Origin of the sequence: Streptomyces lunaelactis, assembly GCF_003054555.1 — a bacterium.
GTDB classification, from domain to species: domain Bacteria; phylum Actinomycetota; class Actinomycetes; order Streptomycetales; family Streptomycetaceae; genus Streptomyces; species Streptomyces lunaelactis.
Genome location: NZ_CP026304.1, coordinates 7,743,380 through 7,856,015, shown reverse-complemented (window position 1 = coordinate 7,856,015; position 112,636 = coordinate 7,743,380). Strand labels below are relative to the sequence as shown.

General features: G+C 70.0%; 97 protein-coding genes and 15 pseudogenes (2 of these 112 cut by a window edge). 59 read left to right on the top strand and 53 right to left on the bottom strand.

Translation table 11 applies throughout. The features are described 5' to 3' along the window. The 4 genes from SLUN_RS35875 to SLUN_RS35860 form a co-directional block, all read right to left on the bottom strand. Nucleotides 1–258: the beginning of an acyl-CoA dehydrogenase family protein gene (locus SLUN_RS35875; RefSeq protein ID WP_108154057.1), read on the bottom strand. The gene continues 831 nt to the left of window position 1, outside the view; the window shows 258 of its 1,089 coding nt (coding positions 1–258); the start codon lies at nucleotides 256–258; its stop codon lies beyond the left edge, outside the window. Next, nucleotides 255–1,436: an acyl-CoA dehydrogenase family protein gene (locus SLUN_RS35870; protein WP_108154056.1), complete on the bottom strand. Its 1,182-nt coding sequence runs from the start codon at nucleotides 1,434–1,436 to the stop codon at nucleotides 255–257. Before SLUN_RS35870 ends, SLUN_RS35875 begins: the two co-directional genes overlap by 4 nt. Further along, nucleotides 1,433–2,401, bottom strand: coding sequence for an NADPH:quinone oxidoreductase family protein (locus SLUN_RS35865; RefSeq protein ID WP_108154055.1), 969 nt, complete (start codon nucleotides 2,399–2,401; stop codon nucleotides 1,433–1,435). Before SLUN_RS35865 ends, SLUN_RS35870 begins: the two co-directional genes overlap by 4 nt. 80 nt (nucleotides 2,402–2,481) lie before the next feature. Then, nucleotides 2,482–3,066 carry a helix-turn-helix domain-containing protein gene (locus tag SLUN_RS35860; protein ID WP_108154054.1) on the bottom strand — a complete coding sequence of 195 codons (585 nt, stop codon included), beginning with the start codon at nucleotides 3,064–3,066 and terminating at the stop codon, nucleotides 2,482–2,484. 68 nt (nucleotides 3,067–3,134) lie between these two features. Here SLUN_RS35860 and SLUN_RS35855 point away from each other — a divergent pair, with 68 nt between their 5' ends. Further along, entirely contained in the window at nucleotides 3,135–4,181 is a 1,047-nt protein-coding gene (locus tag SLUN_RS35855) for an NAD(P)/FAD-dependent oxidoreductase (RefSeq protein ID WP_108155128.1), read from the top strand. Between the two features lie 63 nt (nucleotides 4,182–4,244). Here SLUN_RS35855 and SLUN_RS35850 read toward each other — a convergent pair whose 3' ends face one another. Then, nucleotides 4,245–5,543, bottom strand: a complete 1,299-nt coding sequence (locus SLUN_RS35850; RefSeq protein WP_108154053.1) for an alpha/beta fold hydrolase — start codon at nucleotides 5,541–5,543, stop codon at nucleotides 4,245–4,247. Nucleotides 5,544–5,618: 75 nt separating this feature from the next. Continuing rightward, nucleotides 5,619–7,091, bottom strand: a complete 1,473-nt coding sequence (locus SLUN_RS35845; RefSeq protein ID WP_108154052.1) for a cellulase family glycosylhydrolase — start codon at nucleotides 7,089–7,091, stop codon at nucleotides 5,619–5,621. Between the two features lie 227 nt (nucleotides 7,092–7,318). On the opposite strand from SLUN_RS35845, the gene SLUN_RS35840 reads away from it, so the two are divergent. Both SLUN_RS35840 and SLUN_RS35835 read left to right on the top strand, forming a co-directional pair. Continuing rightward, nucleotides 7,319–8,524, top strand: coding sequence for a hypothetical protein (locus SLUN_RS35840; protein ID WP_108154051.1), 1,206 nt, complete (start codon nucleotides 7,319–7,321; stop codon nucleotides 8,522–8,524). 136 nt (nucleotides 8,525–8,660) lie between these two features. Next, nucleotides 8,661–9,533: an LLM class flavin-dependent oxidoreductase gene (locus tag SLUN_RS35835; RefSeq protein ID WP_108154050.1), complete on the top strand. Its 873-nt coding sequence runs from the start codon at nucleotides 8,661–8,663 to the stop codon at nucleotides 9,531–9,533. A 43-nt stretch (nucleotides 9,534–9,576) separates the two neighbouring features. Here the strand turns inward: SLUN_RS35835 and SLUN_RS35830 are convergent, their stop codons facing one another. Beyond that, the gene (locus SLUN_RS35830) at nucleotides 9,577–10,254 is read right to left on the bottom strand and encodes a substrate-binding domain-containing protein (RefSeq protein ID WP_306610733.1); all 678 of its coding nucleotides are present in this window, start codon (nucleotides 10,252–10,254) and stop codon (nucleotides 9,577–9,579) included. Here SLUN_RS35830 and SLUN_RS35825 point away from each other — a divergent pair. The 5 genes from SLUN_RS35825 to SLUN_RS35810 all read left to right on the top strand — a co-directional run bounded on the left by SLUN_RS35825 (nucleotide 10,216) and on the right by SLUN_RS35810 (nucleotide 14,917). Next, nucleotides 10,216–10,740, top strand: a complete 525-nt coding sequence (locus SLUN_RS35825; RefSeq protein ID WP_254710286.1) for an amidohydrolase family protein — start codon at nucleotides 10,216–10,218, stop codon at nucleotides 10,738–10,740. The genes SLUN_RS35830 and SLUN_RS35825 overlap by 39 nt on opposite strands. Before the next feature lie 183 nt (nucleotides 10,741–10,923). After that, entirely contained in the window at nucleotides 10,924–11,133 is a 210-nt protein-coding gene (locus tag SLUN_RS39740) for a hypothetical protein (protein WP_159100410.1), read from the top strand. Next, a complete protein-coding gene (locus SLUN_RS35820) occupies nucleotides 11,130–11,651 on the top strand; it encodes a SixA phosphatase family protein (protein WP_108154048.1) in 522 nt (173 codons plus the stop codon). The genes SLUN_RS39740 and SLUN_RS35820 overlap by 4 nt, the downstream gene beginning before the upstream one ends. 463 nt (nucleotides 11,652–12,114) lie before the next feature. Next, nucleotides 12,115–13,794 (top strand): lysyl oxidase family protein, encoded by a 1,680-nt coding sequence (locus SLUN_RS35815; protein WP_175314216.1) that lies wholly within the window; start codon nucleotides 12,115–12,117, stop codon nucleotides 13,792–13,794. Nucleotides 13,795–13,999: 205 nt separating this feature from the next. After that, nucleotides 14,000–14,917 (top strand): serine hydrolase, encoded by a 918-nt coding sequence (locus SLUN_RS35810; protein ID WP_254710285.1) that lies wholly within the window; start codon nucleotides 14,000–14,002, stop codon nucleotides 14,915–14,917. Here the strand turns inward: SLUN_RS35810 and SLUN_RS35805 are convergent. From SLUN_RS35805 to SLUN_RS35795, 3 genes are all read right to left on the bottom strand, one after another. Then, complete coding sequence (locus SLUN_RS35805; protein ID WP_108154046.1) at nucleotides 14,904–16,424, bottom strand: serine/threonine-protein kinase; 1,521 nt, start codon at nucleotides 16,422–16,424, stop codon at nucleotides 14,904–14,906. The two genes, SLUN_RS35810 and SLUN_RS35805, sit on opposite strands and share 14 nt — an antisense overlap. 408 nt (nucleotides 16,425–16,832) lie before the next feature. After that, entirely contained in the window at nucleotides 16,833–17,573 is a 741-nt protein-coding gene (locus SLUN_RS35800; RefSeq protein ID WP_108154045.1) for a DUF1775 domain-containing protein, read from the bottom strand. 56 nt (nucleotides 17,574–17,629) lie between these two features. Further along, nucleotides 17,630–18,289, bottom strand: a complete 660-nt coding sequence (locus SLUN_RS35795) for a hypothetical protein (RefSeq protein ID WP_108154044.1) — start codon at nucleotides 18,287–18,289, stop codon at nucleotides 17,630–17,632. 232 nt (nucleotides 18,290–18,521) lie between these two features. On the opposite strand from SLUN_RS35795, the gene SLUN_RS35790 reads away from it, so the two are divergent. The 14 genes and pseudogenes from SLUN_RS35790 to SLUN_RS35730 all read left to right on the top strand — a co-directional run bounded on the left by SLUN_RS35790 (nucleotide 18,522) and on the right by SLUN_RS35730 (nucleotide 37,207). Continuing rightward, on the top strand, nucleotides 18,522–19,319 hold the full coding sequence (locus tag SLUN_RS35790; RefSeq protein ID WP_108154043.1) for a VOC family protein: 798 nt from the start codon (nucleotides 18,522–18,524) through the stop codon (nucleotides 19,317–19,319). Between the two features lie 139 nt (nucleotides 19,320–19,458). Then, nucleotides 19,459–20,646: an MFS transporter gene (locus SLUN_RS35785; protein WP_108154042.1), complete on the top strand. Its 1,188-nt coding sequence runs from the start codon at nucleotides 19,459–19,461 to the stop codon at nucleotides 20,644–20,646. 528 nt (nucleotides 20,647–21,174) lie between these two features. Then, nucleotides 21,175–22,527: a beta-ketoacyl synthase N-terminal-like domain-containing protein gene (locus SLUN_RS35780; RefSeq protein ID WP_108154041.1), complete on the top strand. Its 1,353-nt coding sequence runs from the start codon at nucleotides 21,175–21,177 to the stop codon at nucleotides 22,525–22,527. Nucleotides 22,528–22,606: 79 nt separating this feature from the next. Continuing rightward, nucleotides 22,607–28,948: a type I polyketide synthase gene (locus SLUN_RS35775; protein ID WP_108154040.1), complete on the top strand. Its 6,342-nt coding sequence runs from the start codon at nucleotides 22,607–22,609 to the stop codon at nucleotides 28,946–28,948. Nucleotides 28,949–29,043: 95 nt separating this feature from the next. Continuing rightward, nucleotides 29,044–29,253: a DUF5988 family protein gene (locus tag SLUN_RS35770; RefSeq protein ID WP_108154039.1), complete on the top strand. Its 210-nt coding sequence runs from the start codon at nucleotides 29,044–29,046 to the stop codon at nucleotides 29,251–29,253. A 5-nt stretch (nucleotides 29,254–29,258) separates the two neighbouring features. After that, entirely contained in the window at nucleotides 29,259–29,684 is a 426-nt protein-coding gene (locus SLUN_RS35765) for an FGGY-family carbohydrate kinase (protein ID WP_254709826.1), read from the top strand. Nucleotides 29,685–29,861: 177 nt separating this feature from the next. After that, nucleotides 29,862–30,640, top strand: a pseudogene (locus tag SLUN_RS35760) (carbohydrate ABC transporter permease). A 370-nt stretch (nucleotides 30,641–31,010) separates the two neighbouring features. Further along, nucleotides 31,011–33,149, top strand: a complete 2,139-nt coding sequence (locus SLUN_RS35755) for a SpoIIE family protein phosphatase (protein WP_108154037.1) — start codon at nucleotides 31,011–31,013, stop codon at nucleotides 33,147–33,149. Nucleotides 33,150–33,329: 180 nt separating this feature from the next. Beyond that, entirely contained in the window at nucleotides 33,330–34,226 is an 897-nt protein-coding gene (locus tag SLUN_RS35750) for a universal stress protein (protein WP_159100409.1), read from the top strand. 418 nt (nucleotides 34,227–34,644) lie between these two features. Beyond that, a complete protein-coding gene (locus SLUN_RS35745) occupies nucleotides 34,645–35,115 on the top strand; it encodes a cyclic nucleotide-binding domain-containing protein (protein ID WP_108154035.1) in 471 nt (156 codons plus the stop codon). Nucleotides 35,116–35,150: 35 nt separating this feature from the next. Next, nucleotides 35,151–35,801, top strand: coding sequence for a CBS domain-containing protein (locus SLUN_RS35740; RefSeq protein ID WP_108155125.1), 651 nt, complete (start codon nucleotides 35,151–35,153; stop codon nucleotides 35,799–35,801). Then, nucleotides 35,798–36,010 carry a hypothetical protein gene (locus SLUN_RS39735; RefSeq protein ID WP_159100408.1) on the top strand — a complete coding sequence of 71 codons (213 nt, stop codon included), beginning with the start codon at nucleotides 35,798–35,800 and terminating at the stop codon, nucleotides 36,008–36,010. The genes SLUN_RS35740 and SLUN_RS39735 overlap by 4 nt, the downstream gene beginning before the upstream one ends. Nucleotides 36,011–36,191: 181 nt before the next feature. Next, complete coding sequence (locus SLUN_RS35735) at nucleotides 36,192–36,866, top strand: CBS domain-containing protein (RefSeq protein ID WP_108154034.1); 675 nt, start codon at nucleotides 36,192–36,194, stop codon at nucleotides 36,864–36,866. A gap of 116 nt (nucleotides 36,867–36,982) precedes the next feature. Then, nucleotides 36,983–37,207, top strand: coding sequence for a cold shock domain-containing protein (locus SLUN_RS35730; RefSeq protein ID WP_108154033.1), 225 nt, complete (start codon nucleotides 36,983–36,985; stop codon nucleotides 37,205–37,207). Here SLUN_RS35730 and SLUN_RS35725 read toward each other — a convergent pair. Then, nucleotides 37,186–38,346: an MFS transporter gene (locus SLUN_RS35725; RefSeq protein WP_217505056.1), complete on the bottom strand. Its 1,161-nt coding sequence runs from the start codon at nucleotides 38,344–38,346 to the stop codon at nucleotides 37,186–37,188. The two genes, SLUN_RS35730 and SLUN_RS35725, sit on opposite strands and share 22 nt — an antisense overlap. A gap of 341 nt (nucleotides 38,347–38,687) precedes the next feature. Between SLUN_RS35725 and SLUN_RS35720 the strand changes: the two are divergent. The 7 genes and pseudogenes from SLUN_RS35720 to SLUN_RS35695 all read left to right on the top strand — a co-directional run. Next, nucleotides 38,688–40,190: pseudogene (locus SLUN_RS35720) on the top strand (molybdopterin-dependent oxidoreductase); the annotation flags it as partial. 16 nt (nucleotides 40,191–40,206) lie between these two features. Beyond that, on the top strand, nucleotides 40,207–40,572 hold the full coding sequence (locus SLUN_RS41805; protein WP_254709833.1) for a hypothetical protein: 366 nt from the start codon (nucleotides 40,207–40,209) through the stop codon (nucleotides 40,570–40,572). Then, nucleotides 40,469–40,813, top strand: a complete 345-nt coding sequence (locus SLUN_RS35715; RefSeq protein WP_254709830.1) for a nitrate reductase molybdenum cofactor assembly chaperone — start codon at nucleotides 40,469–40,471, stop codon at nucleotides 40,811–40,813. Before SLUN_RS41805 ends, SLUN_RS35715 begins: the two co-directional genes overlap by 104 nt. Continuing rightward, on the top strand, nucleotides 40,810–41,700 hold the full coding sequence (gene narI, locus SLUN_RS35710) for a respiratory nitrate reductase subunit gamma (RefSeq protein WP_170146638.1): 891 nt from the start codon (nucleotides 40,810–40,812) through the stop codon (nucleotides 41,698–41,700). The genes SLUN_RS35715 and narI overlap by 4 nt, the downstream gene beginning before the upstream one ends. 19 nt (nucleotides 41,701–41,719) lie before the next feature. Continuing rightward, complete coding sequence (locus tag SLUN_RS35705; protein ID WP_108154031.1) at nucleotides 41,720–43,405, top strand: NAD(P)H-dependent oxidoreductase subunit E; 1,686 nt, start codon at nucleotides 41,720–41,722, stop codon at nucleotides 43,403–43,405. After that, entirely contained in the window at nucleotides 43,402–46,089 is a 2,688-nt protein-coding gene (fdhF, locus tag SLUN_RS35700; protein ID WP_108154030.1) for a formate dehydrogenase subunit alpha, read from the top strand. Before SLUN_RS35705 ends, fdhF begins: the two co-directional genes overlap by 4 nt. Nucleotides 46,090–46,119: 30 nt before the next feature. Then, on the top strand, nucleotides 46,120–46,728 hold the full coding sequence (locus tag SLUN_RS35695) for a P-type ATPase actuator domain-containing protein (RefSeq protein WP_306610732.1): 609 nt from the start codon (nucleotides 46,120–46,122) through the stop codon (nucleotides 46,726–46,728). Between the two features lie 36 nt (nucleotides 46,729–46,764). Here the strand turns inward: SLUN_RS35695 and SLUN_RS35690 are convergent, their stop codons facing one another. Further along, on the bottom strand, nucleotides 46,765–47,184 hold the full coding sequence (locus SLUN_RS35690; RefSeq protein ID WP_108154029.1) for a CBS domain-containing protein: 420 nt from the start codon (nucleotides 47,182–47,184) through the stop codon (nucleotides 46,765–46,767). Nucleotides 47,185–47,511: 327 nt separating this feature from the next. Next, a pseudogene (locus SLUN_RS35685) lies at nucleotides 47,512–47,891 on the bottom strand (glycoside hydrolase family 65 protein); the annotation flags it as partial. A gap of 334 nt (nucleotides 47,892–48,225) precedes the next feature. Between SLUN_RS35685 and SLUN_RS35680 the strand changes: the two are divergent. From SLUN_RS35680 to SLUN_RS35670, 3 genes are read left to right on the top strand one after another with little or no spacing between them, the layout of a single operon-like run. Beyond that, entirely contained in the window at nucleotides 48,226–48,996 is a 771-nt protein-coding gene (locus SLUN_RS35680; protein WP_108154028.1) for a CBS domain-containing protein, read from the top strand. Nucleotides 48,997–49,049: 53 nt separating this feature from the next. Further along, the gene (locus SLUN_RS35675; protein WP_108155124.1) at nucleotides 49,050–49,451 is read left to right on the top strand and encodes a Crp/Fnr family transcriptional regulator; all 402 of its coding nucleotides are present in this window, start codon (nucleotides 49,050–49,052) and stop codon (nucleotides 49,449–49,451) included. 23 nt (nucleotides 49,452–49,474) lie between these two features. After that, the gene (locus tag SLUN_RS35670; protein WP_108154027.1) at nucleotides 49,475–50,149 is read left to right on the top strand and encodes a CBS domain-containing protein; all 675 of its coding nucleotides are present in this window, start codon (nucleotides 49,475–49,477) and stop codon (nucleotides 50,147–50,149) included. Nucleotides 50,150–50,190: 41 nt separating this feature from the next. On the opposite strand, the pseudogene SLUN_RS35665 reads toward SLUN_RS35670, so the two are convergent. Both SLUN_RS35665 and SLUN_RS35660 read right to left on the bottom strand, forming a co-directional pair. Next, nucleotides 50,191–50,421 (bottom strand): annotated as a pseudogene (locus SLUN_RS35665) (Acg family FMN-binding oxidoreductase); the annotation flags it as partial. Between the two features lie 109 nt (nucleotides 50,422–50,530). Continuing rightward, a complete protein-coding gene (locus SLUN_RS35660; protein WP_108155123.1) occupies nucleotides 50,531–51,445 on the bottom strand; it encodes a DUF1918 domain-containing protein in 915 nt (304 codons plus the stop codon). Between the two features lie 217 nt (nucleotides 51,446–51,662). Here SLUN_RS35660 and SLUN_RS35655 point away from each other — a divergent pair, with 217 nt between their 5' ends. Next, nucleotides 51,663–52,337, top strand: coding sequence for a CBS domain-containing protein (locus tag SLUN_RS35655; RefSeq protein WP_108154026.1), 675 nt, complete (start codon nucleotides 51,663–51,665; stop codon nucleotides 52,335–52,337). Between the two features lie 288 nt (nucleotides 52,338–52,625). Here SLUN_RS35655 and SLUN_RS35650 read toward each other — a convergent pair. After that, a pseudogene (locus SLUN_RS35650) lies at nucleotides 52,626–53,067 on the bottom strand (universal stress protein); the annotation flags it as partial. Nucleotides 53,068–53,260: 193 nt separating this feature from the next. On the opposite strand from SLUN_RS35650, the gene SLUN_RS35645 reads away from it, so the two are divergent. The 3 genes and pseudogenes from SLUN_RS35645 to SLUN_RS42150 all read left to right on the top strand — a co-directional run. Then, nucleotides 53,261–54,136: a universal stress protein gene (locus tag SLUN_RS35645; protein ID WP_108154025.1), complete on the top strand. Its 876-nt coding sequence runs from the start codon at nucleotides 53,261–53,263 to the stop codon at nucleotides 54,134–54,136. Between the two features lie 103 nt (nucleotides 54,137–54,239). Next, nucleotides 54,240–55,715, top strand: a complete 1,476-nt coding sequence (locus SLUN_RS35640) for a bifunctional aminoglycoside phosphotransferase/ATP-binding protein (RefSeq protein WP_108155122.1) — start codon at nucleotides 54,240–54,242, stop codon at nucleotides 55,713–55,715. 53 nt (nucleotides 55,716–55,768) lie between these two features. Next, nucleotides 55,769–56,247, top strand: a pseudogene (locus SLUN_RS42150) (zinc-binding dehydrogenase); the annotation flags it as partial. A 34-nt stretch (nucleotides 56,248–56,281) separates the two neighbouring features. Here SLUN_RS42150 and SLUN_RS35630 read toward each other — a convergent pair. Beyond that, the gene (locus tag SLUN_RS35630) at nucleotides 56,282–57,154 is read right to left on the bottom strand and encodes a universal stress protein (protein WP_108154024.1); all 873 of its coding nucleotides are present in this window, start codon (nucleotides 57,152–57,154) and stop codon (nucleotides 56,282–56,284) included. A gap of 330 nt (nucleotides 57,155–57,484) precedes the next feature. Between SLUN_RS35630 and SLUN_RS35625 the strand changes: the two genes are divergently transcribed. Further along, nucleotides 57,485–58,357 carry a universal stress protein gene (locus tag SLUN_RS35625; protein WP_108154023.1) on the top strand — a complete coding sequence of 291 codons (873 nt, stop codon included), beginning with the start codon at nucleotides 57,485–57,487 and terminating at the stop codon, nucleotides 58,355–58,357. Nucleotides 58,358–58,539: 182 nt separating this feature from the next. On the opposite strand, the gene SLUN_RS35620 is transcribed toward SLUN_RS35625, so the two are convergent. After that, complete coding sequence (locus SLUN_RS35620; RefSeq protein ID WP_108154022.1) at nucleotides 58,540–59,271, bottom strand: response regulator; 732 nt, start codon at nucleotides 59,269–59,271, stop codon at nucleotides 58,540–58,542. A 402-nt stretch (nucleotides 59,272–59,673) separates the two neighbouring features. Between SLUN_RS35620 and SLUN_RS35615 the strand changes: the two genes are divergently transcribed. Continuing rightward, nucleotides 59,674–59,994, top strand: a complete 321-nt coding sequence (locus SLUN_RS35615; RefSeq protein WP_108154021.1) for an STAS domain-containing protein — start codon at nucleotides 59,674–59,676, stop codon at nucleotides 59,992–59,994. A gap of 161 nt (nucleotides 59,995–60,155) precedes the next feature. After that, a complete protein-coding gene (locus SLUN_RS35610) occupies nucleotides 60,156–60,617 on the top strand; it encodes a pyridoxamine 5'-phosphate oxidase family protein (protein ID WP_108155121.1) in 462 nt (153 codons plus the stop codon). Nucleotides 60,618–60,668: 51 nt separating this feature from the next. On the opposite strand, the gene SLUN_RS35605 is transcribed toward SLUN_RS35610, so the two are convergent. The 5 genes from SLUN_RS35605 to SLUN_RS35585 all read right to left on the bottom strand — a co-directional run bounded on the left by SLUN_RS35605 (nucleotide 60,669) and on the right by SLUN_RS35585 (nucleotide 67,725). Next, nucleotides 60,669–62,366 (bottom strand): GAF domain-containing sensor histidine kinase, encoded by a 1,698-nt coding sequence (locus SLUN_RS35605; protein ID WP_442759044.1) that lies wholly within the window; start codon nucleotides 62,364–62,366, stop codon nucleotides 60,669–60,671. 95 nt (nucleotides 62,367–62,461) lie between these two features. Continuing rightward, nucleotides 62,462–65,125, bottom strand: coding sequence for a bifunctional acetaldehyde-CoA/alcohol dehydrogenase (gene adhE, locus SLUN_RS35600; RefSeq protein WP_108154019.1), 2,664 nt, complete (start codon nucleotides 65,123–65,125; stop codon nucleotides 62,462–62,464). A gap of 170 nt (nucleotides 65,126–65,295) precedes the next feature. Then, nucleotides 65,296–65,853: an Rv1733c family protein gene (locus SLUN_RS35595; protein WP_108154018.1), complete on the bottom strand. Its 558-nt coding sequence runs from the start codon at nucleotides 65,851–65,853 to the stop codon at nucleotides 65,296–65,298. 37 nt (nucleotides 65,854–65,890) lie between these two features. Further along, nucleotides 65,891–66,919: a type I glyceraldehyde-3-phosphate dehydrogenase gene (gene gap, locus SLUN_RS35590; protein ID WP_108154017.1), complete on the bottom strand. Its 1,029-nt coding sequence runs from the start codon at nucleotides 66,917–66,919 to the stop codon at nucleotides 65,891–65,893. 173 nt (nucleotides 66,920–67,092) lie between these two features. Next, nucleotides 67,093–67,725: a DoxX family membrane protein gene (locus SLUN_RS35585; RefSeq protein WP_108154016.1), complete on the bottom strand. Its 633-nt coding sequence runs from the start codon at nucleotides 67,723–67,725 to the stop codon at nucleotides 67,093–67,095. Nucleotides 67,726–68,036: 311 nt separating this feature from the next. On the opposite strand from SLUN_RS35585, the gene SLUN_RS35580 reads away from it, so the two are divergent. From SLUN_RS35580 to SLUN_RS35565, 4 genes are all read left to right on the top strand, one after another. Then, the gene (locus tag SLUN_RS35580) at nucleotides 68,037–68,231 is read left to right on the top strand and encodes a hypothetical protein (protein WP_108155120.1); all 195 of its coding nucleotides are present in this window, start codon (nucleotides 68,037–68,039) and stop codon (nucleotides 68,229–68,231) included. Continuing rightward, nucleotides 68,222–68,845 (top strand): CBS domain-containing protein, encoded by a 624-nt coding sequence (locus tag SLUN_RS40215; protein ID WP_257153955.1) that lies wholly within the window; start codon nucleotides 68,222–68,224, stop codon nucleotides 68,843–68,845. Before SLUN_RS35580 ends, SLUN_RS40215 begins: the two co-directional genes overlap by 10 nt. A 256-nt stretch (nucleotides 68,846–69,101) precedes the next feature. Continuing rightward, the gene (locus tag SLUN_RS35570; RefSeq protein WP_108154014.1) at nucleotides 69,102–69,899 is read left to right on the top strand and encodes a ribosome hibernation promotion factor; all 798 of its coding nucleotides are present in this window, start codon (nucleotides 69,102–69,104) and stop codon (nucleotides 69,897–69,899) included. A 245-nt stretch (nucleotides 69,900–70,144) separates the two neighbouring features. Then, the gene (locus SLUN_RS35565; RefSeq protein ID WP_108154013.1) at nucleotides 70,145–71,095 is read left to right on the top strand and encodes a universal stress protein; all 951 of its coding nucleotides are present in this window, start codon (nucleotides 70,145–70,147) and stop codon (nucleotides 71,093–71,095) included. A gap of 471 nt (nucleotides 71,096–71,566) precedes the next feature. Here the strand turns inward: SLUN_RS35565 and SLUN_RS35560 are convergent, their stop codons facing one another. The 8 genes and pseudogenes from SLUN_RS35560 to SLUN_RS35525 all read right to left on the bottom strand — a co-directional run. Beyond that, the gene (locus SLUN_RS35560; protein ID WP_108155119.1) at nucleotides 71,567–73,084 is read right to left on the bottom strand and encodes a YfcC family protein; all 1,518 of its coding nucleotides are present in this window, start codon (nucleotides 73,082–73,084) and stop codon (nucleotides 71,567–71,569) included. A 20-nt stretch (nucleotides 73,085–73,104) separates the two neighbouring features. Then, complete coding sequence (locus SLUN_RS35555) at nucleotides 73,105–74,058, bottom strand: carbamate kinase (protein ID WP_108154012.1); 954 nt, start codon at nucleotides 74,056–74,058, stop codon at nucleotides 73,105–73,107. A 35-nt stretch (nucleotides 74,059–74,093) separates the two neighbouring features. Continuing rightward, entirely contained in the window at nucleotides 74,094–75,095 is a 1,002-nt protein-coding gene (gene argF, locus SLUN_RS35550) for an ornithine carbamoyltransferase (RefSeq protein ID WP_108154011.1), read from the bottom strand. 67 nt (nucleotides 75,096–75,162) lie between these two features. Then, a complete protein-coding gene (locus SLUN_RS35545) occupies nucleotides 75,163–76,386 on the bottom strand; it encodes an arginine deiminase (protein WP_108154010.1) in 1,224 nt (407 codons plus the stop codon). Nucleotides 76,387–76,624: 238 nt separating this feature from the next. Next, a complete protein-coding gene (pflA, locus tag SLUN_RS35540; protein ID WP_175313090.1) occupies nucleotides 76,625–77,416 on the bottom strand; it encodes a pyruvate formate-lyase-activating protein in 792 nt (263 codons plus the stop codon). Next, nucleotides 77,413–79,689 (bottom strand): formate C-acetyltransferase, encoded by a 2,277-nt coding sequence (gene pflB, locus SLUN_RS35535; RefSeq protein WP_108155117.1) that lies wholly within the window; start codon nucleotides 79,687–79,689, stop codon nucleotides 77,413–77,415. The genes pflA and pflB overlap by 4 nt, the downstream gene beginning before the upstream one ends. Nucleotides 79,690–79,986: 297 nt before the next feature. Beyond that, nucleotides 79,987–80,865, bottom strand: a complete 879-nt coding sequence (locus SLUN_RS35530; protein WP_108154009.1) for a universal stress protein — start codon at nucleotides 80,863–80,865, stop codon at nucleotides 79,987–79,989. 312 nt (nucleotides 80,866–81,177) lie between these two features. Continuing rightward, nucleotides 81,178–82,233 (bottom strand): annotated as a pseudogene (locus tag SLUN_RS35525) (RNA-guided endonuclease InsQ/TnpB family protein); the annotation flags it as partial. A gap of 470 nt (nucleotides 82,234–82,703) precedes the next feature. Between SLUN_RS35525 and SLUN_RS35520 the strand changes: the two are divergent. After that, nucleotides 82,704–83,162 (top strand): CBS domain-containing protein, encoded by a 459-nt coding sequence (locus tag SLUN_RS35520; protein ID WP_108154008.1) that lies wholly within the window; start codon nucleotides 82,704–82,706, stop codon nucleotides 83,160–83,162. 126 nt (nucleotides 83,163–83,288) lie between these two features. On the opposite strand, the pseudogene SLUN_RS42475 reads toward SLUN_RS35520, so the two are convergent. Further along, a pseudogene (locus SLUN_RS42475) lies at nucleotides 83,289–83,567 on the bottom strand (NAD(P)H-dependent oxidoreductase); the annotation flags it as partial. A gap of 414 nt (nucleotides 83,568–83,981) precedes the next feature. After that, the gene (locus tag SLUN_RS35510) at nucleotides 83,982–84,581 is read right to left on the bottom strand and encodes a TetR/AcrR family transcriptional regulator (protein ID WP_108154007.1); all 600 of its coding nucleotides are present in this window, start codon (nucleotides 84,579–84,581) and stop codon (nucleotides 83,982–83,984) included. Nucleotides 84,582–84,686: 105 nt separating this feature from the next. Between SLUN_RS35510 and SLUN_RS35505 the strand changes: the two genes are divergently transcribed. The 3 genes from SLUN_RS35505 (at nucleotide 84,687) to SLUN_RS35495 (ending at nucleotide 86,639) form a co-directional block, all read left to right on the top strand. Next, the gene (locus SLUN_RS35505; RefSeq protein WP_108154006.1) at nucleotides 84,687–85,385 is read left to right on the top strand and encodes an NADPH-dependent F420 reductase; all 699 of its coding nucleotides are present in this window, start codon (nucleotides 84,687–84,689) and stop codon (nucleotides 85,383–85,385) included. 77 nt (nucleotides 85,386–85,462) lie between these two features. After that, entirely contained in the window at nucleotides 85,463–85,912 is a 450-nt protein-coding gene (locus SLUN_RS35500; RefSeq protein WP_108154005.1) for a Rossmann-fold NAD(P)-binding domain-containing protein, read from the top strand. A gap of 133 nt (nucleotides 85,913–86,045) precedes the next feature. Beyond that, nucleotides 86,046–86,639, top strand: a complete 594-nt coding sequence (locus tag SLUN_RS35495) for a TetR/AcrR family transcriptional regulator (RefSeq protein ID WP_108154004.1) — start codon at nucleotides 86,046–86,048, stop codon at nucleotides 86,637–86,639. A 515-nt stretch (nucleotides 86,640–87,154) separates the two neighbouring features. Here the strand turns inward: SLUN_RS35495 and SLUN_RS35490 are convergent. The 3 genes and pseudogenes from SLUN_RS35490 to SLUN_RS35480 all read right to left on the bottom strand — a co-directional run. Beyond that, a pseudogene (locus tag SLUN_RS35490) lies at nucleotides 87,155–87,603 on the bottom strand (flavodoxin domain-containing protein). A 13-nt stretch (nucleotides 87,604–87,616) separates the two neighbouring features. Further along, on the bottom strand, nucleotides 87,617–88,348 hold the full coding sequence (locus SLUN_RS35485) for a CBS domain-containing protein (RefSeq protein ID WP_108154003.1): 732 nt from the start codon (nucleotides 88,346–88,348) through the stop codon (nucleotides 87,617–87,619). Between the two features lie 42 nt (nucleotides 88,349–88,390). Further along, nucleotides 88,391–88,603, bottom strand: a pseudogene (locus tag SLUN_RS35480) (acetate--CoA ligase family protein); the annotation flags it as partial. A 723-nt stretch (nucleotides 88,604–89,326) separates the two neighbouring features. Between SLUN_RS35480 and SLUN_RS35475 the strand changes: the two are divergent. The 3 genes from SLUN_RS35475 to SLUN_RS35465 all read left to right on the top strand — a co-directional run bounded on the left by SLUN_RS35475 (nucleotide 89,327) and on the right by SLUN_RS35465 (nucleotide 91,315). Then, a complete protein-coding gene (locus SLUN_RS35475) occupies nucleotides 89,327–89,593 on the top strand; it encodes an SHOCT domain-containing protein (RefSeq protein WP_175314313.1) in 267 nt (88 codons plus the stop codon). Nucleotides 89,594–89,749: 156 nt separating this feature from the next. Next, the gene (locus SLUN_RS35470) at nucleotides 89,750–90,355 is read left to right on the top strand and encodes a CBS domain-containing protein (protein ID WP_254710336.1); all 606 of its coding nucleotides are present in this window, start codon (nucleotides 89,750–89,752) and stop codon (nucleotides 90,353–90,355) included. Between the two features lie 54 nt (nucleotides 90,356–90,409). Further along, a complete protein-coding gene (locus SLUN_RS35465; RefSeq protein WP_108154001.1) occupies nucleotides 90,410–91,315 on the top strand; it encodes a universal stress protein in 906 nt (301 codons plus the stop codon). A 48-nt stretch (nucleotides 91,316–91,363) separates the two neighbouring features. Here the strand turns inward: SLUN_RS35465 and SLUN_RS35460 are convergent, their stop codons facing one another. The 7 genes and pseudogenes from SLUN_RS35460 to SLUN_RS35430 form a co-directional block, all read right to left on the bottom strand. Next, nucleotides 91,364–92,185, bottom strand: a complete 822-nt coding sequence (locus SLUN_RS35460; protein WP_159100407.1) for an ABC transporter permease subunit — start codon at nucleotides 92,183–92,185, stop codon at nucleotides 91,364–91,366. Next, on the bottom strand, nucleotides 92,182–93,102 hold the full coding sequence (locus tag SLUN_RS35455; protein WP_108153999.1) for an ABC transporter ATP-binding protein: 921 nt from the start codon (nucleotides 93,100–93,102) through the stop codon (nucleotides 92,182–92,184). The genes SLUN_RS35460 and SLUN_RS35455 overlap by 4 nt, the downstream gene beginning before the upstream one ends. Before the next feature lie 73 nt (nucleotides 93,103–93,175). Then, nucleotides 93,176–93,646: pseudogene (locus SLUN_RS35450) on the bottom strand (universal stress protein). Between the two features lie 188 nt (nucleotides 93,647–93,834). Then, entirely contained in the window at nucleotides 93,835–94,347 is a 513-nt protein-coding gene (locus SLUN_RS35445; RefSeq protein WP_108153998.1) for a universal stress protein, read from the bottom strand. Between the two features lie 85 nt (nucleotides 94,348–94,432). Then, a complete protein-coding gene (locus tag SLUN_RS35440) occupies nucleotides 94,433–94,804 on the bottom strand; it encodes an OsmC family protein (RefSeq protein ID WP_257153857.1) in 372 nt (123 codons plus the stop codon). 76 nt (nucleotides 94,805–94,880) lie between these two features. Continuing rightward, entirely contained in the window at nucleotides 94,881–96,056 is a 1,176-nt protein-coding gene (locus SLUN_RS35435; protein WP_175313949.1) for a site-2 protease family protein, read from the bottom strand. A 257-nt stretch (nucleotides 96,057–96,313) separates the two neighbouring features. Continuing rightward, nucleotides 96,314–97,189 (bottom strand): universal stress protein, encoded by an 876-nt coding sequence (locus tag SLUN_RS35430; protein WP_175313951.1) that lies wholly within the window; start codon nucleotides 97,187–97,189, stop codon nucleotides 96,314–96,316. 376 nt (nucleotides 97,190–97,565) lie between these two features. Here SLUN_RS35430 and SLUN_RS35425 point away from each other — a divergent pair, with 376 nt between their 5' ends. From SLUN_RS35425 to SLUN_RS35415, 3 genes and pseudogenes are all read left to right on the top strand, one after another. Beyond that, a complete protein-coding gene (locus SLUN_RS35425; protein WP_108155114.1) occupies nucleotides 97,566–98,429 on the top strand; it encodes a pyridoxamine 5'-phosphate oxidase family protein in 864 nt (287 codons plus the stop codon). A 303-nt stretch (nucleotides 98,430–98,732) separates the two neighbouring features. Continuing rightward, nucleotides 98,733–99,197, top strand: coding sequence for a Crp/Fnr family transcriptional regulator (locus tag SLUN_RS35420; RefSeq protein ID WP_108153995.1), 465 nt, complete (start codon nucleotides 98,733–98,735; stop codon nucleotides 99,195–99,197). Nucleotides 99,198–99,218: 21 nt separating this feature from the next. Continuing rightward, nucleotides 99,219–99,699, top strand: a pseudogene (locus tag SLUN_RS35415) (CBS domain-containing protein). A 204-nt stretch (nucleotides 99,700–99,903) separates the two neighbouring features. On the opposite strand, the gene SLUN_RS35410 reads toward SLUN_RS35415, so the two are convergent. Both SLUN_RS35410 and SLUN_RS35405 read right to left on the bottom strand, forming a co-directional pair. Further along, the gene (locus tag SLUN_RS35410) at nucleotides 99,904–100,764 is read right to left on the bottom strand and encodes a universal stress protein (protein WP_108153994.1); all 861 of its coding nucleotides are present in this window, start codon (nucleotides 100,762–100,764) and stop codon (nucleotides 99,904–99,906) included. After that, nucleotides 100,761–101,666, bottom strand: coding sequence for a universal stress protein (locus SLUN_RS35405; RefSeq protein WP_170146636.1), 906 nt, complete (start codon nucleotides 101,664–101,666; stop codon nucleotides 100,761–100,763). Before SLUN_RS35405 ends, SLUN_RS35410 begins: the two co-directional genes overlap by 4 nt. A 232-nt stretch (nucleotides 101,667–101,898) precedes the next feature. Here SLUN_RS35405 and SLUN_RS35400 point away from each other — a divergent pair, with 232 nt between their 5' ends. The 6 genes and pseudogenes from SLUN_RS35400 to SLUN_RS41790 all read left to right on the top strand — a co-directional run bounded on the left by SLUN_RS35400 (nucleotide 101,899) and on the right by SLUN_RS41790 (nucleotide 105,447). Further along, a complete protein-coding gene (locus SLUN_RS35400) occupies nucleotides 101,899–102,525 on the top strand; it encodes a CBS domain-containing protein (protein ID WP_108153992.1) in 627 nt (208 codons plus the stop codon). Nucleotides 102,526–102,567: 42 nt separating this feature from the next. Further along, a pseudogene (locus tag SLUN_RS35395) lies at nucleotides 102,568–102,965 on the top strand (DUF4389 domain-containing protein); the annotation flags it as partial. 130 nt (nucleotides 102,966–103,095) lie between these two features. Further along, a complete protein-coding gene (locus SLUN_RS35390) occupies nucleotides 103,096–103,983 on the top strand; it encodes a universal stress protein (protein ID WP_175313953.1) in 888 nt (295 codons plus the stop codon). Nucleotides 103,984–104,005: 22 nt separating this feature from the next. Continuing rightward, complete coding sequence (locus SLUN_RS35385) at nucleotides 104,006–104,995, top strand: Acg family FMN-binding oxidoreductase (protein WP_108153991.1); 990 nt, start codon at nucleotides 104,006–104,008, stop codon at nucleotides 104,993–104,995. Nucleotides 104,996–105,107: 112 nt separating this feature from the next. Continuing rightward, nucleotides 105,108–105,236 (top strand): annotated as a pseudogene (locus SLUN_RS41795) (hypothetical protein); the annotation flags it as partial. After that, a complete protein-coding gene (locus SLUN_RS41790; RefSeq protein ID WP_254710202.1) occupies nucleotides 105,226–105,447 on the top strand; it encodes a hypothetical protein in 222 nt (73 codons plus the stop codon). The pseudogene SLUN_RS41795 and the gene SLUN_RS41790, both read left to right, overlap by 11 nt. Here SLUN_RS41790 and SLUN_RS41785 read toward each other — a convergent pair. The 8 genes and pseudogenes from SLUN_RS41785 to SLUN_RS35350 form a co-directional block, all read right to left on the bottom strand. After that, nucleotides 105,444–105,608 (bottom strand): hypothetical protein, encoded by a 165-nt coding sequence (locus tag SLUN_RS41785; protein WP_254710203.1) that lies wholly within the window; start codon nucleotides 105,606–105,608, stop codon nucleotides 105,444–105,446. The two genes, SLUN_RS41790 and SLUN_RS41785, sit on opposite strands and share 4 nt — an antisense overlap. A 65-nt stretch (nucleotides 105,609–105,673) precedes the next feature. Then, the gene (locus SLUN_RS41780) at nucleotides 105,674–106,255 is read right to left on the bottom strand and encodes an Rv1733c family protein (protein WP_170146530.1); all 582 of its coding nucleotides are present in this window, start codon (nucleotides 106,253–106,255) and stop codon (nucleotides 105,674–105,676) included. Nucleotides 106,256–106,795: 540 nt separating this feature from the next. Next, the gene (locus SLUN_RS35375) at nucleotides 106,796–109,219 is read right to left on the bottom strand and encodes a glycoside hydrolase family 65 protein (protein WP_108153990.1); all 2,424 of its coding nucleotides are present in this window, start codon (nucleotides 109,217–109,219) and stop codon (nucleotides 106,796–106,798) included. 2 nt (nucleotides 109,220–109,221) lie between these two features. After that, nucleotides 109,222–109,989, bottom strand: coding sequence for an HAD family hydrolase (locus tag SLUN_RS35370; RefSeq protein ID WP_108153989.1), 768 nt, complete (start codon nucleotides 109,987–109,989; stop codon nucleotides 109,222–109,224). Further along, nucleotides 109,986–110,144: pseudogene (locus SLUN_RS35365) on the bottom strand (type I glyceraldehyde-3-phosphate dehydrogenase); the annotation flags it as partial. The pseudogene SLUN_RS35365 and the gene SLUN_RS35370, both read right to left, overlap by 4 nt. Nucleotides 110,145–110,187: 43 nt before the next feature. Then, nucleotides 110,188–111,063 (bottom strand): universal stress protein, encoded by an 876-nt coding sequence (locus tag SLUN_RS35360; protein WP_108153988.1) that lies wholly within the window; start codon nucleotides 111,061–111,063, stop codon nucleotides 110,188–110,190. 46 nt (nucleotides 111,064–111,109) lie between these two features. Next, complete coding sequence (locus SLUN_RS35355; protein ID WP_108153987.1) at nucleotides 111,110–111,988, bottom strand: universal stress protein; 879 nt, start codon at nucleotides 111,986–111,988, stop codon at nucleotides 111,110–111,112. 288 nt (nucleotides 111,989–112,276) lie between these two features. Further along, nucleotides 112,277–112,636 carry the final stretch of a putative PEP-binding protein gene (locus SLUN_RS35350; protein ID WP_108153986.1) on the bottom strand. The gene runs 2,208 nt beyond the window's last position, so the window shows 360 of its 2,568 coding nt (coding positions 2,209–2,568); its start codon lies beyond the right edge, outside the window; its stop codon occupies nucleotides 112,277–112,279.

Below are 112,636 nucleotides of genomic sequence, written 5' to 3'. Positions count from 1 at the left end.
GCTGCGCCCCAGCTCCTCCAGCACCACGGCAGCCTCGCGGTGGCTCGCGCCCTGACCCCCCAGCTTCTCGGGTACGAGCAGACCGGCCGCGCCCATGTCCCCGGCGAGCGCCTTCCACAACTCGGGGTCGTACGGCGTACCGGACTCGGCGCGCACCAGTACTGACGCCGTGTCGCTGCGGTCGGTGAGCAGGGAGCGTACGGCGGAGCGGAGGTCGTCCTCGGCCTCGGAGTAGAGCAGATCGGGCTGTGTGCTCATCGGGTCAGGTCCTTCCAGGCGACGTCCTTGTCGTTGCGCGGCTCGGAGGGCAGTCCGAGTACGCGTTCGGCGACGATGTTCAGCAGCACTTCGCTGGTGCCGCCCTCGATGGAGTTGCCCTTGGAGCGCAGATAGCGGTAGCCGGCGTCGCGCCCGGTGAAGTCGACGAGTTCGGGCCGTCGCATGGTCCAGTCGTCGTACAACAGGCCTTCCTCACCGCGGAGTTCGACCTCGAGGCCGCTGATCTCCTGGTTGAGGCGGGCGAAGGCGAGCTTCATTCCGCTGCCCTCGGGGCCCGGCTGGCCCGCGGCGAGCTGCTGGCGCAGTCGTTCTCCGGCGAGCCGGGCGACCTCGGCATCGACCCACAGGGTCAGCAGCCGCTGATGAAGATCGTGCGTGCGCAGCTCGGGGCGTTCGCGCCAGGTCCGAGCGATCGGGCCGCTCATGCCGCCCTCGCGCGGGATGCGGCTGCCGCCGATCGAGACACGCTCGTTCATCAGGGTCGTCTGGGCGACCTTCCACCCCTCGCCGACCTCCCCCAGCCGGTGCGCGTCGGGGATCCGGACATCCGTCAGGAAGACTTCGTTGAATTCCGCCTCGCCCGTGATCTGTCGCAGCGGCCGGACCTCGACGCCCGGGTCGCTCATGTCGCAGATGAAGTACGTGATGCCCCGGTGCTTGGGCAGTTCCGGGTCGGTGCGGGCGATGAGGATCGCCCAGCGGGCCACGTGGGCGCTGGACGTCCACACCTTCTGCCCGTTGAGGACCCAGTCGCCGCCGTCCCTGACGGCCCGGGTACCGAGCGCGGCGAGGTCCGAGCCCGCGCCGGGTTCGCTGAACAGCTGGCACCACACCTCCTCGCCGACCCACAGCGGCCGCAGGAAGCGCTGCTTCACCTCTTCGGAGCCGTACGTGAGGATCGTCGGAGCGGCCATGCCGAGGCCGATGCCGATGCGGCGCGGGTCGTTGTCGGGCGCGCCCGCCGCCGTCAGCTCGGCGTCCACGACGGCCTGCAGGGTGCGCGGGGCGTCGAGTCCGCCGAGCCCCTTCGGGTAGTGCACCCAGGCGAGGCCCGCGTCGAAGCGCGCCGTGAGGAAGTCGGTGCGGTCGGTGGTGGCCGGGGGGTGAGCGGCCAGCAACTCCTTGGTACGACTGAGCAGTTCGGCGGCGTCCGTCATCGGGCCTCTCCCTCCGGGATGACGACCAGGCGGCCCGTGGTAGTGCCGTCGGCGACCCGCTGGACGGCGTCCGCGGCGTCCTTCATGGCGAAGCGCCCGCTGATCAGCGGCTTGATCACGCCCTGCGCGGCGAGCTTGGTCAGCTCCTCGTGGCAGTCACGGATCGCGCTCGGCTCCTTCTGGTTGTACAGGCCCCAGTGGAGGCCGACGATCGAGTAGTTCTTCACCAGCGCGTGGTTGAGGGCAGGGGTGGGGATCGCGCCGCTGGCGAAGCCGACGATCACGATGCGGCCCTCGAAGGCGACGCACTTCACGGACTTGGCGTAGGCGTCGCCGCCGACCGGGTCGTAGACGACGTCGGCACCGCGGCCGCCGGTGGCTTCCTTGACCGCGGCGACGATGTCGTCCTCCCGGCGGTCGATGACGACATCGCAGCCCAACTCCCTGGCCACGCGCGCCTTTTCCGCGCCGCCGACGACACCGATCACCCGGGCGCCCGCCGCCTGGCCGAGCTGGACGGCGGCGCTGCCGACGCCGCCCGCGGCCGCGTGCACGAGCAGCGTCTCTCCCGCCTGGAGGTGCGCGCGGCGGTGCAGTCCGAACCAGCCCGTCTGGTAGCCGATGTGCAGTGCGGCCGCTTCGGCATCGTCCAGGGCTTCGGGTGCGGGCAGCACCGCCGCGGCGTCGGCGACGACGTACTCGGCGAGTCCGCCGTTCGGCAGCGCGGGGTTGGCGATCACCCGGCGGCCGTCCTCGGTCTCGCCGCAGATCTCCACGCCCGGCGTGAAGGGCAGCGGCGGGCGGATCTGGTACTGGCCCCGGCAGAGCAGCGCGTCGGGGAAGTTGATGTTCGCCGCGCGGACCTTCAGCAGCAGCTGCCCCTCACCGGGCGTGGGCCGGTCCACCTCTTCGAGCCGCATCACCTCGCTCGGCTCGCCGTTCCGGTGCACTCGCCATGCCTGCATTTCGGGGCCTCCACAAACCGTAGGCATTACTGCGCTCCGCCGCATACTAAGCGGTCGCTTGCCAGTCCGGGAAGACCCTGTCAGCCGCGCTTCGGCCTGGCTCGTACGTGCATCCGCTCGCCTTGCGGGCCGAACAGGCTCAGGAACTCCACGGGCCTCTCCCCCGCCGCGCCGAACCAGTGCGGCACACGCGTGTCGAACTCGGCCGCCTCACCCGCGCCCAGCACGACATCGTGCTCGCCGAGTCTCAGGCGCAGCCGGCCGGAGAGGACGTACAGCCATTCGTAGCCATCATGTGTCCGCGGGTCCGGCTCATCGGCGCTGGGCTGCTGCACGACCTTGTACGCCTGGAGGCCGCCCGGCTGGCGGGTCAGCGGCAGCATCGTCCTGCCGCCGCGGACGATCGGCTTGGCCCGGACCCGAGGATCGCCGACCGGCGGCGCGCCGACGAGCTCGTCGAGCGGGACCTGGTGGGCCCGGGCGATGGGCAGCAGCAGCTCAAGACTCGGCTTGCGGCGGCCTGCCTCCAGCCGGGACAGGGTGCTCACGGAGATCCCGGTCGCGGCGGAGAGCGCGCCGAGGGTTGCCCCGCGCTCGTGTCTGATCCTGCGGAGCCTCGGCCCCACCTCGCCCAGTACGGCATCCAGCCCTGCTTCGTCTTCCATGGGTCTATTGCAGAAACAGCAAAGGCATTTGTCAATACTGCCGCCCAGGAGGACTGTCGGTGGCGGAGGTGGTCATCGTGACCCGCAAGAGCGGTGAGGTGTACGACGTGGTGGTGGTCGGCGGCGGGACGGCGGGGCTGAGCGCCGCGCTGATCCTGGGCCGGTCCCGGCGCAGCGTGCTGGTGGTCGACGCGGGCGAGCCCCGCAACGCCCCGGCCGCCCATATGCACGGCTATCTGTCACGGGACGGGATGAGCCCGGCGGAGTTCCTGGCGGTCGGGCGGCGCGAAGTGGCGGCGTACGGCGTGGAGTTGTGGGACGACCGGGTGACGGGGGCGGAACGGGACGGGGCGGGTGACGGGGCGGGCGAGTTCTCCGTGACGCTCGCGAGCGGCCGCGCCGTACGCGCGCGCCGGCTGGTCGTCACCACCGGACTCGTGGACGAGATCCCCGGGATCCGGGGCGTCGCCGAGCGGTGGGGCCAGGACGTGCTGCACTGCCCGTACTGCCACGGGTGGGAGGTCCGCGACCGCGCCTTCGGGGTGATCGCATCGCCGGTCAAGGGCGCCTACCAGGCACTCCTCGTCTCACAGTGGTCCGACGACGTCACGCTGTTCCTGCACACCGCGGACACGCTCACCGACGAGGAATGGCGGCTGCTCGCGGCGGCCGGAGTGTCCGTTGTGACCGGGGAGGTGGCCTCGCTCGTCGTCGAGGAGGACAGCCTGACCGGGGTACGGATGGCGAGCGGCCGGGTCTTCCCGTGCGAGGCGCTCTTCGTCGGCCCGCGGTTCAGCCCGAACGACGGGCTGCTCGGCGCGCTGGGGGCGGAGATGAGGGACACGCCGTTCGGGCCGTTCGTCACGGTGGACGAGACAGGGCGGACGACCGTGCCGGGCGTTTGGGCGGCCGGGAACGCGGTGGGACCCGGCGAGCAGGTGGTGAATGCGGCGAGCGCGGGATACCGGGCGGGCGTGACGATCAACAACGAGATGGTCTTCTCGGATCTGGAAGAGAAGGCCGCGGTCAGGGCGGCCGGGGTGTTCTCGGCGGAGCAGGAACGCGCGGTCGCCGAGCGTGTGCTCGGCGACCGCGCGCACGGCCTGCCCATCTGAGCCCGGCGTCCCGAGCCGGGCGTACGACGGCACCACCGTGCTGGATATGGCTCTGAGCGTGCGTCAGAGCTCTCCCCGGGCGAGCGAGAGCAGCCGGTCGAGGACGCGCGGCCCGCCCGCCCGCACCCCGTCGTGCTCGTACTCGTCGGTGACCCAGGTGCGCAGTCCGCGGATGGCGCGCGCCGTGCGCAGCGAGTGCGCGGTGTCGACATACATGTCGTCGTGGTAGACGGCCGCGGCGACCGGCACCTGATTGGCGGCGAGCCGTGCGGGGTCGTACAGGGGCGCCCAGTCGGTGCGCGCTGCCAGCATTTCAGCGGTGTCGCGCAGGGGGCGCAGGGCGGGGTCCACGTCGAAGTGCCAGGGGTGGACGGACTCCCCGGTGAACAGCAGCGGACCGTCCCCGGCCAGCGCGGTGGCGGCGTCGAACTGCGGGAACTCGGCCCGGACCCGCTCGGCGGCCCAGTCGGTCGGCTCCGCCCCCTGGGCGTAGATCGCCTCGTGCAGCACGGCGTACAGCGGATGTCCGGCGTATGAGAGCGTGGCGAGCACGCCCTCCTGGAAGGCGTCGGAGAGTTCGTACCCCCGGCTCGTACGGACGAAGGCGTCCTCGAGCAGATAGTGCAGCTGGTGGCTGCCCTCCCCGCCGCCGAGCAGGATGCCCAGGGACTGGAAGGCCTCGGGCGTGAGGGTGTAGCCGCCGGGCAGCACGGTCTTGTGCTCCGCGAGGTGTGCGGCGATACGTCGGGCGCGCTCCACATCCTGCGGGTAGCGGACGTAGTGGGCCTCGGCCTTGCGCTGAATGCGGGGGTACGCGGCGCGGTAGACGTCCTCGGCGCCGGCGTCCAGCGATGGCAGACCGCCGGTGACGAGCACCGCCCGCAGCCCCTCGGGCGCCGTGGACAGATAGTGCGTGGCGCAGAATCCGCCGAAGCTCTGGCCCAGGACGGTCCAGGGCGCGGCGCCGGTGAGCCGCTGCCGGACGGTCTCGCAGTCGCGGACGATGCTGTCGGCGCGGAAGCGGGCGAGGTGCTCGGCCTGGGCCTGCGGTCCGCCGCGCAGCGGCAGGGTCTGACGGTTCAGCGGCGCGGAACGGCCGGTGCCGCGCTGGTCAAGGAGCAGTACGCGGTACTCCTGCACCGCCCGCCCCAGCCATGCCTGCTTGCCGACGAAACGGCGGGCGCCGAAGCCGGGACCGCCTTCGAGGTAGACCAGCCAGGGCAGTTCCGCGCCGGCCCGTCCGCTGGAGACGACTTCGCGGCCGTAGATCTCGAGCTGCTCCCCCGCCGGGTCGGTGTGGTCGAGCGGGACGGTGAAGTGCCGGTCGGTGAGGACGACCCCCGGCTGGCGATTGCTGGTCAATGCGGCTCCTGTCTCGGTACGCCCCCGTCCGCCCATGGGATCACATGGGCGGACGGGGGTCGCAGGGAACCGGGGTCAGCCCGTCGGGAAGTCGTCCGCGGTCCTGGTCCGGTCACGGACCCAGACGCCGGCGGGCTTGAGCGGCCCGGTGCCGGTCCAGGGACCGTTGTTGTCGCAGGTGCCGCCCTTGAAGACGGCGCCGGAGCGTTCGTCGTCGGAGTAGTTCCAGTTGGACCAGCTGATCTTCTTGCTCGCCATGAGGTCGATGTACTTCTGTGCCTGGGCGAAGTTGTTGCCGCCGTCGCCGGAGGCGGTCTGGGTGCCGAACTCCGTGACGAACATGGGGAGTCTGTCGGCGGCACGCGAGAGGGTGTTGAGGTACTCGGTGCCGTGCGAGGCGGCGTAGAAGTGGAATGTGTACATGATGTTGGACGCGTTGACCGGGTTGTTCACGATCTCGGTCTCGTCCGAGTCCTCGGAGACGCCGAGGGAGGACCAGGCGCGGGTGCCGACGAGGACCGGCGTGTCCGGGTCGTTCTGCCGGATGACCGGGATGAGCTGCTCGGCGTAGCTCTTGATCTTCGACCAGCTCACGCCGCTGGGCTCATTGGCGATCTCGTACAGCAGGTTCTTCTTGTTGGCGTGGCGCTGGGCCACCTCGGTGAAGAAGGTCCTGGCGCGGGCGAGGTTGACGTTCGGGTCGCCGGGACTGAGCATGTGCCAGTCGACGATCGCGTACATACCGCGCGCGGTGGCCTGCTCGATGATCGAGTGGACCAGGTCGGTGAACTTGCGCGGGTCGGTCTCGTAACCGCCCTCCTGGATGTACATGGAGATGCGCAGGACGTCCGCGTTCCAGTCGGTGGCCAGGGCGTCGAGCGAGCCGGAGGTCACACACTGGCTGTACCACTGCAGACCGTGGGTGCTCATGCCGCGCAGCTGGACGGGCTTGCCGGCCTGGTTGCAGAGTTTGGTGCCGCAGACCTTGAGCTGTCCGTTGATCTCGACGGGGGTCGTACCGCCGGGCGGGGGGCCGCCCGCGTCGATCGCGAGATGGTCCACGTTGGGCCCGCCGTTGGCGGTGGTCGCGGTGGCGCGGATGGTGTTGGCTCCGGCCTTGAGGTCGGCGGTGAGGGTCGTCGTGGTCCAGGTGGTCCAGGCGCCGGTGCCGGGGAAGGCTCGCTTGGCCGCGGCGACGGTGCCGTTGACGGTGATGTCCATCGCGCGGTTGGCGGTGGTTCCGTTGGCGTAGCGGAGGGTCAGCGAGGCGCTGCCGGCCTGGGCGGCGTCGACCGTCCACTCGACGTAACTGCCGGTGATGTTGTTGTAGTTGACGAAGCCGGTGCCGGTGTAGCCGGCATGGTTGGACTCCACGAGGCCTTGCGAGACGGCCGCTCTCTCGGCCTCGTGGGTGACGGCGGCTGCCGGGGCTCGGGAAGCCGCCGGGGCGGCCGGGGCCGTGGGGGCCGCGGTGAGGCCGAGGAGCAGGGCGGCGCCGAGCGTGCCGACGCCGCCGAGTGAGCGTAACCAGAACCTTGCCGGTCTCATGGGGGTCTCCGTTGCCTGGGCTCATGGAGGGACTGGAAGGAAACTTTCCTAACCGGATGGAATAGCAGCCTCCACCCCACCCTGCAAGGGCCACGACAAGAATCGAGCGCGTGGGCGCGGCCACGCTCACCGGGGCGCCGCGAAGGTGCGGGCGGCCCCGTCGGGAGCCTTCGGCCAGGGCGTATCACAGCCTGCGGACGACCTGGGCCGGAGCGACGTCGGCTACGGTGCTGGGTGTGGTGATCAACGGAGGGGACGCAGCAGAACCGGGAACAGCGCTGCTCATCGCGGCCGCCCCGGTCGGCAAGGGCCGTCTCATCGACGCGAGTTCGGTGCTGCCCACCCTTGCCGCCGTGCCGCCCAGCGCGCTGACCGGCACACCGGCCGCGACGGTGATCGAGCTCGCCGATCCTCTGGACCCCCAGACCGTACTCACCCGGATCCGGGCCGCCGCGACCGCAGAAGGCCCACTGTCCCTGTACCTGGCCGGTCAGCTCCAACTCGACCGCAAGCAGCGCCTGTTGCATCTCGCGCTCGCCCGTACGACACCGACAACCATGCGCTACACGGCACTTCCCTGGCACTGGCTCGCCGGCGAACTGGCGATCAGGCGTCCGGGCTCCACGACCGTGGTCGTCGATCTGGTCGCCGATCCCGAGGCCTGGCAGCACCTCGGGGAGGCAGGCCTGGCCCTCGGGCACGGCATCCGGCTCTTCGGGCGGATCACCCCGGCGTCCCCGCGCCGGGGTGCCGCGGCTCCGGCCTATCTGAAGGCTTGCGCGGAGATCTGGCGCAGCGGAGCCCGGCCGGACCTTGCCACGCTGCACGAGCAGGCCGCAGCGCGGGCCGGGGGCGAGGAGTCACTGCTGCTCGCGGTCGGCGCTGTCCCGCCGCTCGGCGCCCCGGGTGGGCAGGCACTCGCAGCCGGCATGGCCCTGCCGGTGGCCGCTTCGGCCGCACAGTCGACAGCGCCGGTGGGTGTCCCGGCCGCGGTGGCCGCAGGCTCGTCCGATCCGCATCCCGCGATTCTCGCCGCCGCGCAGGCGGGGCGGCACAGCGAGGCCGCGGCGGCCGCCGCGGCCTGGGAGCAGCAGGAGCTGCGGATCCACGGCCCCGGCTCGGTGCAGGCGATCCACTGGCTGGAGGTCCGGGCGGATCTCGCACGGCTCGCCCAGGACCCCGCCCTCAGCTGCGAGTTGTGGATGAGCGCCGCCGCTGCCCGGCTGACGCGCAGACAGGCCCCGGACGATCCCGATGTCGAAGGGGCGGTCGACCGGGCCCACCACCAGTGGGAGCAGATCCGTGACCTGCCGCGGGCACGGGCGTTGGCGCCGGTTCTCGTCAGGCTGCGCCGCGATGTCCCGGGCCGTCAGCGCGGGGCACTGCAGGTGCTCCAGCGCCGTCTCGAGAGCCTGCACGCGGGCCGTCCGTAGCGACGCCGCGGCCCAGTTCCAGCGGCGGGCGCGAAGGGGACGGCAGGGCGACGTCCTGGCCTTGAGCTCACCGAATCCTCCGGCAGCGCGCCGAATGCTGTTGCTCGTACGAGGGCAGGTGGGTAGGAAGGACCCCATGACTGCTCTCGGCGCGGTGTTCCGGCCCCAGCTACCCCCCGAACGGCTCCGTGACGTGGTGCGCGCCGCGGAGGATGCAGGACTGGAAGAACTGTGGCTCTGGGAAGACTGCTTCTTCGAGAGCGGGATCGCCGCGGCCGCCGCGGCGCTCGCCTGGACCGAGCGGTTGCGGGTCGGGGTCGGGCTCTTGCCGGTCCCCTTGCGGAATGTCGCGTTGACCGCGATGGAAGCTGCGACGCTGCACCGGCTGTTCCCGGACCGCGTCGGCCTGGCCGTCGGGCACGGTGTCCAGGACTGGATGGGGCAGGTCGGCGCGCGCGTCGAATCGCCGGTGACGCTGCTGCGTGAGTACCTCGCGGCGATGCGCGCGCTGTTGCGCGGTGAGCGGGTCACTGCGGACGGCCGCTATGTGAAGCTCGCCGAGGTCGCCCTCGACTGGCCGCCGGCGACGGCGCCCGCGGTGTTCGCCGGGGCGATCGGGCCGCGTTCGCTGCGACTGGCCGGTGAGGCCGCGGACGGGACCATGCTCGTCGCCGGTACCTCGCCCGATGGCGTACGCAAGGCACGGCGGCTCATCGACGAGGGACGTACGGCGGCCGGGCGCACCGGCCACCACCAGGTCGTCGTCTATCTCCATACGGCGACCGGACCCGGCGCCGACGCGCGGCTCAGGGCCGAGATGGAGGTCTCTGACGAGGACGACATCGCCGAGCTCGGGGTCGCCGGGGACGCGGCGGCGGTGGCGAAGGCGGTTCAGCGGCTGGCGGACGCCGGTGCGGACACGGTCGTCCTTCAGCCCACCGGTGACGAACCGGATCCCGAAGGGTTCGTACGATTCGTGGCCCGGGAAGTCCGTCAGCTCGTCCCCTGACAGCCGCGCGTCCACCGGTCGCACGTCCAACGCGCCACGACCGTCAGCCCTGAACCGGCATCCGCGTCGACGAGGCCCGTATCTGCAGGCGAGCGGGCACGATCACCGGCTCCGGCCTGTGCTGCGGCCGCTCGATGAGGTCGACCAGCGCCGAGACCGCCAGCGCCACCGTGTCCTTCGGGGCCAGCGACACGGTGGACAGCGGCGGTTCGGCGACGGCATAGGCCGGGTCCTCGCTCGCGCACACCACCAGCAGATCGTCGGGCACACGGCTTCCGCAGCGGGCGGCCGATGCCAGTACCTGGCGGCCGCACGGATCGTAGATGCCGTAGATCCCGTCGGGGCGCCGCGGGCCGGACAGCAGCGGGTCGAGGAGGCGGCCCTCCTCGTCTTCCGCCGTCAGCGGGATCGTGCACGGTTCGCTGTCGTGTTCGGTGCACCAGCGCAGGTAGGCCGCCAGACAGCTGCGGGTGTAGTGCTCGTCGCCGGGACCGGCCATCAGGGCGATGCGGCGTGCGCCTTGGTCCGCAAGATGGTCGAGGACCTGGCGCGTTGTGGCGCGGTGATCGTTGTCGACCCAGGCCGCGGGCGCGCAGGACGCGTACGACGGGATCGCCGGCCGGGCTGTCCAGGACCAGGACTCCGGCCACCGCCATCGACCGCCAGACCGTCTCGTCCGGTGATGGATGCGCTGCTGCCGTACATCGGTGCGGACCGCCACCGGCTGCTCTACCCGGCGCGCAGCCTGCAGCGGTACGGAGCGGTGCTGTCGGGCGGTTCGGACTGGCCGGTGGATCCGCTCGGCCCCTGGAACCAGATCCGCACCGCGATCGACCGCGAGGGCGAGGTGGCCGAACAAGGCGCGCTGTACCCGGAGTTGGAGGGACTCGACCGGTCGACGGCGCTGCGGATGCACACGGCGGGCTCCGCGTATCAACTGCGACTGGAAGGACGCACCGGAACCCTGACGCCCGGGAAGGCCGCCGACCTGGTGGTCCTCGACCGCGATGTCACCCGGGTGCCGGTGAAAGAGCTCAGCGACACCCGCGTACGGCTGACGCTGGTCGGCGGAGAGGTGGTCCACGAGCTGGACTCCGCGGTGGCGAAGACACTGCCGACACCGACCGCCACGCCGACGCGGCCCGCGTCACTGACTCGGGTGCACGGCGGCCGTCACGGCGCCTGCGGTTGCACGCCGGTGACGTGAGACCGGCTCACGGTCGAGCGCCCCGGATCAGCGCACCCGTTGACGGACCAGCCCACGCCGGCAGCCGGTCGCCTGATGCGGGGCGGGCCCGGCGGCCCTGAGCGGCCCCGGGGAAGTCCGGGCGGCGTCGCGGGCCCACCTTCAACCACCCGGACTTCCCCGACACCGCTTAGGCTCCATGATGTGCTGCGTATCGTTGACGAACTGGCAGGCCGCCGTCGGCCGCGGATCTGCGCCCATGTGCCGTCCTCCGGCCGACAGCGTGGCCTCCCCTGCGGGACGGCCACGGGCGCGCCGGCCGGAGCCGAGTGCTTCGCCGGCCCGGACCGCATCCGAGGCCCGGAGCTCGCCCCCGAGATCGGTCATCCGCGCCCGCTCGGAGCACCGGCATGAGCCCGCTGCGGCGGCTGGTCGTCCTGCGGCACGCCAAGTCTGCCTGGCCCGAGGGCGTCGCCGACCACGCCCGCCCCCTCGGTCCGCGCGGCCTGCGTGATGCCCCCGCCGTCGGCCGCTGGCTGGCGACGGCCGACTGCCTGCCCGATCTCGTCCTCTGCTCCACCGCCCGCCGCGCTCGCCAGACCTGGGAGCTGGCCGCCGCGGAACTGGGCAGCATCCCACCGGTCCGGTTCGAGCGGCGCGTCTACGCCGCGGACGAGCAGCAACTGATCGACGCCGTACATGAAGTGCCCGTCGAGATGGAGACGTTGCTGCTGATCGGACACAACCCGGGTCTGCAGGATCTGATCCTGCTGCTCGCCGGCGAGACGCTCGGCGACGCTCTGCAGCGCACACGGACCAAGTTCCCGACCTCTGCCGTCGCCGTTCTGACGTGGCGCGGTACATGGTCCGCCCTCGCACCGGGCACCGCCTTGCTGACCGACCTGGCCGTCCCGCGCGGACACAAGAAGTGAGTTCGGCGGTCCGTTCCAGCGCCTGGACTCCGACAGCCGACGTGCCCGCTTTCGCCGGTCACCTTCGCCCGGTCACCTTCGCCCGGTCACCTTCGCCCGGTGACCTTCGTCCGGCCGCCCTCCTCCGGCCAGCAGTCCGGCTGAACATCCAGTAGCCGCAGGCCGCTCGTGGCCACTGCCTCGGCCGTGCCGTTCCGGTCACAGCGGTCGATTCAGCGGCATACCACGGCCGAGCGGTCCAGGGACGGAGATGTCGACAGGACGGCTTGATCAGCGATCCGCGATCCATTTCCGGACAACAATCAGGCACTTGCGAGTCGGCAGGCAACCCGTCGTGGCGTCACCAGATCTCACAGGCCGGCCACGATTCCATTCAGAACTGTCGGTCGATTCCGGCCGAGGATCCGCCCGTGCGCCGCCTGTTCACCCTCATGTCCCAGTGGCACTCGCGAACGAGGAACTGATGACAAGACATCACCGCAATCGTCTATGGCGTTCGGCGCTCGCCGCCTCCGCGGCATTCACCGTGATCGCCGGTGTGGCCGGTGCCGCGCCCGTCGAAGGAAAGGCGGAGTCCTCTCCCAAGCTCCGTCTGATAGCCGCCTCCAATGCGGTGACGCTCGACCGGTGGGAAGGCGAAGGCGAATCGGGGGTCTACCTGGACCTTGGTACGTATGTCACCGCCGAGGGCGGCCCCCTCGAGTTCAACGTGACGCGCAAGTCCTACAAGGACCCCGTTGTCGCCAAGCAGATCATCCGCGAAGGCAAGAAGACCCGGACCCGAACTCTTCCGGCCGGTCTGGTGAAAGACTTCTCCGGCCTGTCCGGCTTCATCCAGATCACGCTCACCGACGCGAGCGGCAAGCGAGTGGTGAACCGGACGGAGACGTTCTGTCCGAACAACGCGTCCGGACGCGTCCGCCCCGACGCCCCGGCCAAGTCCAAGTATCCCGAGAGCTGTCCCACGAACCCCTTCACACTCGGCTCGGTGTGGGGCGTGGAGAACGGCTGGGCGTCCAACACCTACGCGGGCTACTACTCGAACCCGGTCGACGTTCCGGCCGGGGAGTACACCGCCAAGGTGTCCGTGACCAAGCGATACCGCGACCTGTTCAATCTGCCGAACGAGCCGAAGACACTCAAGGTGTCCGTACGCGAACGCGAGCCGGAGGGCGAAGGTGCGCGCGCATCGGCCCACGGCTCGCACGGTTCCATGGCGTCCGGACACTCCGGCCATGGAGCGGGGGCACCCGGGCAGGCGACGGGGCACGCCTATCACGAGGGCCGCGGCGCCGACGCCCCCGCGCCGCCCGCACTTCCGTACGCGCTCAAGGCCGGCCGCACGGCGCACCTGGGCGACGGTCCCGGCCACACCGACGGCTCCCGGATCGCGCCCGCGCTCAAGCCCAACGCGAAGCGCCCCGCCGGCCGGGCGAGCGTGCCGAACGTCCCCAAGCCCGACCTTCGCTCACTGCCGGCCTGGGACATCGGCATCTCTGACGGAGAGGACGGAGACGTCCCCGGCAAGGACTACATGGTCTTCAGCGCCAACGTGTGGAACGCGGGCCCCGCGCCGCTGGTCGTGGACGGCTTCCGCAGCCCGGGCAAGGACCTGATGGATGCCTATCAGTACTTCTACGACGCCAAAGGGAAGCAGGTCGGCTACTCGCCCACCGGCACCATGGAGTGGGACCCGCGGGTGGGTCACGAGCACTGGCACTTCACCGACTTCGCCAGCTACCGGCTGCTCCGCGCCAACCAGAAGGAGATCGTGCGCAGCGGCAAGGAAGCCTTCTGCCTCGCGAACACCGACGCCATCGACTACACGGTGAAGAACGCCAACTGGCACCCGAACAACACCGATCTGTCCACCGCCTGCGGCCAGCAGAGCTCACTCTCCGTACGGGAAGTGCTCGATGTCGGCTCCGGCGACACGTACACCCAGTACCGTCCCGGCCAGTCCTTCGACGTGACCGATCTGCCGAACGGCACCTACTACATCCAGGTGATCGCCAACCCCGAGAAGCGGCTCCACGAGACCAACCTGAACAACAACGTGGCGCTTCGTAAGGTCGTCCTGAGCGGCACGAAGGGCGCCCGTAAGGTGACCGTCCCTGCCCATGACCTGATCAACGCCCCCTGACATTCCTCCTGTCGGGGTGACCCGAAGGCCCGGGCCCGGTCGCGCACTCGCGTGACCGGGCTCGTGTCGTCCAGCGGGACAGTGTTCCCCCCGTTCCCCTCACGTAAGCGTCGGCCCACACCTCCGGGTTGTGGGGGTGCCTCTCTCAGCAAGCGTTGATGCGGTTTTCATGGCGCTGTGATCCGCGCCCCCTAGCGTCCGCCGCATGTCCAGAATTCGCCGCCTGCTGCCATCGGTCATGGCCGTACTCGCCCTCACCAGCACTGTCTCGTGCCAGGTCACGGGCAAGGAAGCCGTCGCGGCCGAGGACTCCGGCAAGCCGCCTCTCGCCTCGGCTTTCAGCCGGGCCGTGCCCTCACCGTCCCCGTCGTCGCCGTCTGCCGCGCCCTCGCCGATGGACACCGGCGACACAGTGGTCAAGGCCTTGGAGGCGTTGCCCGACGGCTCCGGCAGCTACACGATCGCCGTCGAGGATCTCGACGGCCAGGACTCCGTCGTATACGGCGCGGACGCGGGTGGCTATGACACCGCGAGCATCGTCAAGGTCGACATCCTTGCCGCCCTCCTGCTTCAGGCCCAGGATCGCGGAACGTCGCTCACCGCAGAGCACAAGCGGCTGGCCTCCGTGATGATCCGCAGCAGTGACAACGCGGCGGCGGACGCGCTCTGGCAGACCATCGGGGGCGCCCAGGGCCTCGACGCCGCGAACGAACGCCTCGGCCTGACGGCGACCGTCGCGGGTGGGAGCGGGCACTGGGGCCTGACCCAGACCACGGCCACCGACCAACTGGTCCTCCTGGAAGCAGTCTTCGGCGGCGAGTCACTGCTCACCTCCCGCTCGCGCGACTATGTGCAATCGCTGATGACGGATGTCGTGGCGGGCCAGCGGTGGGGCATATCCGCCGCTGCGGGGGCCGAGAGCGCCGTGGCGCTGAAGAACGGCTGGCTGCCGCGCACGGCGACGGGACTGTGGGACGTCAACAGCATCGGGCGTATCACGTACGAAGGCCACACCCTGCTCGTCGCGGTCCTGTCCGACGGGCAGTCGTCGCAGCAGGCCGGCATCAACCTGGTGGAGCAGGTCGCGACGACGGCGGTGAAGGCCCTCGTCAACACCCCGTAGGCCGACGGCCGGGGATGCGCTGCCGGAACCGGAAGGCCCGTACCACCGCAAGGACGATCACGACGAGCGCCACCGGCACCAGCAGGGCCAGCGGGAGCAGACCGAAGCCGAGGGTCAGCTCGAGCGCCGGTGGCTTGTTGCTGCCGTCCACCGCCCACAGGGCGGAACGCAGCCAGCCCGCGGACACCAGCACGGTGAGCGAGAGCAGCAGCCAGTAGGCGACCGAGGTGCCGGCCCATCTGCGTACCGCCGCCGTGGACCGGGCCGCCAGCCTGCGGCGCAGGACATGCAGGGTGACGGCGGCGATGAGAAGCGGCCCGATGAGAGAGAAGTGCCAGGTGGTGTCGAGGGCCCACTGATAGGACTCCCAGCCGGGGCTGGCCGGGGTCAGGTCCGGGTCGGGACTGCGCAGCTGGGCGTCGACGGCGTCACGGCCCGCCGCCATCACGAAAAGCGGCACGAGCGCGACGAGGCCGAGGAGCGGTCTGCCCAGCGGCCCACGAGTCGCCCAGGCGATGCCGGTGAGCGGCGGGGCGGGGCGGCGGCTCTGCGGGGCGGCGGGCTGGTACGGCGCCGGAGGCAACTGGCTCTGCGGCACCGGCTGCCCGGGGTGCGGCTGTGATCCGAACGGCGTCGGCGGCGGGCCGAACTCCTGGCGCGACTCCAGGTCCAGTACCCATGCGGCCTGGCGGGCCACCGCCGCGGTCAATGGCGCCGGCAGCCAGTCGGGACCTGCGGCGGCGTGCGCCCCGGCCCGCGCGACGAGCTCCGCGGGAGACGGCCGCTGCGCCGGGTCCTTCGCGAAACAGTCCCGTATCGCCTCCGCGAAAGCCTCCGGCAGGGCGGTCAGATCGGGCTCGTGGTGGACGAGGCGGTAGCCGAGTTCGGGTCCCGCGGCGGAGCCGAAGGGGTTGCGCCCCGTGGCCGCGTACGCGAGGAGGACGCCGAGCGCGAAGACATCACTGCGCTCGTCCACCTCCTTGCCCGCGACCTGCTCGGGGGACATGAAGCCGGGCGAGCCGACGACCAGGCCCGTGCCCGTGAGACCGATGTCGTCGGCCGCGCGTGCGATGCCGAAGTCGATGAGACGGGGACCGTCGAGCGCGAGGAGGACGTTGGACGGCTTGAGGTCCCGGTGCACGAGACCCGCTCGGTGCACGGCGGTCAGCGCCTCGCCCAGGCCGCCGAGCAGCCGCCACAGGGTGGGCCCGTCCAGCGGTCCGTACTCGTGGACGGCCTCGGCCAGCGAAGGGCCCGGCACGTACGCGGTGGCCAGCCACGGCACCGCTGCGTGCGGCTCTGCCGCCACCACCGGGGCGGTGCCGCGGCCCGACACCGACTGGCAGGCGCGCACTTCCCGGGCGAAGCGCGCCCGGAACCCGGCGGCGCCCGCCATGCCCGCGCGCACCCGCTTCAGCGCCACTGTGCGCCCGCCCGGCGACCTGGCCAGGTACACGCGGCCCATGCCACCCTCGCCGAGTACGAACAGCAGACGGAAGGCGCCCACCTCGCGTGGATCCTCAGGTGACAGGGGCTGCACTGCGACCCTCCAACGGCAGTTCGGGCGGCCACATCCTCGCACGCCGCCTCACCCCGCACGACACGTCGGGCTGTCGGCGGACCCGCGCAGGGGCGCGCCCCGCTGTGCGAATCGAGCTGTACTGGAGGGAGACAGGCGCCGCTCCGGCGACCGCCGTGTCCGACTGGTCCGACTGATCCGGCTGAGGGGTGGACGCCATGAGTCCTTGGGCCCGTCGAGCGGTGTTCAGTGCCGCCCTGCTCGTAGCGGTTGCCCTCGCGCTGGTCGGCGGGACCTGGCTCATCACCCAGTTCTGAGCGCGGTGCAGTGCAGTGCTGAGCCCAGCGGCAGCGGCAGCCCCGGCCCCTCGCGCGGGACCGGGGCTGTCGCTACTGGTCAGGCGCCTGCTGCACCACGTCGCTTGAACCACCACAGCCCGCCGCCGCCCAGTGCGAGGACGGCGACCGCGATCCCCACGGGCAGGGCCGGGGACATGCCGTCGTCCTTCTTCCCGGCCGCGCTGTCGCTCGCCGACGGCTTGGCTTCGTCGGCCGGCGCAGTGGGGGCGGTGATGGAGGGAGCGGCGGTCGTGGGCTCGGCGGTGGGGCCGGGGCTGACCGGCACGGCCCCGGGCGCCGCCGCCTTGAGCGCCAGGACGGGGGCGCTGTTGCCATGACCGTGCCCGTCGCCCTCAGCCTCCTCCAGCTCGATCCAGCGGTCCACACGGCCGTCGCTGTAGGACTGCAATGTCTTGAACGCCAGGGACTTGGCGTCCGGCAGCTGGCGGACCGTCACGGCGTACGCGGCGCCCTCACCGGCCGCGACGGCCGGCCCCGACACGGCGTAACCCCGCTGCGTGGCGGCGAAGGTCCAGCCCTTGGGGCCTTCCTTGTACGTGACGTCGGCCGGGACGATGCCCTGGGGCAGTATCACTTCCAGCTTGGTGATGCCCGCGGAGGGTGACTCCGACTCCGCCGTGAAGTCGAGGGTGACGTTCTCGGCGAGGGCACGGGCGCCCTCGGCCTCGACCTCCACATGCGCCGACGCCGGGGCGGCGATGCCGACAGCGGCCGCCAGGACGACGGCGGTGACGACGGAAAGACGGCGCGCGGTGCGCGCCACGTAAGAACGGGACACGGGTAACTCCCATGGTGGTGTGCGGTGTTGCGGGCATACCGAGGAACGCCCGGGAATCAGACGGCGAGAGCGGGCTTCGCCGACGGGGGACCGCGGCGCACCACCGCATGCGCCAGCACCACCACGTTCCGCGGAGGCGACTGCCCCCGGGCCCCGACGGGCCGCAGCACCCGCGGCACAGCCAGGAACAGACCTGCGGGAGCCGGCCGTACGAAGAACCCGGCGAGCGCATGGCCGAGGCGCTGCGCGACGGCTCGGCAGGCGGCGTCCGCACGCTGCATCAGCCAGGCCACGAGCAGGGCCGCCGCGACGTGAGCGGCGGTCATCGAGGCGCCGTGGTGCCCCGCGTGCCAGGTCTCGTGGGCGCCGTGCGGATGGCCGTGGTCGTCCATGGCATGGCCACCGGCCGCGGGATGCGCTCCTGCCCGTGCGAGCCACAGATGCAGGCCGGCCTGGGCTGCGCCGGTCGCCGCGACCACCCCGGGCAGCGATCGCAGCGACCGCGCCACCGGCACCACCAGAGCGAAGAGGACTCCGGCAGCGAGCAGTACGGCCCGCCACGGCACAGGGTGTCCCGAAGCCAGATGGTGCCCGGTGACGGCGAGCCCGGTACTGGCGGCGGTGAAGACTCCCGCGCGGGCAGCGGTCACCCGCGCACCGGGAATCGGATCCGAGCCGACGGGGCGCGCAGCGCGGGCACCGCTGGTCCACGACATGGCGGCCCCATCATGAAGCATCCCCGCACGGCCGGTCCCGCTGGTGAAGGATTTCACCGGTCCCTTTCACACGCCGATGTGGCGGATTTGCGACATTCACGCTCATGGCCATCGGCAATGCCTCACCGGCGTCGGCCGGGCCCGGTTGTCGCGACCGTTCAGCGCGCGCGTCGGCGTCCGGCTGACTAGCGTGAAAAACCGGACTATCCGTGAGCAGGGAGAGGGTCGAGTCATGGCTGTACAACCCGAGGGCACGCCGTGCTGGGCGGATGCGATGTTCGCCGACGTCGAGGGAGCCAAGAGTTTCTACGCCGATGTGCTGGGCTGGACGTTCGGTGAGGCTTCGTCGGAGTACGGCAACTACACGCAGGCGTACTCGGACGGCAAGGCGGTGGCCGCCGTCGTGCCGCCGATGCCCGGCGCGGAGGGTCAGTCCGCCTGGTGTCTGTACTTGGCGTCGCCCGATGCCGCCGCCACCGCGGGGAAGATCCGTGACAACGGCGGCGAGGTGCTGATGGAGCCGATGCAGGTCGGCGACTTCGGTTCGATGGTCCTGGCCCGTGACCCCGGCGGTGTCGTCTTCGGAGTGTGGCAGGCGGGCGTCCACGAGGGCTTCGAGAAGCGCGGTGAGCCGGGCGCGTTCGCGTGGGCCGAGGTGTTCACGCGCGAGCCCGAGAAGTCGGACGCCTTCTTCCCCGCGGTCTTCCCGTACAGCGCACAGCAGTTGGAGGACGACGCGATCGACTTCCGTCTGTTCAACCTCGGCGACGAAGCGGTCCTGGGGCGGATGAAGATGACGGAGGAGTTCCCGCCCGAGGTGCCGCCGTTCGTCAACGTGTACTTCGCCGTCGAGGACTGCGACGCGGCGGTCGCGAAGGCGACCGAGCGCGGTGGGGTGTTGCGGTTCGGGCCGATGGACAGCCCGTTCGGCCGGTTCGCGGCGCTGTGCGACCCGCAGGGCGCGTCGTTCTCCGTGATCGACGTCAACATGGCGAAGGGCGAGATGCCCAAGACGTCCGACGTGCCCTGAGCGGACGTGGGGCGTGTTCCGCGCCGGGTGAGGCTGCGCCCGCTCACGTTCGGGCGGGGCGGCGCGCCGCCTCGTGGCCGGCGCTGCTGCAGTGAGGGGGCGCTCGTAGGGTGACGTGCGTGATCGTTCGCGAGGCGCAATGAACGCAGGCGGGGATTGGCGACCGGGCTATCTGGCAGCGGCCGTGGTGTTCGCCATCGGGATGGCCGGGACCACCCTGCCCACACCGTTGTACGGGCTCTACCAGGAACAGATCGGCTTCTCCGAGCTGATGGTGACCGTTGTCTTCGCCGTGTACGCCGTCGCGGTCATCACCGTGCTGCTGGTGGCGGGAAACTACTCCGACGAGGTCGGCCGCCGACCGGTGCTCCTGATCGCCATGGCTCTGTCGGCCGCGAGTGCGGGATGCTTCCTGCTGGAGAGCGGTCTGCCTCTGCTCTTCGCCGGACGGCTGCTGTCCGGCTGCGCGGCCGGCCTGCTGAGCGGCGCGGCGACAGCGGCGGTCATCGAGCTGGCCGGTCCTGGGCAGAAGGCGCGGGCCGGGTTCGCCGCCACCGCGGCGAACATGGGTGGTCTGGGCTGCGGGCCACTGCTCTCCGGCATCCTCGCGCAGTACACGCCGTGGCCGCTGATGCTGCCGTTCTGGGTCCACCTGGGGCTGGTGGCTGTGGCCTGTGGGATCACCTGGTTCCTGCCGGAGACCGTGGCGGAGCCCAAGCGGTGGCCACCTCTGAAGCCGCAGGGAGTCACGGTGCCTCCGGAGGTGAAGGGTGTGTTCACGCCCGCCGCGCTGGCGGCGTTCGCGGGCTTCGCGCTTCTCGGGCTGTTCACGGCGGTCGCGCCGAGCTTTGCATCGCAGACGCTGGGTGTGCGCAACCTGGCAGTTTCGGGCGCGGTGGTGTTCTCCGTCTTCCTCGCTTCGACCGTCGGGCAGTCCCTGACACCACGGATCGGCGCGCGCCTCGCGCTCCCCGTGGGTTGCGGCATCCTCGTCGTGGGCCTGCTGTTGGTGGCGTCATCACTGATCGCCGAATCCATGCTCCTGCTCGTCCTGGGCGCCCTGTGCGGCGGCACCGGCCAGGGACTGGCCTTCCGCGCGGCACTCACCCTGATCAGCGGCGCGGCCCCGGCCCAGCATCGAGGCGGCACCATCTCCGCGTTCTTCGTCGTCGCGTACGCCGGGATCTCCCTGCCGGTGGTCGGTGTCGGCGCCATGGCCACATGGCTCGGGCTGCGCCAAGCCGGGCTGATTTTCACAGGCTGCGTGATGCTCCTGGCGGCGGGCGCGGGAACGTACGCTGCACGCAGGCCGCCGGTGGGGGCGTAACCGGGCGCCCGTGAGGGACACGCTTCCTGCCAGTCCCGGCCGGCGGCGGCGAAGGGCCTCGACCGCGGTACGGCCCGCCCCTTCACACCGCACTGACTCATCCCACCGCGAGCACATACCCGACGCAGGCCCAAGGCCGCCGCGTATCGGCCGAGAAACTCCGGCTTTCTCAGCCGTCGAACCCGGACCTTCGGGAAAGCAGAATACGCCGGTGGAGTTCGGGCGCACGCTTGCCGTTATCAGTGCTTCGAGCGCCGTGGCACCGGCCGATCGGTAACTGCCCGTCACACCCTAAGGTAAGGACAGCCTTACAGAACGAACCGTAGCCGGTTTTGTTCAGGCTGTCGGCGGCCGGCAGGTGCGCCGGGCCTTCATCGCGCCGTGAAAAGGCGCCAGTTGCCTTCGAGCAGGCCTCGGCTGCGAGCCGGGCCGCTCACCAGTGCGTCCGGCATTCCGGGTCCTGACCCGACCCAGTCCCTGGCAGTGGTGTGGTGCTTCGCCATGCCGTCCAGCGTGCGGAGGTGTGACATGAGCAGTCGAGCTACTGCGACTCGAGCAAGTTCGGGAGCGAGTGCGCGGGATGTCGTGGTTACCGGGATGGGGTTCTGCCTGCCGGGCGACGGCCGGCCCGTTTTCACCGCGGAGGAAGTCTGGGACATCGCCTCTCACGGACGTTCATGTCTCTTACGTGACGGCGTCTATCACGGACCGGTGCACCTTTCGGACGCGATGTTCGAGGAACGCCTGCCCGAATTCCCGGGGGTATTCGCCCGTCACTTCACCGCCGCGCATCGGTTCGGCCTGGTCTCACTGGCAGAGGCGTGCGTGGATGCCGAGTTGAACCCGTACGCGGGAGACCTGACAACCGCGGCGATTCTGGCCGGGCGGGGCGGGGTGGATGCCCAAGTGGGCAGCTATCAGGCGGTCCTCCGGGCCGACCCTGAAACGATCAGCGCCCTGGAGGCGATGGATCTCTTCATCGGCACCGAACTGGCCGTTTCTCCATCCGATGTCGCCCTGGTGCAGGGAGCTGTGACCCGCTCCACCGGTCCTTGCTACACGGTGTCCTGCGGTTGTGCGTCGTCCGCCGTCCAGCTCGGAAATGCCCGCCACATGATTGCCGACGGCGTGGTGGACATTGCTGTGGTGACCGGCGTCGACGTTTTCAACGTCGGTCTGGTCCGGAACGCACAGCGTCTGTTACGTGTCGCTCAGCAAGCGAACGCGTCCATCAGATCGGCCGGCAAACCCGCGCTCCTGCCGTCGTTCGACCGCCTTATGCGGCCGTATGACCGGCGTGCGGACTGCGTGAACTACGGCGAGGGTTCTGTGACATTGATCCTGGAAAGCCGGGACCACGCACATCGGCGTGGCGCTCACGCGTACGGCCGGATTCTCGCACAGGCAACGACCCGTGACGGGCTCGCCAACCCGCTGGCGAGCGACGAGAGCGGAATGGGGCTCGTGGCCGCCGTCCGTGCATGCCTCGGGGACCGGTGGTCCATCGAGCAGGTGCCCTACATTCACGGCGGCAGCGACGGTGACGCCGTCGTCACCGCCTTTGAAGTCAATGCGGTCAGACACCTGTACGGCCCGGCCGCGGCCGGGCTGCTCATGACGTCCCAGGAAGGCTGTTTCGGCCACAACGGAGCCCCGGCGGGATGCCTCGGGGTGGCGCTGACCCTCCTCATGATGGAACGCGGCGAGGTGTGTCCTACGGCGAATTGTGAGCAGCCGGCCGACGGTCTCATATTCGATCCGGTCCCTGGTGTGCGCACCCGTTCTCTCGACTTCCATTACGCGCTGAATTTCACCTACCAGATCGGCGGTGTGAAGAGCGCGGTCCTGCTGGGAAGCCTGGACGCCGCTCAGCGGCGCTGAGAAACCCGAGCGGTGCACGGCCATTCCACAGTGTGTTTCGATCCGGACCCGTCCGACGGACGGGAGGGGGAGGTTTCCAATGGTCCAGCGTGAGCACCCAGCGAGCGGAGAGCACAAGCGCATCGCCGTTGTCGGACTGGGGTGCCGGCTTCCCGGCGATGCCGATTCGCCCGCCGCACTGTGGCGACTGCTGGCCGAGGGACGGGATGCGGTGGGGAACCCTCCGGCCGCTCGTACCGGGACCGGGGCGTCAGGCGGTCATCACGGCGGCGTCGGGTCCGGGAATCCGATGGCTCGGCAGGGCGGCTACCTGCGGGACGTGTCCGGCTTCGACGCGGACTTCTTCGGGGTGTCCGGTCGCGAGGCGGACGTGCTCGACCCGCAGCACCGGCTGCTGCTGGAGGTGGCATGGGAGGCACTGGAACACGCGGGGTTACGGCCCGACCGGATGGCCGGAAGCTCGACAGGGATGTACCTGGGCATCAGCTACAACGACTTCTACGAGTCTCTCGCCGGGCAGCCGCTGGAGCTGGAGGGCTCGCTCCTGACGAACGGTCACTGCGTCGCCGCGGGACGGATCTCCTATCTCCTCGGGCTGCACGGTCCCTGTGTCGCGCTGGACACGGCGTGCTCCTCATCGCTCGTGGCACTCCACCTGGCATGCGGGGCGCTCGGGTCCGGTGAGTGCGACCTCGCCCTGGCCGGCGGTGTCACGCTCATCCTCGGATCCAGGACGATGAGGTCCTTCGCGCGGATGGGAATGCTGTCGCCGACGGGACGCTGTCACGCGTTCGACGCCGCCGCGGACGGCTTCGTGCGCGGTGAGGGGTGCGGTGTCGTCGTACTCAAACGCCTGGCCGACGCCCTGCGGGACGGTGACCGTGTACTCGCCGTGATACGCGGCTCGGCCGTGAATCAGGACGGTCGGTCCGACGGGCTGGCCGCCCCCTCGGCGGCCGCCCAGCAGGCCCTGTTCCGGGAGGCACTGGAGCGTGCCGGGACCGACCCGCAGGACGTGGGGATGATCGAGACGCACGGTACGGGCACGCCGATCGGGGATCCGATCGAGTTCTCGAGCCTGGCACAGGTCTACGGCGTGGGCCGGGACCGGTGCGCGCTCGGATCGGTCAAGACGAACCTGGGACATCTCGAACCCGCCTCCGGAGTCAGCGGCCTGATCAAGGCCGTGCTGTGCCTGCAGCGCGGACTCGTCCCGCCCAATCTGCACTTCACGCAGTGGAACCCGGCCATCGCGCCGGAAGGGACCCGCTTCTTCGTGCCCACCCGGCTGACCGAGTGGCCCACCGGCTCGAGCCCCCGGCTCGCGGCGGTCTCGTCCTTCGGATATTCCGGCACCAACGCCCACGTCGTACTCGAGCAGGCACCGGTCGCCGCCTCCAGCGGCCGGTCTGTCCCACGCCGCCCGGAGGGCACGACGCCCGAGGTCTTCCTCCTGCCCGCGGGGTCCGCCGGGGTGCTCCCGTTGGCGGCGGAACGCCTCGCCGACTGGCTCGAGGGAGACGGATCGAGCGTGCCGCTGCGCGATGTCGCCCACACACTCGCGCTGAGGCGCTCGGCGGGCCGCGGCCGCCTCGGCGCGGTGGCCGCCTCCCGCCATGACCTCGTCCGCGCCCTGAGGTCCTTCGCGGCCGGACAGGCCCACCCGGGCCTGGTGTCCGGCGCGGTGGCCGCCGGGGTCTCCCGGCGCCCGGTGTGGGTGTTCTCCGGGCAGGGCTCGCAATGGCCGGGCATGGGACGCACGCTGCTGGAGCACGAACCGGACTTCGCCGCGGCCCTGACCGAGGCCGACGCGCTGATCGAGGCCGAGGCGGGGTTCTCCGTACTGGACATGGTGTCCAGGGGGGTGCCGGTGACCGAATGCTCACGGGTGCAGCCCCTGCTGTTCGCCTTACAGATCGCACTCGCCGCTCTCTGGCGGGCGCACGGCGTCGAACCGGCCGCCGTCGTGGGCCACTCCATGGGCGAGGTCGCGGCCGCGGTCGTGGCCGGAGCGCTGACGCTCGCCGACGGCGTCCGGGTCATCTGCCGCCGGTCCTCGCTGCTGACCCGGATCGCGGGCGCCGGCGCCATGGCGACCGTGAGCCTGGACCGGGCCGCGGTGGAGGATGAACTCGACACCGCCTGCGCGAGGGGAGCTGTCTCGGTCGCAGTCCTCGCCGCCCCCGGCTCAACGGTCGTGGCCGGTGAGACCCGAGAGGTGGAGAGGCTGGTTTCCGCCTGGGAATCGCGGGCCATCCCCGCGCATCTGATCGCCGTGGACGTCGCCTCGCACTCTCCCCAGGTGGATCAGCTGCTCCCCGACCTCCGCACGGCCCTGGCGGACTTGACACCCCAGCAGCCCCGAGTGCCGTTCTACTCGACGGTTCTGAGTGACCCACGCCGGATTCCCGACTTCGACGCCGCCTACTGGTGCGCGAACCTGCGCCGCCCCGTCCGGTTCGCCTCCGCGATCGCCGCAGCCGCCGCGGACCGGCATCACGTCTACGTCGAAGTCTCTCCCCACCCGGTCGTCACCCGCTCCGTCACGGACAGCCTGCCCCGCCTCATCGAGAACGCGGTAGTCCTGCCCACACTGCGCCGCGACGAGGAGGAACTGGCCACGTTCCGCGGCCAGTTGGCGGCTCTGCACTGCGCGGGCGTCGATGTCGACTGGCCGAAGCTCTACGCGGACGCGGAGCTCTGCGACGTACCCTTCCTCACGTTCGACCGGCAACGTCACTGGGCGGATGTCGCCCCGCTCCCTGGCGCTCCCGCGGGAACCGGCGGCGGCCTGCCCGGCACACACGCCGAGGTCCCTGGTGAACAGGTCCGCCATTACTGGCGGGGAGACGCGGGGACCGCGGCGATGCCATGGCTGGCCGACCACCGGGTGCACGCGGATCCGGTATTTCCCGGCGCCGGCTATTGCGCCGTAGCCCTGACCGCGGCCTGTGAGGTGTTCGGCGCGCCCCCGCAGGAAATCGAGGTCACCGACGTCCGGTTCCTGGAGTTGCTGCAGCTGTCCGCACACACCGAGGTGATCACCAGCGTGACCGTGACCGCTCCGGACCGCGCCGAGTGCGAGATCTTCGGCCGCGGCGACGACGGAGGCTGGGTACGACAGGCGACCGCCGCGCTGCACCACGCGGGCGTACCGCCGCTGCCACCAACGGCGAAGCTGACGGCTCTGCCGGCACAGCACCCGGTCTCCCTCGACCCGGCCTCGCTCTACGCGAGCATGCGCGCCCGCGGCATCGAACACGGCCCGGCCTTCACCGGCATCACCAACCTGCGGGTCTCACGCGACGGCGAGAGCACATGGGCCCGCCTCGAGTTGCCGGCAGAGGCCACATCGGCGCCGTACGACCTGCGTATCCACCCGGTCCTTGTCGATTGCTGCGCGCAAGCGCTGGTGGCGGGGCTGATCCAGGAACCCGGCCAGGGTCTGGTCCTTCCGGTCGGGGTCAAGTCAATACGCATCCTCGGCGACCCCACGACGGCCGTGTACTGTCACGCCCGCATCGTGGAGGAGAGGACCGACGGCGTCACCGGACACGTCCGTCTGCTGGACGAGGCGGGCAAGCCCTTGCTCTTCATCGACAGCCTGCAGCTGGTACGCCATGGCGTGCCCGGTGCCACCGGTGTCGACAGCTGGTTCCTCGAGGCCCGCTGGCAACGTGCTGCGCGCCCGGAGACGAAAGCGACGACCCCGCAGGGAAGCTGGCTCGTCATCGGTGAGGCGGACGGATCCGCCCAGGCGCTGGCCGCCATGCTGCAAACGGCGGGGGCGACCACCGACGTGCTCGACACCCCCGTGGGCGACCGCCCGCTCGGGCAGCTCAAAGACGCACTCGTCGACCGCTGGGCCGACCACCCGGCGACCCCGAACGCGCTGGTGCTGCTGTGCGCGCCACCTGCTGAAGGCGGGGATCCGGCGGCGCATGCACTGCGACGCACCCGACGGCTGCTCGACATCGCGCAAGCCGCCGTCTCCGGCTGCCCCGAACCTCTTCGCCTGTTCGTGGTCACCCGTGGCGCCCAGGCCGTCGGCCCCGGAGATTCCGCCGACCCCGGCCAGAGCGCGCTGCGCGGAGTGGTACGCGTCCTCGCCTACGAGCACCCCGAACTCCGCGCCACCCATCTGGACGCCGACCCGGCCGACGCCGCACTGCACGACGTGGCGGCCGAACTGCTGAACGCGGGTCCCGAGGATGAGGTCGCGCTGCGCGGCGGCGCCCGCCACATTGCCCGGCTGGACTACGCCCCGCTGACGGAGACCGAGCGCACCACGGCCACCACACGCACCGTGCGCTACGGTACGGACCGCTTCCGGCTCCGAGTCGGCCGCTTCGGCGACCTGGGCTCCCTCCAACTCGTCGTCGCCGACAGGCCCGCCCCGGGGCCGGGGGAAGTCGAACTCCGCGTCCGTGCCGCAGCGGTGAACTTCCGGGACGTGCTCACAGCCATGGGCCTTCTCTCCGCGGACGACGACGCCAGGTACCGCATCGGCTTCGAGTGCGCGGGGACGGTCACCGCGGTGGGACCGGACGTCACGACCGTCCGCGTGGGCGACCCGGTGCTGGCCATCGACCTGCGGGGCGGGGCCTTCGGTTCGTTCGTCACCGTGCCCGTCCATGCCGTCGCGCCCGTACCGGCCGGAATCGACCCCATCGCGGCGGCAGGGCTCCCCGCCGCGTATGTCACCGCGTGGTACGCCTTGCTCCACGTGGCGCGACTCACCGCCGGTGAACGGATTCTGATCCACTCCGCGACCGGCGGGACCGGTCTTGCCGCCATCGGAGTCGCCCGGATGCTGGGGGCCGAGGTACTGGCCACAGCCGGCAGTGCGGAGAAGCGCGGCTATCTGCGCGGTATGGGAATCGAGCACGTCATGGATTCCCGGTCCTTGCACTTCGCTGAGCAGACGCGCGCCGCCACCGGGGGCGAGGGCGTCGATGTCGTCCTCAACTCCTTGTCCGGCGCGGCGATCCGCTCCGGGCTCGAAACTCTGCGTCCCTTCGGCCGTTTCGTCGAACTCGGGGTGCGCGACATCCTCTCCGACGCCTCCGTCGGGTTGTCGCCGTTCCGGCACAACATCACCCTCAGCACCGTCGACCTCATTGAGGTCCAGCACAAGCGACCAGAGGTCTTCACCGCCGTGCTCCGCGAGGTGCTCGGCGATGTCGCGTCGGGACGGCTGAAGCCGCTGCCCCACCGAAGCTTCCCCCTGGCCGAGGTCACGGAGGCGTTCCGCCTCATGGCGGGTGCGAGCCACATCGGCAAACTGATCCTGACCGTCCCCGACCGGGGCGACACGACCGCCGTGATCCCCGAAGGGCCGTCGGCCGTTTCCCCGGGCGGCGCCTACATCGTCACCGGCGGACTGCGGGGTGTCGGCCTGGCGACAGCCTGCTGGCTCACCGAACAGGGCGCCGGTCACATCGTCCTCAACGGCCGCTCGCCCAGCTCGGAGTCGACCGAACGGACCTTGGATGAGCTGCGCGCCCGCGGGACCCGGATCACTGTCGCTCTCGGCGACATCGCCGACCCGGGCACCGCCGAACGCCTCGTGACCGCCGCCACCGCGAGCGGTCTGCCTCTGCGCGGCCTCGTACACGCGGCCATGGTCCTCGACGACGCCGCGGTCACCAACATTTCCGACGACCAGCTCCTACGGGTGTGGCATCCCAAGGCAACCGGTGCGTGGAGGCTGCACGAAGCCATCGCCCCTCACGCCCCCGACTGGTTCGTCGTGTTCTCGTCCATGGCCTCCCTGCTGGGCAATCCCGGCCAAGGTGCCTACGCCGCCGCCAACTCCTGGCTCGACGGATTCGCCACCTGGCGGACGCGCCGCGGCATGCCGACTCTCTCCGTGAACTGGGGCGCATGGGGTGAGACAGGATCTGCCGTCGACTTCGCCGAACGCGGCTACCGGACCATCCCCACGAAAAAGGGACTCCACGCGCTGAACGCGCTCCTCGTGCACCGGCGCACACGCACCGCCGTGATCCCCGGGAAACCGGACACCTGGATCCTCCCGGCGGTCCGGCATTCGTCGCTCTTCAGCCTTCTCGCAGACGAATCGTCCGGAAACACCGAGCAGGACGACAGCATCGACATTCGGGCCGAGCTGAGCTCCCTACCGGCAGGTCTTGCCCGACGTACCGCCCTCGAGGCCTATATCGCCGACCACATCCGCGCGGTGCTCCGGCTGGGAAACACCACCCTCGACCCGCAGACTCCGTTGAAGTCACTGGGGTTCGACTCGCTGCTGTCCCTGGAACTGCGAACCCGCCTGGAAACCCGCCTCAGCATCAAAATCGCCGCCAACTTCATCTATCTGCATCCGACGCTGGCGGCACTCGCCACAGGTCTCGCCGACCACATGGGTCTCACGCTCCAGGAACCTGCCGGTTCATAGGCCCGCGGGCGAGCCGCGCTGACGGCTCGTCCGCCCGGCTCGCCCCTCAACGCTGCTCCACTCCGTATCGTCCCAGGCTGCTGGAGGCATGAGCCATGCACCAATCGAGTCTGGTGCTCCTTCAAGGAGGCCCGGACGACCTTCCTCAAGTCTGGGCGTTGCCACCCGGAGGGTGCGCAGAACCGGTCAAGATATTGCGCCACAACGCCTACGAGCACTTCGAGTTCACGCACGAGTACCGCACCCTGCACGGTGAAGCAATGCCTGTCTACCGTTGGACCTACCGCACCTACATCGCCGAGTGATGCGGATGCGCGGAGTGGTCCTGGACAGCCGCAGATGGCTGATCCTCCTTCCGTATCCGGGCGGCGAGCGCACCCCCAACCTGCCGGACGCAGCCGGCAGCCTGCTGGGCATGCGCATCGCCAACATGACCCCGCCCAGCATGGCGCGGGCAGCGGTCGAAGGCATGCTCTGCGGCATGGCCGATGCCTTGGACGAGCTGCGCGGGCAGGGGCTGGCGGTGGAGCGGGTGGTGCTCATCGGGGGCGCCGCCAGGGCACAGGCCGTGGGGCAGGTCGCGGCCCAGGTGTTCGGCAGCGCGGTGACCATGCCCAGGCCGGACGAGTACGTGGCCCTGGGATCGGCACGCCAGGCGGCGTGGGCCCTGTCGGGGGCGGCGGAACCGCCGCGCTGGCCGCATGCCTCGGAGCGAATGCCTTGCAGATCTATCTGACCCTGCCGCACCTGCGCAGGTACCTCGAGCTCGCCGCCCTGCTCGGATCCATCTACATCGTGCCGAACTTCGACGCGGTCTTTGAACACCACCGCAACGGCCCCATGTCGTCGGCGACCCGGCGGCGGACAGCTCAGGCGCCACGCCGACGCCATCTGGGCACTCGCCGCCTGGGCCATGGGTCTGCTGTTCTTCCTGCCCGTGGCCTGGATGGTCCTGACCTCCTTCCACAGCGAGTCCGACGCCGCGACCAATCCCCCGTCGATCGCTGCCGACCTGACCCTCGAGGGATACCGCGAGTTCTTCGGGGCCTCCACCGGGCCGGCCCTTGGCCGGCACTGGCCAACTCCGCCACGGCGGCCATCGCATCGACCGTGTTCGTGCTCGCACTGGCTATCCCCGCGGCGTACGCGCTGTCGATCAAGCCGGTGCGCAAATGGTCCGACGTGATGTTCTTCTTCCTTTCGACCAAGATGCTCCCGGTGGTCGCGGGCCTGCTCCCGATCTACCTGGTCGCCAAGAACTTCGCCCTGCTGGACAACATCTGGCTGATGGCCGTCCTCTACACCGCGATGAACCTGCCGATCGCCGTGTGGATGATGCGCTCGTTCCTCGCAGAGATCCCGGTGGCGATCCTCGAGGCGGCCGCGATCGACGGCGCAGGGCTGCTCACCGTCTTCCGCCGGATCATCATCCCGATCGCCGCACCCGGCATCGCCGCCACCTCTCTGATCTGCTTCATCTTCAGCTGGAACGAGATGCTGTTCGCCCGCGTGCTCACCGGCGTCCGTTCCATCACCGCACCGGTCTTCCTGACCGGCTTCGTCACCAGCCAGGGGTTTTCCCTGGCCCAGGTCTGCGCCGCAGCCGTCGCCGTATCACTGCCGGTGCTCATCGCCGGATTCGCCGCCCAGGACAAGCTGGTCCAGGGCCTGTCACTGGGAGCAGTCAAATGAAGGCCGCCGTCATCACCGAGCCCGGGACCATCGAGCTGGGGCGGACGTGGAGGATCCCACGCCCGGTCCCCGCGAGGTCGCGGTCGCCGTATCCGCCTGCGGGCTGGGCAGCCCGCAAGCGGAGGCTACCGTGATGCCGACTGCGCTGGCGTACGGCGAACGGCGGGGGCAGGCTGGAGAGGGACGATCCGCTGGCGGCGTCGGCGGGCCAGGTGGAATGCACGCCGCGGTGGCCGGGCGAGTCGCGCCTCGGCCTGCGGGACTGTCGGCAGCAACAGCGGGGAGTGGCAGGGCAGACGAACCGGTGCCGCCGCGGCTGCAACAACCTTCGGGCAAGGATGCCGGAGACGTAGGCGGAGGTGACGAGCTCATGGCGCAGCGGGACCCCCGACAAGTAACCGCGCTCGGCTCGGGCGGTGCGGAGGGCGCCGGGATGGGCCCGGCGCTGTTGGAGGCCCTGTTCACCCAGTCACCCGCGGGACTGCTGGTGGTGGACGCGGACCTGCGCATCGTCCGGGTCAACACCGCCTCGCAGGGCATGCGCGGCGCCTCGGTCAGTCGCCTGCTCGGCCGCCCGTTCACCGAGGTCCTGTCGATGTCCGACCCCGGCTCGGTGGAGGCGATGGTTCGCGGAGTGCTGGACACCGGTGTACCGGTGGCGGACCGGCTCGTGCAGGGCAGGCCGCCCGCTGAGTCGGGCCGCGAGCACATCTACTCCGTCTCCGCCTTCCGCCTCCAGGACGACGACGGGCGAGTGCTGGGGGTGGCGGCCTCCGTGGTGGACGTCACCGGCCGTGAGCGGGGGCGGGCGCGAGCGGCCGTGCGCAACGCCGCTCGGCAGGGAATCGGGCGCTCGCTGGACGTGATCACCACCTGCCGGGAGCTGGTGGACGTGGCGGTACCCGGGTTCGCGGACATCGCGGTGGTGGACGTCCTGGACGCTGTGGTCCGTGGTGAGGAACCCCCGCTGGGGCCGCTCTTCGGCAACGAGCCGATGCGGCGCACCGCGTTCGCGTCGGACAGTGGCGAGTCGCCCGCCTACCGGGTGGGAGTCCTGAGCCGGTTCCCGTTCCCGACCCCTTACACACAGAGCCTGACCGACCTCGAGCCCCGCCTCGTCACTCTGGACGAGACCACTCCGTGGCTGGCCGCCGACCCCGAACGCGGCAGGGCGATCCGCGCCGCCGGAGCCCACTGCCTGATCGTGGCCCCCCTGGTTCTGCGCGGGACGGTGCTCGGCATCGCCGGTTTCTACCGGTCCACTCAGTCCGAGCCCTTCGACCCCGACGACCTGGTTCTGGCCCTGGAACTGGCGGCGCGCACCGCCCTGTGCCTGGACAACGCCCGCCGCTACACCCGTGAGCACACCATTGCTCTCACCCTCCAGCGTCATCTCCTCCCGCACGGCCCCACTCCGCTGACGGCTGCCGAGGTCGCTCACTGCCATGTGCCCGCCGAGGCCGGCGGAGGCTGGTTCGACGCCATTCCTCTCTCCAGCGCCCGCACCGGTCTGATCGTCGGCGAGGTGGCCGGCCACGGCATCCACGCCGCCACCACCATGGGCCAGCTGCGCACCGCCATCCACGCTCTGGCCGCACTCGATCTGGAGCCCGACGACCTCCTCGCCCGCCTGAACGACACCGTGGTCCGACTGGCTCAGGAGCGGGCCGCGCTCCCACCCTCGGACCCGCTGCGCGACCAGCCCCTGAGAGCCACGTGCTTGTACGCGGTCTACGACCCGCTCACCGGCGACTGCACCCTCACTCGCTCCGGCCATCCGGCTCCCGTCCTCGCCCACCCGGACGGCACCACCGAGATACCCGACATCCCCACCGGCCCGCCCCTCGGGGACGTTGGCGCGGAGGGCGCGCCCTTCGCCGCCGCCCGCATCCAGCTCGCGCGGGGCAGCATCCTCGCCTTGTACACCAACGGCCTTCTCCGCACAGCCCGCTCCGGCGCCGAAACGGCCCTGGAACGCCTTCGGCAGGTACTGGCCCATCCCGACCGTGGTCTGGACGACCTGCGCGACGACGCGGTCTATACCCTCGCGCCCGCCCCGCGCACCAGCGACGACGCCATTCTGCTCCTCGCTCGCACTGGCTTGCTCGGCGAGGACCAGGTCGCCACCTGGACCATCCCCCACCACCCTGAAGCTGTGGCAACGGCCCGAGCCCACGCCCTGCGACAGCTCACCGACTGGAACCTGGCCGAGGATTCCCTGACCACGGAGGTCATCGTCAGCGAACTGGTCACCAATGCCATTCGTTACGGCACCCCGCCCGTGCACCTGCGGCTCATCAAAGACCACACCCTGACCTGCGAAGTCTCCGACACCAGCCCCGCCGCACCCCACCTGCGCCACGCCCGCACCGTTGACGAAGGCGGCCGCGGTCTGTTCATCGTGGCCCAACTCGCCCAGCACTGGGGCACGCGCTATACGCAGCACGGCAAGACCATCTGGACCGAGCAGCCCCTCGGCGGGCCGCCCGGGCATGAAACGCGGCGATGAGCAGGGAGGCGACAGAGACCGCCAGGGCGGCCGGCACATCTGTCCCCGTCCGCAGGTGGCTGCCGCTGTTCCCGGTCAGGACGAGGGAGGCTGCGGCAGTTGACGTCCCCTGCACCGCGCGCCGGGATGCGGGATGCTGAGGTGAGGCCGGGACGCACTGCTCGCGGAGGTGAAACCGTCATGGACCGACCGATCGTCGTCGGGGTCGACAGGTCCCCGGAAAGCGTCGCTGCCCTGGAGTGGGCCGCCGAGGAGGCACAGCTGCGCGCACGGCCACTGCAGGTGCTCCACGCATGGGAGTGGCACCCCCGTCCGCTGGCGACCGTGCCGGCCGACAAAAGCGAGCACGAATGGGCGCAAGGTGCGCTGAACGATGCGCTGGAGCGAGTCTCCGCGCAGTTCCCCGAGCTCCCGGTCGAGGGCGAGCTGGTGTCCGGCGCTGCGCGGGACGTCCTCGTGGCAGCCGCCACGAGGGCGGAGATGCTGGTGATCGGGTCCCGCGGCATCGGAACCATCAGCGGCTTCCTCGTCGGATCCGTGGGCCTCAGCACGGTCGCCCGCGCAGAGCGACCCGTGGTGCTCGTACGCTCGGCCGCGGCGGGAAACGCGGCAGAGGCAGCCGATGACAGGCTGTTGCCCATCGCTGTGGGGCTGGACGCGGCACATCACGGCGACCCGCTGATCGAGTTCGCCTTCGAGGCCGCCCGGGTCCGCAGTCTCGGCCTGCGGTTCGTGTACGCCTACAGTCCTCCGTCCATCCATGACCGCGCCGCCGGTAAGCGCGACTCGCCCTACGGCCGCGAACTACTGCAGGAGCGGCAACATGCGCTGGCCGACGTGCTGAGCGGCTGGCGGCAGAAGTACCCGGATGTCGCGGTGACCGAGGAGGCGGTTGCGGGCAAACCGGCCAGGGTTCTTCTCGAAGCTGCCGCTGGGGCTCGGCTGCTGGCGCTCGGCCGACCGCGGCGCCCCGCCCGCCTCGGCCCGCACGTGGGTCCGGTCATCCATGCGGCGACGCACCACGCCCCATGCCCCGTGGCTGTGGTCCCGCACGAGCGATCCGCCGGTGGGACGTGAGGGTGCAGGCCCCGGTGGCCGGATCCGTCCGGGCCCCCGGACCGAGCCGAACGGCCGCAGGGCTCTACGGGCATCGCGCGGGCGCAGGCTGGCGGTGTGCACAAGGCCGAAGCGGAGCCATCCAGGGCCGGGCCCCGGAAGAACAGCCCTGGTGGCACGGCGGACAGCCCAATCCGCAACGACAGGCCTCCACCGCTCCCACCGCCTTCCAGTCGTGGTCGTACGCCGGGCTGTCGACCGGCACCCCTATGGCCGAGTGAATGCGGGACTGGGCCCACCCGTACCCGAATGGAACGACCGCCGGGCCTGACGGCCCACGGGCAGGGCCGCTCGGCCCCTGCCCGGCGGACGACCGCCCGACAACGCTGAGAACAGAGATACACAGATCAGTCGCCGTACTCGAGACGGAGGCCTGGCGATGCGCACTCCCACCCGCACCCGTATGACGGCCGTCCTGTCCGCCGAGCATCGTGCCCGGCTGCTGGGTATGGCACGAGAGGTCAGCATTCCCGAGGGAACCCGGATCTTCGAGGAAGGCGGACGCGCGGAACGCTTCTGGATCATTCGCTCCGGGACGGTCACGCTCGACATCCGGGTGCCGGGGCAGTGGCACCCGGTCACGATCGAGAGCCTCGGCTTCGGTGAACTCGTAGGCTGGTCCTGGCTGTTCCCGCCCTACGTGTGGCAGCTGGGCGCCGAGGCCATGACGCCGGTCCGCGCCCAGGAGTTCGACGCGCAGACCGTGCGGATGATGATGGACGCCGACCCGGCCTTCGGCTCGGCGATCGGACAGTGGGTCGGCAGAGTCCTCGCCCACCGGCTGCAAACGGCCCGTATCCGGCTCCTCGACCTGTACGCCCCGCACGGCAGCGGCAGCACCGCCACGTGAACACCGAGCGCACCACACTTGTTGAGGAGTCCGCCATGCCCGATTCCCCGCACACCGTGAGCGATGTCATGACGCACACCGCCATCGCAGTGGGACGCCACGCCGGCTACAAGGAGATCGTCGAACTGATGGAGCAGTGGAAGGTCAGCGCCCTGCCGGTGATCGAGGGCGAGGGCCGGGTGATCGGCGTGGTATCTGAAGCAGATCTGCTCCCCAAGGAGGAGTACCGCAGCAACGACCTGACGCGGGCGGACCGGCCGCTGTCAGACGCCGACGCCGCCAAGGCGGGTGCAGTCTCCGCCGAGGAACTGATGTCCGCCCCGGCCATCACGGTCCATGCAAGCGCCACCATTGCCGAGGCCGCCCGCATCATGGCACGGAGGCACGTGAAGCGGCTGCCCGTCGTCGACGACGTCGGCATGCTGGAAGGCGTCGTCAGCCGTGCCGATCTGCTGAAGGTGTTCCTGCGGGCGGACGAGGAGATCGCCGACGAGATCCGGCGCACCGTCATCGAGAACCTGCCCGTGGCGCAGGTGGAGGTGTCCGTCACCGACGGTGCGGTAACGCTGAGGGGCGACCTCCGGGACCGGGCACTGGTGCCGCTGCTCGCGCGGGCCGTCCGCGCGGTCGAGGGCGTCGTCGACATCCGACTGGACCTGGACAGCTCAGCCGCCCACGAGTCATGACCCCCGGACACCGTCCGGCCCGGCTGCTTCCCATCTCGGTCGACGTCCTCCGATTTACGCCGGACGGCACCGAAGCATTGCAAGTGGCGATCTCAAGATGCACCGTCAAGAACAGGCTCGATGCCCCGACCGAGATCATCGTGACGGCGAGCCAGGGCGGGGATCGCGAGCCTGGTGGCGCAAGCAAGAACTCCGCCGTCACCGCCTGACGACCGGTCCCGGTCCGCTGTCCCGGGACCAGGAGCCCAGCGCGTGCGGCGACGTCCGCGTGATCGGCTGACATGCCCTCTGGACCCTGTCAGTCCCGGGACAGGGCCCGTTCGGCCCTCGATAGGACCCCTCCGGCCGAAGCATCGTGGTCCTGGGACCGGATCAACAGGAGGTGGCGTGATGAAGCAGAGCAGAGTCAGAAGCCTGATGGTCGACGAGGTCGTCTCGGTCACCCCGTCGGCGCCGTTCAAGGACGTCGCCAAGTTGCTCGCCGAACATGACATCAGCGGCCTACCGGTTCTGGACGACCACGACCGGGTGATCGGGGTCGTCTCCGAGAGCGACCTTCTGGTCCGGCAGGCGACGGTCGGAGCAGCAGAGGGGGAAGGCACCCAGGACACCGAGCGGGACGACCTGACCGCCGCGCAGCTCATGTCCGCACCGGCCATCACCGTTCACGCCGACGACACGGTCTCGCAGGCCGCCCGGACGATGGTCAAGCGCAGCGTGGAACGGCTGCCCGTGGTCGACGACGAGGACCGCCTCATCGGCATCGTCACCCGGCGCGACCTGCTCCAGGTGTTCCTGCGCCCAGACCCGGAGATCCGCCGCCGAGTCATCGAAGAGGTGCTCGTGGACACATTGGGACTCGCCCCCGGCACGATCGGCGTCCACGTCGTCGACGGTGTGGTCACTCTGGAGGGCCAGCTCGAGAAGCGCAGCGACATCCCTGTGGCGCTGCGGATGACACAACTGACGGACGGTGTGGTGTCGGTGACCGACCGTCTCTCCGCAGGCACCGACGACTCCCGGCTCACGCCGCCCGAACGGACCGCGCATGGGCCTCTCGGGTGAGCGCACCCCCGGGCTGGACCGTCCGGGTAGTCGATCCGAGCCGCGACTGCACGGGCGAGTCCGACCGGCGTGAGGATTTCTGGCACGACCTGTACGGAGGGAAACGGGGACCCTCCATGGCCGAGGACAGGTTCAACGACGACACGGGGTTCGGCTTCATCCCGCAGGTCGACGGCTGCCGGGACATGTTCGTCCTCTTCTCCTCCATCCAGACGACCGGCTTCCATCACCGGGAAGAGAGCCCAGGGGCCAAAGGGGCCGCAGGACGTCATCTCCAAGCCCTGACACCATGCGCGGTCGGGCCGGTCGCAGCTGTGGCTCAATCCTGCGTCGACGGATGAGCACGCCGACGCACGACCGTCGCGGTCAGCGCACCGCCGGCGGCAGCGGTGATGGCGAGCAGAACGAACCCCCACGCGTAGTCGTCCGTGATGCTCTTGACCAGACCCATCACCAGGGGCGGGAAGAAGCCGCCGAGCCCACCGGCGGCACCGACGACTCCGGTGACCGAGCCGACCCGCTCCGGAGGAACCAGACGGGCGACGAGCGCGAAGACGGCGCCCGAGCTAGCGCCCAGACCTGCTGCCATCCCGAGGAAGGCAAGCGTTCCGACAGGGACCAGGGCAGTTTCGATCGCCGCGACCAGTGCGAGCGCGCACACCACGGCGTACGAAATCGCCAGCACGGGTGCGGGGTTCGTCCGGTCGGACAGCCACCCTCCGACCGGACGCATCGCGACGGCCAGTACAACGAAGCCCGCTGTCCGCAGCGCGGCGTCGGAGCGGCCGAGGTCGTAAGCGGTGGTGAGGTAGGTGGGCAGGTAGACGCTGAAGGCAACGAAGCCGCCGAAGGACATGGCGTAGAGGAAGGCCAGTTGCAGGGTGGCGGGCATCCGCAGCGTGGCAGCCGTGCGTGCCACGAGCGATCCGGCCGCGACCGCGCGCCCTGGTTTGTCGCGGAGGAGAAGGTGGGCCGCTACGGCGTATGCCGCCAGAAGGACGGCGACCAGATCGAAGGGGAAGCTTCGCCCGACGGCATCGGCCAGCTGGACGGTGGTGAAGGACGAAAGGGCGGTGCCGCCCGTGCCGATGCCAAAGACGCCGAGGGCGAAACCGCGCCGCTCGGGCTGGTACCAGGCGTTGACGAACGGCACTCCGATGGCGAACGTCGTGCCGCCCAGGCCGAGGAAGAAGCCGCCCGCGAGTACCTCGGGCAGTGAGTCGGCCAGATGGCCCAGGTAGAGCACCGGAAGAATCGTCAGGGCAGCGACGATGGGGAACACCCGACGAGCTCCGATGCGGTCGGTCAGGGCACCGACGGGGATCCGGCCGAGTGAGCCGACGATCACAGGCACCGCGACAACCAGGGACTGCTGGAAGGAGCTGAGGTCCAGGTCGTCCCGGAGCGTCGGTCCGAGCGGCGCCAGCAGCGCCCACGCCCAGAAGCAGAGCAGGAAGCCGGCGGTGGCCAGGGCCAGCATCCGCGCGGGTTGTGGGAAAGCAACTGCACGGGCTGGCTGCCTCTCGGCCCTTCGGCTCATCGCGCTTCCTCTCCGACGTGGGTTCCCCCGGGCTTGCCTGGCTGACATCACTTCACATCCGAACTCGACGTTCGGCGTTGAAGCACTCCACCGCCCTGCGGGTGATGCTCTGCAGGCAAAGTCGCTGGAGGAAGGGCCCGCGGTCCCGGACGGCGGGACTTTCGGCCCCTGGAGGGCCCGGCGTCGTATAAACCAGGCATCGAAGACCCATCAGAGTAGTTTGCCGGATTGATGCCCATTCGAAATGCGTGGACGAGGTGACGGGTGTGAAGGACGGCGGGATTCCCAGGAGCTCTGCTGTACCACCTGGGCACGGTGAAGCAGGCCCCGCAGCGGACGCGCTGCTGCGGGCCGGTCGCTTCTTCACCCGGCGCGAGGTCTCGCCCGATCTGCGGGCTGTCTTTCGCAAAGGTGGTCGGGAGGGGGATGTCTTCTATCGGGACCGGTGGAGCCACGACAAGGTCGTGCGATCCACGCACGGGGTGAACTGCACCGGCTCGTGTTCGTGGAAGGTCTACGTCAAGGACGGGATCATCACCTGGGAGAGTCAGCAGACCGACTATCCCTCAGTCGGCCCGGACTCCCCGGAGTACGAGCCGCGTGGCTGCCCCCGGGGTGCGGCGTTCTCCTGGTACACCTATTCGCCCACACGGGTGCGCTTCCCCTACGCGCGCGGAGTCCTGGTCGAGATGTACCGGGAAGCCAAGGCGCGCCTTGGTGACCCGGTGTTCGCGTGGGCCGACGTGGTGGGCGACCCGGACCGGCGCCGCAGGTACCAGCAGGCCCGCGGCAAGGGCGGCCATGTGCGGGTGTCGTGGGACGAGGCGGTCGAGATCGTGGCCGCCGCGCATGTGCACACGATCAAACGGTGGGGTCCGGACCGGATCGCGGGCTTCTCGCCGATCCCGGCGATGTCGATGGTTTCGCACGCGATCGGGTCCAGGTTCATCGAGCTGATCGGTGGCTGCATGACCTCCTTCTACGACTGGTACGCCGATCTGCCGGTGGCCTCCCCGCAGGTGTTCGGGGACCAGACCGATGTGCCGGAGTCCGGCGACTGGTGGAACGCCGCCTACTTGATCATGTGGGGCTCCAATGTCCCCGTCACGCGTACGCCCGATGCGCACTGGATGGCGGAGGCCCGCTATCGCGGCCAGAAAGTGGTCGTGGTGTCGCCGGACTACGCCGACAACACCAAGTTCGCCGATCAGTGGCTGCACGCCCAGCCGGGCACGGACGGCGCCCTGGCGATGGCCATGGGCCATGTGATCCTCAAGGAGTGCTTCGTCGAGCGCCGGGTGCCGTTCTTCGTCGACTATGTGCGGTGCTACACCGACCTGCCGTTCCTGGTGACGCTGGAGGAGCGCGACGACGCGTTCGTGCCGGGGAAGTTCCTGCGCGCGTCCGACCTCGGCGAGGTGTCCGAAGGAGCGGAGTGGAAGACCGTCCTGGTTGACGGTCGCACCGGTGAACCGGTCATCCCGAACGGGACGTTGGGCGAGCGGTGGACCGAATTCGGCGCAGGTCGCTGGAATCTCGACCTCGACGAGGTGTCACCCCAATTGACTCTGCTCGGCGAGGGCGCGGAGCCGATCGAGGTGCTGCTGCCACGCTTCGACGCGACAGAGGAGACCGGTTCCGTACTGCGCCGGGGCGTCCCTGCGCGTCGCATCGGCGGTCGGCTGGTGACGACGGTCTTCGACCTGATGCTCGCGCAGTACGGCATCCGGCGCGACGACCTGCCCGGCAACTGGCCGACGGGGTACGACGACGCCGCCGGTCCCAGGAGGTGACGTACTGATGCCCGCGAGTGAGCCGATCGGGCGCTGCATGGCCCAGCTGGCCATGGTGATGAACCTCGACAAGTGCATCGGCTGCCACACCTGCTCGGTCACCTGCAAGCAGGCGTGGACCAACCGCAGCGGCGTCGTCCACCACCTCGCCGACACCCCGCCACGCGACCTCGCCGAGACCTACGTCGCCACCTTCGACCGCCGCCGCCGCTGCTGCCTCTACCTGACCCTGGTGGACCGACGGCGAGACCCGCCGCCGCGGCCAGGCCCTGGCCACCCTCAAGGACCGCTACCGCCGCCACGGCCTCGAACTCGGAGGCACCGAGCTGCCCGACTACCTGCCGGTCGTGCTCGAGTACACGGCGACCGGTGACCTGGCCGACGGGCTCGCACTCCTCCAGGAGCACCGCGCCGGAATCGAGCTCCTGCGGCTGGCACTGCGCGACGCGAACTCCCCCTACACCGCCGTGGTCGAGGCCGTGTGCGCGCTCCTGCCCGGCCCGTCCCCGCAGGACCGCGCCGCCGCTCAGCGCCTGGCCCGGACCGGACCAACCCCAGGAGACCGTCGGCCTGGAACCCTTCGGTCCGGCACCATCGGGAGGGGCCCGCGATGAAGGCTCTCGATGTCCTCCTGTGGGGTGTACTGCCGTACGTCACCCTCGTGATCCTCGTCGGCGGCACCGTATGGAGGTACCGGTACGACCAGTTCGGCTGGACCCCCCGCTCCTCCGAACTGTACGAGTCCCGGCTGCTGCGCATTGGCAGCCCGCTCTTCCACTTCGGCATCCTCGTCGTCATCGGCCATGTGATCCTGGTCGTTCCGCAGAGCTGGACATCAGCCATCGGCCTGTCCGAGACGGCGTACCACGTGCAGGCCCTCGTCCTCGGCGGCGTCGCCGGCTTCGCCACGCTCGCCGGAGTGGCTATCCTCATCTACCGCCGACGCACCACCGGTCCGGTGTTCATGGCGACCACGCGCAACGACAAGACGATGTACGTCGTCCTCGTCGCGGCCATCGTCGCCGGACTCGTCACCACCCTGCTGGGCGCGGGCACCGTCGGCGAGGAGCACAACTACCGGGAAACCGTCTCGCCCAGGTTCCGCTCCGTCTCCACACTGCAGCCGGACATCGACGCCATGGCGGCCGCGCCGTTGTCCTTCCAGCTGCACACGCTCATCGGCATGCTGCTCTTCGCTTTCTGGCCGTTCACCCGGCTCGTCCATGCCTTCACCGCGCCTGTCGGCTACCTGTTCCGGCCGTACATCGTCTACCGGTCGCGCTCTGTCAGCGTCTGGCGCGGGGGCCGCGCCGTGGCTGGGAAGGCCCAGGCTCGTAGCGCGAGCCGGATATCGAACGTCTCTCGCGCTGGGCGGGTCGTGCTGGGCCCGCGGCCGTATCCGGGGCGTCGCCAGCCCAGTGAGGGATTCCGTCCGCGCCTGAATGGCCCCCGCTGTCACAGTCGCACGCAAACGATGATCTCGGGATGCGGCCTCGTGTGACTGCCTCCACGATGAGGTCATGGTTCCCGTGGGTCCTGCGGACCGTTTCGATGCGTTTCGGGCCCTTGCTGACCGGCGTGGGCGGCCGGGAGACCGGCTGATCGGGTCGCTGGCCGAGGCCAGGGCGGGAACGGCGGACAGCCCCGAGGTCTGGGCTCCGGCTGTCGCCACCGGTATCGGCCTGCCCGCTGCCGCCGCGCTCGGACCGGCCCGTTACTACGCGGACCTCGCCGCCCCGCACGGCCGCCGTCACGTCCGGGTCTGCGCGGCGACGGCGTGCTTCGCCGCTCAGGCCGGACGGCATCACACCAATGTGGAGCGCGAGCTGGGCATCACCGCCGGCACGGCCTCACCGGACGGCGAGACGTCGCTGCAGGCTGTGCGCTGCCTGGGGTACTGCTACGCGGGTCCCGCGGCACTCGACGGTGATACACCCTGCACCGGCCCGACGCTGACCGGTCAGCTCGCGGGGCGCGAGCCCCCGCGAGCACCGGAGATCCCGGCGGCCGACGACACCGGCGACCCCGTTCTGCTGGCAGGCGTGGTCGCCGGTGAGCCCGCATGGCAGGTATGGCCGCGAATGGTCACGACAGGCACTCCTGACGAGGTCCAGATGGAAGTGGCCGCCTCCGGGCTGCGGGGGCGGGGCGGCGCGGGCTTCCGGGTGGCCGCGAAGTGGGAGGCGGCCGGCCGGGCCCCCGACACCGTGGTGGTGGCCAACGGAGACGAGGGCGATCCCGGCTCCTACGCCGACCGGCTGTTGATGGAGGCGGATCCGGAGCGGGTGTTGGAGGGCTTGGCGCTGGCCTGCTTCGCATGCGGGGCCCGGCGGGGTGTGGTGCTGGTGCGCTCGGAGTATCCGCGTGCGCTGGCTCGGATGCGGGAAGCGGTCGGGCAGGCCTACGCCGACGGGCACTTCGGCCCGTCCGTGCACGGCACGGCCACGGCCCTGGACGTCGAGGTGGTGGAGGGCGCCGGGTCGTACGTCGCGGGTGAGGAGACCGCCCTGATCGCGAGCTTGGAGGGGGACCGGGGCTGCGCCCGGCCGCGCCCGCCCTACCCGACCCAGCGGGGGCTGTGGGACGCGCCGACCGTGGTCAACAACGTCGAGACCCTGGCGGCCGTCCCGTGGATCGTCTCCCGGGGCGGTGAAGCGTACGCCCGGCGCGGGGCTCTCAACGAAACCGGGACGAAGCTGGTCTGCCTGTCGGAGCGGTTCGCCCGGCCGGGTGCGTACGAGGTCGAGCTCGGCACCCCGGTGAGCCGGATCATCACCGAGCTGGGCGGCGGCCTGAAGGACGGTTGCGAACTGACCGCTCTCCAGGTCGGCGGGCCCTTGGGTGGCTTCCTCGCCCCCGACGCGCTGGATGTGCCGCTGACCACCGCCGACCTTGCGGCCTGCGGTGCCGCTCTCGGCCATGCCGGACTGGTCGCCTTCGACCAGCACGTTGCTCCAGAGGATGTGCTGTGGCACATCTGGCAGTTCGCCGCCGCCGAGAGCTGCGGCGCGTGCTCACCCTGCCGCGTGGGCTCGCGCCGGGGCCTGGAGCTGGCTGCCGCAGGCGCCCCGCCGGGAGAAGAGTGGGGACGACTGTCACGCGTTCTGGCCGAGGCGAGCCTGTGTGCCTTCGGACGGCGAATCCCGCCCGCCGTGCACAGCCTCGCCCGCGCCTACGGGCACCGACTGGCGGGATGGAGCCCATGACCGGAATCAAACTCGAGGTCGACGGCGCCGCCCACGACGTGCCCGAGGGAGCTTCACTGCTCGCGGCGGTGCGGGCGGCCGGAATCGAGCTGCCCGCGCTCTGCTCCGACGACCGTCTCAGCCCGGCCGGCTCCTGCCGTACGTGTCTTGTACGGGCCGACGGACAGATCGCGGCGGCCTGCGTGACCCCGGCCGCATCCGGTGCCCAGGTCGAAACCGCCACCGACGATCTTCAGCAGCTGCGCCGGGACGCGGTCGAGCTCATCGCCTCCGCCCTGCCGCCACGGGCCCTCGCCGGTGACAACCCCAGCGAACTGGCGCATGTCTGCCGGTCGCTGGGCATCGGCCCCGAGGCGGCACAGGGCGTCGGCGGCCGAGGTGGAGACGACTCCCACCCGTACGTCCACCTCGACCGGGACCTGTGCATCGCCTGCGGCCGGTGCGTCCGCATGTGCGCCGAGGTGCAGGGCACCTTCGCTCTCACCCTGGTCGGCCGGGGCGCCGACACCGTGGTCGCCCCCGGTACAGGAGGGTCCTGGGCCGATTCGGACTGCGTGGCCTGCGGGGGCTGCGTCGACACCTGCCCCACGGGTGCGATCATCGAGCCCGGCCCGGCGCGCGGGCTCACCTCCGCCAGCCACCAGGCTGCGTCCCTGACACGTACCACCTGCGGCTACTGCGGCGTCGGATGTTCCCTTGAAGTCGTCACCCGCGACGGCGAGGTCACGGCCGTACTGCCCGCCCGGGACGGCCCGGTCAACCAGGGGCACGCATGTGTGAAGGGGCGCTTCGCCCACGGATATCTCACCTCGCCGGAACGGCTCACCCGGCCACTGCTGCGACGCGACGGACATCTGGAGCCGGTCGGCTGGGACGAGGCGCTCGGCCATGTCGCCCGCGGACTGCGCGCGGCCGTTGACGCCGGCGGCCCTGACGCCGTGGCAGCCATCTCCTCGGCCCGCGCCACCAACGAGGAGAACTACCTCGTCCAGAAGTTCATGCGGGTGGTCATCGGCACGAACAACGTCGACAACTGCTCCCGGCTCTGCCACTCCCCGTCCGCCGCCGGACTGACCGCCTCCTTCGGACTCTCCGGCGGCACCGACAGCCTGGACGACGTCGAGCGGGCCGACTGCCTGCTGGTCGTGGGCGCCAACCCCGTCGAAGCCCACCCCGTGGTCGGAGCACGACTGCTCCGGCGAGTGCTGCACGGAGCCAAGCTGGTCGTCGCCGACCCCCGCGCCGTCGGCCTCGCCCTGCATGCCGACGTACATCTGCGACCCCGCCCCGGCACCAACGTCGCGCTCTTCCACGGGCTCGCCCACATCCTGCTCACTGAAGGACTGACCGACGAGGAGTTTCTGCGCGATCGGGCCACCGGCCTGCCGGAGCTCACCGAACTACTGGACGACTACCCGCCCCATCGGGTCGCGGACATCACCGGGGTACCCGCTTCGGACCTGATCGCCGCCGCCCGGCTGTACGGCCGTGCCCGACGGCCCGCGATCGTCTACGGCCTGGGCGTCACCGAGCACCTCCACGGTACAGACGGGGTGCGGTCGCTGGCCAACCTGGCGATCCTGCGGGGCGCCGTGGGCACCGACCGCGGGCACGGGGTCAACCCGCTGCGCGGCCAGAACAACGTCCAAGGCGCCTCCGACATGGGCGCGCTGCCCGACCTCCTGCCGGGCTACGGAAAGGTGACCGACCCGGCCGCACGGTCCCGGGCCGAGGCGGTGTGGGGCGTCCCGGTCCCGGAACATCCTGGGCTGCGGATCCCGGACATGTTCGCCGCCGCAAGGGCCGGTGATCTGCGGGCTCTGTGGGTCATCGGCGAGGACGTCTGCGCCACCGACCCCGACGCGAACCGGGTGGCCCAGGCCCTCGACGCGTGCCCGCTCGTGGTGTGCAACGAGCTGTTCCTGTCCGAGACGGCCCGCCACGCGGACGTCGTGCTGCCGGTCGCGTCCTGGCTGGAGAAGGACGGCACCTTCGTCAATTTCGACCGCCGGTTCCAGCGGGTCCGCCCCGCCGTCCCCCCGCCGGCGGAGGCCCGTACCGACTTCGACGTCATCCACGCCGCCGCATCTGCCATGGGCGTCGACCTCGGCTGCCCGACCCCGGCCGACGCCCTGGCCGAGTGCGGACGGGTCGCGCCCGTCTTCGCCGGCCTCTCCCACCACCGGCTGGACCGGGAGGGCGCCATCCCCTGGCCCTGCCCGAACCCCGACCGCCCCGGCGAAGCCAAGCTGTACACAGAGAGATTCGCCACCCCGGACGGGCGCGCCCGCCTTGCCGCGGCTCCCTATCTCCCACCCGGCGAACAGCCCGACGACGACTATCCGCTGATCCTGGTCACCGGACGGCGCTGGGCCCACTACAACTCCGGCAGCATGACCCGACGCGGCGGCAACCTCGCACTCGATCCGGTCGACTTCCTCGACCTCCACCCCGACGACGCCGTCCGGTACGACGTTCAGGACGGCGCGCAGGTCACCGTGGAGAGCCGGCACGGCCGGGCCAGGCTCATCACCCGGGTCAGTGAACAGACAGCCCCTGGCCAGGTCTTCTGCTCCTTCCACTTCCCCGCGAGCGGAGTGAACCGGCTCACCTCCGACCACGCGGACACTGTCACGTCCTGCCCCGAGTACAAGGTCACGGCAGTGCGCGTGGCCGCTCCATGACCACGTCCCGCCAAGGTCTCCGGGACCCCCGTGGTGGTACTGAATGCGGCCTTCGGCTTCGCGCAGGAGTACTCCGCGGAGCGCGCGGCAGAGGCACTGCAGGCGATGGTGCCGCACACCCGCCGGGTGCTACGCGACGGGGATCAGCAGCTGCCCGCCCGTGACCTGGTGCCCGGAGACGTCGTCGTCCTGGAAGCCGGGGACGCGTTGTCGGTTGACTGCCGCCTCACCAAGGCGCACGAGGTATCGGTGAACAACGCGGCCCTGATCAGGGGAAACGACGCCGTAGGGCGAACCGGCGGACCGGTGGCGAGCGGCCCGCTGCTTCAGGCCCGCAACTGTGTTTTCATGGGCACCGATGTCGTGGCGGGCTCCGCGAAGTCCGTGGTGTTCGCCACCGGTGCGCAACGGAGTTTGGACGCATCTTCCGCTCGTCGCAGCAACGCCGCGGCAGAAGCCCCCACTTCAGCACCAGGTCCCACCGAGATCGCCCTCCCCGCAGGTACCCCGTCATCGCCACCGTCATCCGCGAAGGCCAACCCGCCCTCCCGCCCCGAGATGCGGCTCCAGCCCGGCGACGAACTCCTCGCTGTCTCCCACTCCGCCACCGAACAGGAGATTCACGCCGCCTTACACTGACGGCTGTGGGCCGGGCCCGCGCTCACAGCCGAATGGTCACTTCGCCGCGCAGACGACCTCGACGAAGTGGCCTACCTGTTCCTCCGGCAGGCGACGTGCGAGGTCCGCCTCGCTGATCATTCCCACCAGGCGATGGTTCTCGATGACCGGCAGCCGCCGGATTCTGTGCTCCTCCATGGCCCGCAGGACTTGGTCCGTGTCGGCCTCGGCGTCAATCGTGATCGGCTTGCCCTGCTCGAGCATGCCCGCAGTCATGGTCTTCGGGTCCTTGCCCTTGGCGAGACACTTCACCACGATGTCACGGTCGGTGATGATCCCGTGGAGCCGGTCGTCCGGCCCGCAGATCGGGAGGGCTCCGACGTCCAGCTCACTCATGCGGCGCGCCGCGTCCTCCAGCGTCTCGCTCTCCTGGATGCAGGTGGTACCGGCATGCATGATCTCCCGTGCAGTGGTCATGGCGGTCTCCTTCGAGCCTCGCGATCCGCGCGGAGAGAGCCCACAGCCGCCGGGCCCCGCCCCGACCGGTTACTCCTTTAGGCCAGTGTGGATTCTTCGTATCCCGTTCGCATGCCGGGGAAGTGGGCAAGCCGTGCTCTGCCCCCGTTCCCTCCTCACAGGGCCTGGTCCGGACGACAGGAGGGCCCGCCAGGCGAGCCACAACACCTGTGCCGGCGCCGTCGGCCTGAAGTCCGGCGGCCAGGTCACCACTGCGGCGCTCGCCCATGACCTGGGTCCGATGTCGGCTCGGCGCAGAGCCGGGCCGTCGTTGACACCGTCCCCCGTCATCGCCACCACGTGCCCCGCCCCACCGGGTGAGCGTGCACGGCGCATGTCCAGGATGTGCCGGTAATCGACGAGAGCGCAGGTGTCCGGGGAGAACCACCGCCCCGCCGATCCGTCGGCGGAACGGAGACGGAACCGCAGGAGCAGCCGTTCGGGAGATTGACCAGGTCTTCGTTCTCCACCCGTCGCCCGGACACGGTCGACTCCAGGCGGTTGTAGCACCCGGCCGCGTAGCTCCCTGGGTAGTGCACCAAGCCGGCCCTGCTCTCGGGCACCGCGCCGCGGGTGGCGAAGTAGCCGTTGCCGAGCGTGCACAGCGATTCGCGCAACTGCTCGGCAGCGGGGTCGCAGCCCTCGTACTCCCAGGTCCACTCCGACATCTGCCGCCCTCCCCCTCTCCTTTCACGTTCCGTCACGAGATGACAGGAGCGCGGCCCACGCGCCGGAATTCAGGCTCGCTGAGGCCATTGCGGGCACCCCTGTGAATACCGTCGCACTGCCCTGGATCCACCGCGACATGCGTACCGGCCCTCAGACCGGGACCTTCGGCCGGGTTGCACCGCGCCGGTTGGCGACGAAGGTGGAGTCATACGGCCAGTCGGCCCACCTCCGTGCCCCTTCAGACCCTGGGCCTGGGCGCCTTCTTGCCGGAGGCTGGAGCTGAGAGCAGGAGAAGCAGCCTGAGAGGGCCCCACTTGCGAGAGGGAGCCAGTAATGAAGCACAGCAAGATCGGCAACCTGATGGTGAACGACGTTGTCTCGGTGACTCCGCAGACCCCGTTCAAGGAAGTCGCCAAGCTGCTTGCGGTGCACCGGATCAGCGGTCTGCCAGTGGTCGATACCGATGACAGGGTGCTCGGTGTGATCTCCGAGAGCGACCTCGTACTCCGGCAAGCGGGCGTTCCGCCCGAGCCGGGACCCATCCGCAGCGCACGGCTGGCCTGGCGGTCGCCGCCGACCGGCGGCGCCGACACCGGACGCACCGCTGACACCAAGGCGCACGCGATGAGCGCCCGAGAGCTGATGTCGCAACCAGCGATCACCGTCCAGGCCAATGACACTATCGCCGTGGCCGCCCGCACCATGGCGCAGCATCGCGTCGAGCGGCTGCCCGTGGTCGATGAGGATGGCCGCTTGGTGGGTATCGTGGCCCGCCGTGACCTGCTTCAGGTCTTCCTGCGACCGGACCCTGACATCCGCCGGGAGATCGTCGACGAGGTCCTGGACCGGATGTTGGGGCTGTCCCCGGGCGCGGTCCAGGTGCATGTGATCGACGGCGTGGTCACCCTCGAAGGTCAGCTGGAGCGGTTCAGCGAGATCCAGGTCGCGGTCCGGCTGGCGCAGCAGGTGGACGGCGTGGTCTCCGTCACCGACAAGCTGACCTACCGCTACGACGACTCCGGCTCTCGGCCTGCACGGCAGACGCCACTCCCTGCCGCCGACGAAACCGAGGACAGCGGCGTCCATTGGGAGCGGTCACCGTGATCTCGGGGAATGGTCTCTTCAGCGTGCTGCCTGAGGACCGGCGCGGTCGGCTCATGTCGCTGGCCCGTGAGGTGTCCTTCGCGACAGGCGAGCGTATCTTCAACGAGGGCCGCAAGGCCGACCGCTTCTGGATCATCCACACAGGCACGGTCGTTCTCGATCTTCACGTGCCGGGCCGGCGGGCAGCGGTCATCGAGACCCTCGGCGCCGGAGAACTGCTGGGCTGGTCCTGGATGATCCCTCCCCCGCACTGGCACCTGGGGGCCGAGGCCAGCAGCCCGGTGGGTGCCTACGAGTTCGATGCGGCGGCGGTCAATGAGCTGTGCGAAAAGGACCCGGAGCTGGACCACGCCTTGCGCACCTATGTCGCCGGTGTGATCGCGCACCGGCTCAGGGCCACGCGTACGCGATTGCTCGACCTGTACGCGCCATACGGCGCGGGCCGGGTCCCCTGACGAGGCGAAGGAGGAGGTCTGAAGTGCCTGACACTCCGCACATCGTGAGCGATGTGATGACCCTGACGGTGGTGGCCGTCGAGCGCGGCGTGCCCTTCAAGGAGATCGTCCGGACCATGGAGCAGTGGGAAGTCAGTGCCCTGCCGGTCCTGGAGGGCGAGGGGCGCGTCATCGGTGTCGTCTCCGAGGCGGACCTGCTGCCCAAGGAGGAGTTCCGCGACAGCGTCCCGAACCGCAACGAGCAGCTCCGGCGCCTGTCCGACCTCGTCAAGGCGGGGGCGGTGACCGCGGAGGAACTCATGAGCGCCCCTGCCATCACGGTGCGCTCCGGCGCCACCTTGGCCCAGGCCGCGCGGATCATGGCTGTGCAGCACGTCAAGCGGCTCCCCGTGGTCGATGACGAGGGCATGCTGCAGGGCATCGTCAGCCGCGCCGATCTGCTGAAGGTCTTCCTGCGGCCGGACGAGGACATCGAGGAGGAGGTCCGCCGCACGGTGGTGTCGTACCTCTTCCCCGCCCTCAGTCACGCCATCCACGTGAATGTGCACGAGGGAGTCGTCACTCTCCGCGGACAGATCCGCGACACCTCGCTGGTCTCGGTTGCGGCGCGCCTCGTCCGCGCCGTGGAGGGCGTCGTGGACGTCAAGTCCCAGCTCACCGGCGAGTCCGCCGTCCCGCCCGGACCGGAAAGCGCGTAGCGGCAGGTCCGTCAGCGCGGAGCGGACGACGGGTACTCGTCGGCCACCGCGACCCGCAGGTTCGGCAGTGCGGCGGCGCAGCCGAGGTGGAGGGCGCGGGTTTCGGGGTCTGCGTGCGGCATGACGCGGTCGAAATCGGCGCGTACGTGGAAGGTGCGGCTGCCGTGGAAGTAGCGGACGCGCCACGGCTGCGCGTTGTGCATCGACGGGGCGGCAGCAGCGTCGTAGACCAGGGCTGTCACACACTCTTCGGACGGCGCTTCCTGGATCACCGGAGCCTCCCTTCGCGAATTGGCAGCCCTCCGGGGCGGGACCGCTCTCCGGTTGTCGCATGATCCTGGTCGTGGAATGCGCGCCGGGCGAGCGGCAGTCCGTGGCCGCTCACTGATCGGCCGGACTGATGCGGCGGCCCGTGAGGCGCGTGGGCTGGATCAACACCCACATCTCGCGTTCGCCCCCCGCCCATGGCTTGGTGTGAGCACGATCGGCCAGCCGCCGCACGGCGTCGGGCTCCGTGGCAACCCGCGCAGGGCCGACGACGAGCACACTCCAGCCCTGGCTCATTGCCTCGTCCACATGGTCGACCTCGAATGCGACGTCCGTTCCCACGGCTGCGGCAGGCGTTGAGTCGGGCGCGGTCCGGAAGGCGATCGCGTCGTCGATGACCTCGTAGTTCACCGGGACGACCGCCGGGCCATCGGGTGTCGACACCGCGACGCGGCCCAAGCCGTGCGTGGAAAGCCGGGCGCGGCATTCATCGGGGCTGAGGTCCCGTAGCTGAGGGTGGAGGAGCGCCTGGCCTTGGCCGGGCGGCAGGTCGATGCCGCCGCCGCGCAGGGCTGCGACGCTGGTGCCCAGCGCGTCGGCCAATCTGATGAGACTCCCCAGGCTCGGGTCGGCCTGCCGTTCTTCGAGATACGCCAGGTAGTCCGGCGCCATTCTGGCGCGTCGGGCTGTTTCTGCCCGGGTCAGCCCCTGTCGCTTGCGCTCTGTGGCCACTCGCCGGCCGATGTCGCCAGGGTTGGGTGACTCATGCAGCGGGGTTGTGTCGGACACGGCAACCGACTCGTCCATGCCCGGCCGGGAAGGCTCGTGGGCCCCGGGCCCATGCTCGACGTGACGGACATGCGCATCGGGCCCGGGGAACACCAGCGTCACCTCGTCCGTATCCGACCAGCGCACGTCGTAGGGAGGTGTTCCATCCGCATGGTGGAGTCCGACAATCTCACCGTCGCGTCTGGTAGCGCCGGTCGTCGGGCTTTCGATGACGAGTTGATCGCCGAGGTGAGCTCGCATGATCGCCGCCATTTCCTCAAAATGATGCTGCACCCAACGTGCCACGCGCGGCGTGCCGCTGCATGGGATGAGAGACCCTGATCAGGGGGCGAACGAGTCGGCCTCGGGACCACTGGCCCCAGAATGGGCCCGGGCAGCTCACCCGTGGGCGACGGATTCCTGACACGCTGGACACGTGATGAGAACTGGCTGTCACGCTCCGGAAGGGAGAGGCGACATGCAGCACCGAACGGTCGCAGAACTCATGACCCGAGTGGTCGTCCGGGCACGGCGTGATCTACCGTTCAAGGAGATCGTCAAGCTGTTGGCGGAGAACGATGTCACCGCTGTGCCCGTGGTGGACGATCTGGACCGCCCGATGGGTGTGGTGTCCGAGGCGGATCTGCTGCGCAAGTCCGCAGATCAGGCAGACCCGTCCGGTCGGACACCGGTTCCGCATCTGGAGGCGTGGGAGCGGGCCAAGGCCGAGGGTGCCAGGGCCGAGGAACTGATGTCGGCTCCCGCGGTGTGCGCGCGTCCGGAGTGGACTGTGGTCGAGGCGGCCCGCCTGATGGAGGTCCACAACGTCAAGCGGCTGCTCGTGGTGGACGAGACGGACAGGCTCCAGGGCATCGTCAGTCGCAGTGACCTGCTACGGATCTTCCTGCGCCGTGACGACGCCATCCGCGAGGAGATCACGCGGGATGTGCTGCAACAGACGATGGGCCTTGTTCCCTCAGAGGTGACGGTCGAGGTACGCGAGGGGCAGGTAAGCCTCGGCGGATCCGTCGAGTTCAAGAGCCTGATCCCCATCATCGAGCAGCTGTGCCGGAGCGTTGACGGCGTGGTCTCGGTCTCGGAGCTCATCGCGTACCGGACCGACGACGCCCGGAGTTCCGCCACCGGCACATGAGACATCCAGATCCGAGGGCTGACCATGGGCCGCCTGCAGGACCTCCGGCCCTTCGCCGACAGACGCGAACACCGGTCGTCCTACCTTGCCTGCACAGACCTTCGCGGCTGGCCCTGCCCCTGACTCGACTCAGCCGGTGAGCTCGACGCGGTGCGGCCTGGCCTTCTCCGCTTTCGGGACGCGCACGGTGAGGACTCCGTTGGCCAGATCCGCGCTGATGTGCTCGGTGTACGGCCCTCGGCCTGTCACTGACGAAAACGCGCGGACCAAATGGGGCTCCACCAGGTCTGCCGTGCCGCTTCCCTCGCCGTCCTCGACGCCGACGACGATGCTCCCGAACTGAGCATCCCGGTACTCCGCCCCGCCGCGCACCACGACGACCGGGCAATCGGCGCGGGCTGCCACGGCCAAGCTGACCGAACCCAGGAGCAGCCCGGCGAAATCTCCGAGCCCCCTTGACCCAAGGACCAGCGCCAAGGCATTGCGCCCCTTGCTGACGAGCGGACGCCGCGTCCTCATGCAGCACCTCGCTCGACAGCGGCACCGTGGGAGCGCCCTTCCAGGCCCGTTCCGAGGCAGCTGCGATCAGGTCGGCCGCCTCGTGGTCCGGCGCGGCTGCATGCACGAGGTGGAGCGGCACTTCGTGTCGGACTGCCTCCTCGGCGGCCCAGTCCACCGCCTCCAGACTCGCCTCGGATCCGTCGATGCCGACCACCAGGGGAATCGTCACTGCTGCAACCTCCTCCTCGTACCGGGATCCGCACCATTCCGAGCCCCGCCACACTGGCTCCGCATGCGCCGCAGGGAGCTTTGCGGTACTCCTCGAATGAGAAGAGGCCGTGCTTGGTTTGCCGGCACAGTCTGGACAGGCGGACTCGTTCACCGTCCTACTTCCAGCTTCGTACGAGACGGAGGCAGTCGCCATGGAGCCAGTCATCACCGTGGGCCTCGACGGCTCACCCGAGAGCCTTGCCGCCGCCCATTGGGCCGCCGACGAAGCCGAACGGCGCAAGCTCACGCTGCGCCTGCTGCACGCGTGGCCCATGCTGGTGCCGGAACCGACCAACATCCCCTCCGAGATGGATCAGAACTACTGGGCCAAGCGGATCGTTCACAATGCGCGGGCGGAACTCCAAGCACGCCACCCAGGCCTGTCCATCGTCGGCAACCTGGTCGCCGACGACGCCCAGGACGCACTGCTGCAAGCGGCATCGGAGTCCGAGATGCTCGTACTCGGTTCGCGAGGACTGCAGCCCGTCGAGAACTACTTCATGGGCGACATCAGCATGCCCGTCGTGGCACGGGCCGAGCGGCCGGTGGTCCTGGTACGCGCCGAAGCGCACGAAGAAAGGCCACAGCCCACTCCGCGTACGGCAGGCGCCGTGGTAGTGGCAGTGAAACTGTACGGACCATGCGACGACCTGCTCGAATTCTCCTTCGGCACCGCCACGGCGCGGGGCATGCCTCTTCAGGTCGTCCATGGCCGAAGCGTGCCAGTCCATGCACACGTTCCCTGGGGGGTCGACCACGACGTGACCGAGGAGATCACGCAGGAGGCTCAGAAGCAGCTGAGCCAGGTGCTCCGCCCGTGGCGTGAGAAGTTCCCCGGCGTGGACGTGGTCGACGTGGTCCGGCTCGACAGCCCGGCCAAGGCCGTCGTACGGGACGCCGAGCACGCCGGTCTGCTGGTCGTCGGCCGACGCAAGCACCGTCCCGCCCTGGCACCACGCGTGGGTCCCGTGGCCCAAGCCGCCATCCATCACGCACGCTGCCCTGTCGCCGTCGTCCCCCATGACTGAGCCCAACTACCGCAGGGAGCCGGTGGAAGCGGTACATCAAGCCGACGCGTCCGTGCTCCGGAGCGCCACCGGCATTGACGCGCCGCCGCTCCCCCGCGCAGAGGTGTGCGAGACCCATACGGCCGTCGTGGTGTTCGTCGGGGACCGCGCCTACAAGCTCAAGAAACCTGTCGAACTTGGGTTCCTGGACTACAGCACCGTGGCTGCTCGTCGGGCCGCGTGCGAGCGAGAAGTCGCTCTCAACCTTCGCTTCGCCCCCGATGTCTATCTGGGTGTGGGGGAATTCCGCAGCCCGCAGCCGGAGGCGCCCGAGCCGGTCGTCGTGATGCGCCGCATGCCCGCGGACCGCCGCCTCTCCCGGCTGGTTCGAGAAGGCGCCGCCGTCGACGACGTCCTCAGGGCCGTCGCCCGGCAACTGGCCACGCGTCACGCGGACGCGACCCGCAGCCGAGAGGTGGACCAACAGGGCACCCGGGACGCCCTGTTGTCTCGCTGGGAAGCAAGCTTCTCGCAAGTCCGCGCGCTGGCTGACGATGGACACGCGCCCGCCGACGTGGAGGAGGTGGAGCGGTTGGTCCACCGCTACCTCGCCGGCCGCAAGCAGTTGTTCGATTCGCGCATCAAGCAGGGGCGGGTGGTCGACGGCCACGGTGATCTGCTCGCCGAGGACATCTTCTGCCTCGAGGACGGCCCTCGCGTCCTGGACTGCCTGGAGTTCGACGACCGTCTTCGCTACGTCGACGGCCTCGATGACGCCGCGTTCCTCGCCATGGACCTGGAACAGCTCGGTGACCCGGAAGCCGCCAGGTTCTTCCTCGCTCAGTACAGCGAATACTCCGGCGACCCCGCACCGCCTTCGCTGTGGCACCACTATGTCGCCTACCGCGCGTTCGTCCGCGCCAAGGTCTCCCTGATTCAGGCACGCCAGGGCGCACCCGGCGCGGAGGCGGCGTCACGGCGACTGGTCATGGCGGCGCTGCGCCACCTGCGTACCTCCGCTGTCGGCCTGACTCTCGTCGGCGGGCTTCCGGGCAGCGGGAAGTCCACGCTCTCCGGCGCGCTGGCCGATCGCCTCGGCGTCACGCTGCTCAGCAGTGACCGCCTCCGCAAGGAGCTGGCCGGCATCCCCGAAGACCAGTCCGCACCGGCCGGCTACGGCGAGGGCTTGTACACGCGCGAATGGACCGACAAGACGTACGCGACACTGCTCGACAGGGCGTCCGCCCTTCTGTCCTCCGGTGAGTCCGTCGTCCTCGACGCGACCTGGTCCCATGCGGGGCAGCGTGAGGCCGCCCTGCGCATGGCGGAGCGCACCAGTGCCGACTTGGTGGCCCTGCACTGTCAGATTCCGGGCGACGTGTCGGCGGCCCGCCTGAGCACCCGCGCGCCCGGAGTGTCCGACGCCGATCTCGACGTGGCCACCTCCATGGCAGCCGAGGAGCCGCCGTGGGCGGAGGCCGTCACGATCGACACCAGCGGTCCTCTGGAAGCCGCGGTCGTTCAGGCGATGTCGGCTGTACGCCCGTGGGGCACCGGGCAGGCCCCGGTCTTCCGCCGCCCCTACATGGAGCCGGACTGAGCAGAGACGCGACGATACAGCAGCGACCTGTTCGCCGGGACTGGCGGCCTGCACTCCCCACCGCCTACGAGGTCGGGGTGGCGCAACGGACACGTGAGCCCAGGAGATACCGTCGTCGTGGTGGGTGCAGGTCCCGTAGGACTTGCCGCGGTCATCACCGCGCGGATCCACTCGCCTCGCAGGATCATCGCGGTGGACCTGTCTTCTTCCCGGCTGGAGGCCGCCGCCCGCCTGGGTGCTGATGCCGCCGAACTGCCTGGGCGGCTGATCGCCGACTTGTCCGAGAGCCCTCCCTGGAGCCGACGTGGTCATCGAGGCCGCAGGCGATCCGGACAGCTTCGTCCTGTGCACGCGCGTGGTGCGCCCGGGAGGGCACATCGCCAACATCGGCATGCACGGCAAGCCGGCCACGCTGCATCTTGAGGCTCTGTGGCGCAAGACCGTGACGATCAGCACCGGCCAGGTCGACACCTCCTCCACACCCTGGCTGCTCGACCTGGTGACATCCGGCCGCCCAGATGTCTCCCAGCTCGGCCGGGACGGCTTCCCGCCCCGGCGGCGGTGCGTCAGTCGTGCGGTACGACCGCGACGGGGGCTACGCAGTGGTGCAGAACCCCATGGGTGACGGCACCGATGTGGGTGCCGATCCGTGCGCGGCGGTTCCGGCGTCCCACCACGACCAGCCGGGCGTCGCGGGATGCCTCGGCCAGATCCTGCGCCGCCCGTCCCTGGTTGCACTGCCGGAAGACGGGTACGGCGGGGTACTTCTCCGTCCAGGGCGCGAGTGCGTCGTCGAGCGCCTGCTGTCGCTCCTGCCCGATGTCGGCCAGCAACGTCGGCAGGACGCCCGCCATGTCGGGCCCGTACACAGCAGGCATCTGCCAGCTGTGCAGCACGTGCAGACGGCAGCCGTATCGTTCGGCAGCGGTGAAGGCGAACTCGATCATCTCGTCGCTCGGCGAATACACATCCAGGCCGAGAACGACGTCACCGGCCGACCGGGGTTTCCCAGGCGCCGGGACGTTGTGAGCACGTACGAGGACGGCCGGACGCTGCAGACGGGCGAGCACCGCCAGGGAGACGGACCCGGCAAGGAAGCCGGCCAGTCCACCCAGGCCGCGCGAGCCCAGCACCAGCAGCTCCGATGCGTCCCCGGCGGCGCACAGAGCGTCGACTGGGTAACCCGGGACCCACGCGGTCACCACGCTCAGTCCGGAGTGGCGGCGCCGCAGGCGCCGCTCCGTGATCCGCAGGGTCCGCTCCCCCCATCCACGTGCTGTCGCCGGATCGACCCACCGTGTGCGGCGTTCTTCGTCCTTGCTCCACACGTGCAGAAGCTTCAGCGGAATCCCGCGCCGTAGCGCCTCCTCGGCCGCCCAGTTCGCGGCGGCGAGGCTCTCTCGGGATCCGTCGATGCCGACGGTGACAGTGCGGGACATGGCTGGCTCCTGGAGGAATGAGGGACGGGCCGACGTCTCCCACAGTGTTCGACCCGTGCCGCCCTGCGCAGGGGCCACAGGTCCCTGCCCGGGGACGGTGGACCCGAGGCTGCGCACGCAGTCCACGAAGAGCCGCCTCCGCCCCGACCGGGTCGTCAGCGGGGTCTGTCCGGGTCGGCCGACGGTGTCAGGCGGGACATCCCGGCCGAACGGGTCCGCGTGTCGGGCCCGTTCGGCCCTCGTCGAACGGCTCGCGGGTCCGTGAAGATCGAAGGACAGAGGGGCGGCCGAAGCGGCCGTGCCCGCCCGACCCCGTACGGAGGCCATCGCATGACTCGCCCTGTCACTGTAGGAGTGGACGGATCCCCGGAGAGCCTGGCCGCGGCCGACTGGGCAGCCCATGAAGCCACGCTCCGCGGCCTGCCCCTGCGCGTCGTGCACGCCTGGCTCTGGCAGCCCCTGGACGTACCGATCGTCCAGGAGAGGGAAGTGCAGGTCCACTCCGCCAACGCCGTGCTTCGAGAGGCCGAGACACGCGTGGCCGACCAGTATCCGGACCTGTCGGTCACAGCCGAAGTGGTGCCGAATACGGCAGTTTCCACGCTGCTCACCGAGGCCGACCGGGCCGGCATGCTGGTCATCGGATCACGCGGGCACGGGGCCATCGCCGGATTCCTGCTCGGCTCATACGGTCAGCAGGTGATCGCGAGCGCAACGCGCCCGGTGGTGTCGGTCCGGGCCCGCAACGGGCAGGCGCATGAGCCGGAAGGCGGCGAGGTCGTCGTGGGCCAGCAGGGTGAGGCCGAGGACAGTGACGCCGTGCTGGAGTTCGCCTTCGAGGCGGCTGCCGCACGAGGCGCGACCGTGCGAGCGGTGCGGGCCTGGAGTCTGCCGCCCATCTTTGCCTACAGCCCGGGTTCGATGCGCCTCGCCGACGAGGCGGGAGGGCTGGAACCGTTCGAGAGGAAAACGCTGGAGCAGGCGCTCGCTCCCTGGCGGGAGAAGTTCCCCGCCGTGCCGGTGATCCCGCACGTGGAAATCGGAAGCGCGGGGCAGGTGTTGCTGTCGGCCGCCACCCGGGCCCAGTTGCTCGTGCTGGGCCGCCGGGTACGCCGCTCCCCCGTCGGTACCCGCATCGGGTCGGTGGCCTATGCCGCTCTGCACCATGCCCACTGCCCCGTCGCAGTAGTGCCGCACGCCTGAGAACCGATCGGTCCACGCCAGGAGGGAGGCTCCCGGGATCAGGTCCTGCGATACGGCCCCAAGCCTGGTCCATGCCGGCCGGCCCTCTCGTCCGACGGCTGACACCCCGGTTCCGAGAGGAACCGGGGTGTCAACTTCTTGCGGGACGCGGCTCGGGACCTTCAGTTCCGGTGCGCGGCGCCTCAGTTCCGTGAGCGGGCCTCACGCGCCGGGGAGGCTGGGCCTGCCTGGCCCTCGCCCGCAGCCAGGGCCTGGGTGGCGATGACGGCTGCCTGCACCCGGCGCTCGACTCCCAGCTTGGCGAGCAGCCGGGAGATGTTGTTCTTGACCGTCTTCTCCGCCAAGTAGAGCCGCTTGCCGATCTCCCGGTTGGTCAGCCCTTCACCCACGAGCGCCAGGATCTCCCGCTCCCGGTCGGTCAGCGCGGGCAGCCCTCGCTGTTGCTCGTTCTGCGGGGTTTCGCCTCGCAGACGTGCCATCACACGGGCCGTGGCGCCGGGATCCAGCATGGACTGGCCGGAGGCCACGGTCCGGACAGCGTGGACGAGGTCGGTTCCGGTGATCTGCTTGAGTACATAGCCGGACGCCCCGGCCATGATGGCGTCCAGCAGCGCCTCCTCGTCGTCGAACGAGGTGAGCATCAGGCAGGCCAGATCGGGCATCCGGGAGCGCAGCTCGCGGCATACGCTCACGCCGTCACCGTCCGGGAGACGCACGTCCAGTACGGCGACCTGGGGGCGCAGCGCGGGCACCCGCACCAGCGCCTGTTCGGCGGTGGCCGCTTCGCCGACCACGGTCAGGTCGGGCTCGGCGTCCAGCAGGTCGTGCACACCCCGGCGCACCACCTCGTGGTCGTCCAGGAGGAACACCCTGACCGGGTCCTTCTCGATGGGGCCGCCACTGCTGTCCGTCATCACACACTCCGTATCGGCTGGGTTCGTCCGCCGGGGCGGACCCTCTGCATGGTGTCCTCGCACGGGTCGAACGACCAGGGCCGAACGGCCCTGATCCGCCCTACCCGGCAGAAGCTCCCCTGCGCTGCCTATGCCTACCGCTCCGTCACCCCATTCGGTGCCCAACACATCAGGAGCGTCTCCGGCTTCGGCACCATCCCCCCATCGTGCCAGGGGGCTCGCTCCGCAGGGAGCCGCTCCCCATGACCTCGCCGTCGCGGACCAAGAGGGACCAACGGCCCTGCGTGAGGGGCCTGGGGACCTGCCGGCTGCGGCCGGTCACCTGATGGACTTTCGGACATCGGCCGAGCCGGCGAGACCGGCGCCCCCTGACGACGCCCTGACGGAGAGGCCCCCCAACTCATGACTCCGATCACCCTGACCACGACAACACTGAACGACAGCACCCTGGCCGTCGCCCTGTCCGGCGAGCTCGACATAGCCACCGCCGGACGAATCGAGCAGGATCTGGCTCACTTGGCCGTCGGCACGGTACGCGAACTGCGCCTCGATCTGTCGGGCGTCACCTTCTGCGACAGCTCCGGAGCTGACCTGTTCGTACGGGTGCATCAACACTGCGCGGCGACGGGCGTGCGACTTCACCTCTGCGGTGTGCCGCGCCTTTGCGCGACGGTGTTTCGCGTGCTTGGCGTGGATGACACCGTCCCCTGCTCCTTTGCCTGACCACCGCTCACCAGTGGCGGGCCAGCACTGAGCGGCTGGGCAACCGGACCCCCCCCGGAAAGGTCCGTTCGGCCCTGTCGCCACAGCGGACCCTGGGGAACGCTGACTGTCACGGCAGCGAGCTGCTTCAAGGCACGAAGCAGGAGCAAAGGGTGGGCATGATGGACGACGAAGCCACGCAGCAGACGGGGAGAAGCCGCGTCACGGTGGCCCCCCGGCGTGTGACGCGACTGGACCGCGCCGAGGCTCTGCGGCTGCTCGGCAGCGTGTCGCTCGGACGCATCGTCTTCACCGAACGGGCTCTGCCGGCTGTCCGCCCGGTCAACCACCTCATGGACGGCGAGGACATCATCGTCCAGCTGCACGAAGGGGCGGCGCTCACTTCGATCGTGGCACCGGCCGACGAGACGGGTGTCGTCGTGGCCTACGAGGCCGACGTGATCGACCCCGAGACCCATCTCGGATGGAGCGTCGTCGTCACCGGCTACGCCCGCCGGGTCACGGATCCCGGGGACCTCGACCGCTACGCGGCAAGGCTCCGCCCGTGGGTGGTGCATCCCGCCATGAACGCCGCTCTGCGCATCCAGGCCGACCTGGTCACGGGTTCCAGGCTAACGGTCTGAGAACGTTGGCGGCTTCCCCGTGCGTCGGCCCGTCGCGGGACCTCCGTCCCTTCACGCCTCGCCGACGGCGGCGAGTGGAGCCCGCCATATGAGCTGGCTGCCGCCCTCGGCCGGAGTCCGGATGTCCAGCACGCCGCCCACGCTGCTCGCGCGTTCGCCGAGGTTCTGCAGTCCGCTGCGTCGGCCGTCGGCCGGGATGCCCTTTCCGTTGTCCGTCACGGTGAGAACGACCTCGTCCGCCGTGGCCTGCAGGGAGACCTCGACACGCGTCGCATGCGCGTGCCGGGCGGCGTTGCTCAGCGTTTCGCCGAGAGCTGCCATGACGTGGTCGGCCACCGCAGGGGGGACATCCGTGTCCAGCAGGCCCTCCATGCTCAGGCGCGGCGGGAATCCCAGCGCTGAACCGGCTTCGCCGACGGCGCGGGCGACGCGCGCACGCAGACTCGGCCCGGTTTCGTCCTCCCGGGCACGCAGGCCGAAGATCGTGGAACGGATGATCTTGATGGTTTCGTCGAGGTCCCCCACCGCGCGCTGCACACGCTCCGCGGCGCCGGCGTGCTCGACGAGCCGTGCGGCGCTCTGCAGAGTCATGCCGGTGGCGAACAGCCGCTGGATGGCCAGGTCGTGCAGGTCACGGGCGATACGGTCCCGGTCCTCCAGCAGCGCGAGCAGCTCGGCGTCACGCCGGCGCTCGGCCAGTTCCAGAGCCAGTGCGGCCTGTCCGGCGAAGGCCAGCAGCGGCTGCAGCTCCCCCTCGGTGAAGACCGGCTCGCCCTCCGCGCGTGCCAGCAGCAGAACGCCTCGGGTGTCCTTGGCCGCAGCGCCCAGGGGTACGGCCACAGCCGGCCCCAGACCATCGAAGCGCCGGGGTCCTGCGGTGAAGCGGGCATCGTCGGCCAGGCCCACCGTCGTCACCGGCGTACCGGTCTGGTAGGCGGCGCCCGACAGGGTGCCTTCGACCGGTACCACCAGGCCCCGGCGTGTGTCGTCGTCGGCACCCACGGCGAGCTCGACGACCAGGTCGTCGGTCCCGGCGACGGGCACGGACACATCCGCGACTCGCGCGCCGATGATCTCCCCGGCGCGGCGGGCGATCAGTTCCAGGACCTCCAGCCGGGGCTTGCCGGAGAGCAGTCCGTTGGTGATCTCTGCGTTCGCCTGCAGCCACCGCCGCTGGCGCTGCGACGCCTCGTACAGCCGGGCGTTGTCGATGGCCACACCTGCGGCCACGGAGAGCGTGGAGATCACCGCCTCGTCCTCGGCGTCGAAGTCCTGGCCACCCCGCTTGTCGGTCAGATAGAGGTTGCCGAACACCTCGTCGCGCACCCGGATCGGCACACCGAGGAACGTCCGCATCGGCGGGTGGTGGGCGGGGAAGCCGTAAGACACCGAGTGGGCGCCGAGATCGGTGAGGTGCAGCGGCTCGGGGTTGCGGATCAGCTCACCGAGCAGCCCGTGCCCAGCCGGCAGCGGCCCGATCCTGGCGATCTCCTCCTCCGTCAGCCCGACGGTCAGGAACTGCGACAGCGTCCGTCCGTCCGGCCCGATCACGCCCAGCGCCGCGTACTGCGCGTCGACCAGCTGAGCGGCGGCCTCGGCGATGCGCCGCAGCACCTGGGGAAGGTCGAGCTCGCGGCCCACCGAGACCACGACTTCCAGAAGGCTGTGCACCCGGTCGCGCGTACCGCGAGCCGCGTTGATGCGCGCCTGCAGCTCTTCGAGCAGCTCATCGAGCCGCATCTGAGGCATACGTGACAACGACTCCTCGACGCTCACGCGCCTCTCCTCCGCTTTCACCCACTGGACGCGGACAGCCTATCGGTCCGTAAGGGTGAAAACGGCGGCTAGGCGGAAGGCATGAGGTGCGGGTCGGCGTAAAATGCCGCGCGCATGATGTCCTCCATGTCATCGAGCATCGGCATACGGGGGTTGGCCGGTGCGCACTGGTCCTCGTAGGCGTTGAGGGCCTGCTGAGGCAGGGCAGCCATGAATGCCGCTTCGTCGATGCCCAGGGCGCGGAACGATGGCTCGATACCGACCGCGTCACGCAGCCGTTCCACCGCCGCGGCGTAGGAGGCCACGCCCTCGGCCGGGGTGGCGGCCGGCAGTCCCAGAGCGCGGGCGATGTCCTGGAACCGCTCGGGCGCCCGGTAGCTCTCGTACTTGGGCCAGCCCGTCAGCTTGGACGGGACCGTGCCGTTGTAGCGGATGACGTGCGGCAGCAGGATCGCGTTGGTGCGTCCGTGCGCGATGTGGAAGGTGGCGCCCAGCGTGTGGGACATCGCGTGGACGATGCCGAGGAACGCGTTGCCGAAGGCCATGCCGGCGATGGTGCCGGAGTTGTGCATCTTCTCGCGCGCCTTGCGCTGCCGGGTGCCGCCGGTGACGGACGCTTCGAGGTTCTCGAAGATCAGCTTGATGGCGTGCAGAGCCAGGCCGTCGGTGAAGTCGTTGGCGTAGACAGACACATAGGCCTCGGTGGCGTGGGTGAGGGCATCGAAGCCGCTGTCGGCGGCGAGCGAGGCGGGCAGATCGGCGGTGAGCACCGGGTCGACGATGGCGACGCTGGGGGTGAGGGCGTAGTCGGCGAGGGGGTACTTCTTGCCGGTGGCCGGATCGGAGATGACGGCGAAGGGGGTGACCTCGGCGCCTGTGCCCGACGTCGTGGGGATGCAGACCAGGCGGGCTCGCTCGCCCAGGACCGGGAAGCGGAAGGCGCGCTTGCGGATGTCGGAGAACTTCTGCCGCATGTCGGAGAAGTCGACGTCGGGCTGCTCGTACAGCAGCCACATGACCTTCGCCGCGTCCATGGGGGAGCCTCCGCCGAGGGCGATGATGGTGTCGGGCCGGAAGTCACGCATCAGCGCCGCCCCTCGCTGTACCGAGTCGATGCTCGGCTCGGGCTCGACGTCGTCGATGATCTGGATGGTCACCGGCCCCTGCCGCTGTTGCAGGACACGGCTGACGCGGTCGACGTAGCCGAGCCGGGTCATGGTGGCGTCGGTGACGACTGTGACCCGGTGCACGTCGGGCATCGAGGCCAGGTAGCGGATGGCCTGCGGCTCGAAGTAGATCTTCGGGGGCACCTTGAACCACTGCAGGTTGTTCTGCCGGGTCGTGACCCGCTTGATGTTGAGCAGTTGGGCCGCCGAGACGTTGTCGGACACGGACGTGCTGCCCCAGGAGCCGCAGCCCAGGGTCAGGGACGGCAGGAGGCGGTTGTAGATCCCGCCGATCGCGCCCTGGGAGGACGGGGAGTTCACGATGATGCGCACGGTCTTCATCCGCCGCCCGTAGCTTTCGGCCAGGGCCGGGTCACCGGTGTGGATGACGGCGCTGTGGCCCTGGCCGTGGAAGGCGACCATGCCGGCAGCGAGGTCGAAGCCCTCCTGGGTGGATCCGGCGCGCAGCACGGTCAGGACAGGGCAGAGCTTCTCGCGGGTCAGCGGCTCGTCCGGCCCGACGTGGCCGGCCTCCGCGAGGATGAGCGAGGTGTCCGCAGGCACCGTGAAGCCGGCCCGCTCGGCGATCCACACCGGGCTCTGACCGACGGCCGCCGGGTTCACCTTCGGCTCACCGCCCGCCGGGCCGGCTGGGAAGAGGTAAGCCTCCAGCTTCCGCTTCTCGTCGGCCGTCGCCAGGTGTGCGTGCAGTCGGCGGAACTCCGCGAGCGCGTCGTCGTAGATGTCGGCGTCGAGGATGACCGCCTGTTCAGACGCACAGATCATGCCGTTGTCGAAGGACTTCGACAGGACGAGGTCGTTGACCGCGCGCCGCAGATCCGCGCTGCGGTGCACATACGCGGGTACGTTGCCGGCGCCGACGCCGACTGCGGGTTTGCCGGCCGAGTAGGCGGCCTTGACCAACGTGTTACCGCCGGTCGCCAGGATCAGCGCAACGCCGGGGTGGCGCATGAGAAGGCCGGTGGCCTCGATCGACGGAGTCTCGATCCACTGGACGCAGTGTTCGGGGGCGCCCGCGTCGACGGCAGCGTCCCGGACGATCCGGGCGGCCTCGGCACTGCACTGCTGGGCGGAGGGGTGGAAGGCGAACACGACGGGATTGCGTGTCTTCAGGGCCAGCAGGGCCTTGAAGATAGTGGTGGACGTGGGGTTGGTGACAGGAGTGACCGCGCACACGACCCCGACGGGCTCTGCGATCTCGATCACGCCCTCGATGTCGTCGCGGGCGATGACCCCGACCGTCTTGGTACCGGCCATGCTGTGAGTGACGTGCTCGCAGGCGAACATGTTCTTGGCCGCCTTGTCCTCGAAGACTCCACGGCCGGTTTCCTCCACCGCCAGCCGCGCCAGGCCCGTGTGCTGGTCCAAGGCCGCCACCGACGCCTTGGCGACGATGTGGTCGACCTGCTCCTGGGTGAGGGACTCGAAGCCGGCAAGTGCCTTCGAGGCGTTGTCCACCAGCAGGTTCACGGCGATGGCCGTGTCGGACGGGACGTCCTCGGGACTGGTTCGCGGTGCGGTGTTCACCTGGTTCAGGCGAGTCATGGAAGGCTCCCTCGTCGCTGTGCACGGGCCCGGGTCGGCCGCCGTCGCGGGGGCCGGCCAGGTGACCACCCGTTCGCCGGGGGTCACCTACAGCCTTATGCCGCGCCGGTCGGTGACGGAGGTCCCAAAGGTCCCGGGCCCGGGCCCGATGGGCTCCAACTCCTGCCCGGTCAGGCGTTTCTGCGATCCCATCGCGGGCCGACTCGGGTCCACTCGCACGCCCACAACTCGCTGCGGCGTCTGTCCAACTGCCACCCCACGATCCGGCGGCCCGCCAACGCCAGAAGGCAGATGAACGCAGCAATCGCGACACCCGCCAGTACCGCGTCTATCCGTGCGGCTGCCGCACTGACCGGCGCGGCGGTCACCGCCCCGTGCCTGTCGGTCCAGACGTCGACCCGTGCACCGCGCCTCGGTTGGCCGGTGACCGGCACCCGTCCGATGCGCGCCGTGCCGTCGGGGGCCGCCCAGCGCGCGACGGCGCCGGCGCGTGTGGCCCCCGCGGCGGCGGGCGCGGCGTCCTCCTCCAGCGTCGCGGCGGTGACATGCCGCTCGTGGCGCTCGTGCGCCCTGGCGTCTCGGACCGCTTCGCACGCCACCGCGCCGACGAGAGGAGCGGCGACGAACGTGACGGATGCCAGGCCCAGGATGATCCAGCCTTCCACGACATACGAGCGCCGACGCAGGGGATTGCACCTCCACCGCCACAGCCGTACCTTCCTGCCCATCGTCGCGCCCCTTCCTTTCACCGTCTGCGAGTCCGCGTCACCGGTCGCCGAGGCGGACGGCGACGTACTCCGTGAGGTCGAGGAGACGATTGGTGTAGCCCCATTCGTTGTCGTACCACCCGAAGACCTTGACGAGGTCGCCATGAGCCTGCGTCAGCGGGGCGTCGACGATGCAGGAAGCGGGATCGCCGACGATGTCGCGCGAGACGATCGGTGCGTCGCTGACGCGCAGAATGCCCTTGAGCTCTCCCTGGGCGGCCTCCCTGAACGCGGTGTTGACCTCGTCGGCTGTGACGGGGCGGTCCAGCACGAGGCTCAGATCGGTCAGGGAGCCGTCCTCGACCGGTACACGCACCGCGATGCCGTCCAGGGTGCCCGCGAGGCCGGGGAGTACGAGGCCAACGGCGCGGGCGGCGCCGGTGCTGGTCGGGATGATGTTCACTGCGGCCGTGCGGGCCCGGCGCAGGTCCTTGTGGGGGCCGTCGAGAACGGCCTGGTCGTTGGTGTAGCCGTGGATCGTGGTCATGAGGCCCTTGACGATCCCGAACCGCTCGCTGAGCACCTTCACCATCGGCGCCACGCAGTTGGTGGTGCATGAGGCGTTGGAGATGACGTGGTCGGACTCCGGGACGTACGTGTCCTCGTTGACCCCCATCACGATGGTGGCGTCGACTCCCTTGCCCGGCACGGACAGCAGCACCTTGCGCGCCCCGGCGTTCAGGTGCAGGCCGGCGGCCTCCCTGGTGCGAAAGCGCCCCGTGGACTCGATGACCACGTCGACGCCCAGTGCGTCCCACTTCAGATCGGCGGGGTCGCGTTCGGAGGTGACCGCGATGCGGTGTCCGTCGACCGAGATCGAGTCCGAGTCGTGCTCGACGGTGCGGTGCAGCCGTCCGTATGTCGAGTCGTACTTCAGGAGGTGTGCGAGTGTCTCCGGGGAGGCGAGGTCATTGACCGCCACCACCTCCACCGGGATGCCGTTGCCTTCTTCCGCGCGCTCCATGACGCAGCGCAGATAGTTGCGGCCGATGCGGCCGAAACCGTTGATGCCGATGCGTACGGTCATGTCCTTCGTCCTTCCGATGAGTGCTGTGGTGTTGTGTTCCGAACAGCCTGGGTTCGGGGCCCGCGTGGCGGGCGGGGGCCGACAGGGATGCGGCACCGGGCCGTTCGGCCCTCGTCGTCCCCGTCGATCCGGGGCCGCACCAGGCTGCGGCGGCCCCGGGTCTCCGGCTGTCGTCACAGGAGCCAGCGGTTACGGCGGACGAGGGGCTGGCGCTCCCAGATGGTGCCCAGGCCCCAGGTGCGGCCGGCTCCGATCACCGCGAGCGTGACGAGGACGGCCGCGTACAGGACGTGATAGTCCACCAGAGGGTTCGTCGACATGCTGGGGCTGCCGTCCGACAGGTGCCTGGCGAGAGGCCACTCGGCAGCCCACATGAGCGCCATCATCACGGTGCCCGCTGCTGCTGCGACGCGCAGGGCGATGCCGCTCGCCAGGGCGACACCGATGCCGAGCAGGCCCAGCATGAAGGTCCAATCCGCCCAGGCGGCACCGGCCCAGGAGTGGAACGTCTCCTCCATCGGTCCGGCGGCGACATGGCTCAGGAAGCCCTTGGTGGGTGACCCGCCGTCGATCCATCCCTTGCCCGCGGGCGTCGCGTATCCCCAGCCGAACGTCTTGTCACCGAAGGCCCACAGGAAGGTGAACGCGGTCAGCAGGCGGGTCATGGCCGCGGTGCGCGCGACGGTCAGGGGCAGGGTGAGTTCACGGACGGCGGTGCCTGCTTGAGTGCCGGACGCTGTGGCCGAGGCGGCTTTGCGCCTCATGATGAAGCGCATCCCCGGCTGACGGTGCTGGTGCAGAGTCATGGCGTAGGACCTTTCTTCATGGACACGCCGTGTGCGCGCCCTTGGCCAATGTCCCTGCGCGGGCGGCGCGGGCCATGGGGGCGAACGGACCACTCGGCGCCGCCAACAGTCCCTCGGGACCGGGCTGTTCATATCCGCTCCAGGGAACAGCGGCGGGAGGCAAAGCCGGTGCAGTTCGCCCTTGTCGCCGACGAGGGCCGTATGGCGCGCACAGGGGTCAACAGGCCCCTGGGAGCCCCCCGGAGTCCTCGGAACAGTGAAGGCGGCACGGGGCACGGAGCCTCGTGGACGACAGACAAAGGGGGCATGCCATGGCGGGGTTGCTTGCCATCGGCGCCATCACTTCGATCGGTTTCGGCGCCATTCTCACCTTCGCCGTGGACTGGCAATGGCGCAGCGCAGACCGGCCGCTCGTCGGACTGATCATGATGGCCGTCGGGGCCATCGCGCTCGCCGCCGCCACGAGCGTGGACCGCCAGGAACGCGGGACGGGGAAATCACCCTGAGCCTGCCCGACGGCGCGGACCACCCACGGCGGACATCGCCGAACGCTCCTCACGAGCCATGTACCCGGGTCCACGCCTCGCCGCGTCACGGGCTCCGGCGTCTCTCGCGCAGATGGTGGCGTCGGGCCGCCAAGGCCGAACCCAAAGCACACGCTCGCACGGCAAGCGCGCTGCTGACCGCTCCCGCCGTCACCGTGCTGGTGGACGCCACGATTTCCGAAGCGGCGAGGATCATGGTGGAACACGGCGTCGAGCGGCTTCCCGTCGTGGACGAACGGGAGCGTCTGGTGGGCCTCGTGGCACGGCGCGAGCTGCTGCAGACGTTCTTGCAACCCGATGAGGCCATCCGCCGGGCGATCGTCAAGGACGTGATCGAGGACAGTCTCTGGCTCGCTCCGCAGGCGATCGATGTGTCCGTCACCAACGGTGTGGTCACTCTGTCCGGCGAGTTGGAGCGGCGGAGCGAGAAGGCGGTCGCCTTGCGGATGACCGAGTGGGTCAACGGCGTGGTGGCGGTCATCGACGAGCTGACCTACACCTTCGACGACCGTGACGTACCCACGGTGAATCCGGCGGCTGCGGGCGCGGGTGAGAGCTGGACCCGTCGGCTCTAGGCAGAGTCCGGCACATGGTCACCAATCGCCCGCCCGCCTTGCGACCTGCAGTTCCGTCGCCCGTGAGAGCGGTGAAGACCACGCCAAGAGGCGTGCGAGTGGCCCGCGTTGTGGGGCCGAAGGTCCCTCGCGACGAGCCGAACAGCCCGCGAGACGCGGGCGCCCGGGTACCGGTGGGACCTGAGCGGGGGCCGGACGGCTCTGCCCTCGGACGGCGGGCCGAAGAGAGGCTGGGAGCGACCAAGGAGGAGTTTCCATGAGCCGTCTCAAGACCAGTCCGATCGTCGATGTCCTGGTGAACAGCCGGGGTCCGGTACCCGGGGGCGCATCCGAGTACGCCCAGGAGAAGTTGCTCGCGGCGATCGCACACGTGAGTTCGCCGGTCCTGGCCGTTCGGGCGCAGCTCACCCAGGCGGCCAATCCGTCGGCAAGTCGTCCGGCCACCGCACAGGCCGTGGTGGACCTGAACGGGCGCCCGGTGCGCGCTCACGTTGCCGCGGACACGATGCTGGAGGCGGTCGACCTCCTGCAGGACCGGCTGGCCGCACGACTGGCCCGTACCCGGCGGCACATTGGCCAGGAGCACCGCGGCGGCCAGGCCGCCGAGGGGACGTCGCGGGAGAACCGCCGTCACGGGCACTACCCCGACCGGCAGCAGCCGCCGGCCGAGGAACGTCGCATCGTGCGGCACAAGTCGTTCAGTCTGGGCCGGCAGACGCCCGAGGACGCCGTCATCGACCTGGAGTCCATGAGCTACGACTTCTGGTTGTTCACCGACATGACGTCGGGACGTGACAGCGTCGTCTACCGCGACGGCCGTACCTGTGGGTATCGCGTGGCTTCAGTCGGTGCGGAGGGCCAGGCGCACGAAGCCGGGCCCGTGGTGAACGTGAGTTCGGCTCCGGTACCCGAGTGCAGCGTCGACGATGCCGTGCGGCGTATGCGTCTCACCGGGCTTGTGTTCGTCTTCTTCGCCGATGCGGCTAGCGGCCGGGGATGCGTGCTCTACCACCGGTACGACGGCCAATACGGGCTGATCACTCCCGCCCGGTAGAGCCACCGCGACACAGCAGACACACCGCAGCGCCGCCCTCCGTAGCCGTGCTCCCGAACCGCCGTCGGCGTGAGGCGGGCCGGCTGCCAGAGGGCGCGGCCGCGGCCACCGCGCGGTTCGCCGCCTCCCCTGACGTGGCCGCCCCCGGCCGTCCAGAACGTCCCGGCCACGGGAGAGGCGAAAGGCCTACGCGGCCCCTACCCGTGGCATTCCATCCCCTACCTCACAACTCCTCGGAGGAGACCATGACACGTCCCGTCATCACCGCGGTGGACGGCTCGGCCGAATCACGCGCCGCCGCCGAATGGGCCGCGCGCGAGGCCCGGATGCGCGCGTTGCCGCTGCACATCCTGAACGTCTCACAGCCCACAGCGCGGCCCCGTCCCGCTGCCCCACAGAGGGGCGCAGTCACCGCGCCGGGCGGGGCGACCCTCACGAAGCAGCGGGAGCGCCTCCCGAACGAATGGACCGACCGGCTGCGGGAGCGACACGCCGACCTGGTCATCAGCGTGGAGCAGGTCAGCGGTCGGCCCATGCAGGTCCTGCTGTCGGCGGCGCGAACGGCCGCGGTCCTGGTGCTCGGCTCGCCGGCGCCGAGCCCATCGGAGACACCGGACACACTGGACACACCGACCGGCTTCTTCTCGGCATCGGTGACGACAGGCGTCGTCGCGCACGCGGAGCGGCCGGTCGTTCTCGTACGGACCGGGGAGAAGGCCGAGGACGAATGGCTGCCCGTGCCAGGCAGCGGACCCCGCCTGTACGAGGAGTACTGCGACGTGGTGCTGGGACTCGACCTGTCGCGGCCGTGCGACACGCTGATCGAGTACGCCTTCGCAGCCGCCGCTTCAAGGGGAGCGGCCCTGCGAATCGTCCACGGGTGGAGTCAGCCGCCCGTCTTCGGCGCCGGCGCCGCGGCCGTCGACCCGAGCCACAGCATCCCGCCGCATTCCGCGTCACGGTTGCTCGACGACGTGCTGCGGTCGTGGCGCCGCGACTTCCCCGGCATCGAGGTGAAGCAGCAGTGCGTCGTGGGCCATGCCCAGGACCACCTCGTCGATGCCTCGAAGGACGCCTCCTTGCTGGTCGTCGGACGCCGCATACGCCGCTCGGCGATCGGCATACACATCGGACCCGTCACACGAGCGGTGCTGCAAGGCGCCACCTCCCCCGTGGCGGTCGTCCCGCACAACTGACCGTTCCCACCGCGTTCTCCCCAGCGCACCGCGGAGGCAGTCGTCTCCCGTCACTCCCCACAGAGGCAGGGTCTTCGGCCCGGAAGCACCGTCACGGCGCTTCCGGGCCTTGTGCGTTGGGCATCGGCCGGTACGCGCGTACGTGTCCGGATACCGAGGCCTGTGCTGTCCGCGCACTCGGCATGCACATCCGCCGCCGCACAGCACGCATGCGGCGCCGCCCGGAGGGCGGAACGGCATGGGGTCGGTCCGTGGAGAGGCGCGGCGGCGGATACGCGCAGGGGAGGATGACGGAGCCGGGTATGCGGGACGGGACGAACGTCCAAGTCCCATGCCCCCCGCAAGTTGGCAGAGCACCGTCTGTATCGAAGTGGCAGCCTGAGAAGCCGCACGTGCCGGGGCATACGTCCGTGGCCGACGACCGAAGGGTTCGGTCGCCGGCCACGGCTACAGCCGTCTCTCACTCACACGTCAGCCCAGCATCGCCCCGAGCGCCAGGAAGCCGGCGATCACCACCAGGAGTGCTCCCATCAGCGGAGCCATGAACCGCAGGTACCGGTCGTAGCGGACCTTGGCCAGCGCCAGGCCGCCCATGACGACCGCGGAGGTCGGGGTGATCAGGTTCACCCAGCCCGAGGCCGACTGGTAGGCGGTGACCACGAGGGCGCGGCTGACTCCCGCGAAGTCGGCCAGCGGCGCGAGGATCGGCATGGCCAGGGCCGCGTGCCCCGACGAGGAGGGCACGAAGAAGGCAAGCGGGATGTTGACGACGAACATCAGGATGCCGAAGACGCCGGAGGACGCACCGGAGACCACGCTGTGCAGGCCGTCGAGGATGGTGTCGGTCACGGCGGCGTTGTTCATGATGACGGTGACGCCGCGTGCCAGCATGACGATCATCGCCGCGCCGATGAAGTCCCCGGCCCCGCCGGTGATCGCGGTCGCCGTGCCCTTCTCCCCCAGGCCGCCGATCAGGCCGACGGCGATCGCCGCGACGATGAACAGGGCTGCGAGTTCGGGGAAGTACCAGCCCAGCGTGGGCAGGAAGGTGATGTGGAGGTCGGCCCAGGGAATCACGGCGAAGATCATGAAGAGGAAGGTGCCCGCGAAGGTCCAGAGCACGGTGCGCTGACGGCCGGTGAGCTGCGCCGCCTCCTGGACGTCGCTCTTGAGGAGTTGGTCCTCCTCCGTGGCGGGAACGAGTGACCGGGCGGGGTCCGCGAGGATCCTCCGGGCGTAGCGCACCACATAGGCTGCCGCCAGTGCGGTCAGGCAGACCCACATCGCCAGCCGCAGGACGATCCCGTCGCCGGTACCGATGCCCGCGCTGTCGGAGGCGACGCCGGTGGCGAAGGGGTTGACCGTGGACGCGAGCGTACCGACGCCGGCGCCGACCATGATGACCGTCGCGGCGACCATGCGGTCGTATCCCAGTGTGAGCATGAGGGGGATCATCAGTCCGTAGAAGCCGAGGGTTTCCTCCGCCATGCCGTAGGTGGTGCCGCCCAGGGAGAAGACGGTCAGGAGTACCACGAGGAGCAGTGTCCTGTGGCCCCGCAGTCGGTGGGCGAGACGGGCGACGCCGAGGGTGAGTGCGCCCGTGCGCATGGTGACGGTGATGAAGGCGCCGACCGCCAGGATGAAGAGGAACACCCCGGCCGCTCCGGCGAAGTCGCCGCTGCCGCCGGGTGCGGTGAGTGCGCTCTCGGGGTCGGTGACTCCGTACAGGCCGTTGACGGGTGCGAGGAACAGGTCCTTGAGCCGGTCCCAGAAGCCGGTCGTCAGCTCCACCGAGTGGTAAGTGCCCGGGATCGGGCTGCCGTCCTTGGTGTCGTACCGGCCGGCGGGTATGACGAAGGTCAGGGCCCACACCGCGACGGTCACCGCTATGAGGACGGTGAAGGCCGAGGGGAAGGTGAAGCGGCGCTTGTCGGCCGGGCCGTGCTGCGGGTCGGTGTCCTGCCCCGCGGGCTCCGGTGCTGGGGACATGCTGTTGGCGGTGCTGGTGGTCATCTCGGGTCCTGGGGTGCGTGGGGGCCGCCGTCACTGTGGCGGCCGCTGGGTGTGACGACGGTGCCGGTGGCGCCGTCGAGGATGGCCTGCGCGTCGTCGAGGGCGCCGATGGCTGCCATGCCGCCGGTCAGTTCCACGAAGCGGCAGACGGCGTCGACCTTGGGGCCCATCGAGCCGGCGGGGAAGTGGTGCGCCCGCAGCCGGGCCGGAGTCGTGCGGCCGATGGGTTGCGCTTCGGGGGTGCCGTGGCCGAGTTCGACGTGGGACACGTCGGTGAGCAGCAGGAGCGCGTCGGCGTCGAGTGCCTCGGCCAGCAGGGCGGCGGTGAGGTCCTTGTCGACCACGGCCTCCACGCCGGTGAGTTGTCCCTGCTCGTCCCGGATGACGGGTACGCCACCGCCTCCGGCGCACACGGCCACGGCACCGGAGTTCAGCAGCAGGCGGATCAGGCGCGTCTCCACGACGCGCTGCGGGCGAGGTGAGGGCACGACCCGGCGCCAGTGGGTGCCGTCCTGTCGAACCGTCCAGCCGCGCTCGGCGGCCATCCGCTCGGCCTCGGCTCGTTCGTAGACGGGGCCGACGAACTTTTCGGGGTCGGCAAAGGCAGGGTCGGCGGCGGAGACGAGGGTCTGGTTGAGCAGGGCGCAGACCTGGCGGTCCGGCAGGGCGTTCTGCAGGGACTGCAGCAGCCAGTAGCCGATCATGCCCTGGGTCTCCGCCCCGAGGACGTCGAAGGGGTACGGGCGGGTCAGGGCGGGGTCGGCGGCGCTCTGCAGGGCGAGAACCCCGACCTGAGGACCGTTGCCATGGGTGATCACCAGCTCGTGCCGGTGTGCGAGAGGGGCCAGGGCGGCCACCGCCGCCTGGATGTTGGCCAGTTGTACGGCGGCGTCCGGCCGGTCCTGGCGGCGGAGCAGGGCGTTGCCGCCCAGTGCGACGACGACACGCATGGGGTGCCTTTCCTAGGGGTGCGGACGGAGGGGTGTCAGTCGGCGAGGGTGGCCACCAGGACGGCCTTGATGGTGTGCAGCCGGTTCTCCGCCTGGTCGAAGACGATGGAGTGGGCGGATTCGAAGACCTCGTCCGTGACTTCCATCGCGGTCATGCCGGTCCGTGCGGCGATCTTCGCGCCTACGGTGGTGTCGCTGTCGTGGAAGGCCGGCAGGCAGTGCAGGAACTTCACCTGCGGGTTCCCGGTGGCCTTGAGCACGTCCATGGTCACCTGGTACGGCCTGAGCAGGGCAATCCGCTCGTCCCACATCTCCGGGGGCTCCCCCATGGACAGCCACACATCGGTGTACACGAAGTCGACGCCCGTCACGCCCTCGGCTATGTCCTCGGTCACGGTGATCCTCGCCCCGGTGGAAGCTGCTGCCCTGCGGGCTTCGGCCACCACCTCGGGGGCGCTGTGCAGGGAGCGGGGGCCGACCATGCGCACGTCCATGCCGAGCATCGCGGCACTGATCAGGAGGGAGTTGGCGACGTTGTTCCTGGCATCGCCGAGGTAGGCGAACGACACCTGGGTCAGCGGCTTGTCGGTGTGCTCCCACATGGTCAGCACGTCCGCGAGCGACTGTGTGGGGTGCCACTGGTCCGTCAGCCCGTTCCACACCGGGACGCCGGCGTACTGGGCCAGTTCCTCCACCAGTCGCTGATCGCTGCCGCGGTACTCGATGCCGTCGTAGTAGCGCCCCAGGACCCTGGCGGTGTCCTTGATGGACTCCTTGTGGCCGAGCTGCGAGCTGGAGGGCTCCAGGTAGGTCACATGGGCGCCCTCCTGGTGTGCGGCCACTTCGAACGCGCAGCGCGTGCGCGTGGAAGTCTTCTCGAAGATGACCGCGATGTTCTTGCCACGCAGGCGCGGTTCTTCGGTGCCCGCGTAACGGGCGCCCTTCAGCTGGGCGGACAGCTCGAGTAGGTGGCGGAACTCATCCGGGGTGAGGTCGAGTTCCTTGAGGAAGGGACGGTGACGCAGTTCGACGGCCATGGCGGCTCGGCTCCTTGATTATTCGACGAGTGAGGGTTCTTGCAGCAGAAGGGCAGTTGACGGCGTGTCAGGCTGCTTCGCGCTCGATCGGGCAGCTCATGCATCGCGGGCCGCCGCGGCCCCTGCCGAGTTCGCTGCCGCGGATGGTGATGACCTCGATGCCGTTCTTGCGCATATGGGTGTTGGTGGTGACGTTGCGCTCGTACGCCACGACGACACCGGGCTCCACGGCCAGTACGTTGCAGCCGTCGTCCCACTGCTCCCGTTCTGCGGAGCGGACGTCCTGGCTGGGCGTGAGTACCTGGATGGAATCGAGGCCAAGGGCGTCGGCGATGGCCTGGTCCATGTCCTCGGGCTCGTGATCGGTGATCTTCAGTCCCTGGCCTCCGGGGCCGGGTTCGATCGTGGAGGACGGCAGCATGCCCAGCCCCGCGTAACGAGTGAACGTGTCGCCACTGAGCATGGTCATCACCGTGTCCAGGTGCATGAAGCTACGGCTCTTGGGCAGGTCAAGCGCCACCACACGGCGCGCGGAGCCCGCGGCGAACATGCGCAGGGCCAGGCTCTCCACGGCCTGCGGGGTTGTGCGTTCACTCATCCCTATGAGCGCCGCGCCGTTGCCGATGACCAGGACGTCGCCGCCCTCGATGGTGGACGGATAGGCCGCCTCCCCGCCCGTCCACCGCTGGAACTCCCCCTTCTCGAAGAGGGGATGGTGCCGGTAGATCGCCTCGAAGTGGACGGTCTCGCGGCGCCGCGCCCGCTTTTTCATCGGGTTCACGCTCACGCCGTCGTACACCCAGCACGAGGTGTCCCGCGTGAACAGATGGTTGGGCAGCGGAGCCAGTACGAAATCGTCGGGTGCCATGGCGTGCAGCCGTACGCTCGGCACCGGGCTCATGCGCCCGAGCAACTCCCTCTTCGTGACACCGCCGATGAGGCACTTGGCCAGTTCGGCCGGCTCCAGGGAGTCGAAGAGCGCGCGCATTTTGTCGGTCGCGAGCGGGCCGAACTCGCGCTCGTCGAAGACGCGGTCCTGGACGAGGGTGCGGGCGGCGGGCATGGCCAGGGTCTCGGTGAGCAGGTCGGAGAAGAGATGAACACGGACTCCGCGGTCGCGCAGGGTGTCGGCGAAGGCGTCGTGCTCCTCCCGGGCTCGTTTGACCCAGAGAACGTCGTCGAAGAGCAACGCGTCCTTGTTCGTCGGGGTCAGGCGCTTCAGCTCCAGGTCGGGCCGGTGCAGGATGACCTGCTTGAGCAGGCCGGTCTCGGAGTCGACGTGAAAGGACATGTTTCCTCGGCACAGTGGGAGAAGGGAGTTGTGCTCAAGGCGCGACGTGGAGTTCTCGCCGGAGAGTGCTGCCTCCGCCGGCCACGGCGCCTCGGCCATGACTTGACCCTGTCACCCGGGCGGTGCGGAATCGGGTGGCAACAGTCCCCACGCAGAGGCCCTTCGGGACTGCCGTCCGTGGCCCGGTCGCCGGACTGGACGGGACCTTCGGCCCTCCGCCGGCGACCGGGCCACGGGGTCAGTCCGCGCGCAGACCGTGGGCGCGGAACTGTCCCCGGACCCGCTCCACCAACTGCACATCCGGCGCGGGCGTGGCGCGCAAGGGGAAAGGGATGCCGAGGGCTTCGTACTTGGGGGCACCCAGCTTGTGGAAGGGCAGGACGTCAACGCGTTCCACACTGTCGAGCCCGGCGAGGAAGGCGGCCAAGCCGTCGACGGCCTCTTCGTCGTCGGTCCATCCCGGGACGAGTACGTAGCGGATCCACATGGGGACCCCGAGCCGGTTCAGGCGTGTGGCGAAGGAGAGTGTGGGGGCCAGCGCGCCGCCGGTGAGTCGGCGGTAGGTCCCGGCGTCGAAGGACTTGATGTCGAGCAGAACCAGGTCCGTGTCGGCGAGCAGGTCGTCCCCGGCCCGTGCGCCGAGGAGACCGGAGGTGTCCAGCGCGGTGTGCATGCCCAGCTCCTTGCACCGGCGCAGCACCTCACCGCTGAAGCGGGCCTGGAGCAGGGGCTCGCCTCCGCTGAGGGTCACTCCCCCGCCCGCGGCTGTGAGGAAGGCACGATGCTTACCGATCTCCGCCATCACCTCGTCGACCGTGGCCGGGCGGCCTTCGCGCAAGCGCCAGGTGTCAGGGTTCTGGCAGTACAGGCAGCGCAGCGGACAGCCGCTGGTGAACAGAACGAAGCGGGTTCCCGGGCCGTCCACGCCGGTGGACAGGTCCCATGAGTGGACCCGTCCCGTCAGCCCATCGGCGGCGGGACGGCCGCTCGCCGTCCCGCCTTCCGCGGGTGCTGTGTGTCCGGTGCTCATGTCGCGCCGTGGAACGTGCGGCTGATGACGTCGCGCTGCTGTTCGCTCGTGAGCCGTACGAAGTTGACGGCGTAGCCGGAGACGCGGATCGTCAGGTCCGGGTACTTCTCCGGGTGCTCCATGGCGTCTTCCAGGGTCGCCCGGTCCAGGACGTTCACGTTCATGTGGAAGCCGCCGCAGGCGATGTAGGCGTCCAGCAGTCCGACGAGGTTGCCGACGCGCTCGCCGGCGCTGCGGCCCAGGCCGTCCGGAGTGACCGTCGACGTGAGGGAGATGCCGTCGCGGGCCTCGTCGTAGGGGATCTTGGCGACCGAGAGGGCGGAGGCGGCCATGCCGTGACGATCCCGGCCGTTCATCGGGTTGGCGCCCGGTGCGAAGGGCTGTCCGGCGCGCCTGCCGTCGGGGGTGTTGCCGGTGTGCTTGCCGTAGACCACGTTGGAGGTGATGGTCAGCACCGACTGGGTGTGCTCGGCTTGCCGGTAGGTGGGGTGGCGGCGCACCTTGGCCATGAACGAGCGGACCAGTCTCACCGCGATGTCGTCGGCGCGGTCGTCGTTGTTGCCGTACGCCGGGTAGTCGCCCTCGACCTCGTAGTCCACGGCCAGCCCGGTGTCGTCCCGGATCACCTTCACCCGGGCGTACTTGACGGCCGAGAGGCTGTCGGCGGCGACGGACAGGCCGGCGATGCCGCAGGCCAGGGTCCGCTGCACCGGGTGGTCGTGCAGGGCCATCTCCAGGCGCTCGTAGGCATACTTGTCGTGCATGAAGTGGATGACGTTGAGGGCTCCCACGTAGGTCTCCGCCAGCCAGTCGAGCACGCGGTCGTAGGCGGCGGCCAGCTCGTCGTGGTCGAGATACTCGCCCATGAGCGGCGGCGACAGAGGGGCGACCTGCTCGCCCGTCATCTCGTCGCGCCCGCCGTTGATCGCGTACAGCAGCGCCTTGGCGAGGTTGACCCGTGCGCCGAAGAACTGCATCTGCCTGCCCACGGCCATGGCGGAGACGCAGCAGGCGATCGCCGTGTCGTCGCCGGTGCGCGGCCGCATCAGCTCGTCCGACTCGTACTGGATGGAGCTGGTGTCGATGGACACCTGGGCGCAGAACCGCTTGAACCCATCGGGCAGTTGGGGCGACCACAGCACCGTCAGGTTCGGTTCGGGGGCGGGGCCGAGGTTGTACAGGGTCTGCAGGAAACGGAAGGACGTCCGGGTGACCAGGGGCCGGCCGTCGGTGCCGATGCCGCCGATGGACTCGGTCACCCATGTGGGATCGCCCGAGAACAGCTCGTCGTACTCGGGCGTGCGCAGGAACCGCACGATGCGCAGCTTGATGACGAAGTCGTCGATCAGCTCCTGGGCACGGGTCTCGTCGATGCGTCCCGACGCGAGGTCGCGCTCCAGGTAGACGTCGAGGAAGGTGGAGACGCGGCCGAGTGACATGGCGGCGCCGTTCTGTTCCTTCACCGCGGCCAGGTACCCCAAGTAGAGCCACTGGACTGCCTCGTGGGCGGTCGTGGCGGGGCGTGAGACATCGCAGCCGTAACCGGCGGCCATCTGCTTGAGCTCGTCCAGGGCCCGTATCTGCTCGGCGATCTCCTCGCGGTCCCGGATGACCGGTTCCGTAGAGGGCAGAGCGTCGAGTCCGGTGCGTTCGGCATACTTGGCCTCGATCAGACGGTCCACGCCGTACAGCGCCACCCGCCGGTAGTCGCCGATGATCCGGCCGCGGCCGTACGCGTCGGGCAGGCCGGTGATGATGCCTGCCTTGCGGGCCGACCGCATCTGGGTCGTGTACGCGTCGAAGACGCCCTCGTTGTGGGTCTTGCGGTACGTACCGAAGACGCGCGTGACGAACGGATCCGGCTCGTAGCCGTAGGCACGCAGGCTGCTCTGCACCATCCGCAGGCCGCCGTTCGGCATGATCGCGCGCTTGAGCGGGGCGTCGGTCTGGAGGCCGACGATGAGCTCGTCGTCCTGGTCGATGTAGCCCGGGGCGTGCGAGGTGATGGTGGCCGGGGTGGCAGTGTCCACGTCCAGAACCCCCTTGCGACGCTCCTCCGGGAACAGCGCCGAGACCTTCCCCCACACTCGGTATGTTCGGTCGGTCGGGCCGGTGAGGAAGCCGCCGTCCCCCGGGAACGGGGTGTAGTTGGCCTGGATGAAGTCGCGTACGTCGATCCGCTCACGCCAGTGCTGCCCCTCGAAGCCGTGCCAGGCCCGTTCGAGCCCGGCGCCCTCGGCCTGTGCCACCACGGGCTGTGCCACCACGGTCATCGCTGCCTCCGAACATTCGGCGTGGCGCCCACGGCCGGATCCGGCGACGCCCTCCCGGTCGATGCTCGCCACTCCTGAAGTCACGGCACAGAGCCCTCCGGAGCCCGGCGCACTGCCGTCCGGCCCTGCCGGATCCGTGGAGACGGGGCCCTTGGTCCCGTCAGCCAGGGACCTGTGGCCGCCGCGTAATACTGCCGGAGCAAGTTGCCTGCCTGCCCACGCTTGATCCTTTGGAGCACCAGCACGCGTGGCGTCGCTGCCCAGAAGGCGGGCAGCGGCGCCGGTCGGACGCGTCGGTCAGTCGTGCGGCACCACAGCGACCGGGGCGGCGCAGTGATGCAGGACGGAATGCGTCACGGGCCCGGTGTGCGTACCGATCGAGGACGTGCGGTTGCGGCGTCCGACCACCACGAGACGGGCACCGCGCGCTGCGGCCAGCAGGTCGGAGGCGGGACGGCCCAGGCGGCATTCCTCGGTGACCCGCACTTCAGGGAACTTGTTCCGCCACGGCAGGAGCACCGCAGCCAGGGCGTCCGTCTTCGCCGCCTCCAGGTCGCCCTTGAGCACGACGGCCGCCGCTGCCGCATCCGAACCCCAAACCAGCGGGAAGTTCCAGCTGTGCACCACGCGCAACCCGGCCCTGTGCCGGTCGGCATGGGCGAAGGCGAACTCCAGCAGCTCATCACACGGATGGGAGATGTCGACTCCGAGGACGACGTCGCCGTTCACCGCCCCGGGCGCACCGGCCGACACCTGCGGCTCCTGGTCCCGGACCAGTACGACGGGGTGGCGGGTACGGGCGACGACGGCCAGGGACACCGACCCGACGACGAAGCCAGCGATCGCGCCGAGCCCTCGGGACCCGAGGACCAGCAGATCGGCCTCGTTCGCCGCCTCACAGAGAACCGCAGCCGGCTCCCCGCACCTCATCGCCGTCTCCACCTTGAGCCCGGGATGGTGCCTGTGTACCCACTCCGCGGCCTTGCGCGGTGTGCGCTCGGCCCAATGGCGGCGCGTGTCCGGACCGATGAGCGGCGTGTGCACGTCCGGCTCGAGGTCCCAGGCATGGACGAGTCGAAGCGGCAGGCCGCGCGCGAGCGCCTCCCGCGCGGCCCAGTCGACGGCCGCCATGCTTTCTCGGGAACCGTCGAGACCGACGGTGACGGTGCGGGACATCTGGGGACCTCCGAGTCCGAGAACGTCGTGATGCCGCCACAGTGGCGGGCGCCGACACGGAGCAGGAGGGGCCACAGGTCCTCGCAGAGGGCCCAAGGGACCCGCGCGAGCCGGAAGCACGGCGGAAGCAGCGGACCGGCGCCGTGGTCCGCGAGTGCCTGTCGGCGTGCTGGGGCGCTACTTCCGGAGCCCTACCACGGTTGCGCCGTGGCCCTCTTGGATGACGGCAGCAGCCCGCGACGGGTGGGTGGGTGCACTTACAACCTCGGTGTGACTCCTCCCCGTCCTGGAGGACGGGGCTTCTCGCTGTGCCTGGTTGGCGTTGCGACGGACCAGCCCGGCCCGTAGAACGTTGAGTGCCCCGACCTTGTCGGCATGCGCCTGGTGGCCGCAGCTGACGCAGTGGAACTTTTCCTGTATGGGCCGGTTCTCCTTCGCGGTGTGCCCGCATTCGGGGCAGGTGCGGGAGGTGTTGCGGGGGTCCACGGCCATCACTTCCCGCCCGGCACTCTCGGCCTTTGCTTTCAGGATCGCGAGGAACACCCCCCATCCGGCGTCAGCGATTGAACGGTTGAGTCCCGCTTTGGCCGCTGCCCCGTTGGGCAGGAAGCTGCCGGGCGTCTCGGGGTCGGGCTTCGGTGCGGGGGCCTTGCTCATGTTGCGGATCTTGAGGTCTTCGTGCGCGATGAAGTCGTGCTCACGGACCAGGCCGAGCGCGGTCTTGTGTGCGTGGTCGAGCCGTTGGCGTCGCACCTTGCCGTGCAGGGTCGCGACCTTCTCCACGGCCCGCTGGTGGTTGCGGGTGCGGTCCTTGGCCTTGCGGCGTGGGAACCGGAACAGTGCCTGCTGGGCTGCTTCGAGCTTGGCGGCGGCCTTGCGGGCGTGGTGCGGGTTGGGGACATGTACGCCGTTTGAATCGGTGAGGAACGAGGCTATGCCCAGGTCGATGCCGACCACGCTGCCGGTCTTGGGCAGCGGTTCGGGCTGGTTGTGCTCGGAGGTCAGCACGACGAACCACTTACGGCCCTCGCGCTTGACGCTGACGGTCTTGACCTTGCCGACCACCGTGCGGTGCTGATTGACCTTGACGTGCCCGACGCCCTGGAAACGCACTCGGGTGACTGAGTCGTGAGGGGTGGAGTCCCAGCGGCAGCCGTCGCCGTCCTTGGGAAAGTCCACCGTGTCGAACCAGTTCACGCCACGAAAGCGCGGGTATCCGGGCGTGTCCCCGGCCTTGATCCGCCGGAAGAACGCTGCGAACGACTTGTCCAGCCGGCGAAGCGTCGCCTGCTGCGAGCTCAACGACCAGCGGCCTTGGCGCTCGGGGTCGAACGCCCGGATGTCCTTCAGCTGCCCGGACTGCACGCCGCGGCGAGGACATCGCGTGAACGTGCCGTCGTTGAGTTCTTCGTCCGTTGCTTCGTGGGGTCCAGTTTGCGCACTGCGTGCACGTCGTGACGCGGGATGGACCGGGGGTCTTGCGGCCGGGTGGCCGTCCTGGGCCAGGGCGGGAGGTCGACAGACCGCAATGGAGTAAAGGGAGTCGGAGGCGGGATCGGAGCGACCACAGGGCCGGGTGTCCGACCCCTGGCAGCATCGGCCTCTGGGGTGCCCGGCCGACCAGCGCCGAGGCTGAAAGGCAGCAGCATCTGCGACTCGGGTCCCATTGCTGTTGGCCTGGACGGATCGCCCGAGAACTTGGCTGCCGCTGGCTGGGCAGCCAAGCTCAGCGCCGCCGGCTGCCGCTCCAGGTGGTGCACTCCTGGAGGAGCAGGCAGCCTGAGGTGCGTGAGTCACCAGCTTTGCTCTCCCAAGGGCTGTGAATCAGGAGTCGGCCGATGAAGATCTCCGATGCGATGAGCTCGCCGGCAGTGGCCGTCCCGACGCGGACGCCACTGGGAGAGGTGGCCCGGCAGATGGACGAGTACGGGGTGGGTTCCGTGGTGGTCACGGAGGGCGGGACGCTGCGCGGCATCGTCACCGACCGCGACCTCGCGGTGCGCGCCCTGGCCAGGGGCCTGGACCCAGACGAGCGGGTGGATACGGTGATGTCCTCGAATGTGGTCACGGTGGACGCGAGCGATGACATCCACAAGGCGTACCGGGCTTTCCGCAGGTCCGGGATACGCCGACTGCCCGTGTTGGACGGACACCGTGTCGTGGGCGTCCTGACGGTGGACGACCTGTTCCTGGATGTCTTCGAGCGGCTGGCCGACCTGCTGGGCCCGGTTGCGTGGAGCATTCTCGAGGAGCCGCCCGGGCCGCCCTCCACGCAGAGGCCCTTGGGCGAGGCCTGAGGCCGCAGGCCACATCAGGTGGGGCGGCGGGCCAATGCCGTGTGCCTGCCGCCCCTGGGGATCGTGCCGTGCCCTTTCAGACCTGGGCGGGGATGTCGCCGCTGGTGAGGAGATGGTGCCCAACATGAGGCCGTAAAGCTTGAGGGCGCCAAGGTAGTCGACCTGGCACAGTTCGATGCTGCGCACAACAGGGAGCAGCAGTTCGTCGACAGTGGCGCGGTTGAGTCCGTCGGGGCTGTATCTGTCGGGGCTGCTGCCCACGGTGACCGCGAGCAGGACCCGCTTTCCGCGCATCTCGGACGGCGAGCCGTCGAAGGTGAAGCCCATGGACAGGACGGTGTCCATCCACTGCTTCAGCAGCGGGGTGATCCCGTACCACTGGAAGGGGGGACTGCAGCACGACACGGTCGTGCTCGCGGATGAGCTGCCGGTCGCGCTCGGCGTCGAAGCGGAAATTCAGGTAGGCGGCTTAGAGGTCGTGGACGGTGACATTGTCCAGGTCCTTGACGGCTTCGATCATCGCGGCGTTGGCACGCGAACCGGCCAGGTTGGGGTGGGCCAGGACGATCAGGGTGCGCGGTGCACTCATGGCGCTTCTCACCGGGGACGTGATGGTGCGTGCTGTGCGTCGCGGCGACTCAATATCAAAACCAAGTGGATCGGTATTTGTAACTCCATGGCACCAGCGAGCCATTTCCCCCGATGGGCGTGGCGCGCGTCACAGTCCGCGAGGTAAGCCGTGATGGTGAGTCCGTGAGAACCGGATCCACGCCCATCCCTGCCCACACCTCGCGTACGGCCGGGCCGCCAGCGCGGCAGCTACGGGCATACAGGCAGGGCGAGTACGCCGGCCACGGTGCGTTCGGCCCAACCTTCGGCCGTGGTACGTCCGGCGAGGTGGTCGGCGTAGGAGGCGCCGAGCAGGGCGGAGGTCACCGCGTCCGGATCTGCGCCGGAGGCGAGCACACCCTGCACGCAAGCCCGGTCCAGGAGTCGACGCATCGCGTCGCGGCGGGGCTGAACAGCGCACTCACGGAAGAGCTGCAGCAGCTCAGGGGTGTGGGCCTCTTCAGCCAGGCAGGTGCCGATCAGGGCCATTCCAGGCGTTCGGGTGAGGGTGGCGGCGAAGTCGGCGAGCTGGGCGACGAGGTCGGCGCGCACATCCCCGGTCTCCGGCGGCGCGGAGGAGGGACGCAGGGTCTTCAGCGCGGCGGCGGCCAGCTCGGTCTTGGTCCTGAAACGCAGATGGATGGTGGCCTTGCTGACCCCGGCAGCCCGCGCGACGCCGTCCAGGGGCATGCGGGTGAAGCCTCGCTCGGACAGGAGCATCAGCGCCGCGTCCAGGATCACGGCCTCCTTGGCCGGGCAGCGCGGCCGCCCTGCGGCACCGTGGCAGCGATCCGCGTGTGTCTTCCCCATGCCAACAGCATAGGCGTTTGAAATACCGAGCCACTCGGTTTAGATTTAGGAAGACGCCAGACGGACTCCGTCGAGACGTCGAACTTCCCCCGAAAGGTCCCCCTCATGCGTTACGCAGTCCTCGGCACCGGCGTCGTCGGTCGGACGATCGCCGCCAAGCTGGCGTCTCTCGGTCACGAGGTCGTCATCGGCACCCGCGACCCCAAGGCCACCCTCGCCCGCACCGAGCCGGACGGCTACGGCAACCCGCCGTTCTCCAACTGGCTGGCGGGAAACGAGCAGGTCCGCCTGGAGACCTTCGCCGACGCGGCGGCCTGGGGCGAGAGCGTTGTGAACACCACCGCCGGTGTCGGCACCCTGCAGGCCCTGGACGCCGCGGGCGCCGCGAACCTGGCAAGCAAGATCCTCATCGATATCGCCAACCCGCTGGACTTCTCCCACGGTATGCCCCCGTCGCTGACCCCGGTCAACACCGACAGCCTCGGCGAGCAGATCCAGCGCGCCTTCCCCGAGGTGAAGGTCGTCAAGACGCTCAACACCATGAACTGCCAGATCATGGTCGAGCCGGCCCGGGTCGCCGGCGAGCACACCGTGTTCGTCTCCGGCGACGACACTGATGCGAAGAAGGCCGTCACCGGGCTGCTGGTCTCCTTCGGCTGGCCCGAGACTGCCGTCATCGACCTGGGCACCATCGAGACCGCCCGCAGCACCGAGATGCTGCTGCCGATCTGGCTGCGCCTGTGGGACACGCTCGGCCACGCCGACTTCAACTTCCACATCGCGGGCGCCCCCAGCGGCGCCTGACCCCCCGCCCACCCCGCCCCGTACGAACGACGAAAGCCCCCGCCTATGCGTGCCCGAGCACGCCGAACTTCATCCGCATGCACCACGAGGTCGCCGAGAACGCGCTGAACCAGGCGGGCGTGCCCGCCACGTTCCTGCGCCCGTCCGGCTTCGCGTACAACATCCTGCAGTGGACCGGTGCACTGCGCTCCGAGGGCGACGTGCGGGCCCCGTTCGCCGACACCGCGCTGCCGCTGATCCACACCCGCGACATCGCGGAGGCAGCCGCCGTCGTACTGACCGAGCCCAGCCACGAGGGCAAGGCGTACCTCCTCACCGGCCCTGAGGCGCTGACCCCTGCCCAGCAGACCGGCATCGTCGCCGACGCCCTCGGCCTGACAGCCACGTACGAGGAACTGAGCGTGGAGGAGGCGGGCGGAGCCCTGCGCGACCTGGGACACCTGCCGGAAATGCTCGTACCCTCCGTACTGGAGGTGCTCGGCCCGACGCCGCCGCGCTGCCCGTCTCGGCCGCCGTCGAGGAGCTGACCGGCCACCCGGCCCGCACCTTCCGTGAGTGGGTCCAGGACAACACCGACAAGTTCTGACCATTACCTCACCCTTCGTAGTCCAGGAATCCGCACCGAACCACTCGGTACGGATTTCTGCCTATCCTGTCCGGATGGGTGAAACGGAGACCAAGGGTGCAGGGCGGCCACGATCGGCCGAGAAGGACGCCGCCATCCTCCAGGCGGCCCTGGAACTGCTGGCCTCGCACGGCTACACCCGGATGAGCCTCAGCCAGGTCGCCGCCGCCGCACAGGTCAGCAAGTCCACCATCCACCTGCGCTGGAAGACCAAGGCCGACCTCCTCACCGCCGCGCTGGCGGCCCTGCGCATGGCCGAAGCCCCACCCGCGAGCAGAGACACCCGAGCCGACCTGATCACGATCCTCAAGGACTTCGCCGCCACCGTGGAGCGCGTACGCGGAATGGCACTCATCGGCACATGCCTCGCCGAGGAAGCCCATACCCCCGAACTCCTCGCCCTGCTGCGCGAACGCACCGTGCTCCCCCGGCGTACCCTGCTGCGCCAGGTCCTCGAACAGGCCCGCGACCGCGGCGAGATCCGCCCCGGCGCCGATCTCGAAGCGGCCGTTTCCGCACTCCTCGGCCCGTTCTACGCCGACTACATGGCCGGCCGCGGCGGCCGCATGGGCTGGGCCGAAGACGCCGTGGACCTCGCCCTGGCCGGCCTGCGCCCAACGGATACGTAGACGTCGGCAGCGCGGCCAAACCAATGGCCGGGAGCATGCTCCCACAAGAAGCCTGAAAACGGTCTGGGCGTGAGCACACCCTGCAGCCAGTGCTGTGAGGTGCGATCGAGTGAGAACCACGACTCGGGGCCGATGGGCGCGGGCTCGCCATCGCTTCCACCCGCTGTCCCTGGCCCGCGGGCCGCAGAGGCGGTCACAGACGCATTGTGCGGCGCAGAGCCCGGGTGAGTTCTCGCCCTTGGCCTCACCTTCGGCCTGGTCGGCGCGGAGTGCGTCTTGGACGCAGTGCCGCACGTGGTCGTCGAGCAGGGCTGAGCGCAACCCACCCCCGAGAGCGGCGCCGCGCTCTGCGTTACGCAGCCCGCAGCTGCTGCCCTGCTGTCGGCGGGCGCGGAGGCTGAGCTTCTGGCCCTGGGCAGCCAGGGGTTCAGCGGCGGCGCCCGCACCTTTTGCCCTCGTTCCGAGGAGCCCTGGCGATGAATCAGTTGCAGGTCGGGCACTCAGCGCGCGACCTGCTACACCTCCAGTTCCTTGGCGATGCTCGCGGCCTGCTTGAGGAGCGACCGGGCGATCCAGCCCCGCGCTCCCTCCTCCAGGCAACCGCCGAAGGTGAAGTGTCCGCGGGCATCCAGCCGGCCCGCGGCACGGGCCACCCCCTTCACTGGCGGGATGTCCCGCTCGCTCGCGGATGCGTCCAGCGGTCCGCTGCTGACCAACCGCACCGGGCGACCGGCCAGAGCCCGTTGATGCCGGCGGGCGAAGCGGAGGGCGCCTTGTGCCATCGGCCCGCATACAGCGCGCCGCCGAGCACCACGGCGTCGTACCCGGCCGGTTTGAGGACCTCCCGGGCGGGACGGACCTCGGCCTGCAGGCCCTGCTCGCGCAGGGCTTCGGCGATGATCTCGGCGATCCGGGCCGTAGACCCGCTCTTCGTGGCGTACGCGACGAGCACACTGGTTGTCACATCGTTCCCCTCCTCACAGCTTGCGCAGCCAGCCTTCGGTGACACCGTGCAGGGACTGCTCGGTAGGTTGCAGATGCGAGTCGTCGAGGCGGTAGGTCAGTTCGTCGACCACCGCGACCACACCGTCGATCCGACTCGTCAGATTCAACGCGATGGGCTTCTCGCTGGCGCGTTCCACCTCGCCCTTCAGGGTGACCACGCCCTCATGCACACTGACCGCGATGGTCTGGGGCACGAGCCACAGGGCGCCCATGACCACCTCGTCCATCACCTCGCGGCGAATGTCCCCGTCCCGGCGCAGGAAGACCTGCAGCAGGTCGCGGCGCGTGACGATGCCGACGAGACGGTCCTCTTCGTCGACCACGGGCAGCCGCTCGATGCGGTGCTGTGCCATAGTCCGGGCGGCGGCCGCGATCGACTCGTCGGCATGCACGGTGATGGCCGGAGCGGACATCAGCAGGCCTGCGGTGCGGGCCTGTGCCTTGGCGGCGGCACGGCGACCGGACCTGGTCAGCCGCGACAGCCAACGGCTGCGTTCACGGGCGCCCGGCTCCGCTGTTTCCGCCTGCCGGAGCATGAGGTCGGTCTCGGAGATGACGCCGATGACCTTCTCGTCGTCGTCGACGACCGGCAGCCCACTGATGCGGTTTGCGGCGAGCAGCCTCGCGATCTCCTTGAACCCGGTGCCGTACTGGGCGTTGACGACGCCGTCCGCCATCACGGTGCCGACCTTCGTGTGCTTCATTCTCGTTTCCTCCTTCTCTACTCCGCCTTGCGGACGGAGCACTCAGCGCAGCCGGCGCAGGTACGGGTCGGGGGCGCGCCGTGGCAGCAGCCGGACGCGGACGTCAAGGGCGCTGACGCCGCCGGGCCGGGCCACGACGGGGTTGAGGTCGGTCTCCGCCAGCTGCGGCAGATCACAGGCCATGCGGGACAACCTCAGCAGGAGCTGCTCCAGCCCCTCGATGTCGACGGGGCGGCCACTGCGGTAGCCGAAGAGCCTCGTCCCGGTCGTCCGGCCCTGCCCGCCGTATCCGCACGGTCGAACCGTCGGTCAGAAGCGCGTGCACCTGCGGCTGAGTCTCGGTCATGGCTGTGCCTCCTCGTAACCGATGCCGTGACCAGCGTCGGGTTCTGGCATCACGGCTCCCAGGGGCTACCCGGGGCAGCAAAGAGGGCCGACCGGCCTTCGGCCACCGTCCGGCCGGCCCGGCAGCGGCTCGCCCAGCCTCGCCCTCCGTGGCATCCCGCCTGCCGCATCGGTCGCACCAACGAGCGAGCGTTGGGCCACATGTCCCCCAGCAGGGCCGAACGCCCCTACGTGTGAAGGTGTCCGCTGTGCGACGGTGCTGTCAGGGAACTCGTATCGAGAAGGCCCTTGAAAGTGGTGGACACGATGGAGCTGCCCCTCGTCGTGGGCGTCGACGGATCGGAGTCCAGCCTCCGCGGCAGCGTTTCCGCAGTTCAGGCGCCTGGATGCCCCTTGGGAGTCAGCGAAAGGTCAGCATCGGACCTTGAAGGTTCCCTCGGATCCTCGTGTCACGCCACGCTTCCCCCGCTCGTCGGCCTCCGCCCCCCCGGTAGGGGCTGACCGGCCCAACAGCCCGGGACCAGTGGACTCTGCACCCACCGACCAACATCCGGCGACGATGGCAGTGACGCATGAGCCAAGCCGGACAGCGCGTCCGCACCCGCAGTCCGGGCGACCGAGGATGTGATCATGATGATGTTCTGGTTCAACCACGACGTCAGCGGCTGGGGCTGGTTCGCGATGTCGGCCAGCATGATCCTGTTCTGGGTACTGATCATCACCGTTGCCGTTCTGCTCTTCCGCGCCCTGGGCCAGACTCCCGAGCACACCCACAGCCCGAACGTGCCGTCACCGGAGCAGGTGCTTGCCGAGCGATTCGCCCGCGGCGAGATCGACGAGGAGGAGTACCGCCGGCGCCTGGCCACGCTGCACGCCTCCGGTCCACTCAACAAGCCTTGACCCTCTGCCCGCAGGCCGCAGCCCGCTTGGCAGGGGCCGATCGGGCGGGCCGAGGTCCGAACGGCTCTCCAGTCGTTCCCGGTCGGCCCTATGCGTCGTACGGCTCGTGACGGATACTCATGACAAAGAATCGCAAACCACTGCGAAAGGTCGGTCATGAAGCATCTGCGAACTGTTGGTGACGTGATGACCCACGCCGTGATCGCGGTTGGCCCCGATGCGCCGATCAGGGAAATGGTCGAGAGCATGCGGCAGTGGCGGATCAGCGCCCTGCCCGTTCTCATGGGCGACGGTCGCGTCGCGGGCGTGGTCTCCGAGGCCGATCTGCTGGTGAAGGCGCAGGGGGACGACACGTCAGGGGCGGTGACGGCACGTCAGCTGATGACCGCTCCGGCAATGACGGTGTCGGCTGACGCCACGGTCGCCGGAGCCGCTCGGCTGATGGCGCGCGGGCATCTCAAGCGGCTCCCCGTCGTCGACGGCGAGGGTCACCTCGTGGGTGTCGTCAGCCGTGGCGATCTGCTGAAGATCTATCTCCGTCCCGACGCCGACATCGCGGAGGAGGTACGGAGCGAGCTGGTCGCGCAGCTGGTCCCGGTCGCCTCAGGGACGGTACACGTGCATGTCGAGGACGGGCTCGTCACTCTGACCGGCACGGTTTCCGATACCTCACTTCCGGACGTGCTCGCCCGGGCCGCCCGGGCAGTGCCGGGCGTGGTGAACGTGGAGGCGGACATCGATGTGGATATGCCGGTGCACTGAGCGGAGCGCGGACCCGTTCGGGTCCGCACGGGCCGGCCAAAGGAGGCCCCGACCATGACGGGAACCGTCACCGCGGGCCTGGACGGCTCGCCGCAAAGCATCGCCGCGGCCCATTGGGCGGCACGTGAGGCCGCGTTGCGCCGAGACCGCCTGCACCTCGTCCATGCGGACGATTGGCCCACGACGGCTGTGGTCCGCCTGGTCAGCCCGGATGAGCAGCGCCGATGGTCCGACACCCTCCTGAGCCGCACCTCCGACGAACTGCGCAAGCGCCATCCGGGCCTGGAGGTCACCACAGGCCGGCTGCCGGGGCGGCCCGCAGCCTCCCTGCCCGCCGAGGCTTCGAAGGCGGAGATGCTGGTGATCGGTTCACGCCGGCTGACGGGTATGCCGGGCTCTCTCATCGGTTCCGTCAGTATGGCAACGATCAGTGCCACCGAACGGCCCGTGGTACTCGTCAGGGCCACCAGTTCGAAGGGCAAGGGGGAGACCGGTCCGGGCACCGGCGACGAGCCGGTCGAGGGCACGGGCCCGTACCGGGACGTGGTAGTCGGCGTGGACATCGATCACTCCTGCGACGGGCTCCTTGCCTTCGCCTTTGACGAGGCCGCACAGCGCGGGTGCACCCTGCAGGTCGTCCACGCCTGGAGCCTGCCTCTCGGCTTCAGCTACGCACCGGCCCTCGATCCGGGGATCCAATCGGACGTGGAACGGCGGGTGGCGCAGACGCTCAGCGACCTGCTGCTTCCATGGCGGGAGGAGTTCCCGTCGGTGAACGTCGTCGAGAAGGCCGTCGTCGGCCCGGTCGCGCAGCACGTGCTGTATGCGGCCGCCCTCGCGGATCTGGTGGTCGTCGGCCGCCGTATTCGGCGCAGTCCCGTGGGTGCGCACATCGGCCACGTAGCCCATGCGGTGATGCACCACGCCGACGCACCCGTCGCCGTCGTCGCCCATCGTTGACAGTGCGTGGCGGCACTCGTCGGCGCCCGGGCGCTCTCAAGCCTCTGGCTACGGTGCGAGGTCCCGACGCGCGAGCAGCACGAACGCCGCGGTCAGTCCGGCCAGACCGGCACCTGCCAGTACGCCGAACGAGACCCACGGGACCGTGCCGTCGGCAAGCGCGTCACCCGGTGTGTAGTAGTGGAACGGGCTGACGAAGCGCAATTGCGCTGCCCTGGACCAGGCCAGCGCGACGAAGTTCACGGCGAATCCCACGGATCCGAGGGCTATCGTCGCCCCGACCACCTGACCTCTCCTTCGACCCAATGCCGAGACGGCGAGCGCGAAACCGGTCAGGCAGAGGGCGAAACCGCAGCCGAGCAGCCCTGCGGAGAAGACACCAGTGATCGGCACCTCGCGGTGCAGGCGCGGTGAGAGCAGAACTCCGGCGGCCATGGTGCCCGTGGCCGCCGCGTTGAGCAGCACGGAGGCGATGACGAGGGCGGCCGTCCGCTCGGCCAGCAGCCGTGCCCGGGAGACGGGCCGGACCATCAGAAGTTCGATCGTCCCGGACTCCACGTCCGCAGCCACCGCGGCGGCTGCGAGCGAGCCGATCACCGTGAGCTGCATGGCAATCCAGAAAGGGTGGACCAGTCCGGCGCCCAGCAGTCCGGGGTAACTGGCGATCGACACATCGCCGGTGGAACCGCTGAAAGCCTTGAACGCACCCGGCGGCGTTCCTCCCTGCCCGCCGAACAGCTGCGTGGGCGGAATCGTGTTGGCGATCACCACGATGAGGGTTTCGAAGACGACCATCCCGAGGGCCAGCGCCGCCAGCATCCGACGGCGGCGGTGCAGCGCCAGCCACAACAGCGCAAAGCGGCTCCTCACGGCTGGTCCTCGGCATCAGGATGGCGGTAGAAGTCGAGGAAGGCCTCGTCCAGGCCCGCTTCCTCGACCGTCAGGTCTCCGACCGGCAGTGTGAGCAGGTCGCGAAGGGCGCCCACCACCTGATCGGGCGGTACGAGCAGTTCGACCTGTTCGCCCTCCCATTTCGGCGCCCACTCTTCGGCCGCACCGAGCGGGCGCCGCCCCTGGCCGTCGGTGAAGGTGAGCCGGACCTTTCTGGCGCGGGCATCGCGCAGGGCCGCCACTCTGCGTACGGTCACCAGGCGCCCGTCCCGGACAATCGCCACCCGCTCGCAGGTGCGCTGCACCTCGGGCAGCACATGGCTGGAGAGCAGAACGGTGCGTCCCGCCGCCACGGCCTCCGCCAACAGTTCGAAGAACGTCTCCTGAACCAACGGGTCCAGGCCTTCGGTCGGCTCGTCGAGCACCACCAGCTCGGGGTCGTGCTGCAAGGCCTGGACGAGTCCCAGCTTCTGCTTCATCCCACGCGAGTACTCCAGGACTCGGCGCCCGAGGACGGCGTCGGACAGCGCGAGCCGCTCGCACAGTTCCGCGCAGCGCGGGACCGCCGCCCCCTGCAGGTCGGCCAGCAGCTCAAGCGTTTGCCTGCCTGTCAACTCCGGGTACAGCCGCAGCTCACCGGGCAGATAACCAAGTGCCGGCGTCAGCCGGAGGTGGTCGGCTATGGGATCCAGGCCCAGCACACGGACCCGCCCGGAGGTCGGCCGCAGGAGCCCGACGAGGCAGCGGATGGTCGTCGTCTTGCCCGCCCCATTGGGGCCGAGAAATCCGAACACCTCGCCCCTGTTCACGGTGATGTCCAGCCGCTCGACGCCGATGGTCTTCCCGTACCGTTTCGTCAGGGCATTGAGTTCGATCGCCGGTGTCGCGCGCTGCACCGTCCCGCCTCCCTCTTGTCGGCGAAGGCGCCGTTCGCCGTCCCCCTGCCGAGCAGGACGCAGGCAACGTGGCTCAGGCGGCCTCGGTCGGGTCCACTCCGGCCTTGCTGTCCAGCCGGACGATGACCACCGGACACGTCGCGTGCAGAGCACATTGCTGGCTCACAGAACCCAGGAGTGCACGGACGAATCCACCCGGCCCCGGCTTCCAACCACCAGAACCTCAGCCCCCTCCGCCGCGGCCAGCAGCACCTCCGTCGGATTACCCCGCACGAAACGCTCCCGCACCTCCACGGACGGCGCGTCCCCGACCACGCTTCACAGCTCTCCGACGAACCGGGAATGCGCGACCTCCTCGTCGAGACCGGCGTCCACCACCGGAGCCGACCAGCCGTGCGTCCCCGGAAGCTCCCACGCACTACACCGCCTCCACAACGCCCCCGATGAGACCGGCGTGCCTCATCGCCCACCGCAGAGCCGACTGCGACGACGGCGAACCATCGACACCCACCACAACCCGGCCCGCCGATGCTTTGCTCTCCATGGCCTGTCGCCTCTCTCGCTGTGCCCCCGTAGTCCACGCTGCCCGCCCTCAGCGAAGCCCGCCACGCGAGGACCGGCCCCGGCACCCGCCCCGCAGACCCGCAGGGTGGCGTGCTCAGTCGAACACGCCGGAGGTGGCTCACGCCCTGGGCCGAACGTCCCCCGGTATGGGCCGACCGGGTCAGACGCTCAGGCCTGTTCCAGCCGCACTGCCGAGTCCTCGCCGAGCGGGACCGGGCATGCCGTGAGCTCGGACGGCGACTCGGGCACTGTGACCACCGGGCACTTGGCGCACCGGACACAATCCCGTGCCACCGAGCCGAGGGCGGGCAGGGTGATGTCCACACGCGGCCCGCGGCCCAGGGCCAGCAGCAGAGCGTGACGGGCGTGGCGCAGCAGTACCGGGACGGGCGACCCCTGGTCCAGCAGGGTGCGGACCTGTGCTTCCGGGTCCAGTTCGAGAAGGCGGGACACCATGCCGTGGAGCCTCTCTGCCGCACGCCGGCGGTCCTGCTCGGGCGTGGGCAGCTCGGCAGCAGGCGCGTACGGTGCGCGACGCGCGCCCGTCGGCAGCCAGGCGTGAACCGCGACCACATGAGTCCGCAACAACCTGGCCTGAGCGGCCGACCAGCGCAGCGCGGCGAGCGAGGCAGCCGAGCCGTCGACGCCCACAATCAGGCACTCGTACGTCGATTGATTCATGCCTGCACCCTCGTCCTGTCCTGTCGAGTGCGGCGGCGAGGCCAGGGGATCGATCGCCCCGCCCTGGACAGTTGTCCGGCCGACATCAACCGACACCCACGCTGACTTCGGGAGGGACACGCAGCGAGTTGTGCACCGTGCAGTGATCGACAACAGCAAGCAGGCTCCTGCGCCGCACCGTGCCGATCTCTTCGGGGAGTTCGATCCTCATGCGCACGGCCGAAACCCGCGCCGGGCGGTCATCGGCCATGTCGAACTCCGCCCGCACCCGCAGGCTCTCGTTCGGCAGGTGTTGGCGCTCCAGAAAACGTCCTGCGTAATAAGCGGCACACGAAGCGAGCGAGGAGACGAACAGCTCCACGGGGGTGGGCCCTTCGTCGGAGCCTCCCGCGTCGACCGGCTGGTCGACGGTCAGTTCGTGATCGCGCACAAACACTGCGTACGACTGGCCGGACACGTGCGTGACATCGATACGTCCCTGGGGTGCTGCCGCCCCCGAACGCAGAGCCGCACCGCCGCCGGCTCTGGCTTGGTCATCCATCACCGTGCCTCCCTTGCTTGGCAGTTGTGACTGGCCCTGAACGTGTCGCCGTCGTCAGCCACGAAACCGCGCGAGTGATGTCCGACAGAGCGACGATGCCGACGAGATGTCCGTCGTCCAGCACCAGGGCGCGCCGCTCGGCACTCGACTCGAGACGCGGCAGAAGGTCCATGACGGCTTCACCGGGCTCCGCCGTCGCCACATCGGTCAATGGGCACATGACGCCTGCCACGGCGGTGGCGCAGCGCGCCTCCACAGGCACGCGGTTGATCCTTGCGACCGTCATCAGACCGACCGGCGTCCCGTCGTGCGACACGACCGGAAGCGTCGAATGGCGATAGCGGCCGAACGGCGTGGTGCTCAAGAGATGTTCGACCGTGTCCGTGGCCGCGACGGTGACGGGGTCAGGTGTCATCACCTGCCGCACCGCCAACCCGGCCAGCGCGCCCCGCAGCTGTGCCTCCCGCACCTCCGCCGTCGCGGCGGCGATGAGGAACCAGCCGATGAGAGCCGACCACAGGCCACCGAGATCCCCGGTGACCAGGACCGATGCAAAGCCGGCGAACAGCATGAACCAGCCCAGCGCCCGCCCTGCGTTCGCGGCGCTGAGCGCTGCCCGCACCCGGTCGCCGCTGCGCCACCACAGGAACGCGCGCAGCACTCGACCGCCGTCCAGTGGCGCTGCGGGAACAGCGTTGAACACTGCCAGCACGAAATTGATGGCAGCCAGCCAGGCCATGGCCTCGACCACGAGCCCCGGCACGGCCAGGATCTCCAGCCAGACCGCGACTCCTGTGAACAGCACCCCTGCCGCAGCGCTGACGAGCGGTCCCACGCCCGCGATACGCAGTTCCGCACCCGGGTCCTTCGCCTCGCCGCGCAGCCGTGCGACTCCGCCCAGCATCCACAGCGTGATGCCTTCGACCTCGATACCGTTGCGACGCGCGACAACGGCGTGTGCGAGCTCATGTGCCAGCAGCGACACAAGGAAGACGATCGCCGTGACGATCCCAAGTCCCCAGTAGACCCAGGCCGATTCGCCCGCGTGCGCAGAGGGGAACCGCCCTCGTGCGAGAGTCAGCGCGACGAGGACGACGATGGCCAGCACACTCCAGTGGAGCCCGACGCGTATTCCCGCGATCCGGCCCAGCGGAAGCGTCTCCTTCACGATTCCCGCCTTCTGGCGCGCGATCGGGACCGGATTCCCCAACGGGGGTCACCGACCGAGCCCCTTGCTCCGTTGTCTTCGCCGCCATCCTGGTGCCCCGAGCAGCGGCGGGATCAGGGCCACACGGTCCACACCTGGGGACGGCAGGCCCTGATGTCGGTCCGCAGGCCTGGAGATGACGCGACGGAGTGGAGCCCCGCTACGGCTGCGGCTGCTCGGCGGCACTTCGACACGTCCTGTCGTGAGGCGGCACGCCATCACACCAGCTGCGGCACGACAGCCACGGGGCAGTCTGCGTGGTGCAGCACGGCATGCGCCACCCGGCCGAGCTGGAGACCGAAATGGCCCTGGCGCCGCTGTGCGCCGACGACGAGCAGATCCGCGGCGGCCGAGCGCTGCACCAGCACCGTGTGGGCCGGGCCCTCGACGGCGGTCCGGTGCACTTGCACGGCCGGATTGTCGCGTACGAGTTCTCCGAGCGCCTCCTCCAGCAGCGTCGCGGCCTGCTCCTCGTGATAGCGGGCAGGATCGCCGGCGAGCAGCGGATGGTCCGTCGTCTCGTGCGCGGGGCGGCGCCAGGCACGGACCGCATCGACGGTGCAGCCGCGGGTTTCGGCCTCGCGCAGGGCGAACGTGACCGCCGCCCGTCCCCCGGGGGTGTCGGCTACGCCGAGGAGGATCCGCCCGTGCGTGCTCCCGAGCGCCGCCTTGTCGCCGCGCACAACGATGACCGGGCAGTGCGCCCGGGCCGCCACGGCCAGACCGACCGAGCCCAGCAGCAGTCCCCTCAACTCCCCACGGCCGCGCGATCCCGTGACCACCGCCGAGGCATTACGGCTCTCGCGCAGCAGCACCGTCGCCGCGTCGTCGGTCAGTACCGCGGCCGAGACCTTCACATCCGGGTTGCGTCGGCCGGCACGTTCGGCGGCCGATCCGACGGTGTTCTCCGCGAGGACCCGCTCATCGGGACGGCCGAGGCTCCCGGCAAGTGCGACGCCTTCGTAGTGCTCCCATTTGGAGGCGTACACCAGCCGCAGTGGCACTCCATGACGCGCTGCCTCGTCCACCGACCAGTCGAGTGCCTGGAGGCTGGACTCCGATCCGTCAACTCCCACGACCAGGGGCAGCTCCATCGTGCCCACCGCCTTCCGTCCGGCTGAGGGGAGAGGTTCCCCTTGTCACCGTCGCACCCCGGGCGGAGCCCCCGGCAGGGGCGGTTCGGCCCTGGTACTGGCTCTTCGGCCCAACGCCGCCGCGCACCATCGCACCCCGGATGTCTCGGCACGGCCCGCCGGGCGAAGCGGCGCTGCCGAGGCGGGGCCGCCCGCCGCATCATCGCGTCAGCTCAGTCCGGTTCCATCGGATGAGCCGTCCGGCCCCCATTTGGTGCCGATCGGGCCGAGACCGGCCCGTACGGCCCCCCGGACTCGGACTTCTCGACCCATGCGCCAGGACACCGCGCGTGGCACGTTGGGGGTACAGCGACGCTTCGCAGGAGCGGTGATGATCATGCGAGCTCACCTTGGCGATCAACTCGTCGTCGAAAGCCCGAACACCGGCGCCACCAGGCGCAACGGTGAAATCGTCGGGCTCCACCACGCGGACGGAACGCCTCCGTACGACGTGCGCTGGTCGGACACGGACGAAGTGACGCTCGTGTTCCCCGGGCCGGACGCGCACATCCATCACATCGAGCACGGGCCCGGCGAAACACCGTCCCATGAAACGCAATACCCCAGCGACATCGGTCGGCGCATCGCCCACGAACGCGCGCGGCAAGGGCTGACCCGGACAGAAACAGCGCGGCGCGCCAGAATGGCGCCGCAGTACCTGGCGTACCTCGAAGAGCGCCCGGCAGACCCCAGCCTGGCGAGCCTTATCCGGCTGGCCGACGCGCTGGGGACCACCGCAGCCGCCCTGCGCGGCGGCGGCATCGATCTACCGCCCGGCCGGGGTCAGGCGCTCCCGCACCCTCGGCTTCGAGACCTCGAAGGCGATGAATGCCGCGCCCTGCTTTCCACGCATGGCGTGGGCCGCGTCGCCGTATCGACGCCCGATGGCCCGGCGGTCATCCCTGTGAACTACGAGGTCGTCGATGACGCGATCGTCTTCCGTGCCGCACCTGGATCCGCCCCGGCGGCCGCCATGGGAACGGACGTGGCATTCGGGGTCGACCACATGGACGAGGCGATGAGCCAGGGCTGGAGCGTGCTCGCAGTCGGCCCTGCGCGGGCTGTTACGGAGCCCGACGCGGTGCGACGGCTGGCCGATCGCGCGCACACCAGGCCGTGGGCAGGGGGCAAACGCGAGCAGTGGATCTCGATCCAGCCCAAGCGCCTCACGGGACGGAGTATCTGTCCGTCGGATCAGTGAGCGTCCTCGAGACTGCACCGGGGCAGCGAGGAGACGAGTCGAGCGACGGCGGCCCCGGATGCGGCCCCCCCCGGATTGCCATGTGGGCCGAAAGCATCACCGCCTACCTGACCGCGATACCAAAGCGGGGCGGAACTGGGCCTGTCGGGCCGCAGACTGGGCCGCCCGGCCCTTCCCCGGCGCCGGTCGGGTGACTGACGCTGAGCACAGATAGCGGCCCCGCGGGCGAACCGGCGAGTGCGGCCCGGACGGCTCACCCGTCATCACCGAGGAAAGCCGCGCGCTCGAAACGGAGGCCCAGCAATGAGTACCCCCTCCCCCATCCGTATGACCGCTGTTCTGGCCCCCGAGCACCGTGCCCGGCTGCTGGGCACCACCCGGGACGTCAAATTCCCTGAAGGAACCCGCATATTCGAGGAAGGCCGCCCCGCCGACCGGTTCTGGATCATCCAGTCCGGCACTGTCACTCTCGACATCCAGGTTCCGGGACGGAGCCCGGCGGTGATCGAGAACTTGGGCTTCGGTGAACTCGTGGGCTGGTCCTGGCTGTTCCCGCCGTATGTGTGGCAGTTCGGCGCCGAGGCCATGACGCCAGTACGCGCCCAGGAGTTCGACGCGTCAACGGTGCGGATGATGATGGATGCCGACCCTGCCTTCGGCTCCGCGATCGGAAACTGGGTCGGCCGGGTGCTTGCTCACCGGCTGCGTGCCGCCCGTATCCGCCTGCTCGATCTGTACGCGCCTCACGGCAGCGGCATGACTCTGTGACCAACGCCCGGGAGGCCCGCCATGCCCGATTCTCCGCACACAGTGAGCGATGTCATGACCCACACCGCAGTCGCGGTGGGGCGCCATGCCACCTATAAGGAGATCGTGGAGCTGATGGAGCAGTGGAAGGTCAGTGCCTTGCCGGTGCTGGAGGGCGAGGGCCGTGTGATCGGCGTGGTCTCGGAGGCCGATCTGCTCCCCAAGGAGGAGTACCGGTTCGACGACCCCGCACAGGCGGACCGGCCGCTGTCCGACGTGGCAAAAGCGAGGGCCGTTCCTCAGGCCCGACGAGGCCATCGCCGACGAGATCCGTCGTACCGTCATCAAACACCTGCCATCCGCGGCAGAGGTGGAGGTCTCCGTCACGGACGGCGTGGTCACCCTTCACGGCAACCTCCGGGACCGGGCGCTGGTCTCCCCGCTCGCCCGGGCCGCCCGTGCGGTCGAAGGCGTCGTGGACATCCGCCTGAGCCTCAACGACCAGGCACCGTCAGCGCCCTGAACAGCACGCAGCACCAGATCGGCCGACTGTCTTGCCACCTCGGTGCCTCGCCGCCCCATGGCGACGCCGATGTCCGCCTGTCGTAGTGCGGGTCCGTCGTTGACGCCGTCACCGGTCATCGCCGTCACGTCCCCGCGGTCGCGCCAGGCTTCGACGATGTCCAGTGAGACGGATCAGGTCATGGCGTGTGTCGCGGGCCGCCGTTCACAGCGCGGGAACCGTGATCACCGGGCAGCGCGCCCGGTGCAGCACGCCGTGGACGACCGATCCCAGCCGCATGCCGGTGTATCCGCCTCGGCCCCGGCGGCCGACCACGACGGCCAGTGCGTGCTCGGAGGCCCGCGCAAGCTCCTCGACCGGATGCCCGCGGACCACCTCGTGTGTCAAGGCCACATCCGGGTACTTCTCCGACCAGCCCGCCGTTGTTTCCGAGAGCAGCCGTCGGCGCTCCTGCACCGCCTCCGCCTCGTCCGTGAATGAGACCACCGGGGGCGGCCACACCCAGAGGGCACGCAGGCCGGCCCCCCGCAGGCTTGCTTCATCGAAGGCCTGGGCGACGGCGGCGCGCGAAGCCTGGCTGCCGTCGACGCCGACAACCAGGTAGGGCGGCTGTTGCGTCACATGTTCGGGCTCTCCCACGACGACGACCGGACAGTTCGCCTGTGCGCTGACAGGCACCACCACCGAACTCGCGCTGAAGAACTCTTCCGCCCGGCCGAGCCGACGCGAGCCGAGGACCACCATCCGGGCCTGCGCCGACTGCCGGCAGAGCGCCGGGGCGGGAACCCCGTCGAGCAAGTCCGTGATCACCTCAATCTTCCCGTGCCGCTCCCGTATCCAGGAGGCAGCGGACGTGAGCGCCTCGGCTCCTCGACGCCGCAACTCGATGTGGTGCGCGGCGACATCGGCGTGGCGTGTGTCGTGCGACGGCGGCACGGCCAGCAGCAGCCGAAGGGCAAGGTGCCGGCGATGGGCCTCGTCGGCGGCCCATGCAAGTGCGGGGCGGCACTGGTGCTGCGGGTCGACGCCGACGATCATCCCGCGGCGGTCTGCGAGGTCTGTCACTTCTCCTCCCGGTGTCGCTTGCTCTCGCGCGGAATGAGCTCCACGGGGCATTCGGCGTGGTGGAGAGCCGCATGCGTCACCCGTCCCAGCGTGGGGCCGAAGGCATCGGGCGGCCGTCGGCCGCCCATGACGAGCAGGTCGGCCTGGCGTGATGCCTCGACGAGAGCCCCGGCCACGGACGCGCCCTCTTCCACATCCGCGGTCACGGTGAGCTTGGGAAATTCGTCCCGGATCCGGTCGGCCACCGCCGAAACACCGTGCAGGTGCTGCTGGGCGATCTCGTCGACGTCGTCCAGCATGGTGGCCACCAGGCCCACGTACCGCAGCACCTGCCAGACGCTCAGCAGACGCAGCGATGCCTTGCGGAGTTCCGCGCCGCGCGCCGCGTGCCGGACGCAGTCGAGGTCGTCCTCGTCGCGGACGGCGGCCACCACCACACCGGTCTCCGCCCCTTGCGCTGCGCCCCTGACCACCACGACGGGGACCGTCGCGCCCGCCGCCACGCGGAGTCCGACGGAGCCGAGCAGCAACGCGGCGAACCCTCCGTAGCCGCGGTTCCCCACGACGATCGTGCCGTGGTTGCCGGCAGCGTCGTGCAGGCTGACGGTCGGCTCCCGTTGGCTCAATTCCTTGTTGATCTGCAGTTCGGGGTACTGCTCCCCCAGCCGGTCCGCCGTGTCCTTGAGCACGTCGCGCCCGCGCTGGCGCACGCGTTCAACGGTCTCGACCGAGGCGTACAGGGCCCTCCGGTAGGTGTCAGCGGCGTACAGGAGGCGCAGCGCTTTTCCTCGCCGGTCGGCCTCGGCCGCGGCCCACTCCGCAGCCGTCGCCGCATTCGCCGAACCGTCCACGCCCACGACCACCATTCCGAGTTCCGGGCCGCCCATAGTGCTGCTGCCCATGACTCCTCCTCGCCGAGTTCCATCGGGGATCACTTCTCACGGTGTCACCACGAGATCAGCATGGTGAGGGCCACAGGGGTCCGTGGCAGGGCCGAAGGTCCCTGTCCGGCCGAGGCTGATCCATTCGGTCCGCTCCGAGGACCTCTCGGCCCTGTGCACGCGGGCGGGATTCGTTCCATGCTTGCACTCAGGACTGCCTGATCCGGCACGTGATGGAAAGGACTGGCGCGCCATGAGACACCGCAGTGTCGCGGACCTGATGTCCCCCACGGCCGTGAGCGTGCAGCGGGGCACCCCATTCAAAGAGATCGCCCGCCTCCTCGACGAATTTGGCATCACCGCCGTACCGGTGATCGAAGATCACGAGCGGCCGGTCGGAGTCGTCTCCGAGGCCGACCTGCTGCGCAAACAGACATCGAGAGACACATCCAGCGTGGCCGAGGGACTGATGTCCAGTCCGGCGATCGTCGCGCAGCCGGGGTGGAGCGTGGTCCGGGCGGCCAGGGTCATGGAGAAGAACAGGATCAAACGGCTGCCCGTCGTCGACGAGTCGGGCCGTCTGGTCGGCGTGATCAGCCGCAGAGACCTCCTGCAACTGTTCCTGCGGCGGGACCGGGCGATCCAGGAGGAAATCCTTGAGGACGTCGTAACCCACACCCTTGGGCTGCCGCCCTCTGCGCTGACGGTCGAGGTCACCGACGGCAGAGTCACTCTCAGCGGCACCGTGGCGCGCAAGAGCCTCATCCCCATCACCCTGCGGCTGTGCGAGAGCGTCGACGGAGTGGTGGACGTGATCGACCGACTCGTCTACGACGTGGACGACTCGGCGGCAGCGAAGGCCGGCGACCGCCATGTCTGAGGTCACCACGACCGATCTGTACCAAGTGACGATGGCTCGTGCTACGCGAACGGAGCACTGGGCACCGACCGCTACCCGCCGTTCAGCCTCGGCGAGGAACCCGGCTATCCGGCGGGCTGGACAGCGCCTACCCGGAGCGTCTGTCACGGGGCCTGGTTCTGGTGAAGTGGTGGCTGCTCGCCATCCCGCACTACATCGTGATCGGCTTCTTCATGGGCGGCGTCCGCGCCGCATGGAACGTGGGTCTGATCTCCGTGTTCGCCGTCACCGCGGCCGTCGTCCTGGCCTTCACCGAGAAGTATCCGCGCGGCCTCTTCGACCTGATCATGGGGCTGAACCGGTGGGTACTGCGGGTCGTTGCGTACGCGGGTCCGATGAGGGACGAATACCCGCCGTTCCGGCTGGACACGGGTGGCGCGGATCCGGCCGGCCGGCCGTGATCGGGGGAGGTCCCGCGGGGCAGCAGGGCCGGTCGGTCCCAGCGGGGGCCCCTCGGCCCCTCCTGTCACGGCAGCCGGACCATGACGCTGGAGCTGTGGCCGCACGCGCGGCCCGGAGGAGGTCCGCACCATGACCCGCAATGTGACCGTCGGCCTGGACGGGTCGCCCGAGAGCCTGGCCGCCGCCGCATGGGCTGCCCGGGAGGCATTGCTGCGCGAAGTACCCCTGCACCTTGTTCACGCGGAAGAGTGGCCCACGACTGCGGCAGTACCCATGGCCGGCCCCGAAGTCCAGCAGCGATGGGCCGACAAGGTCCTGGCCGATGCCGCCGACGAGCTCCGGGAACGCCATCCCGGACTGGAGATGACTACACGACGGCTCTCCGGAAGGCCCGCCGCCGCCCTGCCCATCGAGGCGGCTGACGCGGAGATGCTGGTGCTCGGCTCCCGGGGGCTTGGCAGCATCATGGGCTTCCTCATCGGCTCGGTCGGTATGGCCACGGTCAGCGCCACCGAGCAGCCGGTCGTGCTCGTCCGGGCACCCAAACACCAGGGCAAGGAGCCCCGGACCGGATCCGGCGACGCCGAGCAGCCGGACACCGCGTCCGCGTACCGCGACGTGGTGGTCGGCTTGGACATTTCCCAGTCCTGCGACAAGCTCCTGGCCTTCGCCTTCGACGAGGCCGCACGGCGTGGCTGCACACTGCGCGCCGTACACGGCTGGACGCTCCCCCTCGTGTACAGCTACGCACCCATGCTGGAAGTGGGCCGGCAAGTCGAGCAGGCCCTCAGCGACATGCTGCTGCCATGGCGGCAGAAGTTCCCGTCGGTGCAGGTTGTCGAGCGGGCTCTCATCGGTTCGCCTGCGCAGCAGTTGGTGTACTCGGCGGCCGACGCCGATCTGGTGGTCGTCGGCCGGCGCCTGCGCCGGGCTCCCCTGGGGGCGCACATCGGTCCCGTCGCCCACGCGGTGATGCACCACAGCGCCGCACCTGTCGCCGTCGTCCCCCATGACTGACCCCTCCCGGCAGGAGGATCAAGTGCCCTCACCACCGCTCGACCCGACCACCGTGACAGCCCTTGTCGAGGACGCCACGGCAGCCCCGTCCATGCACAACGCACAGCCCTGGAAGTTCCGGTACCTGAGCGGCACCGGAAGCATGGAGCTGCGCGCCGATCCGGAGCGCACGATGCCCAAGTCGGACCCGACGCACCGTGCCGTCCATCTCGGGTGTGCCGCCGCGCTGTTCAATCTGCGGGTGGCCGCCGTGCACGCGGGCCGGGAACCGGTCACCACACTGCTCCCCGACCCCGCCGATCCGTGGCTGCTGGCCGAGGTGAACCTCGCCGAACCCGCGGGCCCTGAGCACGATCTCGCCGTGCTCCACCCCGCTGTCCGCAAACGGCACACCAGCCGCCACCCCTTCACCGACGAGGAGATCCCGGACGACATCCTGGACGGGCTGCGCGGCGCCGCCCTGCTCGAAGGCGCCCGGTTGTACGTTCCCGACGCATGGCACGTGAAGTCCGTGCTGAGCCTGGTGCATGACGCCGAGGGCCGTGAAGCGCTCCACCCAGAAGTGCGGGAAGAGATGGCACGCTGGACCGACACGGGTGCCAAGGGCGACGCTTCGCGGCGGGAAGGAATCCCCGCATATGCCTTCGGCCCCCGTCAGCACGATGTCACCGCTCCCATGCGGGACTTCGCCGGCTGGCATCCCGTTCCCGGCCGTGGCTCCGCCACCTTCGAGAAGCAGCCCCGCCTCGCTCTGCTCGGTACGGCCGGCGACCGGCCGGAGGACTGGCTGCGAGCAGGTCAGGCGATGGAGCGAGTTCTGCTCCAGGCCACGCTGGACGGGCTGGTCACGTCCCTGACGTCGCAGGCCCTCGAATGGCCGGAACTGCGGTGGGCCGTACGCGACCCGGGGTCGGCGATGGGTCACGTACAGATGGTGATCCGCCTCGGATACGGCCCCGAAGGTCCCGCGACCCCGCGCCGGTCGGTGGGCGATGTCCTCGACATCACGTGACCCGTACCGCTGCCCGGCCGGCCTTCCGGGTCGGCGCGCAGGGACGCGGTAGTGGCCATCCCGACGGATGTACTGACTCCTGGCGGCTCCGGCGGAGAAGTTCCGGCGGCGGATGCCGACGGCCCCGCCGTACGGACCCTGTCGCCCACCGGCGTGTACTCCGCTCTGGACACGTCGCCCCGGCCTGACGGCCGCGGCAGCCGACGCCAGGCTCCGGCGGTTCGGGTCCGATGAACTCCCGCGCGCAGCGCACCCGGCCATATGGCGGCAACTGGCGGCCCAGTTTCACGGACCTCTTCACGGTCGTCCTGCTCATCGCATCGGCGATCACATCCCTCGCGTACACACTCCAGGAGCCACGGGACCCCGGCACACTGCAACTCGCCGTGGCGATCCTCGGCGTGGTGGTCCTGAGCGCGTCCATCGGGTTCGCCCAGGAATACTCGGCCTAGCGGACGGCGGAGTCGCTGCAGGCGATGGTGCCGCACACCTGTCGGGTGCTGCGCGACGCCGTGCTCCAGGAACTGCCCGCGCGGGAGTTGGTGCGGGGGACGTGGTGATTCTCGAAGCCGGGGATGCGGTCTCCGCCGACTGCCGCCTGGTGGAGGCGCACGACATCACGGTGGCGGCCAGGCAGGCAGGGCCGCCCGGCCACCGTAGAGGAACGGCCGGTCCGGATCAGGTGGTCCTGCGCCGCCACGCCGGGCCGACCTCGTCCCACTCCTGCGCCCACTGGTCCATGCGGATGCGGTCAAGACGCCCGCGCGCGGCGCAGCCGACGGCCACCACCAGGCCACCCCAGGCGCCGAGGGCCAGTGCTCCGGCGGCAACCGCCTGAGCCGCCACCTCCGCGCCGACGACCGGCGGCGTGGTCGGAGTCCCCCAGCGGTCCGTCCAGAACACGATCTTCATTCCGGCAGGGCCGCTTGCCTCGATACTCACCGTCGCGGTACGGACCACGCCGTATCGGTCCCGCCAGCGCACCGGCGCCAGGACTCGCGACTTCATGCCGTCTGCCGCGGGCATAGCCGCCGGCACGGCCTCGGTGAGCACGGCCTGGACGGCGTAGCGTTCCGCCCGATGCCGCTCTTGGGTGTGCACGACGGCCAAGCCCGCTGCGAGGGTGACGGCTGCTCCGCCAACGACCGCCAGCACCCATACGCCCAGCACGATCCAGGCCTCGACCACGTCGCTGCGGCGCCTGAGCGGGCTGCGCCGCCATCGCCAGAACCTCGTACTCGTACGCCCGTTGCTCCTCATCTTGACTCCACACCCCCTGGTGAGCGGGGACGAACGTGACACTCCGGGCCTGTACCCGTGAACGGCGGGCGAGCCATTGACGAACGGGCCGTAAAGATCCAACCATCGCCCGCCCAAAGGCCGTTCAGTCCTCCTGCGCCCGAAGCGTCGCGTCCCGGTGGGGCACGACAGCCACTGGACATCGCGCGTGGTGCTGCAGGACCGCGTGGGCGTCAGGTCGTTGAGAGGCTGATTCCGGGCTTCGGCCTCGCCTGCGGCCCAGAGCACTGTCCTTGTCGCATGGGCCAAACCGTCCGTGCCGACCACGACGCGCCCGGGTGTCCCGTACCAGGCGCCGAAGCGCTGCCGGCCATCGTGTCCTCCTCCTCGTGTCGCGATCGCCGGGGGTGACATCCGCTCACGCTGCCACGGTGCCCGCGAGGCCGGGAGTGCCTCTCAGGCCCAACGTGGGGGCCGAACGTCCCCCTCCGGGCGGAGAGCCGCACCCAGGTGCTCGTGCTGCCCGCGACAGTGGCTCGGCCTGCGAAACCGGCGACGCGGTCACACACTGTGCCCGGTGGCCGTCGTACCGTCCTCATCCTGGCGCTGCTCCTGGGGCAGGGTGAGCGTGCAGGATTCCCCGGGCGCCACCGAGACCGTGCGGTCCGGCAGGGCGATGTCGATCGGTGAGCGGTCGGATTCGGGCACAGTGATCTGCAGCTCCCCCGCGCGCAGCCGGAGCCGTACGCCCCAGTGGCCCTGGTAGCGGATCGCGAAGCCGTACTCCGACAGCTCCGGCAGCGGCACCGGGTTGAGCCGCAGCGCGCCGCCCCGGGTCTCGAGGCCGGTCAGTCCTCGTTGCACGAGATCGAGGGTGCCGGCCATGGCGCCGAGATGAATGCCCTCGCCGGTGGTGCCACCCTGCAGATCGGCGATGTCACTTGCCAGTGCCTCCTGGCAGAACGTCCAGGCTTCCGCGCGCCGCACTCTCGCCAGCACCCAGCCGTGCACGAGGCTGCTGAGCGTCGAGCCGTGGCTGGTGCGTCGCAAGTAGTAGTCGACGGTGCGCTGCCAGATGGTGTCGTCCACCTCGTGGCCGAGCCGACGGAAGAGCCCTTGGAGCTCGGCCGGTGAGAAGAGATAGCCGAGCATCAGCACGTCGGCCTGTTTCGATGCCTGGTAGCGGTTGACCGTGTCGCCCTCGGCCTCCAGGATCCGGTCGAGGCGCCGGATGTCGCCGTAGCGGTCCCGGTAGCGGTCCCAGTCGAGTTCAGCGAGCTCGCCATAGCCCTCGAACTGGCTGATCACCCCGGCATGGAAGGGGACGTGGAGCTTACGGGAGACCTCCTCCCACGTGGCGGGTTCGCCGTCGTCGAGCCCCATGCGCTCGGCCAAGTCCCGGCGGCGCGGTTCCGGGAGAGAGTGCAGCACGTCGAGGGCGCGGGCGAGCACCCATGCCGCGGCGACATTGGTGTACGTGTTGTCGACGAGGCCCGGTTCCTTCGCCTCGGGATAGGCGTCGTGGTACTCGTCCGGGCCGACGACTCCGCGGATCCGGTAGCGGCCGAGCGTCTCGTCGTACGCCGCCGCGTCGGCCCAGAACCGGGCGATCTGCAGCAGCATTTCGGCGCCCTTGGTGTGCAGGAACTCCGTGTCGCCGCTCGCCTCGCAGTACTGCCACACGTTGTACGCGATCGCCGATCCGACGTGGTGCTGGAGCCTGGAGTGGTCGGGCAGCCAGCGCCCCGAACGCGGGTTGAGGTGTAGCTGCTGGGTCTCCTCCCGGCCGTTGCTGCCGCTCTGCCAGGGGTACATGGCCCCGGCGCGTCCGGCGTCCCGGGCCGCGAAGCAGGCTCGCTCCAGGCGCCGGTGGCGATAGGTGAGCAGAGCCCGTGAGACCTCGGGGAAGTGGAGGTTCAGATAGGGCAGGACAAACAGTTCGTCCCAGAAGACATGACCGCGGTACGCCTCGCCGTGCAGTCCCCGGGCCGGGACTCCGACGTCGAGGTCCGCGGTGTGCGGGGAGAGCGTCTGCAGGACGTGGAAGAGGTGGAGCCGCAGGACCGGGCCCGAGCTGTTCGGCACGTCGAGTTCGGCGGTGCGCCACAGCTGGCGCCAGGCCGTGCGGTGCGAGGCCAGCAGGGCGTCGAAGTCCGGGGCACGGCTCACCCGGTCGACGGCGGCGTGCAGCGGGTCGCTGATCGCCCGGTCCCGGGAGGTGTGCAGGGCGGCCGTCTTGTCGACGGTGACGGTCCGGCCCGCGGCCAGGGGAAGGCGCAGGACGTGGGCAACCCGCAAGTCCTCGTGGCGGATGGTGGGCTCGGCCGGGACGTCGGCCACGGTGCGGGCGGCCAGGCCGACCCGGATGTCCGAGGTGCTGGTGCGGCAGCGAAGCCACATGGTGTCCGACGCGGAGGTCCCCGTGTGAACGTGGGTGAGATGACGGCCGGCAAGCTGTCCGTAACGCTCGACGCCGGTGTTGGCAACGGCGCCGTCGAGCGCCGACTCGACCTCAATCTCCCCGGACCATCCCTCCGCGGTGAACTCGGTGCGCAGCAACGCCAGATGGGGGTGAGCCATGTGGACCAGGCGCAGCTGTCGCACCCGGAGGCGCCGGCCGTCCTCGTCCTCGTACCGCAGCGTGCGCACCAGGGCGCCCGCACGCATGTCCAGCGCCTGGTGATGGTCGAGGAGCCTGTGGGTGTCCGGGGAGAGCCAACTCCCGGAGCCCGTACGGAAACGCAGGGGCAGCCAGTTGGGCAGATTGGCCATGTCCTCGTTCTCGAAGCGCCGTCCCGCCACGTCCGAGATCAGCCGGTTGTAGCAACCCGCCGCATACGTGCCCGGATAGTGGACGGAGTCCGCCGTGCACTCGGGGGCCGCGCCACGGGTCGCGAAGTAGCCGTTGCCGAGGGTGCACAGCGACTCGCGCAGGCGCTCCTGTGCCGGGTCGTAGCCTTCGTACTCCCAGGTCCAGTCACGCATCGTCAACCCTTTTGGCAGTCGCTGTCGGTGAGAAGTTCCGCGAGGTCGCGGACCACCACATCCGCGCCGTGCCTGAGCAGTTCAGCACGCGTCTGTGGCGTACGCGCCCGGTCCACGCCGACCACCAGGCCGAAGCCACCGCGGCGCCCGGCCTCGACTCCGGCCAGAGCGTCCTCGACGACAGCGGTACGGGAGGCTGGGACACCAAGGCGGCGGGCCGCCTCCAGGAACAGCGCGGGATCGGGTTTGCCGGGCAAGTGCAGGCGTGCCGCTTCCCCGCCGTCCACCAGGGCATCGAAGAGGTCCAGCACTCCCGCGTGTTCGAGGAGTTCGCGGGCGTGCCGGGAGGCGGAGGCGGCGGCCAGGGGTACGCGGGCGGAGCGCAGGGCGTGCAGCAGCCGGACCGTGCCCCTGTAGGCGTTGACGCCGTGTTCCCGCAACCGTGCGGTGAACAACCGCTCCTTGCTCCCGGCGACGGCCTGCAGCTCCGCGTCGGGCAGCCGCAGCCCCCGGGACTCCAGGAAGGCCGCGGCACCGTCCATCCGTGACTTGCCGTCGACGTACCGCAGATAGTCCTCCCGCACGTCGAAGGGGTGCCGCTGGGCGGGATCGGCGGGCGGGTGATTGCGCAGGTAATCGTCAAAGGCCCTCTTCCAGGCGGCGGCGTGCAACCGCGCGGAGTCGGTGATCACTCCGTCGGTGTCGAGGACCACGGCCGCCATACCCCGCAGCGCGCGGGGCATGGCTGTGTTGGGCTGTGTCGGATTCATGAGTCGTCGGCCACCATGGCGGGGAGTTCGAGGAGCCGGTTGCTGTAGCCCCATTCATTGTCGTACCAGCCGAAGACTTTCACCTTCTCGCCGTTCGCCTGAGTCAGGGCGGGGTCGAAGACGCACGAGGCGGGGTCCCCGATGAGGACGCGGGCGGCGCCGGTGCTGGTCGGAATGATGCCCAGGGCGCTCATGTCGTCACGCCCGTTGCGGTACGACGGCCACGGGGCACACGGAGTGGTGCAGCACCGCGTGGGCGACCCGGCCGAGCTGGAGTCCAAAGTGCCCGCGCCGCCGCTGGGCGCCGACAACCAGCAGATCTGCCGCGGCCGAGGCGTTCATGAGCACCATGCGGGCGGGGCCCTCGGCCGTTGCCCGGTGCAGCTCCACGGTGGGGTGGTCCGCTACGGCTTCACGTAGCGCCGCTTCGAGGATCTCCGCGGCCTGGCTTTCGTGGTAACGGGCGGCGTCTTTGGCGACCAGAGGATGGTCGACCGCCTCGTGCGCGGGGCGGCGCCACGCCCGGATGGCGTGCAGGGCGGCCCGGCGCCTCTCCGCCTCGCGGAACGCGAAACGCACGGCGGCCGAGCCCTCCGGGGGTTCATCGACGCCGAGGACGATCCGCCGGTGCGTGCCGCTCTGCGGGTCGTGGTTGCCGCGAATGACGAACACCGGGCAGTTGGCGCGGGCGGCGACTGCCAGGCTGACCGAGCCGAGCAGCATCTCGGCGAGTCCGCTGCGACCGTGCGAGCCGGTGACGAGGGCGGAGGCGTTGCGGCCCTCGCTCAGCAGGGCGCTCACCGTGTCCTCGGGCAGGATGTCCGTCTGGATCTTGAGGTCCGGGTCGCGGCGGCGGGCGCGTTCCGCGGCGGTACCGACGATGTTCTCGGCCATGACCCGCTCCGTGGGGCGTCCCAACTCCTGTGCGAGCGCGGCCCCTTCGTACCGTTCCCACATCGACGCGTTCACCAGGCGCAGCGGCACACCGTGCAGGGCCGCCTCGTCGGCCGCCCAGTCAACGGCCCGCAGGCTGGACTCGGATCCGTCCACGCCTACGACGATGGGCAGCTCCATTGTCCCCACCTTCTTTCTTCTCGTTCGGAGTGCGGACTTCTTGGGCTCAGTCGTGGGGGACCACCGCAACGGGCGAGGTGGCGTGGTGCAGCACGGCATGTGTGACGGGCCCGATGTGGGCGCCGAGCGGCGAACGGCGAGTACGGCGGCCGACGACGACCAGGGACGCGTCTCGGGAGGCGTCCACCAGGTGGTTGGCGGGTTTGCCCGATCGCGACCGCTCGATGACCTCGACGGCGGGGAACTTCTGCCGCCAGGGGCGCAGCGTCTCGGCCAGGGAGTCCGCCTCCTGGGCGGCCAGTTGGGCGTTCATCCTTGGGTCGGCAGGAAGTCCGTATGCGAAGTAGGGCGGCAAGTTCCAGCCGTGGACGACGTGCAGGGCGGTGGCACGGCGCGCAGCCGCGTCGAAGGCGAACTCGATCACGGAGTCGTCCGGGTGCTCGGTGTCGAGGCCCAGCACAACGGGCCGGTTCGCGGTGGGACCGGGCGCGCGCTCGTCCTCGGTCTTCTCCTCTGCCCGTACGAGGACGACGGGCCGCTCCGTGTGGGCCACGGTTGCCATGCCGACGGACCCGACCATGAATCCGGCGACGCCGCTCAGGCCACGGGAGCCCAGGACCAGCAGCTCGGCGCCCCGGGCCTCGTCGGGCAGGACGGTACCGGGCCGGCCGGCGACCTGATCCGCGGTGATCTCCACGTCGGGGTGACGGAGCCGCAGCTCGTCGGCCGCCTCGCGGGGAATGCGCTCCGCCCAGTGCTGCGGCGTCTCGCCGCCCAGGAGCGGAGCCTGAATGTAGGGCTGCGGTTCCCGGACGTTGACGAGCCGCAGTGGCAGTCCGCGCAGCCGCGCTTCGCGGGCGGCCCATTCGGCGGCGGCCAGGCTCTCGTTCGAGCCGTCCAGGCCGACGGTGACGGTGCGGGACATGATGCGTACCTCCTGGGTGGCGGGCGGATCTGTCGGACGACCCACTTCCAGCGTCGTGGGCGGGGCGGGCGTCTTGGAGGGGCCGCAGGTCCCCGGCCGGGGCCGACCGGCCCATACCTGGGTGGTCGGCGGCCGGAGACCGGCAGCCCCCTCTTCGGAAGATGGCACAGGGGTCAGCGCAGCCGGCCAGGCTCAGTGACCACCCGGCGAGCCACGCCCGCGAACCCTTGCTCTCCGACGAGTTCACGCCCTGCCTATTCCGCAGATAGGCCTGATGGCATGGGCTGCTCAGGCCGACCGGCCCTCGAGGGCGGCGCGTCCCGCTTCGAGTCGGGCGACCGGGACTCGGAACGGGGAGCAGGAGACGTAATCGAGTCCGACGTCGTGGAAGAAGTGGATGGAGTCCGGGTCACCCCCGTGCTCGCCACAGACGCCGATCTTCAAGCCCGGGTGGGCTGCGCGGCCCTCTTCGACGGCTATACGGATGAGCCGGCCGACGCCGTCCCTGTCGAGCGTCTCGAAGGGCGAGGTGGCGAAGATCCCCTGGTCGAGGTAGGCGGGGAAGAACGAGGCTTCTACGTCGTCCCGGGACAGGCCCCAGGCGGTCTGGGTCAGGTCGTTGGTGCCGAAGGAGAAGAAGTCGGCGGC

Excerpts from the sequence above, each read along its gene's own strand:
- SLUN_RS35445 (WP_108153998.1), bottom strand. The coding sequence starts at position 94,347 with ATGAATCAATCGACGTACGAGTGCCTGATTGTGGGCGTCGACGGCTCG.
- SLUN_RS35485 (WP_108154003.1), bottom strand. The coding sequence starts at position 88,348 with ATGAAGCACACGAAGGTCGGCACCGTGATGGCGGACGGCGTCGTCAAC.
- SLUN_RS41805 (WP_254709833.1), top strand. The coding sequence starts at position 40,207 with ATGCCCGCGAGTGAGCCGATCGGGCGCTGCATGGCCCAGCTGGCCATG.
- SLUN_RS35795 (WP_108154044.1), bottom strand. The coding sequence starts at position 18,289 with ATGTCGTGGACCAGCGGTGCCCGCGCTGCGCGCCCCGTCGGCTCGGAT.
- SLUN_RS35475 (WP_175314313.1), top strand. The coding sequence starts at position 89,327 with ATGATGTTCTGGTTCAACCACGACGTCAGCGGCTGGGGCTGGTTCGCG.
- adhE (WP_108154019.1), bottom strand. The coding sequence starts at position 65,125 with ATGACTCGCCTGAACCAGGTGAACACCGCACCGCGAACCAGTCCCGAG.
- SLUN_RS35680 (WP_108154028.1), top strand. The coding sequence starts at position 48,226 with ATGAAGCACAGCAAGATCGGCAACCTGATGGTGAACGACGTTGTCTCG.
- SLUN_RS35610 (WP_108155121.1), top strand. The coding sequence starts at position 60,156 with ATGGACGACGAAGCCACGCAGCAGACGGGGAGAAGCCGCGTCACGGTG.
- SLUN_RS35615 (WP_108154021.1), top strand. The coding sequence starts at position 59,674 with ATGACTCCGATCACCCTGACCACGACAACACTGAACGACAGCACCCTG.
- SLUN_RS35495 (WP_108154004.1), top strand. The coding sequence starts at position 86,046 with ATGGGTGAAACGGAGACCAAGGGTGCAGGGCGGCCACGATCGGCCGAG.
- SLUN_RS35470 (WP_254710336.1), top strand. The coding sequence starts at position 89,750 with ATGAAGCATCTGCGAACTGTTGGTGACGTGATGACCCACGCCGTGATC.
- narI (WP_170146638.1), top strand. The coding sequence starts at position 40,810 with ATGAAGGCTCTCGATGTCCTCCTGTGGGGTGTACTGCCGTACGTCACC.
- SLUN_RS35660 (WP_108155123.1), bottom strand. The coding sequence starts at position 51,445 with ATGCGAGCTCACCTCGGCGATCAACTCGTCATCGAAAGCCCGACGACC.
- SLUN_RS35565 (WP_108154013.1), top strand. The coding sequence starts at position 70,145 with ATGACACGTCCCGTCATCACCGCGGTGGACGGCTCGGCCGAATCACGC.
- SLUN_RS35705 (WP_108154031.1), top strand. The coding sequence starts at position 41,720 with ATGGTTCCCGTGGGTCCTGCGGACCGTTTCGATGCGTTTCGGGCCCTT.
- SLUN_RS35785 (WP_108154042.1), top strand. The coding sequence starts at position 19,459 with ATGAACGCAGGCGGGGATTGGCGACCGGGCTATCTGGCAGCGGCCGTG.
- gap (WP_108154017.1), bottom strand. The coding sequence starts at position 66,919 with ATGACCGTACGCATCGGCATCAACGGTTTCGGCCGCATCGGCCGCAAC.
- SLUN_RS39735 (WP_159100408.1), top strand. The coding sequence starts at position 35,798 with ATGACCCCCGGACACCGTCCGGCCCGGCTGCTTCCCATCTCGGTCGAC.
- SLUN_RS35465 (WP_108154001.1), top strand. The coding sequence starts at position 90,410 with ATGACGGGAACCGTCACCGCGGGCCTGGACGGCTCGCCGCAAAGCATC.
- SLUN_RS35860 (WP_108154054.1), bottom strand. The coding sequence starts at position 3,066 with ATGGAAGACGAAGCAGGGCTGGATGCCGTACTGGGCGAGGTGGGGCCG.
- SLUN_RS35545 (WP_108154010.1), bottom strand. The coding sequence starts at position 76,386 with ATGTCCTTTCACGTCGACTCCGAGACCGGCCTGCTCAAGCAGGTCATC.
- SLUN_RS35780 (WP_108154041.1), top strand. The coding sequence starts at position 21,175 with ATGAGCAGTCGAGCTACTGCGACTCGAGCAAGTTCGGGAGCGAGTGCG.
- SLUN_RS35360 (WP_108153988.1), bottom strand. The coding sequence starts at position 111,063 with ATGGAGCTGCCCATCGTCGTAGGCGTGGACGGATCCGAGTCCAGCCTG.
- SLUN_RS35630 (WP_108154024.1), bottom strand. The coding sequence starts at position 57,154 with ATGTCCCGCACTGTCACCGTCGGCATCGACGGATCCCGAGAGAGCCTC.
- SLUN_RS35755 (WP_108154037.1), top strand. The coding sequence starts at position 31,011 with ATGGCGCAGCGGGACCCCCGACAAGTAACCGCGCTCGGCTCGGGCGGT.
- SLUN_RS35370 (WP_108153989.1), bottom strand. The coding sequence starts at position 109,989 with ATGAATCCGACACAGCCCAACACAGCCATGCCCCGCGCGCTGCGGGGT.
- SLUN_RS35510 (WP_108154007.1), bottom strand. The coding sequence starts at position 84,581 with ATGGGGAAGACACACGCGGATCGCTGCCACGGTGCCGCAGGGCGGCCG.
- SLUN_RS35405 (WP_170146636.1), bottom strand. The coding sequence starts at position 101,666 with ATGGGCAGCAGCACTATGGGCGGCCCGGAACTCGGAATGGTGGTCGTG.
- SLUN_RS35425 (WP_108155114.1), top strand. The coding sequence starts at position 97,566 with ATGCGAGCTCACCTTGGCGATCAACTCGTCGTCGAAAGCCCGAACACC.
- SLUN_RS35570 (WP_108154014.1), top strand. The coding sequence starts at position 69,102 with ATGAGCCGTCTCAAGACCAGTCCGATCGTCGATGTCCTGGTGAACAGC.
- SLUN_RS35815 (WP_175314216.1), top strand. The coding sequence starts at position 12,115 with ATGACAAGACATCACCGCAATCGTCTATGGCGTTCGGCGCTCGCCGCC.
- SLUN_RS35775 (WP_108154040.1), top strand. The coding sequence starts at position 22,607 with ATGGTCCAGCGTGAGCACCCAGCGAGCGGAGAGCACAAGCGCATCGCC.
- SLUN_RS35555 (WP_108154012.1), bottom strand. The coding sequence starts at position 74,058 with ATGCGTGTCGTCGTCGCACTGGGCGGCAACGCCCTGCTCCGCCGCCAG.
- SLUN_RS35505 (WP_108154006.1), top strand. The coding sequence starts at position 84,687 with ATGCGTTACGCAGTCCTCGGCACCGGCGTCGTCGGTCGGACGATCGCC.
- pflA (WP_175313090.1), bottom strand. The coding sequence starts at position 77,416 with ATGAGCACCGGACACACAGCACCCGCGGAAGGCGGGACGGCGAGCGGC.
- SLUN_RS35820 (WP_108154048.1), top strand. The coding sequence starts at position 11,130 with ATGAGCCCGCTGCGGCGGCTGGTCGTCCTGCGGCACGCCAAGTCTGCC.
- SLUN_RS35810 (WP_254710285.1), top strand. The coding sequence starts at position 14,000 with ATGTCCAGAATTCGCCGCCTGCTGCCATCGGTCATGGCCGTACTCGCC.
- SLUN_RS35560 (WP_108155119.1), bottom strand. The coding sequence starts at position 73,084 with ATGTCCCCAGCACCGGAGCCCGCGGGGCAGGACACCGACCCGCAGCAC.
- SLUN_RS35825 (WP_254710286.1), top strand. The coding sequence starts at position 10,216 with ATGGATGCGCTGCTGCCGTACATCGGTGCGGACCGCCACCGGCTGCTC.
- SLUN_RS35645 (WP_108154025.1), top strand. The coding sequence starts at position 53,261 with ATGGAGCCAGTCATCACCGTGGGCCTCGACGGCTCACCCGAGAGCCTT.
- SLUN_RS35400 (WP_108153992.1), top strand. The coding sequence starts at position 101,899 with ATGAGACACCGCAGTGTCGCGGACCTGATGTCCCCCACGGCCGTGAGC.
- SLUN_RS35690 (WP_108154029.1), bottom strand. The coding sequence starts at position 47,184 with ATGACCACTGCACGGGAGATCATGCATGCCGGTACCACCTGCATCCAG.
- SLUN_RS35430 (WP_175313951.1), bottom strand. The coding sequence starts at position 97,189 with ATGGAGCTGCCCCTGGTCGTGGGAGTTGACGGATCGGAGTCCAGCCTC.
- SLUN_RS35865 (WP_108154055.1), bottom strand. The coding sequence starts at position 2,401 with ATGCAGGCATGGCGAGTGCACCGGAACGGCGAGCCGAGCGAGGTGATG.
- SLUN_RS35500 (WP_108154005.1), top strand. The coding sequence starts at position 85,463 with ATGCACCACGAGGTCGCCGAGAACGCGCTGAACCAGGCGGGCGTGCCC.
- SLUN_RS35790 (WP_108154043.1), top strand. The coding sequence starts at position 18,522 with ATGGCTGTACAACCCGAGGGCACGCCGTGCTGGGCGGATGCGATGTTC.
- SLUN_RS35420 (WP_108153995.1), top strand. The coding sequence starts at position 98,733 with ATGAGTACCCCCTCCCCCATCCGTATGACCGCTGTTCTGGCCCCCGAG.
- argF (WP_108154011.1), bottom strand. The coding sequence starts at position 75,095 with ATGGCCGTCGAACTGCGTCACCGTCCCTTCCTCAAGGAACTCGACCTC.
- SLUN_RS35390 (WP_175313953.1), top strand. The coding sequence starts at position 103,096 with ATGACCCGCAATGTGACCGTCGGCCTGGACGGGTCGCCCGAGAGCCTG.
- SLUN_RS35625 (WP_108154023.1), top strand. The coding sequence starts at position 57,485 with ATGACTCGCCCTGTCACTGTAGGAGTGGACGGATCCCCGGAGAGCCTG.
- SLUN_RS35620 (WP_108154022.1), bottom strand. The coding sequence starts at position 59,271 with ATGACGGACAGCAGTGGCGGCCCCATCGAGAAGGACCCGGTCAGGGTG.
- SLUN_RS35725 (WP_217505056.1), bottom strand. The coding sequence starts at position 38,346 with ATGCTGGCCCTGGCCACCGCCGGCTTCCTGCTCTGCTTCTGGGCGTGG.
- SLUN_RS35745 (WP_108154035.1), top strand. The coding sequence starts at position 34,645 with ATGCGCACTCCCACCCGCACCCGTATGACGGCCGTCCTGTCCGCCGAG.
- SLUN_RS35750 (WP_159100409.1), top strand. The coding sequence starts at position 33,330 with ATGGACCGACCGATCGTCGTCGGGGTCGACAGGTCCCCGGAAAGCGTC.
- SLUN_RS35730 (WP_108154033.1), top strand. The coding sequence starts at position 36,983 with ATGGCCGAGGACAGGTTCAACGACGACACGGGGTTCGGCTTCATCCCG.
- SLUN_RS35655 (WP_108154026.1), top strand. The coding sequence starts at position 51,663 with ATGCAGCACCGAACGGTCGCAGAACTCATGACCCGAGTGGTCGTCCGG.
- SLUN_RS35580 (WP_108155120.1), top strand. The coding sequence starts at position 68,037 with ATGGCGGGGTTGCTTGCCATCGGCGCCATCACTTCGATCGGTTTCGGC.
- SLUN_RS35770 (WP_108154039.1), top strand. The coding sequence starts at position 29,044 with ATGCACCAATCGAGTCTGGTGCTCCTTCAAGGAGGCCCGGACGACCTT.
- pflB (WP_108155117.1), bottom strand. The coding sequence starts at position 79,689 with ATGACCGTGGTGGCACAGCCCGTGGTGGCACAGGCCGAGGGCGCCGGG.
- fdhF (WP_108154030.1), top strand. The coding sequence starts at position 43,402 with ATGACCGGAATCAAACTCGAGGTCGACGGCGCCGCCCACGACGTGCCC.
- SLUN_RS35605 (WP_442759044.1), bottom strand. The coding sequence starts at position 62,366 with ATGCCTCAGATGCGGCTCGATGAGCTGCTCGAAGAGCTGCAGGCGCGC.
- SLUN_RS35375 (WP_108153990.1), bottom strand. The coding sequence starts at position 109,219 with ATGCGTGACTGGACCTGGGAGTACGAAGGCTACGACCCGGCACAGGAG.
- SLUN_RS41790 (WP_254710202.1), top strand. The coding sequence starts at position 105,226 with ATGAACTCCCGCGCGCAGCGCACCCGGCCATATGGCGGCAACTGGCGG.
- SLUN_RS35870 (WP_108154056.1), bottom strand. The coding sequence starts at position 1,436 with ATGACGGACGCCGCCGAACTGCTCAGTCGTACCAAGGAGTTGCTGGCC.
- SLUN_RS35845 (WP_108154052.1), bottom strand. The coding sequence starts at position 7,091 with ATGAGACCGGCAAGGTTCTGGTTACGCTCACTCGGCGGCGTCGGCACG.
- SLUN_RS35595 (WP_108154018.1), bottom strand. The coding sequence starts at position 65,853 with ATGGGCAGGAAGGTACGGCTGTGGCGGTGGAGGTGCAATCCCCTGCGT.
- SLUN_RS35355 (WP_108153987.1), bottom strand. The coding sequence starts at position 111,988 with ATGTCCCGCACCGTCACCGTCGGCCTGGACGGCTCGAACGAGAGCCTG.
- SLUN_RS35835 (WP_108154050.1), top strand. The coding sequence starts at position 8,661 with ATGACTGCTCTCGGCGCGGTGTTCCGGCCCCAGCTACCCCCCGAACGG.
- SLUN_RS35520 (WP_108154008.1), top strand. The coding sequence starts at position 82,704 with ATGAAGATCTCCGATGCGATGAGCTCGCCGGCAGTGGCCGTCCCGACG.
- SLUN_RS35585 (WP_108154016.1), bottom strand. The coding sequence starts at position 67,725 with ATGACTCTGCACCAGCACCGTCAGCCGGGGATGCGCTTCATCATGAGG.
- SLUN_RS35740 (WP_108155125.1), top strand. The coding sequence starts at position 35,151 with ATGCCCGATTCCCCGCACACCGTGAGCGATGTCATGACGCACACCGCC.
- SLUN_RS41780 (WP_170146530.1), bottom strand. The coding sequence starts at position 106,255 with ATGAGGAGCAACGGGCGTACGAGTACGAGGTTCTGGCGATGGCGGCGC.
- SLUN_RS35765 (WP_254709826.1), top strand. The coding sequence starts at position 29,259 with ATGCGCGGAGTGGTCCTGGACAGCCGCAGATGGCTGATCCTCCTTCCG.
- SLUN_RS35530 (WP_108154009.1), bottom strand. The coding sequence starts at position 80,865 with ATGTCCCGCACCGTCACCGTCGGTCTCGACGGTTCCCGAGAAAGCATG.
- SLUN_RS35675 (WP_108155124.1), top strand. The coding sequence starts at position 49,050 with ATGTCGCTGGCCCGTGAGGTGTCCTTCGCGACAGGCGAGCGTATCTTC.
- SLUN_RS35735 (WP_108154034.1), top strand. The coding sequence starts at position 36,192 with ATGAAGCAGAGCAGAGTCAGAAGCCTGATGGTCGACGAGGTCGTCTCG.